99 protein-coding genes, 3 tRNA genes and 1 pseudogene (1 of these 103 only partly in view) are annotated in these 115343 nt (G+C 33.0%); 53 read left to right on the top strand and 50 right to left on the bottom strand.

Features of this window, described 5'->3' with window-relative positions; all coding sequences use genetic code 11:
- A protein-coding gene (locus tag IQ05_RS10825; protein ID WP_144892844.1) for a M16 family metallopeptidase crosses the window boundary here: on the bottom strand, nucleotides 1–1749 show its 5' portion. Its footprint begins 1077 nt before the window's first position; the window shows 1749 of its 2826 coding nt (coding positions 1–1749); it begins with the start codon at nucleotides 1747–1749; the stop codon falls past the left edge of the window.
- A 272-nt stretch (nucleotides 1750–2021) separates the two neighbouring features.
- Here IQ05_RS10825 and IQ05_RS10820 point away from each other — a divergent pair, with 272 nt between their 5' ends.
- The gene (locus tag IQ05_RS10820; protein ID WP_086453237.1) at nucleotides 2022–2462 is read left to right on the top strand and encodes a hypothetical protein; all 441 of its coding nucleotides are present in this window, start codon (nucleotides 2022–2024) and stop codon (nucleotides 2460–2462) included.
- Nucleotides 2463–2522: 60 nt separating this feature from the next.
- Here IQ05_RS10820 and IQ05_RS10815 read toward each other — a convergent pair whose 3' ends face one another.
- From IQ05_RS10815 to IQ05_RS10795, 5 genes are read right to left on the bottom strand one after another with little or no spacing between them, the layout of a single operon-like run.
- Complete coding sequence (locus IQ05_RS10815) at nucleotides 2523–3656, bottom strand: peptidylprolyl isomerase (protein WP_144892842.1); 1134 nt, start codon at nucleotides 3654–3656, stop codon at nucleotides 2523–2525.
- Nucleotides 3657–3676: 20 nt separating this feature from the next.
- Nucleotides 3677–4795 carry a peptidylprolyl isomerase gene (locus IQ05_RS10810; RefSeq protein ID WP_144892840.1) on the bottom strand — a complete coding sequence of 373 codons (1119 nt, stop codon included), beginning with the start codon at nucleotides 4793–4795 and terminating at the stop codon, nucleotides 3677–3679.
- Nucleotides 4796–4809: 14 nt separating this feature from the next.
- Entirely contained in the window at nucleotides 4810–5463 is a 654-nt protein-coding gene (gene gldI / locus IQ05_RS10805) for a gliding motility-associated peptidyl-prolyl isomerase GldI (RefSeq protein WP_144892838.1), read from the bottom strand.
- Between the two features lie 4 nt (nucleotides 5464–5467).
- On the bottom strand, nucleotides 5468–6472 hold the full coding sequence (locus tag IQ05_RS10800; protein ID WP_144892835.1) for a DHH family phosphoesterase: 1005 nt from the start codon (nucleotides 6470–6472) through the stop codon (nucleotides 5468–5470).
- Between the two features lie 59 nt (nucleotides 6473–6531).
- Entirely contained in the window at nucleotides 6532–7794 is a 1263-nt protein-coding gene (locus IQ05_RS10795) for a chloride channel protein (RefSeq protein ID WP_144892833.1), read from the bottom strand.
- Between the two features lie 356 nt (nucleotides 7795–8150).
- Between IQ05_RS10795 and IQ05_RS10790 the strand changes: the two genes are divergently transcribed.
- Complete coding sequence (locus tag IQ05_RS10790) at nucleotides 8151–8819, top strand: hypothetical protein (RefSeq protein WP_144892831.1); 669 nt, start codon at nucleotides 8151–8153, stop codon at nucleotides 8817–8819.
- Nucleotides 8820–8903: 84 nt separating this feature from the next.
- Here IQ05_RS10790 and rplT read toward each other — a convergent pair whose 3' ends face one another.
- The 6 genes from rplT to IQ05_RS10760 all read right to left on the bottom strand — a co-directional run bounded on the left by rplT (nucleotide 8904) and on the right by IQ05_RS10760 (nucleotide 13538).
- Nucleotides 8904–9248 (bottom strand): 50S ribosomal protein L20, encoded by a 345-nt coding sequence (gene rplT / locus IQ05_RS10785; protein ID WP_086453231.1) that lies wholly within the window; start codon nucleotides 9246–9248, stop codon nucleotides 8904–8906.
- A 174-nt stretch (nucleotides 9249–9422) separates the two neighbouring features.
- On the bottom strand, nucleotides 9423–9620 hold the full coding sequence (gene rpmI / locus IQ05_RS10780) for a 50S ribosomal protein L35 (protein WP_022827375.1): 198 nt from the start codon (nucleotides 9618–9620) through the stop codon (nucleotides 9423–9425).
- Nucleotides 9621–9736: 116 nt separating this feature from the next.
- Nucleotides 9737–10294 carry a translation initiation factor IF-3 gene (gene infC, locus IQ05_RS10775; protein ID WP_370514380.1) on the bottom strand — a complete coding sequence of 186 codons (558 nt, stop codon included), beginning with the start codon at nucleotides 10292–10294 and terminating at the stop codon, nucleotides 9737–9739.
- Nucleotides 10295–10310: 16 nt separating this feature from the next.
- Complete coding sequence (gene thrS / locus IQ05_RS10770; protein WP_144892829.1) at nucleotides 10311–12257, bottom strand: threonine--tRNA ligase; 1947 nt, start codon at nucleotides 12255–12257, stop codon at nucleotides 10311–10313.
- A gap of 172 nt (nucleotides 12258–12429) precedes the next feature.
- Nucleotides 12430–13038 (bottom strand): hypothetical protein, encoded by a 609-nt coding sequence (locus tag IQ05_RS10765; protein ID WP_144892827.1) that lies wholly within the window; start codon nucleotides 13036–13038, stop codon nucleotides 12430–12432.
- On the bottom strand, nucleotides 13035–13538 hold the full coding sequence (locus IQ05_RS10760; RefSeq protein ID WP_144892825.1) for an RNA polymerase sigma factor: 504 nt from the start codon (nucleotides 13536–13538) through the stop codon (nucleotides 13035–13037). The genes IQ05_RS10765 and IQ05_RS10760 overlap by 4 nt, the downstream gene beginning before the upstream one ends.
- A 130-nt stretch (nucleotides 13539–13668) precedes the next feature.
- Here IQ05_RS10760 and IQ05_RS10755 point away from each other — a divergent pair, with 130 nt between their 5' ends.
- From IQ05_RS10755 to IQ05_RS10700, 12 genes are all read left to right on the top strand, one after another.
- A complete protein-coding gene (locus IQ05_RS10755) occupies nucleotides 13669–14880 on the top strand; it encodes a glycosyltransferase family 2 protein (protein WP_144892823.1) in 1212 nt (403 codons plus the stop codon).
- 84 nt (nucleotides 14881–14964) lie between these two features.
- The gene (locus IQ05_RS10750) at nucleotides 14965–16272 is read left to right on the top strand and encodes a dihydrolipoamide acetyltransferase family protein (protein WP_144892821.1); all 1308 of its coding nucleotides are present in this window, start codon (nucleotides 14965–14967) and stop codon (nucleotides 16270–16272) included.
- A gap of 139 nt (nucleotides 16273–16411) precedes the next feature.
- Complete coding sequence (locus IQ05_RS10745; protein ID WP_086453246.1) at nucleotides 16412–17188, top strand: 3'-5' exonuclease; 777 nt, start codon at nucleotides 16412–16414, stop codon at nucleotides 17186–17188.
- Nucleotides 17189–17227: 39 nt separating this feature from the next.
- The gene (locus IQ05_RS10740; RefSeq protein ID WP_144892819.1) at nucleotides 17228–17839 is read left to right on the top strand and encodes a fumarylacetoacetate hydrolase family protein; all 612 of its coding nucleotides are present in this window, start codon (nucleotides 17228–17230) and stop codon (nucleotides 17837–17839) included.
- Nucleotides 17839–18183, top strand: coding sequence for an Hpt domain-containing protein (locus IQ05_RS10735; protein WP_144892818.1), 345 nt, complete (start codon nucleotides 17839–17841; stop codon nucleotides 18181–18183). Before IQ05_RS10740 ends, IQ05_RS10735 begins: the two co-directional genes overlap by 1 nt.
- A gap of 148 nt (nucleotides 18184–18331) precedes the next feature.
- Nucleotides 18332–19582 carry a CinA family nicotinamide mononucleotide deamidase-related protein gene (locus tag IQ05_RS10730; protein ID WP_144892816.1) on the top strand — a complete coding sequence of 417 codons (1251 nt, stop codon included), beginning with the start codon at nucleotides 18332–18334 and terminating at the stop codon, nucleotides 19580–19582.
- Between the two features lie 75 nt (nucleotides 19583–19657).
- Complete coding sequence (rpmB, locus tag IQ05_RS10725) at nucleotides 19658–19894, top strand: 50S ribosomal protein L28 (protein ID WP_024980263.1); 237 nt, start codon at nucleotides 19658–19660, stop codon at nucleotides 19892–19894.
- Nucleotides 19895–19921: 27 nt separating this feature from the next.
- Entirely contained in the window at nucleotides 19922–20104 is a 183-nt protein-coding gene (rpmG, locus tag IQ05_RS10720) for a 50S ribosomal protein L33 (RefSeq protein WP_007805817.1), read from the top strand.
- A gap of 71 nt (nucleotides 20105–20175) precedes the next feature.
- The gene (locus IQ05_RS10715; RefSeq protein WP_082014152.1) at nucleotides 20176–20328 is read left to right on the top strand and encodes a DUF4295 domain-containing protein; all 153 of its coding nucleotides are present in this window, start codon (nucleotides 20176–20178) and stop codon (nucleotides 20326–20328) included.
- Between the two features lie 125 nt (nucleotides 20329–20453).
- Nucleotides 20454–21407: a signal recognition particle-docking protein FtsY gene (ftsY, locus tag IQ05_RS10710; RefSeq protein WP_144892814.1), complete on the top strand. Its 954-nt coding sequence runs from the start codon at nucleotides 20454–20456 to the stop codon at nucleotides 21405–21407.
- A 505-nt stretch (nucleotides 21408–21912) separates the two neighbouring features.
- Nucleotides 21913–22353 carry a hypothetical protein gene (locus tag IQ05_RS10705; protein WP_144892812.1) on the top strand — a complete coding sequence of 147 codons (441 nt, stop codon included), beginning with the start codon at nucleotides 21913–21915 and terminating at the stop codon, nucleotides 22351–22353.
- Entirely contained in the window at nucleotides 22334–22630 is a 297-nt protein-coding gene (locus tag IQ05_RS10700; RefSeq protein ID WP_144892810.1) for a DUF721 domain-containing protein, read from the top strand. Before IQ05_RS10705 ends, IQ05_RS10700 begins: the two co-directional genes overlap by 20 nt.
- Nucleotides 22631–22746: 116 nt before the next feature.
- Here IQ05_RS10700 and IQ05_RS10695 read toward each other — a convergent pair whose 3' ends face one another.
- The 4 genes from IQ05_RS10695 to IQ05_RS10680 all read right to left on the bottom strand — a co-directional run bounded on the left by IQ05_RS10695 (nucleotide 22747) and on the right by IQ05_RS10680 (nucleotide 30564).
- On the bottom strand, nucleotides 22747–23166 hold the full coding sequence (locus tag IQ05_RS10695; protein ID WP_144892808.1) for a nucleoside-diphosphate kinase: 420 nt from the start codon (nucleotides 23164–23166) through the stop codon (nucleotides 22747–22749).
- 120 nt (nucleotides 23167–23286) lie between these two features.
- Nucleotides 23287–24558: an acyltransferase family protein gene (locus IQ05_RS10690; RefSeq protein ID WP_144892806.1), complete on the bottom strand. Its 1272-nt coding sequence runs from the start codon at nucleotides 24556–24558 to the stop codon at nucleotides 23287–23289.
- A 16-nt stretch (nucleotides 24559–24574) separates the two neighbouring features.
- Nucleotides 24575–26167, bottom strand: a complete 1593-nt coding sequence (gene bshC, locus IQ05_RS10685) for a bacillithiol biosynthesis cysteine-adding enzyme BshC (protein ID WP_144892804.1) — start codon at nucleotides 26165–26167, stop codon at nucleotides 24575–24577.
- Nucleotides 26168–26490: 323 nt separating this feature from the next.
- Nucleotides 26491–30564 carry a DUF7948 domain-containing protein gene (locus IQ05_RS10680; RefSeq protein WP_144892802.1) on the bottom strand — a complete coding sequence of 1358 codons (4074 nt, stop codon included), beginning with the start codon at nucleotides 30562–30564 and terminating at the stop codon, nucleotides 26491–26493.
- A 156-nt stretch (nucleotides 30565–30720) separates the two neighbouring features.
- On the opposite strand from IQ05_RS10680, the gene IQ05_RS10675 reads away from it, so the two are divergent.
- The 4 genes from IQ05_RS10675 (at nucleotide 30721) to IQ05_RS10660 (ending at nucleotide 36706) form a co-directional block, all read left to right on the top strand.
- On the top strand, nucleotides 30721–32925 hold the full coding sequence (locus IQ05_RS10675; RefSeq protein WP_144892800.1) for a B12-binding domain-containing radical SAM protein: 2205 nt from the start codon (nucleotides 30721–30723) through the stop codon (nucleotides 32923–32925).
- A gap of 102 nt (nucleotides 32926–33027) precedes the next feature.
- Entirely contained in the window at nucleotides 33028–33513 is a 486-nt protein-coding gene (locus tag IQ05_RS10670; protein ID WP_144892798.1) for an acetyl-CoA carboxylase biotin carboxyl carrier protein subunit, read from the top strand.
- 104 nt (nucleotides 33514–33617) lie between these two features.
- On the top strand, nucleotides 33618–35057 hold the full coding sequence (gene accC, locus IQ05_RS10665) for an acetyl-CoA carboxylase biotin carboxylase subunit (RefSeq protein WP_144892796.1): 1440 nt from the start codon (nucleotides 33618–33620) through the stop codon (nucleotides 35055–35057).
- Nucleotides 35058–35164: 107 nt separating this feature from the next.
- Nucleotides 35165–36706 carry an acyl-CoA carboxylase subunit beta gene (locus IQ05_RS10660; RefSeq protein ID WP_144892794.1) on the top strand — a complete coding sequence of 514 codons (1542 nt, stop codon included), beginning with the start codon at nucleotides 35165–35167 and terminating at the stop codon, nucleotides 36704–36706.
- 536 nt (nucleotides 36707–37242) lie between these two features.
- Here the strand turns inward: IQ05_RS10660 and IQ05_RS10655 are convergent.
- Nucleotides 37243–37722, bottom strand: a complete 480-nt coding sequence (locus IQ05_RS10655) for a hypothetical protein (RefSeq protein WP_144892792.1) — start codon at nucleotides 37720–37722, stop codon at nucleotides 37243–37245.
- A 791-nt stretch (nucleotides 37723–38513) separates the two neighbouring features.
- On the opposite strand from IQ05_RS10655, the gene IQ05_RS10650 reads away from it, so the two are divergent.
- Complete coding sequence (locus IQ05_RS10650) at nucleotides 38514–39563, top strand: outer membrane beta-barrel protein (protein WP_144892790.1); 1050 nt, start codon at nucleotides 38514–38516, stop codon at nucleotides 39561–39563.
- 84 nt (nucleotides 39564–39647) lie between these two features.
- On the opposite strand, the gene IQ05_RS10645 is transcribed toward IQ05_RS10650, so the two are convergent.
- The 5 genes from IQ05_RS10645 to IQ05_RS10625 form a co-directional block, all read right to left on the bottom strand.
- Nucleotides 39648–40550 carry an N-acetylmuramoyl-L-alanine amidase gene (locus tag IQ05_RS10645; RefSeq protein ID WP_144892788.1) on the bottom strand — a complete coding sequence of 301 codons (903 nt, stop codon included), beginning with the start codon at nucleotides 40548–40550 and terminating at the stop codon, nucleotides 39648–39650.
- 22 nt (nucleotides 40551–40572) lie between these two features.
- Nucleotides 40573–41052 carry a hypothetical protein gene (locus tag IQ05_RS10640; protein ID WP_144892786.1) on the bottom strand — a complete coding sequence of 160 codons (480 nt, stop codon included), beginning with the start codon at nucleotides 41050–41052 and terminating at the stop codon, nucleotides 40573–40575.
- A gap of 26 nt (nucleotides 41053–41078) precedes the next feature.
- A complete protein-coding gene (gene rimO / locus IQ05_RS10635) occupies nucleotides 41079–42392 on the bottom strand; it encodes a 30S ribosomal protein S12 methylthiotransferase RimO (protein ID WP_144892784.1) in 1314 nt (437 codons plus the stop codon).
- A 272-nt stretch (nucleotides 42393–42664) separates the two neighbouring features.
- The gene (locus IQ05_RS10630; RefSeq protein ID WP_144892782.1) at nucleotides 42665–44239 is read right to left on the bottom strand and encodes an OmpP1/FadL family transporter; all 1575 of its coding nucleotides are present in this window, start codon (nucleotides 44237–44239) and stop codon (nucleotides 42665–42667) included.
- A 40-nt stretch (nucleotides 44240–44279) separates the two neighbouring features.
- A complete protein-coding gene (locus IQ05_RS10625) occupies nucleotides 44280–45281 on the bottom strand; it encodes a hypothetical protein (RefSeq protein WP_144892780.1) in 1002 nt (333 codons plus the stop codon).
- 100 nt (nucleotides 45282–45381) lie between these two features.
- Here IQ05_RS10625 and proS point away from each other — a divergent pair, with 100 nt between their 5' ends.
- The 5 genes from proS (at nucleotide 45382) to rpsT (ending at nucleotide 47519) form a co-directional block, all read left to right on the top strand.
- Nucleotides 45382–46860, top strand: a complete 1479-nt coding sequence (proS, locus tag IQ05_RS10620) for a proline--tRNA ligase (RefSeq protein WP_144892778.1) — start codon at nucleotides 45382–45384, stop codon at nucleotides 46858–46860.
- Nucleotides 46861–46938: 78 nt separating this feature from the next.
- Nucleotides 46939–47010: transfer RNA gene (locus IQ05_RS10615), tRNA-Glu, on the top strand.
- A 39-nt stretch (nucleotides 47011–47049) separates the two neighbouring features.
- Nucleotides 47050–47121: transfer RNA gene (locus tag IQ05_RS10610), tRNA-Glu, on the top strand.
- A gap of 40 nt (nucleotides 47122–47161) precedes the next feature.
- Nucleotides 47162–47233, top strand: a tRNA-Glu gene (locus IQ05_RS10605).
- A gap of 34 nt (nucleotides 47234–47267) precedes the next feature.
- The gene (rpsT, locus tag IQ05_RS10600) at nucleotides 47268–47519 is read left to right on the top strand and encodes a 30S ribosomal protein S20 (RefSeq protein ID WP_086453799.1); all 252 of its coding nucleotides are present in this window, start codon (nucleotides 47268–47270) and stop codon (nucleotides 47517–47519) included.
- Nucleotides 47520–47574: 55 nt separating this feature from the next.
- Here the strand turns inward: rpsT and IQ05_RS10595 are convergent, their stop codons facing one another.
- Both IQ05_RS10595 and IQ05_RS10590 read right to left on the bottom strand, forming a co-directional pair.
- Entirely contained in the window at nucleotides 47575–47970 is a 396-nt protein-coding gene (locus tag IQ05_RS10595; protein ID WP_144892776.1) for a response regulator, read from the bottom strand.
- Nucleotides 47970–49682 carry a PAS domain-containing sensor histidine kinase gene (locus IQ05_RS10590; RefSeq protein WP_144892774.1) on the bottom strand — a complete coding sequence of 571 codons (1713 nt, stop codon included), beginning with the start codon at nucleotides 49680–49682 and terminating at the stop codon, nucleotides 47970–47972. Before IQ05_RS10590 ends, IQ05_RS10595 begins: the two co-directional genes overlap by 1 nt.
- Nucleotides 49683–49833: 151 nt before the next feature.
- Here IQ05_RS10590 and typA point away from each other — a divergent pair, with 151 nt between their 5' ends.
- Nucleotides 49834–51630, top strand: coding sequence for a translational GTPase TypA (gene typA / locus IQ05_RS10585; RefSeq protein ID WP_144892772.1), 1797 nt, complete (start codon nucleotides 49834–49836; stop codon nucleotides 51628–51630).
- A gap of 463 nt (nucleotides 51631–52093) precedes the next feature.
- On the opposite strand, the gene IQ05_RS10580 is transcribed toward typA, so the two are convergent.
- From IQ05_RS10580 to IQ05_RS10560, 5 genes and pseudogenes are all read right to left on the bottom strand, one after another.
- Entirely contained in the window at nucleotides 52094–52450 is a 357-nt protein-coding gene (locus IQ05_RS10580) for a hypothetical protein (RefSeq protein WP_144892770.1), read from the bottom strand.
- Nucleotides 52451–52555: 105 nt separating this feature from the next.
- Complete coding sequence (locus IQ05_RS10575; RefSeq protein ID WP_144892768.1) at nucleotides 52556–57592, bottom strand: T9SS type B sorting domain-containing protein; 5037 nt, start codon at nucleotides 57590–57592, stop codon at nucleotides 52556–52558.
- Between the two features lie 490 nt (nucleotides 57593–58082).
- Nucleotides 58083–58920: pseudogene (locus IQ05_RS10570) on the bottom strand (ABC transporter permease).
- Nucleotides 58921–59000: 80 nt separating this feature from the next.
- Nucleotides 59001–59894 carry an ABC transporter ATP-binding protein gene (locus IQ05_RS10565; protein ID WP_144892766.1) on the bottom strand — a complete coding sequence of 298 codons (894 nt, stop codon included), beginning with the start codon at nucleotides 59892–59894 and terminating at the stop codon, nucleotides 59001–59003.
- Nucleotides 59895–59947: 53 nt separating this feature from the next.
- Nucleotides 59948–60361 (bottom strand): response regulator, encoded by a 414-nt coding sequence (locus tag IQ05_RS10560; RefSeq protein ID WP_144892764.1) that lies wholly within the window; start codon nucleotides 60359–60361, stop codon nucleotides 59948–59950.
- Nucleotides 60362–60765: 404 nt separating this feature from the next.
- Here IQ05_RS10560 and IQ05_RS10555 point away from each other — a divergent pair, with 404 nt between their 5' ends.
- Nucleotides 60766–61824 carry a hypothetical protein gene (locus IQ05_RS10555; RefSeq protein ID WP_144892762.1) on the top strand — a complete coding sequence of 353 codons (1059 nt, stop codon included), beginning with the start codon at nucleotides 60766–60768 and terminating at the stop codon, nucleotides 61822–61824.
- A 64-nt stretch (nucleotides 61825–61888) separates the two neighbouring features.
- Nucleotides 61889–62758, top strand: coding sequence for an SdiA-regulated domain-containing protein (locus tag IQ05_RS10550; protein WP_144892760.1), 870 nt, complete (start codon nucleotides 61889–61891; stop codon nucleotides 62756–62758).
- Here the strand turns inward: IQ05_RS10550 and IQ05_RS10545 are convergent.
- On the bottom strand, nucleotides 62741–66466 hold the full coding sequence (locus IQ05_RS10545) for a metallophosphoesterase (RefSeq protein ID WP_144892758.1): 3726 nt from the start codon (nucleotides 66464–66466) through the stop codon (nucleotides 62741–62743). The genes IQ05_RS10550 and IQ05_RS10545 overlap by 18 nt on opposite strands.
- A 25-nt stretch (nucleotides 66467–66491) precedes the next feature.
- On the opposite strand from IQ05_RS10545, the gene IQ05_RS10540 reads away from it, so the two are divergent.
- Complete coding sequence (locus IQ05_RS10540; protein WP_144892756.1) at nucleotides 66492–67670, top strand: Pycsar system effector family protein; 1179 nt, start codon at nucleotides 66492–66494, stop codon at nucleotides 67668–67670.
- A 2-nt stretch (nucleotides 67671–67672) separates the two neighbouring features.
- Here the strand turns inward: IQ05_RS10540 and IQ05_RS10535 are convergent, their stop codons facing one another.
- From IQ05_RS10535 to IQ05_RS10505, 7 genes are all read right to left on the bottom strand, one after another.
- The gene (locus tag IQ05_RS10535) at nucleotides 67673–70033 is read right to left on the bottom strand and encodes a GAF domain-containing protein (protein ID WP_144892754.1); all 2361 of its coding nucleotides are present in this window, start codon (nucleotides 70031–70033) and stop codon (nucleotides 67673–67675) included.
- A gap of 147 nt (nucleotides 70034–70180) precedes the next feature.
- Nucleotides 70181–71239 carry a nucleoid-associated protein gene (locus tag IQ05_RS10530; protein ID WP_144892752.1) on the bottom strand — a complete coding sequence of 353 codons (1059 nt, stop codon included), beginning with the start codon at nucleotides 71237–71239 and terminating at the stop codon, nucleotides 70181–70183.
- 44 nt (nucleotides 71240–71283) lie between these two features.
- Entirely contained in the window at nucleotides 71284–71643 is a 360-nt protein-coding gene (locus tag IQ05_RS10525) for a four helix bundle protein (RefSeq protein ID WP_144892750.1), read from the bottom strand.
- A gap of 76 nt (nucleotides 71644–71719) precedes the next feature.
- The gene (locus IQ05_RS10520) at nucleotides 71720–72259 is read right to left on the bottom strand and encodes an IS1096 element passenger TnpR family protein (protein WP_144892748.1); all 540 of its coding nucleotides are present in this window, start codon (nucleotides 72257–72259) and stop codon (nucleotides 71720–71722) included.
- 213 nt (nucleotides 72260–72472) lie between these two features.
- The gene (gloA2, locus tag IQ05_RS10515) at nucleotides 72473–72862 is read right to left on the bottom strand and encodes an SMU1112c/YaeR family gloxylase I-like metalloprotein (RefSeq protein WP_144892746.1); all 390 of its coding nucleotides are present in this window, start codon (nucleotides 72860–72862) and stop codon (nucleotides 72473–72475) included.
- Between the two features lie 43 nt (nucleotides 72863–72905).
- A complete protein-coding gene (locus IQ05_RS10510; RefSeq protein ID WP_144892744.1) occupies nucleotides 72906–73301 on the bottom strand; it encodes a GAT domain-containing protein in 396 nt (131 codons plus the stop codon).
- A 71-nt stretch (nucleotides 73302–73372) separates the two neighbouring features.
- Nucleotides 73373–73939: a sugar O-acetyltransferase gene (locus tag IQ05_RS10505; RefSeq protein WP_144892742.1), complete on the bottom strand. Its 567-nt coding sequence runs from the start codon at nucleotides 73937–73939 to the stop codon at nucleotides 73373–73375.
- Between the two features lie 287 nt (nucleotides 73940–74226).
- Here IQ05_RS10505 and IQ05_RS10500 point away from each other — a divergent pair, with 287 nt between their 5' ends.
- The 6 genes from IQ05_RS10500 to IQ05_RS10475 all read left to right on the top strand — a co-directional run bounded on the left by IQ05_RS10500 (nucleotide 74227) and on the right by IQ05_RS10475 (nucleotide 80127).
- Nucleotides 74227–76386, top strand: coding sequence for a TonB-dependent receptor (locus IQ05_RS10500; protein WP_144892740.1), 2160 nt, complete (start codon nucleotides 74227–74229; stop codon nucleotides 76384–76386).
- Between the two features lie 279 nt (nucleotides 76387–76665).
- Complete coding sequence (locus IQ05_RS10495) at nucleotides 76666–77286, top strand: hypothetical protein (protein ID WP_144892988.1); 621 nt, start codon at nucleotides 76666–76668, stop codon at nucleotides 77284–77286.
- A 52-nt stretch (nucleotides 77287–77338) separates the two neighbouring features.
- Nucleotides 77339–78670, top strand: coding sequence for a 2TM domain-containing protein (locus IQ05_RS10490; protein WP_144892738.1), 1332 nt, complete (start codon nucleotides 77339–77341; stop codon nucleotides 78668–78670).
- Nucleotides 78661–78975 (top strand): 2TM domain-containing protein, encoded by a 315-nt coding sequence (locus tag IQ05_RS10485; protein WP_144892736.1) that lies wholly within the window; start codon nucleotides 78661–78663, stop codon nucleotides 78973–78975. The genes IQ05_RS10490 and IQ05_RS10485 overlap by 10 nt, the downstream gene beginning before the upstream one ends.
- A 2-nt stretch (nucleotides 78976–78977) precedes the next feature.
- Nucleotides 78978–79286: a 2TM domain-containing protein gene (locus tag IQ05_RS10480; RefSeq protein WP_144892734.1), complete on the top strand. Its 309-nt coding sequence runs from the start codon at nucleotides 78978–78980 to the stop codon at nucleotides 79284–79286.
- 73 nt (nucleotides 79287–79359) lie between these two features.
- The gene (locus IQ05_RS10475; RefSeq protein WP_144892732.1) at nucleotides 79360–80127 is read left to right on the top strand and encodes a LytR/AlgR family response regulator transcription factor; all 768 of its coding nucleotides are present in this window, start codon (nucleotides 79360–79362) and stop codon (nucleotides 80125–80127) included.
- Between the two features lie 105 nt (nucleotides 80128–80232).
- On the opposite strand, the gene IQ05_RS10470 is transcribed toward IQ05_RS10475, so the two are convergent.
- The 5 genes from IQ05_RS10470 to IQ05_RS10450 form a co-directional block, all read right to left on the bottom strand.
- Nucleotides 80233–80415, bottom strand: coding sequence for a CsbD family protein (locus tag IQ05_RS10470; protein ID WP_086453503.1), 183 nt, complete (start codon nucleotides 80413–80415; stop codon nucleotides 80233–80235).
- Nucleotides 80416–80653: 238 nt separating this feature from the next.
- A complete protein-coding gene (locus tag IQ05_RS10465) occupies nucleotides 80654–81427 on the bottom strand; it encodes a CDP-alcohol phosphatidyltransferase family protein (RefSeq protein WP_144892730.1) in 774 nt (257 codons plus the stop codon).
- Between the two features lie 52 nt (nucleotides 81428–81479).
- Nucleotides 81480–82502 (bottom strand): COX15/CtaA family protein, encoded by a 1023-nt coding sequence (locus tag IQ05_RS10460; protein WP_144892728.1) that lies wholly within the window; start codon nucleotides 82500–82502, stop codon nucleotides 81480–81482.
- 60 nt (nucleotides 82503–82562) lie between these two features.
- On the bottom strand, nucleotides 82563–83990 hold the full coding sequence (locus IQ05_RS10455; protein ID WP_144892726.1) for a CCA tRNA nucleotidyltransferase: 1428 nt from the start codon (nucleotides 83988–83990) through the stop codon (nucleotides 82563–82565).
- A gap of 67 nt (nucleotides 83991–84057) precedes the next feature.
- Complete coding sequence (locus IQ05_RS10450; RefSeq protein WP_144892724.1) at nucleotides 84058–84627, bottom strand: L-threonylcarbamoyladenylate synthase; 570 nt, start codon at nucleotides 84625–84627, stop codon at nucleotides 84058–84060.
- A 552-nt stretch (nucleotides 84628–85179) separates the two neighbouring features.
- Here IQ05_RS10450 and gmd point away from each other — a divergent pair.
- The 3 genes from gmd to IQ05_RS10435 are packed head-to-tail and all read left to right on the top strand — an operon-like array spanning nucleotide 85180 to nucleotide 88055.
- Entirely contained in the window at nucleotides 85180–86271 is a 1092-nt protein-coding gene (gene gmd / locus IQ05_RS10445; protein ID WP_144892723.1) for a GDP-mannose 4,6-dehydratase, read from the top strand.
- Between the two features lie 14 nt (nucleotides 86272–86285).
- Nucleotides 86286–87203, top strand: a complete 918-nt coding sequence (locus tag IQ05_RS10440; RefSeq protein WP_144892721.1) for a GDP-L-fucose synthase family protein — start codon at nucleotides 86286–86288, stop codon at nucleotides 87201–87203.
- 24 nt (nucleotides 87204–87227) lie between these two features.
- Complete coding sequence (locus IQ05_RS10435) at nucleotides 87228–88055, top strand: glycosyltransferase family 2 protein (protein WP_144892719.1); 828 nt, start codon at nucleotides 87228–87230, stop codon at nucleotides 88053–88055.
- A 149-nt stretch (nucleotides 88056–88204) separates the two neighbouring features.
- Here IQ05_RS10435 and IQ05_RS10430 read toward each other — a convergent pair whose 3' ends face one another.
- Nucleotides 88205–89005, bottom strand: a complete 801-nt coding sequence (locus IQ05_RS10430; RefSeq protein WP_144892717.1) for a glycosyltransferase family 2 protein — start codon at nucleotides 89003–89005, stop codon at nucleotides 88205–88207.
- Nucleotides 89006–89009: 4 nt separating this feature from the next.
- On the bottom strand, nucleotides 89010–89801 hold the full coding sequence (locus tag IQ05_RS10425; protein WP_144892715.1) for a glycosyltransferase family 2 protein: 792 nt from the start codon (nucleotides 89799–89801) through the stop codon (nucleotides 89010–89012).
- A gap of 289 nt (nucleotides 89802–90090) precedes the next feature.
- On the opposite strand from IQ05_RS10425, the gene IQ05_RS10420 reads away from it, so the two are divergent.
- Complete coding sequence (locus tag IQ05_RS10420) at nucleotides 90091–90822, top strand: lipopolysaccharide kinase InaA family protein (RefSeq protein ID WP_144892713.1); 732 nt, start codon at nucleotides 90091–90093, stop codon at nucleotides 90820–90822.
- Nucleotides 90823–90850: 28 nt separating this feature from the next.
- Nucleotides 90851–91630: a glycosyltransferase family 2 protein gene (locus IQ05_RS10415; RefSeq protein ID WP_144892710.1), complete on the top strand. Its 780-nt coding sequence runs from the start codon at nucleotides 90851–90853 to the stop codon at nucleotides 91628–91630.
- On the opposite strand, the gene IQ05_RS10410 is transcribed toward IQ05_RS10415, so the two are convergent.
- The gene (locus IQ05_RS10410; protein WP_144892708.1) at nucleotides 91596–92717 is read right to left on the bottom strand and encodes a glycosyltransferase family 4 protein; all 1122 of its coding nucleotides are present in this window, start codon (nucleotides 92715–92717) and stop codon (nucleotides 91596–91598) included. The two genes, IQ05_RS10415 and IQ05_RS10410, sit on opposite strands and share 35 nt — an antisense overlap.
- A gap of 11 nt (nucleotides 92718–92728) precedes the next feature.
- Nucleotides 92729–93544 carry a 2,3,4,5-tetrahydropyridine-2,6-dicarboxylate N-succinyltransferase gene (locus tag IQ05_RS10405; RefSeq protein ID WP_144892706.1) on the bottom strand — a complete coding sequence of 272 codons (816 nt, stop codon included), beginning with the start codon at nucleotides 93542–93544 and terminating at the stop codon, nucleotides 92729–92731.
- Between the two features lie 218 nt (nucleotides 93545–93762).
- Between IQ05_RS10405 and ruvX the strand changes: the two genes are divergently transcribed.
- Nucleotides 93763–94179, top strand: coding sequence for a Holliday junction resolvase RuvX (gene ruvX, locus IQ05_RS10400; protein ID WP_144892704.1), 417 nt, complete (start codon nucleotides 93763–93765; stop codon nucleotides 94177–94179).
- A gap of 118 nt (nucleotides 94180–94297) precedes the next feature.
- Nucleotides 94298–95791, top strand: a complete 1494-nt coding sequence (locus tag IQ05_RS10395; RefSeq protein ID WP_144892702.1) for a malate:quinone oxidoreductase — start codon at nucleotides 94298–94300, stop codon at nucleotides 95789–95791.
- A 59-nt stretch (nucleotides 95792–95850) separates the two neighbouring features.
- Here IQ05_RS10395 and IQ05_RS10390 read toward each other — a convergent pair whose 3' ends face one another.
- Nucleotides 95851–98064 carry an FUSC family protein gene (locus tag IQ05_RS10390; protein WP_144892700.1) on the bottom strand — a complete coding sequence of 738 codons (2214 nt, stop codon included), beginning with the start codon at nucleotides 98062–98064 and terminating at the stop codon, nucleotides 95851–95853.
- A 192-nt stretch (nucleotides 98065–98256) separates the two neighbouring features.
- On the opposite strand from IQ05_RS10390, the gene def reads away from it, so the two are divergent.
- The 4 genes from def (at nucleotide 98257) to IQ05_RS10370 (ending at nucleotide 101802) form a co-directional block, all read left to right on the top strand.
- Nucleotides 98257–98844, top strand: a complete 588-nt coding sequence (gene def / locus IQ05_RS10385; RefSeq protein ID WP_144892698.1) for a peptide deformylase — start codon at nucleotides 98257–98259, stop codon at nucleotides 98842–98844.
- 84 nt (nucleotides 98845–98928) lie between these two features.
- Nucleotides 98929–99426, top strand: a complete 498-nt coding sequence (locus tag IQ05_RS10380; protein ID WP_144892696.1) for a DUF5606 family protein — start codon at nucleotides 98929–98931, stop codon at nucleotides 99424–99426.
- A gap of 76 nt (nucleotides 99427–99502) precedes the next feature.
- Entirely contained in the window at nucleotides 99503–100276 is a 774-nt protein-coding gene (gene mazG / locus IQ05_RS10375; RefSeq protein WP_144892694.1) for a nucleoside triphosphate pyrophosphohydrolase, read from the top strand.
- Nucleotides 100277–100356: 80 nt separating this feature from the next.
- Nucleotides 100357–101802 carry an APC family permease gene (locus IQ05_RS10370; protein ID WP_144892692.1) on the top strand — a complete coding sequence of 482 codons (1446 nt, stop codon included), beginning with the start codon at nucleotides 100357–100359 and terminating at the stop codon, nucleotides 101800–101802.
- A gap of 14 nt (nucleotides 101803–101816) precedes the next feature.
- Here the strand turns inward: IQ05_RS10370 and IQ05_RS10365 are convergent, their stop codons facing one another.
- Complete coding sequence (locus IQ05_RS10365) at nucleotides 101817–102497, bottom strand: Crp/Fnr family transcriptional regulator (protein ID WP_144892690.1); 681 nt, start codon at nucleotides 102495–102497, stop codon at nucleotides 101817–101819.
- 106 nt (nucleotides 102498–102603) lie between these two features.
- On the opposite strand from IQ05_RS10365, the gene IQ05_RS10360 reads away from it, so the two are divergent.
- The 8 genes from IQ05_RS10360 to IQ05_RS10325 all read left to right on the top strand — a co-directional run bounded on the left by IQ05_RS10360 (nucleotide 102604) and on the right by IQ05_RS10325 (nucleotide 111421).
- Nucleotides 102604–105045, top strand: a complete 2442-nt coding sequence (locus tag IQ05_RS10360) for a heavy metal translocating P-type ATPase (RefSeq protein WP_144892986.1) — start codon at nucleotides 102604–102606, stop codon at nucleotides 105043–105045.
- A 111-nt stretch (nucleotides 105046–105156) separates the two neighbouring features.
- A complete protein-coding gene (gene ccoS, locus IQ05_RS10355) occupies nucleotides 105157–105363 on the top strand; it encodes a cbb3-type cytochrome oxidase assembly protein CcoS (RefSeq protein WP_144892688.1) in 207 nt (68 codons plus the stop codon).
- 31 nt (nucleotides 105364–105394) lie between these two features.
- Nucleotides 105395–107572 (top strand): cytochrome-c oxidase, cbb3-type subunit I, encoded by a 2178-nt coding sequence (gene ccoN, locus IQ05_RS10350; protein ID WP_144892686.1) that lies wholly within the window; start codon nucleotides 105395–105397, stop codon nucleotides 107570–107572.
- A gap of 5 nt (nucleotides 107573–107577) precedes the next feature.
- Nucleotides 107578–107748 carry a CcoQ/FixQ family Cbb3-type cytochrome c oxidase assembly chaperone gene (locus IQ05_RS10345; protein ID WP_144892684.1) on the top strand — a complete coding sequence of 57 codons (171 nt, stop codon included), beginning with the start codon at nucleotides 107578–107580 and terminating at the stop codon, nucleotides 107746–107748.
- 23 nt (nucleotides 107749–107771) lie between these two features.
- Nucleotides 107772–108671, top strand: a complete 900-nt coding sequence (locus IQ05_RS10340; protein WP_144892682.1) for a cbb3-type cytochrome c oxidase N-terminal domain-containing protein — start codon at nucleotides 107772–107774, stop codon at nucleotides 108669–108671.
- A 70-nt stretch (nucleotides 108672–108741) separates the two neighbouring features.
- Nucleotides 108742–110160: a cytochrome c oxidase accessory protein CcoG gene (ccoG, locus tag IQ05_RS10335; protein WP_144892680.1), complete on the top strand. Its 1419-nt coding sequence runs from the start codon at nucleotides 108742–108744 to the stop codon at nucleotides 110158–110160.
- 45 nt (nucleotides 110161–110205) lie between these two features.
- Nucleotides 110206–110658 (top strand): FixH family protein, encoded by a 453-nt coding sequence (locus IQ05_RS10330; RefSeq protein ID WP_144892678.1) that lies wholly within the window; start codon nucleotides 110206–110208, stop codon nucleotides 110656–110658.
- A gap of 61 nt (nucleotides 110659–110719) precedes the next feature.
- A complete protein-coding gene (locus tag IQ05_RS10325; protein ID WP_144892676.1) occupies nucleotides 110720–111421 on the top strand; it encodes a sulfite exporter TauE/SafE family protein in 702 nt (233 codons plus the stop codon).
- Between the two features lie 68 nt (nucleotides 111422–111489).
- On the opposite strand, the gene hemN is transcribed toward IQ05_RS10325, so the two are convergent.
- Both hemN and IQ05_RS10315 read right to left on the bottom strand, forming a co-directional pair.
- Nucleotides 111490–112854: an oxygen-independent coproporphyrinogen III oxidase gene (gene hemN / locus IQ05_RS10320; protein ID WP_144892674.1), complete on the bottom strand. Its 1365-nt coding sequence runs from the start codon at nucleotides 112852–112854 to the stop codon at nucleotides 111490–111492.
- A gap of 134 nt (nucleotides 112855–112988) precedes the next feature.
- The gene (locus tag IQ05_RS10315) at nucleotides 112989–114953 is read right to left on the bottom strand and encodes a DUF349 domain-containing protein (protein ID WP_144892672.1); all 1965 of its coding nucleotides are present in this window, start codon (nucleotides 114951–114953) and stop codon (nucleotides 112989–112991) included.
- Nucleotides 114954–115343: the final 390 nt, after the last annotated feature.

The raw sequence follows: 115343 nt of genomic DNA, 5'->3' as shown, positions 1-115343 counted from the left end.
TTTTATGGTAGCGCCAAGACTCTCAATAGCATTTTCTAATTGTTCAGGTGTTTTATTTGCGGTTCCTTTGGTCATAAGCTCAGCAAGCATGTTTGAAACTCCAATTTTTTCTGAATTTTCTAGCAATAAGCCTCCTTTAATTTGCAATTGAAATTGTACTAACGGCACTTCGTAATTTTCAATTCCTAATATAGACATTCCTGATGGCATTTTATCTTTCCAAACAACTGGTAAAATTACATCTGGACTAGCGCCGTATGCTGGTTCAATGCTTCGGTCAAATTCCGAAGGAGTTTTTTCGTAACTAGCTGCTATACTTGCATCAAAAGAGTCTTCTTTGCCTTCAATGATTTTTTCTTCAACTACATCGGCTAGTATTGACCCAGCTAAAATTAAATTTTTTTCACCTTTTGGAACAAAACTAGTTGCTACAAATGGTTTGTTTTGAATGTATTTTTTAAACACGCGCATTACATCAGCACGAGTTACTGCAAGGATATTTTTGACATCTTGATTAATATATTCAGGTGTTCCAGCGAATATTTCATACTGTGCTAACTGAAATCCTTTTCCAAGTACACTTGATAAATTGTTATAAAAAGCAGTTTCTTGTCCTGCTTTAATCCTATCTAAATCTTGTTGCGAAATACCTTCAGTTTCAAATTTTGCAAAAGCTTCGTTGACACCATCCATGACCTCATTTAAATTTGTTTTATCAAAAGCGGTAACACTAAGCATATATTGTCCAGCTATTTCAGAGTTGTACTGAAAAGCATCTGCTGCGTCAGTAACTTTTTTATCTTCTACTAAGGTTTTGTACAAAGGGGCTTTTTTACCTTTTGAAAGATAATTTGCAAGAACTTCTAGGGCATAGCTGTCTGGATGGTATTCATAAACTGATGGCCATGTAAGAGTAAGTTGTGGAAGTTTTGCAAAATTGTCTTCGTAGTAAAGTTTTTTGGTAGCAGGTAACACAACAGCTTGTTTTTCCATTTTTGGGATAGCGACGCCACGTTTTATTTCGCCAAAATATTTTTCTACCCAAATTTTGGTTTGGTTTACATCAATATCTCCTGCAATTGTTAGTGTGACATTGTTAGGGACATACCAGCGCTTGTAAAAATTCTTAACATCATCTAATGTTGCGTTCTGTAAATCTTCAAGAGATCCTATTACATCCCAGTTGTAAGGATGTGTAGGTGGATATAAATTTTTTGAAATCACAGAGAAATTATGACCATAAGGCTTGTTGTCATAACTTTGCCTTTTTTCGTTTTTTACTACTTGTTTTTCTTTTGCTAAAACGGGTTCCGTAACGGTGTTGATAAAAAAACCAAGCTTGTCAGCTTCAGCCCAAATCATTTTTTCAAGTGCATCTTTTGGTACAGTTTGAAAATAATTGGTTCTATCTCGGCTAGTAGATCCATTTGCACCCTCTCCGCCTATGCGAGCACTCATTTTATCAAGCCCTCCTTTTCCTAAATTTTCAGATTCAAGGAAAAGTAAATGTTCAAATAAATGTGCAAATCCAGTTCTTCCTTGTATTTCTCTTGCCGAACCCACATGACTTGTTAGTGCAACAGCAACAACAGGATCTGATTTATCAATATGCAAAATGACTTGTAAGCCATTGTCTAAAGTGAATTTTTCAAAATCAACTTTAAATTCTTTTGAACCTTTTTTTTGGGAGTAGGAATTTATTGCACTAAGAACTACTAAGCAATACAGGAGCAACTTGTTTGTTTTCATAGAGAAAATTTAATTTTAAGATATTGTTTTTTGGAGTTTAAAAGTAAGAAATAAATGAGTACAATGATACGCAACTCTGTTTTATTACTATCTTTATTTGAACAATTCTGTGGAGTAGTATTCCTGTTATTTTAAAAGTTTAAATCTGTATAACTTGATGGCTAAACTTCTTTTTATGGAAATAAATAGAGATTAAAACCTCAATAGTCCTGATTGATTTTCTAATAATGAAGTATCTTTGCCTCACTATTTTAATTTTAAAGTAAAACATAATGAAAATAAATACAAAAAACGGAATTGATAAACTCATTTTTGGAATGAAACAAAATGATGTTACCGCTATTTACGGAAAACCAAACCGAAACTATAAGGACGAGGATGACAATATTATTTATGCATACAACTCTTTAAAAATGCGTTTGACTTTTTATGTTGAAGAAGATTTTAAATTAGGATACATCGTTGCATCAAGCCCAGAACTTGAGCTTTTTGGTAACAAAATCATCAATAAAAAAATTAGTGATGTTAAAAAAGATTTAGTGAGCAAGTCGATAACTAAATTTACTCAAGAAGAATTTGATACTTTTGAGAATTATTTCAATGAAGAAAATTGGATGATTTTTCAAACCGAGTTTGATGAGGTTGTAAAATTTGAATTGGGAGCAATTATCAATCAAAAAGATGAGTTTGATTGGAAATTCGGGAAAAAATAGATTTATAAAAAAAACACCGATGAAATTTAAGATATCATCGGTGTTTTTTTTGATTTTAATTTATTTTACGGGTTCCTTTTCAAGCATTTCTAATTCAAAAATAAGCATGGTATTTGGCGGTATCACACCATTAGCGCCTCGTTCACCATAAGCCAGATTTGAAGGTATAAAAACTACTGCTTTATCACCAAATGACATATTTTCAAGACCTTCAATAAAGCCAGGAATCATACCGTCTTTTTTTCCTGCTACGAAAGGAAATGCTTTGTATCCGTTTTGAGCCGCTCTTCTTTCATCATACTTACCATAGGCTTTATTCACATTCTCATAACTGCTATCAAATAAAGAACCATCTTCAAAATAGCCAGCATAATTAAAATAAAATGTAGCGCCATTGACAGGTTTTACACCTGTTCCTTTTTCAACTATCTTGTAAGCTAATCCAGATGGAGTGGTAGTAGCGGTAGCTTTTATTGTAGATAGGTAAGTTTTCTTTGCAGCTTTAACAGCCTCAATCTTTTTTTGATCTTCAGTTTTGAAATTAAAATAGTCTGATATTACTTTAACGGCATCAAATTTCTTTGCCAATGCTCCTTTTCTAACCACGGTTACTTTTGTAATCACATCATCTTGCGCGATAGCGTTTACAATTTCCATTCCAGAAGTTACATGTCCAAAAACGGTATGTTTACCGTCTAACCAAGGGGTTTCTTTGTGTGTGATAAAAAATTGGCTTCCATTTGTTGCAGGTCCAGAATTTGCCATGGATAAGATACCTGGTTTATTGTGTTTTAAATCAGTAATTTCATCTTTAAAAGCATATCCAGGACCTCCTGATCCATTGCCAGAGGGATCGCCACCTTGGATCATGAAGTCTTTGATAACACGGTGAAATTTTAAACCATCAAAAAAAGGTTTGCCTTTTAGGTTTTCGGGTTTTACAAATGTGTTTTTTCCTTCGGCAAGTGCAATAAAATTTGCTACTGTCACGGGTGTTTTTTGGTACGCAAGTTCTAATTCTATGTTTCCTTTATTAGTAGCAATAGTCACAAATATACCTTCTGTTTCAGTTGGCTTTTTTACAATTGCCTTTGCTGTTGTAGTTGGTTTTTTTACTGGTGTTATTTTTTTTCCGGTTTGAGCTTGGATAGTAATACATCCCAGAAGTAGTAAAAACAGATATTTAAATTTCATCTTCTATAATTTTATGTATATTAATTTTTTTCTAAAAGTTCAATTTCAAAAATAATATTTGCGTTTGGCGGTATAACTCCTCCTGCACCAGCAGCACCATATCCCAAACGGGACGGAATAAAAATTACAGCCTTGTCTCCAAAAGATAATTGTTCTATTCCTTCAATGAAACCAGGAATCATGCCATCTTTTCTTCCTGCTTGAAAAGGAATAGGTTGATACCCATTTTGAGCAGCTCTGTTTTCATCGTATTTTCCAAATGCTTTTGAAACACTTTCAATACTTGCATCAAAAAGCTCTCCATCCTCAAGAAATCCAGCATAATGTATAAATACTGGAGTGCCGTTAGATGGTTTTTTACCTCCGCTTTTTTTAGTAATTATATATTGTAAACCGGAAGGGGTTGTTGTAGCTTTTGCTTTCAATGCAGCAAAACTTGCTACTTTTTGCTCTCTTACCACTTTGTATTTTTCATTATATACGCGCTTATTTTCAGCTTCAATAGCGGCTTTTTTCTTTTGATTTTCAGATTCCACTGCAAAATAGTCGGTAAAAACTTTTACGGCATTAAATTTCTTAGCTGCTTCACCATTTCTAATGATCGTTACAGATTTTATGTAATCATCTTGTTGAATTTTATTGACAATTTCCATGCCTTTTTCTACCACATGACCAAAAATGGTATGCTTCCCGTCTAACCAAGGGGTTGCAAGATGTGTGATAAAAAATTGACTGCTATTTGTCATAGGTCCATTATTGGCCATAGCTAGAACTCCACCTTTGTCAAATCTTAAGTCATTGAATTCATCCTTAAATTTATATCCTGTATCTCCTGATCCAGTTCCTAGTGGGTCCCCAGTTTGTATCATAAAATCAGCAATGACTCTATGAAATTTTAAACCATCAAAAAAAGGCTTCTTTTTTAAATTTTCATTCGTTACAAACTCATTTTTTCCTTCGGCAAGTGCCACATAGTTTGCAACGGTTATTGGCGCTTTTTCAAAATCCAGTTGTACAATAATCTCCCCTTTGTTAGTTTCAATTTGAGCATACAATCCATCAGGTAAATTGGAATGATCATTTTTACAGGAATACAATGAGGCTATCGCTAGGAGCGCAATTACGATCTTTTTTTTCATTTCTAAATTAATTGTTATGGAGTTATAGTATCTTTTTCTTTGGTTACAGGTGTCGAGGCTTTTTTTGCAATAACGTTTGTTGTAGGTGCAATAGTTTGTAGAACTTCTTTTTTATACGCCACTTCGGTTTTAAAATCTCGCAATGTAACGGTACATATAATCGGTTGGTTTGTATTTATTTTTTTATCGTCTCCATGATAACCGTAAGCCATATTTGAGGGGAATAAAAAATTTACTTTCTCATTACGATGCATTAATTTGATTCCGTCACGCAATCCCATCATGATGTTTTGTTTATCAACATAATATACTTGTGGTTTTAGTTCTTCTTGAGAGTAAATCAAAGTTCCTTTTAAATCTTTAATTTCATAGTCAAACAAAGCAACGTCTCCTTTTTTAGGAGTGAGGTTATCAATTGTATTTCTTACTTCATAAGAATACCAATACCCTTTATTAGAAGCCAAGTATACTACACTTGGATTGTTTTTGATAACGTTTTGTATCTGACTTTCCTCTGTTGCAACCAATTTTTTATTGCGCAGAATCGATTTTTTCATAAAACTCCCAGACGATTGGGAGATAGGTCTTCTAGCATCCTGATGCTGTTTGCACCCCGAAAGTACAAGAAATAAAAAGAATATAACTGCAAGTAGGCTGCTGTTTTTCATGGGTTTAGATGCTTATTTTTGTTAGTAAATCTTCAAATTTCTTTTGGGTTTCTTCCATCGTAAGTTCTGATTTTCCTCCAGCTGCATTGCGATGTCCACCGCCGTTAAAATTTTCTCTTGCAAATTGATTAACATCAAAATCACCTTGTGAACGAAACGAAATTTTAATAATTTTTTCTTCTTTATTTTCTATAAAGATAGCTGCAAAATGTATTCCTTGTATGCTTAGACCATAATTTACAATTCCCTCAGTGTCTCCTTTTACATAATTAAACGAGTTCAATTCATCTTGTGTTAGAGTTGTATACGCTGTTTTATGTTCGGGATGAATAATCATGTTTTGAAGCGCTCTACCTAATATTTGGAGTCTTCCATAAGAGCTATTGTCAAATAGTAAACTCGGTATTTCTGTATTTTGTACGCCTAAATCAATTAGTTCAGCTACAATTCTATGTGTTGTTCCAGTGGTTTTTGGAAATTTAAACGAACCTGAATCAGTAAGTATTCCCGTATAGATACAAGTACCTATTGTGAAATCGATGTCATCTTTTTTACCTAATGCGGTAATAAAATTATAAAGCATTTCACAAGTAGATCCAAATGCAGTGTCAGAATAAGTAACAGCAGCGTAGTCATCTGGATTTTGATGATGATCAATCATGATAAATGGAGATTGAAGCTGTGCTAACACATTTTCCATTTCTCCAGTTCTGTGCAAAGCATTAAAATCTAATGTAAAAATTAGTTCAGCTTCTTGTAATAGTGCTGTGCAGTTTTCTCTATCTTTCTCGTAAATTTTAATTTTGTCAGCTCCCGGCATCCAAGCTAGAAAATCAGGGAACTCATTAGGAGAAATTACAGTAGGGTAGTGGTGGTTTTTTAGTAAAAAATGATAAAGTCCTAATGTAGAACCCATCGCATCACCATCTGGACCTCGGTGCGGGATTATTGCAATTTTTTTAGGCGTTGATAACAACTCTTGTACGGCTTGAATGTCTTGTATTTTCATAGATTGCGAAATTACATTTTTTTAATCTAATGTTGAAATCATTTCTACAAATTACCAAATTATATACCTCTTAATAACCGTATTTTTTTCAAGCAAAAAGCATACAACGTATATTTTAGTCCTATTCTTAATTGAGATGTGTAAATCCCCGTAGAACCTGAACAAAAATAGGCCATACTACAAGCAATACATAAAAATAAACCAGCCTCAATCCCAAAAAGTTCTATCCCCATTAAGGTGCAAGCTATAGGTGTATGCGTAGCACCAGATAATAAGGCGACAAATCCCATCCCTGCCAGTAAGCTTACGGGTAAGGGAACTACTAGAGATAAAGCGCTACCCAGAGTTGCTCCTATAAAAAATAACGGAGTAACTTCTCCACCCTTAAAACCACTTCCTAATGTGATTCCGGTTATAATTATTTTTAATAAAAAATCTTTTGGCAAACTAGTAGTTGTAAAGGATTCTGCAATTACGGGTAGTCCTAGTCCTGTATAGCGTGTCATATCAAAACAATAAAAAAGTATAACAAGAAATGAGCCTCCCACAAGCGGTCTCCAAGGAGCAAATGGAAAAGTAACGCTAAACAATCGATTCCAGTAATGAGCACTTTTTGAATAAAGCATTGCGGTCAAGCCAAAAAGAAGTCCAGCAACTAAAACCCATAAAAGTGTTTTAAATGTGATATTTGGAATTTCAAAAATATAATAAACGCTATGTTCTATTTGCCAAAGGTCTACGGTATAATTCGCTATAAAGGCTACTAAAAATACAGATAAGATGCTTTTTAAATTTATTCTTTTAAAACAGACAATTTCTAATGCAAAAATTGCGCCTGCTAGAGGTGTTCCAAAAACCGATGCAAATCCCGCACTAATTCCGAGAAGTATTAATATTTGAGATTCCTTTTTAGAGATTTTTTTTATTTTATTGAATTGATATGCTATTGCTCCTCCCATTTGAACTGCAGTACCTTCTCTACCTGCAGATCCTCCCAAAAGATGAGTTATTAATGTGCCCAAAAAAACCAAAAATCCCATTCGTAAAGGAACTCTTGTTTCAGGATTTTCATAAGCCATCAAAAGTAGATTATTTCCTTTGTAACTTTCGTTGCCTAGGTAGTGGTACAATAATCCTATTGCGAGCCCGCCTATTGGAAGCAACCAAAATAACATTTTGTGCACCGTAAATAATCGTGTAACCCAATCAAGGCTAAACAATAGCAGGGCAGAGGCTGATCCCGAGAATATCCCAATAAGGATACAAATGAGGGACCACAATAATAGGGATGCTATTTTTTGTTGATATTTAGAAAAATCCATCTGTTTAAGAGTTACAGCTTACAAAAGTATTATTTAAAGCCATATTATGATTTCTTGTAACATTTTTTTTGTGATCATTCGTTTCAATTCATGAAAAAAACATTTGACGTGCCTCGTGTAATTCATTTTCATAGCACTTTGGTCTTGATATTTTGAAAAATATTTTAAAACAATTGTAATAATAGTTCTAGGCATGATTTTCTTCAATAGATTAAAATTAAAAGTGTGGCAAAATACTATTTGGATCTATCTAGAGTTATAAATGAAAGTTAAAAATTGGCTTGGTTTTTGAATTTAAAAGTATGGTTTCCTATTTTTAAAACTTAATAGAACTTATAATGATTGCACCACAAATTATGAAAAGGATTTTATTTACAATGATACTAATTGGTTCATTTTACAGTGGTTTTGCTCAGAGTGAATTTAATTCCAAGTTCAAAGCAATTCCGCCTAAAAATAACGCCCCAAAGATAAAGAAAACAATTCCTCCTAAAATTGATATTCCTCCTATCAATTCGCCTAAGCCGAATGTTAAACCACCCGTAACAAACCCAAATCTGACAAGTATTCCCGAAACGAAGCCATTAAAGCCTATTTCGATGATACCAACAAGCGAGTTTATAAACCCGGGAGATGTCTACAGAGATAAATTGAATAAGAAAGAAGATAATCCAGAAGGGATTGTATATCGAAGAAATCAAAACTTAGGGAACTACACCACAGGCTCTGTCTCGGCAAAGATTATGTATCGTGATGCTGCGTATGTTGATGGTGATTTAATACGAGTTTTTCTAAATGATAAAGTCATTCAAAACCAAGTGAATTTAGATAGTAATTTTAAAGGCTTTGAAATAGTTTTAGAAAAAGGTTTTAATAAAATTGATTTTGTAGCATTAAATCAAGGAAGTTCTGGGCCAAACACGGCAGAATTTAAAGTCTATGATGATAAAGGGGCTTTGATATCCGCAAGTCAATGGAACTTAGGAACTGGTTTTAAAGCCACAATAATCCTCATTAAAGAATAGTATAATAAGTTATACAAAAAAACCTCAATCATTGATTGAGGTTTTTTTTATAAGTAAGTAATCTAAATTGAGTTTATAAAACGTTTATTTTACTTTATTAAGTACTGCTTTGAAAGCTTCTGGGTGGTTCATAGCTAAATCTGCAAGAACTTTACGGTTCAATTCGATTCCGTTAGCTTTAACTTTACCCATGAATTGTGAATAAGACATTCCTTCTAATCTAGCTCCAGCGTTGATACGTTGAATCCATAAAGAACGGAAATTTCTTTTGTTCACTTTTCTATCACGGTAAGCGTAGCACATTGCTTTCTCTACCGCATTCTTAGCAACTGTCCAAACGTTTTTACGTCTACCAAAGAAACCTTTGGCTTGCTTCATTATTTTTTTTCTTCTTGCTCTTTTAGCAACTGAATTTACCGATCTTGGCATAATTTTATTGTTTTTTTTGTAGCAGGCGTCCTGAATTGAATCAAAGGAACTTAAAAGCCATACTCCAAGGTTATTTTAAATTGTTTTAACCTAAAGAAATCTTTAGTCAAATGTCAAAAGTCGAATGTCGAAAGTGTGAACTTTTGACTTTAAGACTTTCTAACTTTGGACTTATTAGATAATTCTTAATTGTTGTTTGATGCTTTTCATATCTGTTTTGTGAACTAACGCTGAATGTGTCAAAGCTAATTTACGTTTTTTAGATTTTTTAGTCAAGATGTGACTTTTAAAAGCATGCTTTCTTTTAATCTTTCCAGAACCAGTAACTTTAAAACGTTTCTTGGCGCTAGATTTGGTTTTCATTTTAGGCATTTTTTCCTAGTGTTTTAATTTATTCTTACTTACTTATCTTATATAGTAGTAAAGTCTTTAAAGTCTTAAAGTCGAAAGCTGAATACTTTTGACTTTAAGACTTTTGACTTTAAGACTTATTTTTTCTTCTTAGGAGCAATAAACATGATCATTCTTTTTCCTTCAAGAACAGGCATAGCCTCTACTTTCCCAAATTCTTCAAGATCTGTTGCCAGTCTTAATAATAAAATCTGACCTTGATCTTTGTAAATAATTGAACGCCCTTTAAAGAATACAAATGCTTTCAGCTTTGCGCCTTCTTTTAAGAATTTTTCTGCGTTTTTTCTTTTAAATTCATAATCATGCTCATCAGTTTGAGGACCAAAACGAATTTCTTTCACAACAACTTGTGTAGATTTCGCTTTTAAAACCTTATCACGTTTCTTTTGTTCGTAAACAAATTTCTTGTAATCCATGATTTTACAAACCGGTGGTTCAGCGTTTGGAGAAATTTCAACTAAATCCAATTCAAACTGATCTGCTAACCTCAGGGCTTCTGCAAGTTTAAAAACACCTGGCTCGATGTTTTCACCTACAAGCCTTACTTCTTGTACACCACGAATAAGGTTATTTATCCTGTGGGCATCTTTTTTTTCTACGCGAGGTTGGTAACCTCTGTTGCTTCTTATTGCTATGACTTTATAATTTAAGTTAAACTGTAAATACTTTCAATGTTTTGCTAATTTCTTCGTTTACAATAGCTGCAAATTCTTCTATTGTAACAGTTACATTTCCTTTTCCTTCTTGGCCGTGACGGCGTATAGAAATGGTCCCGTTTTTCTCTTCTTCCTCACCTACAATCAACATAAACGGTGTTTTTTGCATTTCGGCATCTCTAATTTTCTTTCCAATAGTTTCATTTCTATTGTCAATTAGGGCGCGAATTTCGTGATTTTCTAGCAAATCTAAAACTTTTTTCGCATATATTTCATATTTCTCGCTCAATGACAATATTATAGCCTGTTCTGGCATAAGCCAAAGCGGGAAATTTCCTGCTGTGTGTTCTAGCAATATCGCAATGAAACGCTCCATAGAACCAAAAGGTGCTCTGTGAATCATTACCGGACGGTGTAATTCATTATCAGATCCTTTATAGGTTAAATCAAAACGTTCTGGTAGGTTGTAGTCTACTTGTATAGTTCCTAATTGCCATTGTCTTCCAAGGGCATCTTTAACCATGAAATCTAACTTTGGACCGTAAAAAGCAGCTTCACCATATTCTACTACAGTGTTTAAACCTTTATCTGCAGCAGCATTGATGATTGCATTTTCTGCTTTTTCCCAATTTTCATCGGTACCAATGTATTTGTCTCTATTTTCCTTATCTCTTAACGAAATTTGGGCTGTAAAGTTTTCAAATCCTAATGAACCAAATACATAAAGTACTAAGTCAATTACTTTTTTGAATTCTTCGTCTAATTGCTCTGGTGTACAAAAAATGTGAGCATCATCTTGAGTAAAACCTCTTACGCGAGTTAAACCATGTAATTCTCCACTTTGTTCGTAACGATATACAGTTCCAAATTCAGCATAACGTTTTGGTAAGTCTTTGTATGACCACGGACGAACATTGTATATTTCGCAGTGATGCGGACAGTTCATCGGTTTCAATAAAAACTCTTCGCCTTCAGCTGGTGTGTTAATTGGTTGAAAGCTATCAGCTCCATATTTTGCATAATGACCTGACGTTACATACAATTCTTTTTGACCAATATGCGGAGTCACAACTTGCTCGTAACCTGCTTTTTTCTGGGCTTTTTTCAAAAACTGCTCCAATCGATCTCTCAAAGCCGCGCCTTTAGGTAGCCACAATGGCAATCCAGCACCCACTTTCTGTGAAAAGGCAAATAACTCAAGTTCTTTTCCAAGTTTTCTGTGGTCACGACGTTTTGCTTCTTCTAATAATTCTAGATATTCAGTTAATTCTTTTTGTTTTGGGAACGATGTTCCGTAAACGCGAGTCAATTGTTTGTTTTTCTCGTCTCCACGCCAGTATGCACCAGCAACGCTCATTACTTTCATTGCCTTGATTATTCCTGTGTTAGGAATATGACCACCACGGCACAAATCAGTAAAGGTATCGTGATCACAAAACGTAATTGTACCATCTTCAAGATTAGTAATCAACTCTGTTTTGTAAACGTTGTCTTTGTATAATTCTAAAGCATCTGCCTTAGAAACGGGACGCAATTTAAATTCGTGTTTTCCTCTTGAAATTTCAAGAACACGGTCTTCAATTTTTTTGAAATCAGCATCTGTGATTTTATGATCTTCAAAATCTACATCATAGTAAAATCCATTTGAGATTGCGGGTCCTAACGTTAATTTAATTCCAGGGTACATTTCCTCAAGAACTTGCGCCATTACGTGTGAAGTAGAATGCCAAAATGCTTTTTTACCATCGGCGTCATTCCAAGTAAATAATGTAAGGCTACCATCCGTGGTTAGTGGGGTTGTTGTTTCAATTGTAGTACCATTAAAAGAAGCCGAAATTACATTTCTGGCAAATCCTTCACTGATGCTTTTTGCAACATCCATTGGAGTTGCTCCTGGAGCAAACTCTCTAACTGACCCATCGGGTAAAGTAATCTTAATCATTGTTTGTTATTTTAAGAATGCAAATATAGTCCATTACAAAAATACAAACAATAGTTGTGTATGTATTGTTTTATAAATAATTGTTTAATTGAAGGTCAAGCAAGTAAAATTTGCTTGTATTGTTTCTGTTTTATATTATAGTTGATAAATTCAGATTGTAATTTGATTTTTTTTACAAGTCAATTTTTTTTAATTCATTGTAATTTTTGCTCAGTCTGGATAAGAAAGTACCATAAACTAACTTATAAAAGCACCAAATAAAGCCCATTAAAAATAATCCAAAAACAAGTACCACCATAATATTTGAGGTGTCTAAAACGTCCGCATTTGTGTTTGCGTCTTTCATGCCTTCATTGAAACCTTGCAAGCCAACGTAAGTACCTGTTAGTCCACCAAAAATGATATTCCAAAAAATGTAGTACGTAACTACTTTTCTTGTTTTTAATATCTTTTTAATTAAATCTTTGGCCGAATTTAAAGTTGAAATGGATTTGTAATTTTTGTAGAATAGGATTATAAAACCAAAAATCACAACGTAATTAATGATTTCTAGAGTTTTTATTATGGGGTGTGCAATTACAAAAGCATCATATTCTTTGCTACTGATAAAAATAGATATCCCATTTAAAATCAAAAATTCTAAAATGCTAACAATTAGTATCCACTTCACTAATGAAGATGATTTTTTATGAATCATCACATAAATGTCGTTTGTAGAGACTTGTTCAAAAGTATTTCCTTCTTTTTGCCAGTCTTTTTTGAGTAAATCCAGTTCTTTCATGCTTCTAATGGATTTAATATTTTTTTTAATTTACCTTTTATTCTATTCATTTTTACTCTTGCGTTAACTTCGCTAATTCCCAATGTTTCAGATATTTCTTGGTAGTCTTTGTCTTCAAGATACATGAAGATCAATGCTTTTTCAATATCATTCAATTGATAAACCGCTTTGTACATTAATTTTAATTGTTCTTCCTCTTCATAATCATATTCTACATCATTAAGAAAATGTTGTCTGCCTTCAAACTCCACAGTACTTATAGAACGTTTTGTTTTTCGATATAAAGTGATTGCTGTGTTTAAGGCCACGCGATAAGCCCAAGTAGAAAATTTGCTGTCTCCTCTAAATTTAGGGAAAGCTTTCCATAACTGAATCGTAATTTCTTGGAACAAATCTTTATGCGCATCTTCACCATTAGTATACAACCTACAAATCTTGTGGATTATATTCTGGTTTTCTTGCAAAAGTTGCACAAAAGTCTGTTCTAGTTTTTCACTCATAATTACGTTAGTGGAGAGTTAATGGTTTTTGTTACACAAAATATGTTTTTTGTCGTCAAATTTTATACTAGCAATATTGATAAATAATATTCAAGTTTCTATTATTTGTTTTTCTCTGTACATTTGTCACATGTTACTATCTGTTATTATTCTTAATTACAATGTTCGGTACTTTCTAGAGCTTTGTTTAATCAGTGTTCAAAAAGCAATTGAAGGTATTGATGCCGAGATAATTGTGGTTGATAATAATTCTGTCGATGATAGTTGTGCAATGGTATTGCAACGATTTTCAACGGTAAAGTTAATTCAAAACAAATCGAATGAAGGTTTCCCCAAAGGGAATAATATAGGTGTCGACCAAGCCTCGGGAGAGTATGTTTGTATTCTAAATCCAGACACGGTTGTGGCTGAAGATACTTTTTTAAAAATTCTAGAATTTGCTAAAACGCAAGACAAATTAGGTATTGTAGGTTGCAAGCTAATTGATGGTTCTGGTGGTTTTCTTCCAGAGAGTAAGCGCGGAGTTCCCACTCCTTTTGTGGCTTTTACAAAGATTGCGGGTCTCTATAAACTTTTTCCTAAATCTAAAATCTTAGGCAAGTATTATGCAAATCATTTACAGGAGGAGGAAACTGGTAAAGTGGATGTTTTAGTCGGTGCTTTTATGCTTTTAAAACGAAAGTTGTACCTAGAATTAGGTGGATTTGACGAAGCTTGTTTTATGTATTCTGATGATATTGATTTGTCTTACATGGCGCTAAAAGGGGGGTATAATAATTATTACTTTGGTGTAACTACTGTTATTCATTATAAAGGAGAAAGTACTCATAAAGATGGCTTGTATATGAGGCGATTTTCAGAGGCGATGCACTTTTTTTACAAAAAACACTTCAGCGCTTCGAAATCTAAGTTTAAAATTAACGAACTTTTGTTTGCTTTTTTTATGAAAATAGGGGTTTCTCTATTTACAATATACAAGACTATTCAAGGCAATTCATTATTCCAGAAAACAAAAAAGATAATTTCTCCGAAATATATTTTGTTTTCCAATGATCAAAGTTTACTTCAAAAAATGGAACGCTCGTTACAAAAAAAAGTAAAATTTCATGATTTAAAAACAGAAAAAATGCTACTTTCGTCAATAGTGAAAGAGGAAACTAATGTTGAAATTATTCTTGACAATGAATTTATATCATTTAAGGATTGTATCGCTATTCAGGAATCTGCAAAGAAAGAGGGATTTAACCAACGAATAACTTTTAAAATTAAGCCAAAAGCTACCGATTTTTTAATAGGAAGTAATAATAGTACATCACGTGGTGAGGTAGTTAAAATGACGTAAAAAATTATATTTAATGTAATTTATATTTGAAATATTTAGTAATTTCGCAAACTGAAAATCAATATCACCTTTTAGGTTAATAATATGGCAAGATATGAATTAAAACTTCCAAAAATGGGAGAAAGCGTTGCAGAAGCAACTATTACCAACTGGTTAAAAGAAGTTGGAGACAAGATTGAAGCTGATGAAGCGGTACTAGAGATTGCTACTGATAAAGTAGATAGTGAGGTACCAAGTGAGGTTTCAGGAGTTCTTGTAGAACAACTTTTTGGAAAAGATGATTTAGTACAAGTAGGTCAAACCATTGCAATCATTGAAACAGAAGGTACTGATGGTGGAAGTACTGAAGCAGCAGTTGCTACACCTGTGGCAGCTACTTCAATTGAAAAAGAAGTTGAGGCTGTGAAAAATACCATTGCTGCGCCAGTAGATTTTTCTAATTCAGAAAAATTCTTATCGCCGCTTGTTAAAAATATTGCAAAAGAAGAAGGTGTTTCTCTCGTTGAGCTTGAATCTATTACAGGTACTGGAAAAGAAGGTAGAGTTACTAAAAATGATATCCTTGAGTATGTGAAAAATAGAGGAAACCAGTCAGTAGTTGCTACACCTGCCCCAGTTGTAGAGAAAGTTATTCCTGCTGCGGTGCCTGTAGCTCAAAAAGCGGTGCCAGTTTCTGTAAACGGTGGTGATGAAGTGATAGAAATGGATCGTATGCGAAAGTTAATTTCGGGTTATATGGTAGCTTCAGTTCAAACATCAGCGCATGTACAATCTTTTATAGAGGTGGATGTTACGAATATTGTAAAATGGAGAGAGAAAAATAAAAACGTATTTGAAAAACGCGAGGGTGAAAAGCTTACTTATACTCCTATATTTATGGAGGCTGTAGCCAAAGCTTTAAAAGATTTTCCAGGTATGAATATTTCTGTTGATGGCGATTATATCATCAAGAAGAAAAATATTAATCTAGGAATGGCGGCTGCATTACCAAACGGTAACTTAATTGTTCCTGTTATTAAAAATGCTGACCAGTTGAATTTAGTAGGAATGGCAAAAGCGGTAAACGATTTAGGGAACCGTGCAAAAATGGGTAAATTAAAACCAGATGATACTCAAGGAGGAACCTATACGGTTACTAATGTTGGGACTTTTGGAAGTGTTTTTGGTACGCCAATTATAAACCAGCCACAAGTAGGTATTCTTGCCCTTGGAGCTATTCGTAAAGTACCTGCTGTTATTGAAACCCCTGAAGGAGACTTTATAGGAATTCGTCAAAAAATGTTCTTATCACACAGCTATGATCATAGAGTAGTTGATGGTGCATTAGGAGGTAGTTTCGTAAAACGTGTAGCTGAATATTTAGAGGCTTTTGATGCTGATAGAGCTGTTTAAATTACTTAAATCATATTTAAACCCCTGATTGATATAAAAGTCTATCAGGGGTTTTATTTTTTATTCTGCTTTTATTAGTCTTTGTTTAGCTTTGGAATTAACTCCAAATTTTTATATTTGTCACATTCAAAAACAAAAAATGGAACTAAAACTTAATAAACCAATTTGCTTTTTCGATCTTGAAACTACTGGAATTGATATTGGAAAAGACCGAATTGTAGAAATATCAATATTCAAAGTTTTTCCTAATGGGAACAAGGAAAGCAAAACGTGGTTGGTAAATCCTACTATTCCTATTCCGGCACAAACTACAGCGGTTCACGGAATTACTGATGAAAAAGTAGCTAATGAACCAACTTTTAAAGAGCTGGCAACGCAGGTGTACAACATGATTAAGGACAGTGATTTAGCTGGATTTAACTCAGATCGTTTTGATATTCCTTTATTAGCCGAAGAATTACTTCGTGCAGGAGTAGATTTTGACATGAAAAATAGAGTTTCAGTTGATGTTCAAACTGTTTTTCATAAAATGGAAGAGCGCACACTTAGTGCTGCATTGAAGTTTTATTGTGGTAAAAATCTTGAAAATGCCCATTCAGCTGAAGCAGATACGATGGCTACTTATGAGATTTTAAAAGCGCAATTAGATCGTTATCCAGAATTGGAAAATGACATGAAATCGTTGTCTGAATTTACAACTCGCAAGAAAATTGCCGATTTTGCAGGAATGATAGCATTTGACAAGGATAATGAAGAGATTTTTACCTTTGGAAAACATAAAGGTGTCAAAGTAGAAAAGGTGTTAGAAACAGAACCAGGCTATTTTAGTTGGATTCAAAATGCTGACTTTCCTTTATATACCAAGAAAGTTTTAACGGCGATTAAACTTCGAAAACTGAACAATAAATTAAGCTAATTTTTGAATCTTTCAATCATTAAATTTTTTAATTAAGAAATGAAAATAATCTGTATCGGTAGAAATTATACCAATCATATCGCAGAGTTGCATAATGAAAAGCCATCGGAGCCTGTTGTTTTTTTAAAACCAGATTCGGCTATTTTATTAAAACAACATCCTTTTGTTATTCCTGAATTTTCAAATGATGTGCATCATGAAATCGAGTTGATTGTTAAAATTAGTAAAGTAGGTAAGTATATTGAACCTAAGTTTGCTCATAAATATTATGATGAAATAAGTGTTGGAATTGATTTTACAGCACGTGATTTACAGGAGAAATTAAAGTCAAAAGGATTGCCATGGGAAAAAGCAAAGGCATTTGATGGTTCTGCTGTTTTAGGGGATTTTTTACCTAAAAGTCAATTTTCTTCATTAGAAAATATTACATTTGAACTTCTTAAAAATGGAAAATCAGTTCAAAAAGGAGATTCAAGCTTGATGCTTTGGAAGATTGATGAATTGGTGTCTTACGTTTCGCAGTTTTTTACACTTAAAATTGGCGACGTAATTTTTACAGGAACTCCAGAAGGAGTAGCAGCTGTAAATCAAGATGACGTTTTAGAGGGATTTTTAGAAGGACAACAACTATTTAGAATACAAGTAAAATAATGGCTATACATTACAATCTATCAAAAGTGTACGCACTTTCAGATAATGACCCAGAATTTGTCAATGAAATATTGACTTTGTTTGTTACCGAAGTTCCAGAAGATTTATTGCAAATTAAAGAAGGTATCAAAAAGAAAGATCACAAGCATGCTTATGCATATGCACATAAGATAAAGCCAACTCTGGATTTAATGGGAATGAATGTTGCTTTTGAAGAAATTTTACAAATTGAAGCTTGGACAAAAGCCGAAGGGAAAAAGAAGGATATAAAAGAGACTTTTAAAAGTGTTAAAAACCAAGTCAATGATGCGGTGAAAGAAATCAAAAAAGATTTTGATGTGTAAATATTATTATAAAAAAAGTGACCTTTTCGGGTCACTTTTTTTATAAACAATATCTGTAAAGTTGTATTTTTATTCCGAAACAATATAATGATAAATAGTTATTGGTTCTTAAAATCCAATACGATAATTATATAATTAAAATTTACTAATGAAAGCAACCATAGTTACAATAGGTGATGAAATATTAATTGGTCAAATTACAGATACTAATTCGGGATTTATAGCTAAGGCTCTAGATAGAATTGGAATCGAAACAATAGAAATGTTATCTATAAGTGATGATAAAAACCATATTTTACAAACCTTGTCAAGATTGCAAAACACTGTTGATTTTGTCTTGCTTACGGGAGGGTTAGGGCCTACAAAAGATGATATTACAAAGAAAACGTTTTGTGATTACTTTGAAGATGAATTAATAGTCAATCAAGATGTTGAAAAGCATGTTGTAGCGCTTATTGAACGGGTTATGAATAGGCCAGCTTCACAAGTAAACAAAGATCAAGCTCTAGTTCCATCAAAATGTATTGTGTTGCATAATGAGGTAGGTACGGCACCCGGGATGTGGATTAAAAAAGAAAATACAGTTTATGTTTCACTTCCAGGTGTTCCTTATGAAATGAAATATTTGGTTGAAAATCAGCTAATTCCTAAGATTGTGCAAGAATACAAACGTCCTTACATTATGCACAAAACCATTTTGACATATGGACAAGGCGAAAGTGTAGTTGCAGAGCGTATTGAAGCATGGGAAAATGCATTGCCTGCCTTTATAAAATTAGCCTACTTGCCAGCGCCTGGAAGAGTCCGTTTGAGGTTGACAGCACGCGGTGCAGATAAAGAAATTCTAGAAGCAGCTATTCAAGAAAATGTAAATTCAGTAACTGAGATTATCAAGGACATTATTGTGGGTTTTGATGATGATGAAACGCTGGAAGTTGTTCTGGGATCTTTACTTGCAAAGCATAATAAGACAATTGCAACTGCCGAGAGTTGTACCGGAGGTAAGATTGCACAAGTGCTAACGGCAGCAGCTGGAGCATCTAAATACTTTAAAGGTGGCGTGGTTACTTATGATACGCAAGCCAAAATTGATGTTTTGGGAGTTTCAAAACAAGATATAGAAACCCATTCGGTGGTAAGTAAAGAAGTAGTCTCTGCTATGGCTTCAAGTGTAAGAGTCATTATGAAAACAGATTATGCAATTGCTACAACTGGAAACGCTGGACCGTTAAAAGGAGATTCAGATGTTGAAATTGGAACTGTTTTTGTAGCAATTGCTACGCCAAGTGAAATAATTGTTGAGGAATTTAATTTTGGCCAACCCCGTGAAAAAGTGATAGATAGGGCTGTGATAAAAAGTTTAGAGCTAATGTATAAAGAAATTTTGAAAATTGTGTAAAATTATTGTTGGTTAATAGGTTTATTTTTCTTTTCTTTGCACCCTGATTTTGATTAACGATAAAAGATAAGTATAATGTCAAGAGTTTGTGACCTTACAGGTAAAAGAGCGATGGTAGGAAATAACGTTTCTCACGCTATGAACAAAACTAAGAGAAAATTTTCTGTGAACTTAGTTAAAAAGCGTTTTTATCTTCCAGAAGAAGATAGATGGATTACTCTAAGAGTAGCTGCATCTACGATAAAAACAATTAATAAAAATGGAATTGCTGCTGTTTTGAAAAAAGCACAGTCAGAAGGATTTATTAAATAATCCGTTCCACAATAAATATATAGCAAGATGGCAAAGAAAGGTAATAGAATCCAAGTAATTTTAGAATGTACAGAACACAAAACAACTGGTGTTGCGGGTACTTCAAGATACATCACTACTAAGAACAAAAAAAATACACCAGATAGATTAGAGATTAAGAAATTTAATCCAATCCTGAAGCGTGTAACTGTTCACAAAGAAATTAAGTAATAATTACAAATTTTATAAGGTTAAAATGTTTACGTTTCAAACCTAATTAAAATTTAAATAACATTTGAATCATGGCAAAGAAAACCGTAGCATCGTTACAAACATCTTCTAAGAGATTATCAAAAGCCATCAAAATGGTGAAATCTCCAAAAACAGGTGCATATACATTCGTAGAATCTATTATGACTCCTGAAGCTGTTGATGAGTTCTTGAAAAAGAAATAATTAACAGAGATACTATATAGAAAAGCTACTTTCATTCGGAAGTAGCTTTTTTATTTTCTATATTTACCCCGAAAAAAAACCAAGTGTTTTTTAAGACTTATAGTTCATTTTATACCCTACTTACAATGAGTTTTTTTAAAAAGATATTTTCATCAGAGAAAAAAGAGATACTAGATAAAGGTTTAGAAAAGTCAAAAACAAATTTCTTTTCAAAACTTACTAAGGCTGTTGCAGGAAAGTCTAAAGTAGATGATGAAGTTCTAGATAATCTAGAAGAAATTCTTGTTGCCTCTGATGTAGGAGTAAGTACTACGTTGAAAATCATTACTAGAATTGAAAAGCGAGTTGCGTCAGATAAATATTTAGGTATTTCAGAGTTGAACCAAATACTGAGGGAAGAAATAGCTGGTTTACTTTCTGAAACCAATACGGGCGAATCATCAGAGTTTATAATTCCCGTTGATGTTAAACCTTATGTTATTATGGTGGTTGGTGTAAATGGAGTAGGAAAAACGACAACCATTGGTAAATTAGCATATCAATTCAAAAAGCAAGGTTATAAAGTAGTTTTGGGTGCTGCAGATACGTTTCGTGCCGCTGCTATAGATCAATTGCAAATTTGGGCAGATCGTGTAGGCGTTCCAATTGTGAGACAAGAAATGGGAAGTGATCCTGCTTCGGTGGCTTTTGATACTTTGCAATCAGCGGTAGCTCAAAAAGCAGATATTGTTATTATTGATACAGCAGGACGTTTGCATAATAAAATTAATTTGATGAATGAATTGTCTAAGGTGAAGCGTGTAATGCAAAAAGTGGTTGCCGATGCACCACATGATGTTTTATTAGTTCTTGATGGATCTACTGGACAAAATGCTTTTGAACAAGCAAAACAATTTACTGCTGCAACAGAAGTGAGTTGTTTAGCAGTTACTAAACTTGATGGTACTGCAAAAGGTGGTGTTGTTATCGGAATTTCTGATCAGTTTCAAATTCCAGTAAAATACATTGGAGTAGGTGAAGGTATTGAGGATCTTCAAGTTTTTAACAAATTGGAGTTTGTAGATAGTTTTTTCAAATAAATTGTTACTATGAATTTTTCTTCTATCAAAAACATGCCACCGCTATACTTTTATCTGATTAGTGTGTTGTGCTTTGTTGTAGCTAATCTTATTCGGGGGCAGTTCATCAGTTTGTATTATTTTTTGATTTTATTGGGTTTGGCTTTTTTTGTGGCTGGCTTTTTGATTCGAATAAAGTCTAAGTAATACTTGATTTTTATTTGGTGATCGGGAAACTAAAACCTGAATTCAAAACAAGATATGACGGATATATTGCGAGTTTTCTTGTTTTTTAAGCGAATTGAACTAATATCTTTTTATAAGTCTTTGTTGTATTGACAAAGCTATAGATACGTTTTTTTTATTTTTGGTTGGTATTTTACAACCTAATTACACAATTACAATTATAGTAGAATGGTCTAGCCCTGATGGAAGCGGCATCCTTTTTCTTGATACTACTGACGAAGGAAGGTAGCAAGAAAAAGATACAGCGTACAGCAGGAAATAGCTCCTAAAAAAAATAGATATGAAAAAGGTAGTTGGTTTTTTTGTTCTCATCTTGGTATTTTTGGCATGTAAGCAAAATATTAAAACCGAAGATGTTGCTCTGTTAAATGGATATTGGGAGGTTAAAAAAGTTGTTTTTGACTCTATTGAGGATAAAGAGTATAGGATGAATGAGGTTTACGATTATTTTAAGATTGTAAAACATAAAGGGATTAGAAAAAAAGTGATGCCACAACTTGATGGTACCTTTTTAGTGAATGATGTAGAGGAAAAAGTAGCTGTACGTTATGAGGATAAGCGTGTTTTTATAGACTACACAACGCCTTATATGAAATGGAGTGAGGAAATTATAGTCTTGACTAATGAAGAGTTGGTGCTTTTGAATAAAGACAAAACGGAATACCACTATAAAAGAGCAACGGCAATAAACTTGATGGGCGATGGCAAAGAGATTAAATAATCAGAGTACTATAGGGGATGTTTTGAAACAAATAATCCAAGTGAATAAGTTACAACCTGGTATGGATCAAATTGATGTAAAAGATGCTTGGAAAAATCTTATGGGGAATGGTGTGAACAGTTATACGAACAATGTAGTTTTGAAAGGAAGTACGCTGTATGTAGAGTTGACTTCGTCTGTTCTGCGAGAGGAATTAAGTCACGGAAAGTCTAAAATCATCAAAATGATCAATGAGGAATTAAGACGCGATGTGGTGAAAGATGTGGTTTTGAGATAGTGTAAATTCAAAGTGTTTAGTTTTCAATGAGATTGCAAATAAAAAATCCCGTTTCAATTTGAGACGGGATTTTCTGTTTTTATATGTCACTGTTTACTGTGACTGAAAACTGAATACTAGAATTGCTCTCTTCCAGCAAAATGGAAAGCACCTTCAATAGCTGCATTTTCATCGCTATCAGAACCGTGAACTGCATTTTCTCCAATAGAAGTTGCGTATGCTTTACGGATAGTTCCTTCAGCAGCTTCAGCTGGGTTTGTAGCTCCAATTAAAGTTCTGAAATCTTCAACTGCATTGTCTTTTTCTAAAATTGCAGCAACGATTTGTCCTCTTGACATGAATTCAACTAATTCACCGTAAAAAGGTCTTGCAGCGTGAACAGCATAAAATGCTTGAGCATCAGCAACAGTAAGTTGTGTTAACTTTAAAGAAACGATTTTGAAACCTGCATTAGTAATCATAGCAAGTATGTTTCCGATGTGTCCATTAGCAACAGCATCAGGCTTGATCATTGTAAATGTTCTATTAGTAGCCATTTTTTTGTTTTTTTAAGTTTTTCGAATTGGGTGCAAAAGTAAACATTTTTTATGTGTTTATTTTAATAAATCACCAATTAAAAGGAGGTTGTTTAAGATTAATCAGGTCTTTTTTTTAAATTAAACCTTAAAGATTAATTGATGTTTATAAAATAGTCTTAAAATGAAAGACCAAATAGTTACATAGATCAAAGCTCCGGCTAAGGATGCCGTCATAGGATTATTAAAAATGGGTGCAATCCAAAAATGGTACAGATAATTTTGAAGATTGATTTGTTCAGAAGGGATTTCTGGATTTTGAAATTGAATCATTTCTAATGCTTGTGGAATTATTTCCGAAAAGAAGAATACAATCATTGGATTTACTCCCCAAAAAAGAAATAGTTTTGTCCACTTTTTATAGTTAGCAACATCAATTACATAATAGAAAATAGTTAACGAAAGTGTTGCTATGCCAGATGTGTATAAAACAAAAGAGCTCGTCCAAAGTGATTTATTTAAAGGAAATGTAATGCTCCATAAAAGCCCAAGAATAATAAGAATAATTCCAACAATTCCCATTTTTTTTACAATTTCCAGTTTAGGTATTGGACGATTGAGTAATTGACCTATGAGCAAACCTATTATTCCTGAAGCTATTGCAGGAATTGTACTTAGAATTCCTTCTGGATCCCAAGTTTTAGTAACCGCCCATACATGATTTTTTAAAAAGACGCTGTCAATCCATGATGCCAAATTAGTTTCTTTATCAAGATTTGCTAATCCAATTCCTGGGACTGGAATCAATGTCATTATTGCCCAATATCCTAGTAAAATTGTTGATGCTACTATGATTTGCATTTTAAGCGTTGTTTTTAGAAATAAAAGCGATATTACAAAATATACAATTCCAATGCGCTGTAAAACTCCCGGTAGCCTGACGTCTTGATAAGCTTCAATTCCACTATATGCTAAGCATAAAAATATAACAAAAACACCAATAGCTAAATATGTTTTTACTCTTGCATTAAAACTACCCATTAGTGCATAACCTAAGGTAATTGTTATAATTATTCGTCCTATTAATAATGGAATTCCTTCTAGTCCAAAGATTTGTATTTTTCCAAAAAAATTAAAAAACATTCCTAAACAAAACATTCGTAAGGAGCGAATTAGTATTTTATTAAAGGTTATGTCATCAAAATTTTTTGTAGGCATTGCAAATGAAACCGCTACGCCCATTATAAAAATAAAAAAGGGAAAAACTAAATCTGTAGGAGTACAACCATTCCAATCTGAGTGTAATAAAGGAGGATAAACAGTCGCCCAGCTTCCTGGATTATTGACAATAGTCATCAATAAAATAGTAAATCCTCTAAATACATCCAGCGAAATTAGGCGTTCTTTTATCATTTATTTATGGTTTTTCTTAAGGAAATTTAATTATATCAAAATTAGATTTCAATGGTTTTAGCATTTGAATCAATTGCGGAATTAAATTTTCACCATATTCAAGGTAAAATTCTGAAAAATTATTTTGTCGTTCCTGTAAACTATGATTTGGGAAAAGTTCGTTTTGTAAATCGGTAATGCGCTGTAAAACATCACTCAAAGTTCTTTTTTGAGCTCTTAGTAAACGTTTTTCTAGGTTTTCTAATCCTTTTATTTGTTTGGCCTCCTGAGCTTTTAGAGCTCCCATAAAAGATTGATCGGTTTTTGTTGCACGTTGATGAAGAGAATCAAATTGTTGTTTTAATTGCTCTTTTAAATCTTTTAAATCAATTTGAATATCTGATAATTCTTTAGTTTTATTGTTTCTTAAGTCTTTTTGTTTTGAAAACAAGTCGGACCAACTCAAGTTTAATTGATCTGCTTTTTTAGCTTGTTTTTCGGTTGCTAATAAAACAGAATTCCTTAGCAGAAGCATTGGAAAAGTAATTTTTGCAGCAGCAAAAAAAGATTTGAGTTCTAACCAATAGGCAATTTCTCCGCCTCCGCCAATATAGCAAAGATTTGGTGAAATTACTTCTTGATATAGGGGTCTCATGATCACATTTGGACTGAATTTTTCTGGATTATTTTCTAAAAGGGATAGTATTTCTGTTTCAGAAAACTCTAGTTTAGTGTGGTTTATTTTGTATTTATTGTTTTCAAAGATGATGCGTTCCCGGATGTTATCTTCAATATAAAACAGATTTATTTCTCTCGGATTTACCTGAATGGTGTACTCTTTTAATTTTTCAGCGGTTTCGAGTACTAATTTATGAGAAGTTTGCTGCAGTAATTCTTCTTTGATGTATGGAATAAAGCTGCGCTTTAAGTCAGCATTATCGGCATCAATGATTACCAAGCCATAATTCCCAAATAGCGCATTGGCTAAAAACCGAGTAGCATCGGCGAGATTATCGTGTTTGAGATAAGAATCTTCAAATGATTTTTTGAGGGTATTTGCATTTATACTGGAACCTAATTCGAGTGCATATACTTCAAGAAAATCTGCTAAGCCTTCAGTTGATAATCTACCCACAGGTCCTGAGCTTTCTTTGTTCCAACGGAATTTTTTACCTTTAAAATTGAAATAATTGATTTCTTCAAAATCATGATCCTCGGTTGCCATCCAGTAAATAGGGACAAAATTGTATGTTGGATATTTCGCTTTTAATTCTGTTGTTAAATTAATTGTCGAAATGATTTTATACAAAAAATACAAGGGTCCGCTGAATAAATTCAGTTGATGACCAGTTGTAACAGTGAATGTATTTGAATTATTTAAAGATTCAATATTTTGTTTAGTCAAAACGGAAGTTTCAACTTTTAAATATTGTTTTTGTAAAGTAGAAACTAAAATGGATCTGTTGCTATTGTCGAAATTATTTTGCTTTTCAAGAATTTGCTCTTCAAAGTTTTCAAGATTTGGAAATCTATTGTACAGGGTATCTAAATTGTTTTTTTGATCTAAATAATCGTTCATCAAGGTAGAGAAATATCCGGAATTTTGATAGCTGATACAGTCGGTTGGCATGTTTTGAGTTTCTAAATTTGTCGCTAAAGTAATAAAAAGTAAAGTTAGTTAATTTTGGTTTAAGATATGTTTAGGAAAAGTCTATTTTTAAATGACAAAGAATCTATTTTTAACCTTTATTTTTGCAACAAAACAATCTCTCTTTTGAAAACAAAACTTTTTCTAATCACGCCGCCTTTTACGCAATTGAATACGCCCTATCCGGCAACGGCTTATATTAAAGGGTTTTTGAATACCAAAAACATTGTATTAGAGAATAATATAAATTTTAATATCCAAATTGCATATTAAAGGTCTTCTAAGTTTATTTTGAAGACCTTTTTTTATCGTTTTAAGCTAAAGTGACTTTTAAATTCAGAACCGTTTTTTCGAATAACCGTAAACCAATAGTCACTAGCTGGGTGCATATAACCAAGATATGTTCCATCCCAAGAATCATTATTTCTTAATTCTTTGACCAGTTTACCATAGCGATCAAATATTCTAATGGACGAGTTGGGTTCTAAATAATTAAAATCGATTGTCCATGTATCGTTGAAGTTATCATTATTTGGTGTAAAGAATTTTGGATATGGAAGTTCATCTACCAAATTAATACATTCATCATTTGTGGCATCGAGAATAGTAATCAAAATTGAGATTTTGTTACTTTCGCAATTGTTTATAGTTTGGGAGGCGTAATAGGTTATTCGATTAGTTAGTAAAGTGGATTCAGGTAAACTTATCGAAGACGTGAGACTATCGAACCAATTTATGTTTTGTCCTAAAATTGAAATATCACTAATTTTCGCATTTTTTTGAACGCAAAAGGATTGTATTGCTTCTGCTGTTGGAGGAGCAGTATCTTGAATAGTTGGAGTAACCGCTAGTCGTTCACTTTCACAACCATTAATTGTTTGTGTTGCAAAGTAGGTTTTTCCGTTTTGGAGAGGAGTCGTGTTTGATAAAATGTTGCCGCTTACTTGAGTATCATACCACTTGATGGCTGTTCCAGAAATAGTTAAGTTAGAAAGAAGTGGGTTTTCGTAGATACAAAATTGTTGATTGCTTTTAGCTAATGGTAATTGTGTATCCTGAATTCTAATTAGAATTGGAATTCTACTACTTTCACAACCTATGGTTTGAGAAGCATAGTAAGTAGTATTGTTTACTAATATTTTGTCATTAGGGAGAGCAACTGTCGCTATAATACTATCATACCATTTTATATTTTGTCCTGACATTTGGATAGTACCAAGTGTTGCATTTTCATTTTTACAGAAGGATTGAAAGGCATTTGCAGTTGGGCTAGCTGGAGTATCTACAATTGAAACTGTAATTCCTAATCGCGGGCTTTTGCAATTATTAATGGTTTGAGAAGCGTAATAAGTTGTGCCATCAATAAGATTTGTAGTTGCTGCTATGGAAGAACCATTGCTAGATGCATCGTACCATTTTATATTACTTCCAGTTGCTTGAATTGCTTCAATTGTTGGATTTTGATTACTACAAAAGGTTTGATTTGTATTTGCAATTGGTGTGGATGTATTTTGAATATTTATTAAAACAGCAGTTCTCTCACTTTCGCACCCGTTTAAAGTTTGTGATGCATAGTAAGTAATGCCGTTTTGCAAAGAAGTACTATTATCAAGTATATTTCCATTGATTAAAGCATCATACCATTTTACATTTTGCCCAGTGATGGCAATCGAATTTAAAGTTGCATTTTGTTGGATGCAAAAGGTTTGGGGAGAGTTTGAAACAGGCAAAGGTTGAGCATTAATAATTATCTTTTGCTCTTGAGTAACCGAATTTCCATTTCCATCTTGATAGTTCCAAACAATCGTGTAAGTTCCTGGTAAAATATAAGAAAGCGGACTTGAAGAAGTAGCTGTAATTGTTCCTGCACAAGTATCTGTGGCAGTTGGAATTGTTGTAATTGAGGTATTACAGTCTCCTGAAATAGTAGGTAATGTTGTTAAATCGGGGATGGGTGCATCTGTATCTCCAATAAGAACATCTATACTTTTTGTGTCATCACAACCTCCTGTTCCTGTAATGCTACAAAAATACTTGCCACTATTTATGGCAGTAGCACTAGTAATTGTAGGGTTTTGTAGTGATGAAGTAAACCCATTGGGACCAGTCCAGGAATAATTGGTTCCACCTGAGGCCTTAAGTTCAAGAGTAGCTCCTGTGCATATTGGATTATTACTAGTGACGGTAATATTAGAAACACAGTCTTTGAATTTTATCAAAAAAGTATCAATATCTCCATTTTTATTTTTTTGAAAAGCATCTGCTGAAGCAATGTTAGTGTTACTGTATGTCCATCCAGATATATAAAAAACACCATTTTTTTCGTATGCGATGTCTCCAGAATAATCTGCGCGTTCTCCTCCATAGTAGGTTCCCCAAATTCTTTCACCAGTAGGTTTAAACTTTATTAAGTATAAATTTGAATAACCTTTCAAATTTTCTTGGTAAGACCCGACTGTTGAAATGTTATTTTCACTAGTGCCACTACTGAAAAGATAAATTGAATTATTTTCATCGATGTTTATTGTATTATTTCCCAAATTGCCATCAGATCCTGATCCTCCATAAAATGTACTCCAAATTAACTTTCCATTATTTGTAAATTTTGCAAGATAAATGTCCCATTCACCATTATTGTTTTGTGAGTATGAATTAGTGTTTCCAATACCATCAATACTTCTTGTTTGACCAGAAATTATGAAATTATTGTCATTATCTATTTTTAAATCACTATTAAAATCGTAGTCGAGTCCTCCATAATAAGTACCGAATAGTCTTTCTCCCATAGAATTGAATTTTACAACAAATGAATCATGCCATACCGTAGTAGCATAATTGAATTTTTCATTGTAAGCTCCAATTGTAGCTATTCCATTAAAGCTTGTAGTTGTTCCTGAACAGAAAATATTATTGTTTGAATCAACGTCTATAGAAATAATAGCATCATGTCCGTCATTGCCCCCATAATAAGTCGCCCATATTCTTTGTCCATTTGGAGAAAACTTGGCAAGAAATCCATCCGAACCTTGATTTTGACTAGAAGTTGTGGGAGGTACTGAAGGTTTAAAACTGTTGGCAGTAGCTATATTATTAATACTATGAGTTAAACCTGCAATTAATATATCTTGATTATTATCAATTTTTATACTTGTCGCATCTTCGACAAATTCTCCGCCATAATATGTACCCCATATTCTTTGTCCATTTTGATCAAATTTGATTAACATTACATCATACCATTCGTTATAAGTTGTTTGATGTGATCCTGGTGTAGCAATATTTGTTGTACTTCCTGTGTCTCCCAAAGCATAAAGATTATTATTATTATCAAAATCTATTGCTCTAAATATATCTCTATGATTTCCACCATAATATGTGCCCCAAATTCTTTCGCCATTTTCATTGAATTTTGAGATAAAGGCATCAATATATTCAATAAGACTTGATTGATGACTAGTACTAGTTGCTATGTTAGTTGCGCTTGAGGTATGACCGCCTATGTAGACAAACTGATTATTTGTTTTAACAATACCATTAAAAGTGTTTTCTTCTCCTTCACCACCATAATATGTCCCCCATAGCCTAATGGGTACAGGATCAATTACCACAGTTTTGCCAGATATATTTTCAGCACTTTCAAAGCCATAAACATTCTTCTTTATTTTTTTATAACCAACCGCAATCTCTTTTTTAACTTCCCCATCTTCAGTCCAACTGGCAGGTAGGGTTTCCTCCATTTCGCCAAAACGAACGCTCATTTGGATTTTATTGTCAACTAATTCTGTTTCAGCTCCTCTAAACTTTAATTGTATATCTGATATTTTTCCTTTTGGGTGGATTACAAAATTGTACTCTACGGTTTTTGATGTGTCTTTTGGAACCGTGAAAATCACATCAATGTTAGGGTAAATATTTTTATAGGTAATTTGTTGGTATCTATGCACTTTTAAAACACCATTGGGCTTATTGGGAACGTTATAAAAATTATCGTAATCTTTCGATTTTTCTTCTTTTATGAGTTCTACATTAGGATTTGAATTCAGAAAGTCAATGTCTATCCTATGGTAAATGTGTTCTAAAGAATAGTCAGGAATTACTTCTTTATTTTTTTCGGGTTGAAATGATGGATGAATTTTTGCTTTTTGCTTTTCAGTTAATGGATGTTTTTTGGTTTCATAAATATCGTATGAAAAACCATTAGTTTTAATTTGAACATTCAATCCGGATGAGTTTAGAAGATATTTTACTGCATCATTGGGTTTGCCATTTTGGTCTAGAATTTGACCTTTATTCTCTTTAAAACCAATTGTTTTGTTTTTATTTTGAGCAAAAGAAGATGTGATTGTTAAAATAAGTAGTAGGAGTATTTTGTATTTCATTTTTCAAATTTAGCAGGTATAAATGTAGCTAATTATATATAAAAAAAATAATCTATCTTCGAGATTATGTGTTTTTTTTAATCAAAATTTTGGTAATCAATCTTTTTCAAAAAAAACAATTTTTATCCCTTATTTTTGCATCAAAACAATACCGCTTTGAAAACCCAACTCTTCCTCATCACGCCACCCTTTACCCAACTGAATACACCTTATCCGGCAACGGCATATATTAAAGGGTTTCTAAATACCAAAAACATTGAGTCTGTTCAGGCCGATTTAGGGATTGAAGTGATTTTGAAATTATTTTCAAAAGATGGACTTTTAAATTTGTTTCAGGTTTCAAGTTTTAGGTTTCAAGTTCCAAGCGAAACTATCTCAGACAATTCAAAGCGTATTTATGCTTTGCAAGAAGAATATCTTAAAACAATTAATCCTGTTATTGCTTTTTTACAAGGAAAAAATCCAACATTGGCGCTTCAAATTTGTCAAGAAGATTTTTTGCCAGAAGCTTCTCGATTTACACAATTAGAAGAACTCGATTGGGCTTTTGGAACAATGGGAACACAAGATAAAGCCAAACATCTTGCCACCCTGTATCTGGAAGATATTTCGGATTTTATCGTGGAATGTGTTGATGCTAATTTTGGTTTCAGCCGCTATGCGGAACGGTTGGGTCGAAGTGCAAGTTCATTTGACGAGCTGTACGAAGCTTTACAAGGTGAGCCAACTTATATTGACGGAATATTACTTTCAATTCTAAAAGAGCGAATCGAAGCTATTCAACCTACCTTATTCCTGATTTCGGTTCCGTTTCCAGGGAATTTATATGCTGCTTTCCGATCTGCACAATGGGTGAAAAAGAATTATCCCAATATTAAAATTTCAATGGGCGGCGGTTTTCCCAATACGGAATTACGTTCACTCTCGGATGCGCGTGTTTTTGAATTCTTTGATTTTATTACTTTGGATGATGGAGAAATGCCAATTGACGAGTTAATTCATTCCATTGAAAACCCAAATTACAATACTTACAAACGAACTTTTTTATTAGAAAACAGTAAAGTAGTTTATAAAAATAATTCTGCTAAACCTGATTACAAGCAATCACAAGTAGGTACACCTGATTATTCAGATTTACTTTTGGATAAATACATTTCGGTTATTGAAATTGTGAATCCCATGCACCGTATGTGGAGTGATGGTCGCTGGAATAAACTCACCATGGCGCACGGATGTTATTGGGGAAAATGTACGTTTTGTGATATTTCATTAGATTATATCAAAATTTACGAACCTGTTGCTGCTAATTTATTGTGCGATAGAATGGAGGAAATGATAGCCCAAACAGGGGAAACAGGTTTTCATTTCGTTGACGAAGCAGCTCCACCAGCTTTAATGAGAGCCTTAGCATTGGAAATCTTGCGCCGAAAATTAGCGGTCACTTGGTGGACTAATATTCGATTTGAAAAGAGTTTTACTGAGGATTTGTGTTTGCTACTAAAAGCCTCTGGTTGTATAGCGGTATCTGGTGGTCTTGAAGTAGCCTCAGATCGATTATTAAAATTAATTGACAAAGGCGTAACGGTTGAACAAGTGGCTCGTGTAACCCGAAATTTCACCCAAGCCGGTGTCATGGTGCACGCCTATTTAATGTATGGTTACCCTACTCAAACCATTCAGGAAACTATTGATAGCCTTGAAATGGTGCGTCAATTATTTGAAGTTGGTATTTTGCAATCGGGATTTTGGCATCAGTTTGCCATGACAGCACACAGTCCTGTCGGTTTGTACCCAGAGCAATTTGGAGTTAAAAAAAACACAGAAAGCATAGGGACATTTGCTAACAATGATATTGATTATACTGATGCTACTGGAATAAATCACGACAAGTTTAGTTTTGGACTTAAAAAATCACTTTACAATTACATGCACGGAATTTTTTTTGAATACGATCTTCAGGATTGGTTTGAATTTAAGATTCCAAAAACAAAAATTCAATCTGATTTTATTGTTAACGCTATAGAAGATGAAGAAACTTTCAATATAAAACCCACTGCCAAAATTGTTTGGCTAGGAGGAAAGCCGTTAGTGGATCATTTTACTAAATCTAAGAAAGGAAATTCATGGGAGATGACTACACTTACTTTTCATGATAAAAAAGAGCCTTTTAGTATTCTTACTAATAAAAACGAGGGTGAATGGTTGGTGAAAACTTTGGAAAAAATCTCCGTTTTGAATGTTAAAAATTATACTTTTCAGGAATTAAAAGCAGATTTTGAACTAAGTCTGGAAGATTTTGAATTGTTTTGGTACTCAAAGCCTATTAAAACATTAAGAGAATATAAGTTGTTAGTACTTTAAGTTTTTTTCAATAAACTATATCTAATTAGCATAAAACTTTTATTTTTCGATTACGAAAACGTTTTCTTTTACTTATTTTTACAACACTAAAATAAGAAGCAAATGAGTATTGATTATAAAGTTACTGTAAACGACACTTTTCATTTTGATTTGGATAGCGAGCGTGTTGCACAAGTTGATGCTGTAAGTATCGAAAAAAATAATTTTCATATTCTTCATGAAAATGTAGCCTTTAAAGCAGAAATTCTATCTGCTGATTTTCATCAAAAAAAATATACCGTAAAGGTAAATAGCAACACCTATACTGTTGCAATTTCTAGCCCGCTGGATAGTTTGATAAAAGAAATGGGTTTTGAAACAGGACTTTCAAAACAAGTAAATTTTATCAAGGCGCCTATGCCTGGTTTGATTTTAGAAATCAATGTAGTTGTAGGGCAAACAGTGAAAGAAAATGATAATTTGATTATTCTAGGTGCCATGAAAATGGAAAATAGCTTTCTTTCACCACGCGAAGGTGTTATTAAAAGCATTTCTGTACAAACAGGTGATGCTGTAGATAAAGGTCAGTTATTAATTGAATTTGAATAATAAAATACAGCTAGTTTGCAAATTGAAATTACAAGGTTGCTTTACTCAATGCAATACATTTTAAGAGAGTAAAATTTGCGAATCTGCGGTTTAAAAGATATAAAATGAAAAAAATATTAGTTGCCAATAGAGGTGAAATTGCTATTCGAGTGATGAAAACCGCTCAAAAGATGGGGATTAAAACAGTGGCTGTTTTTTCTACAGTTGATAGAAATGCGCCACATGTGAAATTTGCTGACGAAGCGGTTTGTATAGGAGAAGCACCTTCAAGCGAGTCGTATTTGCTTGGAAATAAAATTATTGAAGTTGCCAAAAACCTAAATGTAGATGCTATTCATCCTGGATATGGATTTTTAAGTGAAAATGCTGATTTTGCCGAAGAGTGCGAAAAAAACAACATTATTTTTATTGGTCCAAAGTCTAGAGCCATTAAAATTATGGGAAGTAAACTAGCAGCCAAAGAGGCTGTAAAGCAATACAATATTCCTATGGTACCTGGTTTTGATGAGGCTATTACTGATGTTGAAAAAGCAAAGTTGATAGCAAAGGAAGTTGGTTTTCCAATTCTAATTAAAGCATCTGCTGGAGGCGGAGGAAAAGGAATGCGTGTGGTAGAAAGCGTAGCTGATTTTGAATCTCAAATGGATCGCGCTATCAGTGAAGCAATTGCTGCTTTTGGTGACGGATCTGTATTTATTGAGAAATACGTGGGCTCTCCTAGGCATATTGAAATTCAAGTAATGGCTGACAGTCATGGTAATGTGTTGTATTTGTTTGAAAGAGAATGTAGTATTCAACGCCGCCATCAAAAAGTAATTGAAGAGGCTCCTTCCTCAGTTTTAAGTCCTGAATTGCGACAAAAAATGGGTGAAGCCGCAGTATTAGTCGCAAAGTCTTGCGATTATTTAGGTGCGGGTACTGTCGAATTTTTATTGGATGAAAATAACAATTTTTATTTCCTTGAAATGAACACGCGCTTGCAAGTGGAACACCCTGTGACCGAGATTATAACGGGAACAGATCTTGTAGAATTACAAATAAGAGTTGCTAGGGGCGAAGCATTAGCCATGAAACAAGAAGATCTTAAAATAAAGGGTCATGCCGTAGAATTGCGTGTGTATGCCGAAGACCCTATGAATGATTTTCTACCAAGTGTAGGGCATCTGGATGTATATCAATTGCCTGTTGGCGAAGGTGTTCGTGTAGATAATGGTTTTGAACAAGGTATGGATATCCCCATTTATTACGATCCAATGTTAGCTAAATTGATTGCTTTTGGTGAAACTCGTGAAGAGGCAATTCAAATTATGATCAAGGCTATTGAAAACTATCATGTTGAGGGTGTTCAAACAACCTTAGCTTTCGGAAAATTTGTTTTTGAACATGAGGCTTTTCGTTCTGGGAATTTTGATACTCATTTCGTTAAGAAATATTACAATGCTGAAGTTTTGAAACAACAAATGGAACAAGAAGCTGAAATTGCTGCTATGGTAGCTCTAAAGCACTATTTTGAAGACCAGAAAATCATACGCTTGTTGAATTAAACTATTTTTTATCCATTATTTAGAAATAGCTTAGTCAAGCCTTTTTTTTAATGAAACTCAATTATTCTGGGGTCTTTAATAAAATTAGCGTTTAAAAAAAGAAAAACATGAAAGACAAAATAAATATATTAAACGAAAAAATTGCCGAAGCTCATTTGGGTGGAGGTAAAAATAGAATTGCAAAACAACATTCTAATAAAAAGCTTACGGCAAGAGAGCGAATCGAGTATTTGCTGGATGAAAATTCTTTTGAAGAAATAGGAATGTTAGTGACACATCGTACTACTGATTTCGGAATGGAAAAAGAACAGTATTATGGAGATGGAGTTATTACAGGCTACGGAACCATTAATGAAAGATTAGTATATGTTTTTGCTCAAGATTTTACGGTTTTTGGAGGTTCATTATCTGAGACTCATGCCGAAAAAATATGCAAAGTAATGGATATGGCTGTTAAAATGGGTGCGCCTATGATAGGTCTAAATGATTCAGGAGGTGCGCGTATACAAGAAGGAGTGAGATCATTAGGTGGATATGCTGATATTTTTTATAGAAACGTGCAAGCCAGTGGTGTAATTCCTCAAATATCGGCCATTATGGGCCCTTGTGCTGGTGGAGCGGTATACTCGCCTGCCATGACCGACTTTACGATGATGGTTGAAGATACCAGTTACATGTTTGTTACAGGTCCTAATGTGGTTAAAACAGTGACAAATGAAACGGTAACTTCAGAGGAATTGGGTGGTGCAAGTTCACATTCAACTAAATCTGGTGTGGCTCATATTACATCAACAAATGATGTGGCGTGTTTAGATGATTTAAAAAAATTATTAAGCTATTTGCCACAGTGTAACAAAGAAAAAGCAGCTGATTTGCCTTATACACTTAATGACGAATATCGAGATAAATTGACCTCAATACTTCCTGATAATCCTAATAAACCGTATGATATGCACTCGGTTATAAGCGAAATTATTGATGAAAATTCCTTTTTTGAGATTCATAAAAATTATGCCGAAAATATAATTGTAGGATTTGCTAGATTAGCGGGTCGCAGTATAGGTATTATTGCAAATCAACCTATGGTTCTTGCAGGATGTCTGGATGTGAATAGTTCTAAAAAAGCAGCGCGTTTTACTCGTTTTTGTGATGCTTTTAATATTCCGCTTTTAGTACTTGTAGATGTGCCTGGATTTTTACCAGGAACTGATCAAGAGTGGAACGGAATTATAGTTCATGGTGCAAAATTACTATATGCATTAAGTGAAGCTACGGTTCCAAAAGTTACTGTTATAACCAGAAAAGCTTATGGAGGTGCTTATGATGTGATGAACTCTAAGCACATAGGTGCAGATATGAATTTTGCTTGGCCAACTGCCGAAATTGCTGTTATGGGAGCAAAAGGAGCTTCGGAAATTATTTTCAAAAAGGAAATCAATGAAGCTGATGATCAAGAAGCTAAACTGTTAGAAAAAGAAGCAGAATACGCTGATTTATTTGCAAATCCATACACAGCTGCACAACGAGGTTTTATTGACGAAGTAATTCTTCCACAAGATACTAGGCGAAAGTTGATAAAATCATATAGCATGCTAGAAAATAAGGTGAGTGTTACGCCAGTACGAAAACACGGGAATATTCCTTTGTAATTTTCAATAAATTAAAAAAGTATTAACCACCAGAAATGGTGGTTTTTTTATTTGTAAAAGACATTTAGGTAATAGCTACTTTGTTTTAATTGTATCAAATTATTTTATGTATTGAACAAGATTTTTAAATCAGTCGATTGTTTTCTCAAGAAATTATAGAGTAAACTTTTGGGGCTTTATCTTGAGCGATTAAAATGGGTAATCATTAGGTTACCTAAATATTAGTAAATAGAAATGCTGTGGTTTATCAGCATCAATTTTGATATCAGAGAGCTTTAAAGTTAAAATTGGTATAAAAATTTAGAGTGGGGAAATATTTAAAACTCATTATTTAATATGTCATTTGGAGGTGTAAAAAATATCTTGTAATAGAAAGTAATTAAAAAAAATTACACTACCTGAATTTATGAATAGTAAGTCAATTACTTTAAGATATTGCTTTTCTAATTTTTTTTAAAAAACAACAACTATCAAGAGGCCTACATTGATAAAATAAATTAATTCCTGATTGTTTGTTTAATTCTTGGTGTTGTAAATCAATATGAAAACATTTTTGCTTTTAGATTTTTTGAGTCATACGAAATCATAACTATAAACGGATATCCTTTTGCAGCAGCGTGCTGTTTTAATCTTTTAACAGCTTTATCTTTAAAATCTTGATTTGTTTCTCCTTTAGTTTTACCTAGGAAACTGCTTGTAAATCCAATTTCTTTAAGTCCTTCTGCCTGGTTTGGTTCTAATAATACAACCTTGTTGTAATCTTCTTTGCTACTAAGGATGATTTTGTTTGAAATCATTTTTACATCAGAATTTGATTTTTCTTTAATCTGTGCTATTGCAAATTTACTCATGCTTTTTTCTTCTTGATTTCCTTGACTGTTGAAAAAAACTTGATTGTTAGCAACTTTAATAAAATTTATATCTATTTTTTTACCATCATGTTTTATGAGTTCATGAGTTTGGGCCTTAATAATCATACTCAAAAATAGCGTTAATAGGATAAATATGTTTTTCATTGATATAATTTTTTTGTAATTATTAAAGGGGAAAAATGATAGTACTGTTCTAATATTTTTAAAATATTTTAATAAAATGTCAAGTTTAATAATGTACTCGGAGATTTTAAAATCTTGAATGTCAAGTAAAATGAATTCTCTAATAATTTGATTTTTACGATTTTATTTACTTTTTCAATGATGCCTCTATTGATTACTTCAAGTAATAATAGATGCAATTTTTTAATAATTGAAAGCGCCTATAACGATTTGAAAAATAGACTTCTTAGTTTTGTTTTATTATTTAAAGTTAATAAAAAGGATATGAAATTATTTTAAAATTTTCTTAAAAAAATAGCTTCTTTAGATTAAAGCTCATTTGGTATTTTAAAAATTACATTATTTATTTAAAAATATGCATACCCTTATTTTTAATGGGTTTTTGAATTTTATGATGTTATTTAATTATTTTTTTATTGATTTTTTTAATTTAAAATAGTATTTAATTAAATAAAATAGGGGGTATTGATATTTCTTTTCAATTATTATAAAAATAAAATAATCTATTTTAAATACCAATTAACTATTTAAACAGTTGGATATTTCGATATTCATAATTCTTTCATTTTCAGTTGATAAATGTTCTAATTTATGTTTTGAGTTTGATAAAAGTTAATAAATTCGTCTATGAAAATGAGATTATTGCTATAGAATTAGCAACATATATACTATTAAAAAATGTCTTCATTTTAATTTATGTGTGGCCTAATAATGATGAGTTACATTCGAATATTAACTAAAACCAACCCAATATGAAAAAACAATTTGCTACAATTGCTCTTTTAGTTTCAATGAGTACTATTCTTGCTCAAGAGACACCTACCGTTCCTGTTACTACGTTTGCTGGATCAGCCGACGCTTATTTTAAGTATGATTTCTCTGATGTTGATAATAGTCTTACTAGTTTTACTAATTCTCATAACTCCTTTGAACTTGGAATGGCTTCTATTGAAGCGAGTCATAAGATGGGAAAAGCTTCTGTTTTTGTCGATTTAGGTTTTGGGAATAGAGCTTCGCAGTTTTCATACAATGATGAGGCAACTTCATTTATGATCAAGCAATTAAATTTTACCTATGAATTCACAGATAAATTTAAAGTAATTGCAGGTAGTTTTGGAACCCATATTGGATATGAGTTGTTAGATGCTGTTGATAATAAAAACTATAGTATGTCGTATGCCTTTACCTATGGGCCTTTTTTTAACACTGGAATAAAAGCTCAATATACTGCGGGAAAATTAAGTTTCATGGCAGGAATCACAAATCCAACAGATTTTAAGACTGCTTTAGAGGCTGGTTCTTCTCAAAAAACCTTTATTGGACAGTTTGGTTATTTAGGAGATACTGGAAGTTTGTATTTGAATGCTACTTCGGGAAGTAGTAATCCGTCTTCTGATGAAAACAAAACACAATTTGATGTTGTGGCTACTAAAAAATTAAGTGACACTTTTTCTTTGGGTTTTAATGGAACTTATGCTATAACTAACAACGATATCGATTCTAATTTAGATGGTAAGTGGTTTTCTCTTTTGGGGTATGCCTCTATTGTCCTCAAAGAAAATTTGACTTTAGCTTATAGAATTGAATATCTTGGTGCCAAAGATGCAACGCCTGGTCTAGGTTCTCTTGCTAGTACTAGTGTTTTAGGAAATACATTGTCGTTAAATTTTAAATCGGGTAATTTAACGGTAATTCCAGAAATTCGTTTTGATAAAGCTTCCGAAGATATTTTTACAAATAGTGATGCAGCACCAAAGGGAATGACAGCATTTGCACTACTTGCTACTACGTATTCCTTTTAATTTTTTTTTTTTTTTTTTTTTCTGCCAATATCGTAAAGGTATTGGCAGTTTTTTTATTTAACGCAAGAATCAATACTTTGTTTCTTATTGCTTTTTGTAAATGGAATAGATAGTATTCTTGGTCACTTCATCTAGAATGCTGTTTACTTGATTTTGCATAAAATGTAATTTAAATGCGGTAATAGCTGCTGCTAAATTTTTAGTATCATAACCTATAATTCTCAGTCCTTGCTCAGCATTGAAATCAGCAGGTGCGGTGACTAAAAATTCGTCAGGCCAAACTCCAAAACCATTTTCGGCTAAAATTTTCCAAGGGAAAAAAATGCTAGGATCTTTTTTTCGAGTAGGAGCAATGTCTGCATGCCCAATGATGTTTTGAGCAGGAATATTATGATCTTTTTTTAATTTAGTCAATAAAGCCAGTAAACTATTGATTTGCGGTTCTGTAAAAACTTCGGATCCATTATTGTCTAGTTCAATACCTATAGAGCTTGAATTTATATCTGTGTTTTTACCCCATGATCCATTACCGGCATGCCAAGCTCTTAAATAATCATTAAGCATTTGTACTACTTTACCATCTTCGCCTATAACATAATGTGAACTAACTTGAGTTTCTGTTTTTGTAAAGGTTCGTATAGTTTGTTGAATAGAATCTTGAGCAGTGTGATGAATAATGATAAAATTAGGTTTTCTTAAGTTAAAATTCACAGTACCTATCCATTCTGTACTTAGGCCATTTTGTAATGGTGTAGGTCCCATTTTAAAAAGGGTATCTTTGTAAGTGTGTAATTGTTTTGTGTAAAGAGTGTCAATATTAAGGGTTACATGAGCAATCACAGGTAAGGTTTGTGGATCTTTATTCGCTATGGTTCCTTCTAGTGTTTTTAGCTTAGAATCGTAAATTTTTTCACTTTTTTTATATGGATTGGTACCACATGAAACAGCTAGTGCAGCTATAAAAAAGCAGTAAAAAAAGTTTTTCATAATTTGGCTCAATTGTTTTATTTTAAGATTGTTCTTTAGACTTTTTCTTCTCTTTTTTCTTAGGATTCTTTGCTTCCTCGTTTAGGAGTATAAATTTTTCTTTCTGCTCTTTATTAAGTAACTCCATGATTTTTTTATCTGTAGTTTCAGAGAGGGCTTTAATATTGTTTACTTTGTCCTCATGACTTACTTCTGCCTTGATAAGCATCCCTTGAGATCTAATACTTTCTGTTAGGATATTTGATATTGCAATTACTTGTAACTCATCAAGATTCAGTTCAGGCTTTAAACGTTCTATGACCTTTCCTACGGTAACTTCTACTGGAATTTCTTTAGGCTTTTCTTGACCTCTGTTTTGATCCATGCTAGTATTCATCCTGCGGTTGTTGCCATATCCATTATTACCGTAACCATTGTTGCCATAACCGTTGTTGTTAAACTGAGCATGTGTTATCTTAGGCAAGAGTACAAGAAACATTACAAACAATATTGAAAATTTCATAATAGTGTATTTATAATAAAAATCTTTTAAACAGGTTCACCGTATAAATCAAATTCTGTTGCATCAATAATCTTAATCATGACAAACTCCCCAGTTTTCACATAATGTTTAGAGGCATCTATTAATACTTCATTATCAACATCAGGACTATCAAATTCTGTACGCCCTACAAAGTGTGCACCTTCTTTTCTGTCAATAATACAACGGTATGTTTTTCCAATTTTTTCTTGATTTAAATCCCAAGAAATTTGCGACTGTAATTCCATTATTTCATTGGCACGATCTTGTTTTACCGTATCTGGAACATCATCTTCCAGTAAATAGGCGTGTGTGTTTTCCTCATGTGAGTAAGCAAAGCATCCCATTCTGTCAAATTTCATTTCTTGAACAAACTCTTTCAAAATATTAAAATCTTCTTGAGTTTCTCCAGGGTATCCTACAATTAAAGTGGTGCGAATCGCTATTCCAGGAACGGCTTCTCTAAAATCTTTTAATAATTTTGTAGTTTTTTGTTGGGTAGTCCCACGACGCATAGATTTTAAAACAGAATCTGCAATGTGTTGCAAAGGGATATCTATGTAATTACAAATTTTTGGTTCGCGTTTCATAATCTCAAGAACATCCATAGGAAAACCTGTAGGGAATGCATAGTGCAAACGGATCCATTCTATGCCCTCAACTTTTACTAAAGCTTCAAGTAATTCTCCAAGTGCTCTTTTTTTGTACAAGTCTAAACCATAGTAGGTAAGATCTTGCGCTATCAATATAAGTTCCTTAACGCCATCTTTAGCTAAACCTTCCGCTTCTTTTACTAATTTTTCTATAGTTTGCGAGACATTTTTTCCTCGCATAAGTGGTATTGCACAAAAACTACAAGGTCTGTCACATCCTTCAGAAATTTTTAAATAAGCATAGTTTTTAGGTGTTGTTGTTAATCGCTCACCCAATAATTCGTGCTTATAATCAGCGCCAAGAGCTTTTAACAGCTGAGGTAGTTCAGTAGTTCCGAAAAACTGATCCACATTGGGGATTTCTTTTTCTAAATCAGGTCTGTAACGTTCAGATAAGCATCCAGTTACAAATACTTTGTCTACTAGTCCTCTCTCTTTTTTATCAGCGTATTCCAGAATCATGTTTACTGATTCTGCTTTGGCATTATCAATAAAACCACACGTATTAATGACAATAATATTTCCTTCCTCAGCCTCAGGCGCCTCATGAGTTACCTCTTTTCCATTTGCGCGAAGCTGACCCATAAGGACCTCACTATCATATACATTTTTTGAACACCCAAGGGTGATAACATTTATTTTATTCTTTTTTAAAGACTTCGTTCTCATAGTGGTAGCATCCCGATAATTTGGGAATTTTGCAAAATTACAATTTTTTATTCAAACTGAACTTTTTTCAAAGCCTTTTCAGATTATTAGGAGCTATTTCCTGCTCTTCGCACAAATAAAGTTCACAGAACTCTTATGAAAATTGGTGCTAGGTGAAGTAATCTCCCAAAAAACAACGGGAGGATTTCTCCATGCGCTTCGGGACCATCAGGGTTAAAAAAAATCCGTCTTGTTGGTATAACGAGACGGATTTATATGTTTAATTATTTGATTTACAATTCAAATAATAATGTTAACGACACATTGTTATTGTTATTAGCTATTCTTGCACCATCTGTAAATCCTTGGTTAAAAAAACCTTGTTGGGTATTTCTAGTAGCATTGGCATAAGCCAAATCTAGTTTTGTAGATCCAAAATTATAGCCTAAACCTGCAGAATATCCAGTTAAATCACCCATGATTTCCGTGTTCTTGTATGGGCTTTGTTCGAATCTGTATCCAGCTCTTAGGCTCAAGGCTTTAATTTTGTATTCACCACCTACACGAATTTCGCCTGTATTATCTAGTGTGTTACTGATTGTATTGTTAAGACCCATAAAATAGGCGTCATTTTTGGGTTTAAATGCAGTTGATCCATAATTTTTCATTGCATAATCAACGCTGATTAAGCCTTTTTTACCAAATACATAAGCTAAGCTAAGGGAAGTTTTGCTCGGTGTTTGCAATTTGTATGGCTCATAAACATTAATTACATCTGGACTTACAACATCAGCTGGTAAAGTTTCGGTACTGTTTCTACTAATTGCTACTAAACTTTGTGATAATTCATCTGTTAATCTATACCAAGTAGAAGATTCGTGTGCTAAACCCAAACGCAATTCGTTAGTAAGCTTTGCGATAGCACCCAACTGAAATGAAAATCCAGTTCCATAGGTGTTCAAATCGTTGTTAAATTGAATTTGATTCACTCTAAAATTATTTGTAGTTGCTGCATCGTTTCTTTCGGAAAAGCGAGATGATCTAACGTAATCTGTAAAATGAGAATTCAAGTTTAAACCAAAATAAAACTTATCTTTATATGAAGTTGCAATATTAAAAGATAATTTACCGTTATATCCTGTATTGAAAACTGCGTTTTGTTGAAAATAATTTGCAGCAGGAACATTAGATGAGTAAGGTGAATTTGCATTATTTTCATCAATGGCATCAATTATAAAAGCTTGATACCCTAAGAAAGCTTGTTGTGCATCATATCCACTTAATCCAGGAAACTGGTTGTTAGGAAGGTTGTTACCTAGAAAAGAATACAAATCACTGATAGATTCACCTGGTTCTCTATTTACAAATTGCTGTGGTACAGGAGCTCCATTGTTTCCTCTATTGGCATAAAACAAAAAATAATCAGCTACAGTATTGTTAGTGTTGGTACCAGAGGAAAACAAGTCATTATTAAAATTGTTTGCGTTTTCATAATTTACAGCAATAGCAATTTTAGACCAATTTGAAGTAGCGTTATTTTCAAAAACAAATACTGCTCCAGCTTGATTTAAATCGATGGAATTATTTTTGGTGCTGTTTGTACTTCCAAAATAATTTGAATTGTTTTTGTTGCTAAAGTTTGTTAAGGTAAGACCCATTTGATTGTTAGCAAATATAGCAGAACCTGCCGGATTTACATTTATTGAAGATAAGTCACCACCCAATGCCCCAAATGCACCACTCATAGCTCTAAATCTTGCAGTTCCGTTTAAATTGTCCTGTGAATAGCGCACTGCATCAGATACTTCTTGTGCTTGCAATGCATTTACAGTGAGTCCTATAGCCAATAGCCAAATATATTTTTTCATACGATTTTAAATAATTTTTGTAGTTCAAAATTAGTGATAATTATCCTCTTCCGCCTCTTCCGCCACCTCCAGATGATCTTCCGCCACCTCCACCGCCGTAGCTACCACCGCTTCTAGAAGAACTAGAACTAGAACTAGAACTTGGAGTGTATGATCTTGAGTTTGATTCTCCTCTTGATGGAGTATAAGTACGAGATGGTGTACTGCTTTCTGTACGAGTTGAACCAGATCCTCTTCGGTTTGAATTGTAGGTCGCACTTTCTTGTGTTTGATTTCTAGAAAAAACAGGACTAGTTCTACTCATTCTGCTAGCTGAGCCTCTTCCATAATATGTACCATTTGAATTGGAATAATTAGAATCTGTTCTTCTTGAGCTTACATTGGTGCCACTTCTAGTATAGCTTGACGTTCCTCTATTTGAGTTTGAGGTATTAGCATAACTAGATCCTCTTCTGCTTGAATTGTAACTGTAATTTCTAGGGTTATAATGTTGTACATATCCCCAATTGTTTCCATACCAATTGTTCCAACCATAACCGATGTTTCCGCCCCATCCATAGCCGGTATTCCAACCCCAACCTGGATAACCACCCCATCCAAAACCTGTGTTCCAACCCATGTTATTCCAGCCCCAACCCGGGTAGCCACCCCAGCCTAAGCCAGTGTTCCATCCCCAATTGTTTCTACCCCAGCTGTTATCATAAACATTTATGCTTACGCTTTGCGGATTGCTTCCCCATCCAGCGTAGTCAGTGTAGTTTTGAATGGAGTCATTATCTATATTGTAATTATCAATATCTGTTAAGATTTCAACTGGTTCATTGTTATTTTGTAAGGAATTAAAATAACTAGCATAAGGACTTGCATTGGTCTCAGCCGGTTGGGAGTTTCTAGGTGTACGGTTAGTAGTTCCGCCATAAATACCATCAGAATCGTAATAAGAGCTATTTTGATAGGTGCCACATGAACTAAAAAGAATGCTTATGAATCCAAATAAGTAAAGCATTATTGGTTTCTTGGTGGGTAAGGTATAAGTTTTCATATATATGGAGTTTTTATTGTTGCACATTACAAAAATAGTTAGTTTTGCGGAACTATTTATCAAAATTTATTAATACAATATTTGTGCCAAACTATTCAGTATGAGTAAGAACATAACTACAAGATCAGAAGATTATTCAAAATGGTATAATGAATTGGTTGTCAAGGCCGATCTAGCCGAAAATTCAGGAGTGAGAGGTTGTATGGTTATTAAGCCTTACGGTTATGCAATTTGGGAAAAAATGCAAGCTGAGTTGGATAAAATGTTTAAAGAAACAGGGCACCAAAATGCTTATTTTCCGCTTTTTGTTCCAAAAAGTATGTTTGAAGCTGAAGAGAAAAATGCAGAAGGCTTTGCAAAAGAGTGCGCAATTGTAACACATTATAGATTAAAAAACGATCCAGATAAACCAGGTAAATTAATGGTTGATCCAAATGCTAAACTAGAAGAGGAACTTATTGTGCGCCCTACTAGTGAAGCGATTATTTGGTCTACTTACAAAGGTTGGGTTCAATCCTATAGAGATTTACCATTATTGATAAACCAATGGGCCAATGTGGTACGTTGGGAAATGAGAACCCGTTTGTTTTTACGCACCGCTGAGTTTTTATGGCAAGAAGGACATACCGCTCATGCTACAAGAGCCGAGGCGGTTGAAGAATCTGAAAAAATGATGAACGTGTATGCTGATTTTGCAGAACGATTCATGGCTATACCTGTTATAAAAGGTTTGAAGACAGAAACGGAGCGTTTTGCTGGTGCAGAAGAAACATATTGTATTGAAGCATTAATGCAAGATGGTAAAGCATTACAGGCAGGAACATCTCACTTTTTAGGGCAAAATTTCGCAAAAGCTTTTGATGTTAAATTTGCAAATGCAGAAGGTAAGCAAGAATACGTTTGGGGTACCTCTTGGGGGGTTTCAACACGATTAATGGGTGCACTTGTAATGACGCATTCTGATGATCAAGGTCTAGTTTTGCCTCCTAGCTTAGCGCCAATACAAGTAGTTATTGTACCTATATATAAATCAGACGAACAATTAGCAGCGATTTCTGCAGAGGTGAACGAGCTTATTGCAAGTTTGCGTAAATTGAACGTTTCTGTAAAGTTTGATGATCGAACAACTCAAAAACCAGGATTTAAGTTTGCAGAGTGGGAGTTGAAAGGAGTTCCTGTTCGAATTGCGGTTGGACCTAAAGATCTAGAAAACGGTACTTTTGAAATAGCTCGAAGAGATACATTATCAAAGGAAGTGGTGGCTAAAGAAGGAATAGAAAACTATATTACTTCATTACTGGAGCAAATACAAAATGATTTGTTTGCAAAAGCACTAGAATATAGAAACACGCACGTTACCGAAGTGAATAGTTTTGAGGAGTTTAAAGAAGTCCTAGAAAATAAAGGAGGTTTTGTCTCTGCGCATTGGGATGGTACAGCAGAAACTGAGGGAAAAATTAAAGACCTTACAAAAGCTACCATAAGATGTATACCTTTAAATAGAGTAGAAGAGGCTGGTAATTGTGTATTTACAGGTTCTCCATCAGCGGGGCGTGTACTGTTTGCAAAGGCCTATTAAAAAAAGTAAAAAAAAAATGTACAAGCTATTGCTCGTTTCGAAAATAGTTGTATTTTTGCATCCGCATTAGAGAAGCAAGGCCCGTTCGTCTATCGGTTAGGACGCATGGTTTTCATCCATGTAAGAGCGGTTCGATTCCGCTACGGGCTACTACTTTTTTTGCGCTTCCTAAAGTAATAAGGGAAAAATGGCCCGTTCGTCTATCGGTTAGGACGCATGGTTTTCATCCATGTAAGAGCGGTTCGATTCCGCTACGGGCTACAATTCAATTCACATATTGAAAAAAAACTTAGGAGAATATGGTCCGTTCGTCTAGGGGTTAGGACGCCAAGATTTCGTCTTGGTAACAGGGGTTCGATTCCCTTACGGACTACAAACAAATTAGTAAAAGATAAAAAAGCAATATAATGGCAAATCATAAATCAGCTCTAAAAAGAATTAGAAGTAACGAAAAGAAAAGAGTGTTAAACAGATATCAACACAAAACTACTCGTAATGCTATCAAAGCGTTAAGATTAGCTACTGATAAATCTGAAGCATCTGCAAAATTATCTAATGTTATCTCAATGATTGATAAATTGGCTAAAAAGAATATCATACACAACAATAAAGCTTCAAACTTAAAGTCAAAATTGACTAAACTTGTTGCTAAATTGTAATATTTAAAAATAAATATTTAAAAAAAGAGTTCTCGATTTATCGGGAACTCTTTTTTTATACAACTATTTCTTTTAAATGCTCTAACATTGATTTGCTTATTGGTTTTGGTAAAAAAGCTATAACCATAGGGTAGTTTTGAGCTTTTTTTAAATCGTTAGGATCTATTGTTGACGATAAGACTACAATTTTTGTAGTATGAAAATCTTTGTATTTTGGGTTTTTAAATGCCTCTAAAAACTCCCAACCTCCCATTACAGGCATATTTAGGTCTAGGAATATTAAATCTGGTTTTGATGCGGGAGAGTCTAGTAATGTGTTGAAATAATGAAGTGTTTCTTCTCCATTAGTAGATGTTATAATTTCATTGCAAAACGAAAACCGCTCTACTACTTTTTTGCAAAGCAGGAGTGTTATTGGGTCATCATCTACGCATAAAACTTGATTTAGCATCACTTTGAATTCTTAAAAGTTAATTTTAATGTAGTCCCTTTGTCAATTTCGCTCTCAATTTCTATGGTGCCGCCCATGATTTCTACTTGTGATTTTACTAAATACAATCCTAATCCTTTGCTGTCTGGATATAGGTGGAATCGCTGATACAATCCGAAAATTTTATCTTTATTGCGAATTAAATCGATTCCAATTCCATTATCTTGAATTAGAATTACTGTAGTGTTTTTTACTTTTTGTGAAGTAATTTTTAGTTGTAGTTTTCTTTTTTCGGATTTATATTTTAAGGCATTGGACACTAGGTTTAAAAAAATACTCTCTAAGTATGGTTTGTGTGTGTAAAGTGTATTGGCATTAAAATTTAATTCAATCAAAGGATTCTGATCGGCTATCATTGTTTCCAATTGTTGGAAAACATAGTGAAATATCTCCTCAAGATTTACGTTTTCCTTGATTATAGAAGGCTTGTCTTTTATTGTTATAACTTTTACTAAATCGCTTACAGTATCGTTTAAGAGTTGTGTAGATTGGCTGAATCCGTGTAATATTTCTTGTAATTCAGCATCATGAATTGGAGTTTCTTCTAAAAGTTGTAAAAGACCAGTTAAGTTTGATAACGGTGCTCTTAAATTGTGAGAAGTAATGTATGAAAACTGTTTTAAATCTTTATTATTTTGAGTCAATTCTCTAATGAGTTGCTCTTTTTCTTTTTCTTGTTTTTTTTCAAGTGTAATGTCTCTTAAGATTGAAACCCAGTGCGATAATTCTTTTTCAGAATTAAAAATGGGAACCATTGATAAACGCACCCAATATTCCTTTTTTATTTTGGATAACAATATAGTTTCAATTTGACATTCTTTTTTTTGTTTTATAGCTTTAAATAATTGGTTTAAAGCATCGTCATCAGAATTTAGACTTTTAAATAAATCAGGTGATTTGCCTATTATTTCATGTGATGTGTAACCAGACATTGCACTAAATGCGGGGTTTATATAAATTATATTTGGGATTTTTGATTGTTCTGATTTAGGTTCAGTAATAATTATGGAATCTTTAGATTGAATGATAACGGTTTCAAGTAACTTTAATCTATTTTCTTCCTCTTTTTGTTTGGTAATGTCTTGAATTGCGCCAATCATTCTAATGGCCTTTCCGTTTTTATCTTTTAATAAAAAAGCTCTGTCTAGCACGTATTTATAGGTGTTGTCAGCACATTTAAAACGGTATTGATCCTGCCATTTTTCTGTTTTTTGTTCAATAAAAGAATATAATCGTACTGACATTTTAATACTATCTTCGGGATGAATTTTGTCAAACCACCAATTAGAGTCAACAGTTACGTTATCTTGTGAATAACCAAAAACACTTTCTATTCCTTTGTTCCAAGAAAAATGATCTTCTTCTAATTTCCAATCCCAAATGGTGTCACTAGTTGCTTTTGCAACAATATCATATTTGTCATTTGATTCTCTTATTGCTTCGTTTATTTTTTTTAATTTATTAAAATTTCGAATATTAATTTCTTCGTTTTTTGATAAAATAATTTTTAGAAGCAAGGTTGTGATGACTACAAAAATAATGTCTTTAGTGAAACTATATATAGATATACTTTGTTCAGTAACAAAATGTTGCGTGACTGTATGGTACGTCACAACAACAAAGAGTGTTGCAAGTGAGTAAAGGATGATTACTTTATTAGTTTTGCTTTTCATTACTCAAATATAATTAAATAAAACTTTTAAAATGGGCATGACGAAAAAACTTATTTTTTAAGTTGCTAATCCGTTAAGGATATGTAAACTATTGTATAAATATTTTTTATATCAAAATAAAGTGTACCTTTGCAGCCATTAAAAATCACAGATGGAATCTATTAGAAACATTGCAATTATTGCCCACGTCGATCACGGTAAAACTACATTGGTAGACAAAATTATGTATCACTGTCAACTATTTCGTGACAACGAAAATACAGGTGATTTAATTCTTGATAATAACGACTTAGAGCGTGAAAGAGGTATTACGATTACTTCTAAAAACGTTTCAGTTCAATATAAAGGAACCAAAATCAATATTATTGATACTCCTGGTCACGCCGATTTTGGTGGTGAAGTTGAACGTGTATTGAACATGGCCGATGGTGTATGTTTGCTAGTTGATGCTTTTGAAGGTCCAATGCCTCAAACGCGTTTTGTATTACAAAAAGCGATTGACTTAGGTCTAAAACCTTGTGTAGTTATCAATAAAGTTGACAAGGAAAACTGTACTCCTGAAGAAGTTCATGAAAAAGTTTTTGACTTAATGTTTGAATTAGGAGCTGAAGAATGGCAGTTGGATTTCCCAACGGTTTATGGTTCTGCAAAAAACAACTGGATGTCTGACCACTGGGAAAATGTAACTGATAATGTTGAAGCATTGTTAGACATGGTTGTTGCAAATGTGCCTGCTCCTAAAGTTTCTGAAGGAACGCCACAAATGTTGATTACATCTTTAGATTTCTCAGCTTTTACAGGTCGTATAGCTATTGGTCGTCTTGAAAGAGGTGTTTTGAAAGAAGGTATGCCAATCTCATTAGTAAAAAGAGATGGTACTGTATCTAAATCTCGTATCAAAGAACTTCATACTTTTGAAGGACTTGGTCGTAAAAAAGTAGAACAAGTTATCGCTGGAGATATTTGCGCCATTATTGGTGTTGAAGGTTTTGAAATTGGTGATACTATTGCTGATTTTGAAAATCCAGAAGGTTTAAAAACAATTGATATCGATGAGCCTACAATGAGTATGTTGTTTACAATTAATGACTCTCCTTTCTTTGGTAAAGAGGGTAAATTTGTAACTTCAAGACACATTAGAGAGCGTTTGACAAAAGAATTAGAGAAAAACTTAGCTATGAAGTTAGGTGAAACTGATTCTGCTGATAAATTCATGGTTTTTGGTCGTGGAGTACTTCACTTATCTGTTCTTATTGAAACAATGAGAAGAGAAGGGTATGAATTACAAATTGGTCAACCACAAGTTATTATCAAAGAAATTGATGGTAAAAAATGTGAGCCAATTGAGGAATTGACTATTGATTTACCAGAAAATCTTTCAGGTAGAGCGGTTGAGTTCGTAACTATGCGTAAAGGTGAAATGCTAAGCATGGAAACTAAAGGGGAGCGTATGATTGTTAAATTTAATATTCCATCTCGTGGTATTATTGGATTGCGTAATCAATTGCTTACTGCTACTGCAGGTGAAGCTATTATGGCACACCGTTTTATTGGATATGAGCCTTACAAAGGTGAAATTGCTGGACGTAACAAAGGTTCATTAATTTCTATGGAAAAAGGTAAAGCTATTCCTTATTCTATCGATAAATTACAAGATCGTGGTAAGTTTTTCGTTGAACCTAATGCTGAAATTTACGAAGGTCAGGTTATTGGAGAAAACTCTCGTGGAGATGATATGTGTGTAAACGTAACAAAAGAGAAAAAACAATCTAACGTTCGTTCATCTGGGAATGATGAAAAAGCAAGAATTATTCCTCCAATTATTTTCTCATTAGAGGAAGCTTTAGAATACATTCAAAAAGATGAATATGTTGAGGTTACACCAAAATCTATTCGTTTAAGAAAAATATATTTAACAGAAACAGATAGAAAAAGATTCAAAATCTAATTTATTTGAATTGTATTTAAAACCATCAGCGTAAGTTGATGGTTTTTTTTTGAACCTAATCCTGCTGTACACTATATCTTTTATACCACCCCAAAAAAGGGGTGTTATAAAAGGATGCCGTTCCCATCAGGGGTAAAAGAAAATCTATTTGCAGAAGATAAGTATTGAGAAGAAACTTAAATTATCTTTTGAAATTCTTATTCCTTTTTATTTTGCCACTCGGTTTGTTTTGAATTTTTATGGAGTATGCTTTCATTTTCATGGAATCCCATTGCTATTCCTAGCATTATTGCAGTAAGTATTACAATTATTCTCTTTTTTATTCCAGTAATTATTCTTTTACAAGTAGTTAGACTATTTGTATTTTTAAGTTTACGCATTTTTATTTCGTTAAATTAAACACCTTTTTATTTTCTTAAATCATATAAAAGATTTAAAAATGAATTTCAAACTATGTTTGGAATTAAAGTGTATAACTAGTGAATTCAAATAATGCTTTCAGATATAGTTTTTGATACAGAACAGGTTTCAATATTTGAAACAATTCGCTGTGTAATTTAAATTTGGTATTACATGTAACATCAGCTGGATTAAGATACTTGAGATTAATATCAAAGCTAATTTTGAAGCTTGATTTTACATCATGAATTGTTTCAAAAAGAAGTTTTGTTCCTTTTAGATTTTCTGCTTTAGTACTTTTAGTGAGATTAAAGTCTTGATAATAGGAAGTAGAGCTGATTTCAGAATTAGGGAAACACTCACACGTTATTGATCCTAAGATCAATATAAACATTGCGAGATATTTGATATAATTCTTCATTGATAAATTTTTTTGTAACACCTTTTAAAGTAATAGAACGTCTTTATATAAACAGTTCTATTACTTTACAAAGTGAATAACTTGTAGTTTAAAGCGTTTTAAGCATTATCTTTTTAAACTGAAATGACCTTTCATTTCTCGTCCATCATCAAGTTTTACAGTAAACCAGTAGTCATCTGCTGGCATGGGTTGGCCTGTAAACGTTCCGTCCCATCCTTGGCTTGATGCCGTTATTTGTTTTATTAATTTTCCAAATCTATTAAAAATATATATAATTGAATTTCTATTAAAGACATTATTTACTCCTTTGATATTCCAGTAATCATTAATGTTATCTCCATTTGGTGTGAAAAACTTAGGAGCTCCGGTTACTGCAATTGTTTTGCTTACGGTACCGCAACCATTTTTATCATTAATATACACTTCATGAATTCCTGAAGGAACATTATCAAAAAAGTTAGAATCTTGAAAAGGACCGTTAGGTAAGTCTAAACTGTATTCATAATCACCCTTTCCATTAGCATCAACCGTTACCGTATTATTGTCGGCTAGATCTACTATATCGACGCTTGCTATCGTAGCAATATCTGAAGCGGTTACTTTTATAGTTCTTGTTCTTTCACATCCTAATAATGTTGCCACTTCTACACTATAGTCACCTTCTGTATTTACATCAAGAGTTGGACCAGTTTCGTTAGTAATGATATTGGAATCTTTGTACCAAGTATAGGTATAATCAGCAGGATTAGTCCCATTGGGTAAACCAGTATTTAGTTGAACAAAGAATGTTGGTAAATTAGAACATACTAATTCGTTATCTCCTCCATTGGTGTTTAATTGAATTGGAGGCAATGGATTAACTATAAACGGAATCGTTAAGATTGCTTTACAAGTTGGATTTATTGTATTTTCAACTTCAACTGTTATGTTTTGAGTAAGCGTTACAAATGGATTTGGAAGCGGACTTGTTAAAGGATTTCCATCTTTATCAAAATAATTTACCATCATGCCTGTTTGACCACCTAAAATACTATTTTGAAAGGTAGTTGTATCAAATGAATATTGTCCGTCTTGTAAAAGAGGATCTACTTCGTCATCACATACTGTAGTTAAATTTGTAGGTATAGAGAACGCCTCTGGTAAATCATCAACAATAAATGCAATGGTAACTTCTTCACTACAAGCCAGTGTTGAATTATTTGTAACTACAGCTTTTATGTTTTGAGTTGTAGTGGTGAATGAAGCAGGAAAAGGACTTGAAAGGGCATTGTTGTTCTCGTCAAAGTAGGTAACGTTTACATTAGTTTGTCCATTGAGTACTGTTGCATGTAATGCTGATGTATCAAAAGTAAAAATACCATCTTGGTTATCATCACATTGTCTTGCTATAGTTACTGGATTTGCTACAGGTAGTTTTTCAACAGTTAGTGAAACATAAGGTCCTAAACCAAAACAAGAGTTAGTTACATCGCTATCTACTCGGCCCCAAATTAGTTGCGTGTTTGGATATCCTATGTTTCTATAATTCGAAATATCAGTAATAGCATTCAATTCTGCTAGTGCATCGGCTTGGTTACGATAAAAAGTTACAGTATAATTTCCAGGTGGAAGTAGCGCCTTGATATCCGTGGAGGCACCGCTGAAATCAAAACTACTTATTCCATCTCTCTTATCATTGTTTGCATTATTATTACCATTTATATCCAATAAATCATCACATGCACTATAGGATCTTCTAAAAATAGTTGGGATTTGTGTCGCTGAAACTTGTAATCTAAGCGTTGCTACACTAAAGCAGCCATTTGCATTACTGACTCTTGACCAAACATTCATGGTCACCGGCGTTGTATTAGTAAATGCCGTTGGGTTTGTAATAAGGGTTGTGTTATCAGCTGTTGTAGCTCCATTAAAAGTAGTATAATATGTGAAATTTTCATTTGCCGCATTAGCAGATATTTCATTATTTTTCACCGTTAAATTGAAAGTCGTTACAGCATCTAGATCATCATCACACTGAACAATGGTTACATTATTCACAACGGGTAAGCTTAATATCGTTAAAGTAGTTTCCGCAGAAAGTAAACCACAAGAATTTCCAGTTTTATTTAATTGCACACGGTATTTATAGCCATTCATTGCGTTTTTTACACTTGTAATGGTCAATGTTTTTGTTGTAACTCCAGAGTAAGTTGTGTTATTGGTTAGTGTAGTCCAGGTTGTGCCATCGGTACTCAATTCCCATTGGAAACTTTCAGCATTGGAAACCACTTCAAAAGTAGTATTTTGCAATAAACATTGTGATTTATTGATGGGTTGAGTAGTAATAACAATTGGCGCTCCAATTGTATAATTAACATTTGGAGTGGTGTATCCTGTACCTGATGTAACAACACCCTTGTCATTTACTGTCACGGGACTGTTTCCTAATAATCCATCTGCGTCTCCATCTAGAAATCCAGCCTCGATTACGTCTTTGCAACCATCATCATCGCTGTCTAATTCAAAATAGTTAAAGTTGCCATCCGCATCCGTATCTGCAATAGTGTATTTCAATTTTCCGCTATCTGGAGCGGTTTCCAAAATGTCTAATAAACCATTCAAACCTACATTTCCGTCTACATTTCCATCTTTATTGGCGTCGGTAGTATTGTGTCCAGCTTCAACAAGGTCAAAAATACCATCATTATCGCTATCTAAATCGAGTATATCTTTTACTAGATAAAAGGTTCCATTTATATCTGAGTCAGAATTAATAGCAACTAATCCAGGTTCAAATGCATTATCCAAACCGTCTTTATTGGTATCTACTCCTGAAAATGATTTGAATCCTTTTCCTTGTGCTTCAATAGTATCTGGAATTCCGTCATTGTCGATATCAATATCTAATGCATCAGGAATAGTATCTAGATCCGAATCTTGGTCTATAGTTTGACCTATATAAAAAGCCGCTCGGTTGGCTACTATGTCCGAAAGGTTGTAATGCTTGAAGGTTAAACTATCCACTTTGTAGCCTAGAATTGTGAAACGTGCAGTACCTTGTGTAACTGCTGTTGTACTTTTAAATCGAAAACGAATTTCAAAAGAGGTAAATTCTTTTACACCACTTTCGTAAATACCATCATAATTAGTATCAATTAGAAGATCACCGAATGGATCCTTAATCGTTAAAGTTTGATTCGTAGGCGCACTAACCACAAAATCACCATCACCATTAGCAAAATCATCACTTGGAGTGGTTTGAGCGTTGCCATCAGTTATATAGCGAAAATCAATAGTTTCTGGTTTTGTAAAGGTGATTTTATAAATAGTAGGATTGTTTTTACCCGCTGGAACATCCGAAACAAAACCATAAACGGGATAGCCTGTTATGGTTCCAGAGCCGCTGACTGTCGCGTTAAAGTTACTAGCCGAAAGAGTATTACTATGATTAAAAAAATTAGAGCTACTCTCAACCGTGTTGAGCAATCCATCATTGTCCCAATCAATATCAATGTTGTTATTTGTGCCGTCATTATCGTTGTCTTTGGCACAATCACTTACTGGAATTTTATCCGAAAAGACATCGCTCAAACAACCAGAAATACTCCCTTTAACTTGATAATAACCAGGTGTTATAGGAGTATAGCTATTGGTCGTAGCCAACGGAATAGCAACATCATCTTTGTACCATTGAAACGTATCATAAGCGGATAAACTACTAATTTTTAATACGACATTGGGAATACAAGAGGAGGTACCAACTGCAATTTTATCCGATACAATTTCTGGTTTTATATCAAAACCAGAATAGTAACCGCCATACGTTGCTGCTCCGTTAGTAGCAAAATAGGACACATATACTTGTTTGGTCGATTTAACGGCTATGTTTCCGCTTAGTCCAGAAACAGTGTATTTCACAAACCCAGGATTTCCAATTATTGATTGTGGACTAGCACTAATAGGTGAATTATTAATTAAAACTGTCGCCCCAGTTTCGGTAATAATATTCAATCCACCATCATAGAAAGTGCTTCCAATTTCTTGAATGTTAGGGATGTTATCTACCACATTTGGTGTTGAACAATTCAAAGGCGGAACAAAAAACATATTTTGATTTGCTGGTGAAGCAGTACCACCAATACTTTGATAAGCAAATACTTTTTCAGAAGAGGTGACATATAAACTACCATTTGTGAAATTTGCACCGTCAATTGCAACATATTCTCCTTTGTTTAAGGTAGTAAAAGGAGAAGTATTTCCGTTTAGAAATACTTTGGTCTGGTCCGTATGTGCTACTAGTAAAACACGTTCCAATTCGTCGGTTCCTAGTCCTTTGGCAAATATATATTCAGTTCCTGTACGTTCAATAGGTACAATTTGATCAAATCCTACATCTCGTCCCGTTGGAGTTCCAGCACCACTTACCACTGAACTATTGCTTCCACAAAACGAACCCGCGTTGACCACCACGGCTTTGTCAGATTCAACTAATGCACCAATCATTTTGGCACTATTTGACGGTGTTACGCCTGGGTTAGTATTTTCTAATGCAAGTACGTAACTTTCATTTTTGTTCAGTGTCAATGTTATTGGACCGCTGATTACAGTTCCATCGGTCAAAACAGTTCCTATGGGCAGATTAGAAATCGTAACTTTTGTACCATTTTCGGTAGCTAAAATAGACGCAAAATTCAATAAAGTAGTGTCAAAAAGAGGATTCAACATCGCTCCTAAACGGAATGTTTTTCCCAAAGCACTATTTCCTTTTGAAACCAATCCACCGGCATGATTATAGGCTCCACTATTGGTTCTAGCAGCATTTACGCGAATATTAGCATACACCAAATCCTCCGCTTCAATCACATAGCCTTTGTTCTTTAAAATCCCAATTGTATTTTTAGGAGTAAATAATTGCGTAAAATCTCCCGTTCCTATAAAATAGCGAAATGGAGTTATATTATTCACTACACCCGTAATTACATTACCGCCATTTTCAATTATTTTAAAAGGAACGTCTTTAGTATTTGGAGTAGAAATATAAATGTAATGATCTTCAACCACATTAGATTGAGCCGTAATAGGTGGTATATAGTGCGTTTTACTAAATTGTGCAAAACAACTAATTGAAAGTAGAATCGTTAGTAGTAGTAAAGTTTTTTTCATGCGCTAAAAATAGGAAAATTTAAATTATCTTTTAAAAGTAAATTGATCTTCGGCTTTCAAATAATTGGAGTTGATCTAATAAATTTTGTATAGGGAAAAAATCAAACCCTAATGGTAGGTTTGCAATTAAAATATAAGTTCCAGATATCCCTTAGATCGATATTGTGAATTTAATATAAATTGAGGTCATCTTTTTTTAAACAAAAAATACTAAAGCATTCATACTATTACAAGTAATAGATAAGATTACTTCATATGTTAGAAAAATACTTGTAAATTACTCAAAATAAGAATGTTTTTTTCGCAAAACCGAAAAAGTATCTATTCTCGTTAAAGCTATTTTAGAAGTATATTTCTAAAATTATCTGTACTCTTTGCGAGGCTGTAGAGTATAGTTGTCCATAGTTATCGCTTTAGAACAATTTTAAAAATAAGCAACAATAAAGTAAATCAATACTGAATTTAAACCATTCGTCTTAAATTATAGTTTCTATAAATCCCTGTTTTTTAAAATTTTATAAGAAAAATATATAAAAATAACGGTCCAGCACAATACAATTGCAATTGAAAAAAGGGAAACTCCATAGTCCTTGCTATTCTCTAAACCAATTTGAGTACCAATATTTTTTACAACTGATAAACGTGAAAAAGGCTCAATGATAAGATTAGACATGGATTGTAGTGGTAAAAACTGGGTAATACTGGCTGCAGTAGTACCCTCTGGAAAAACTTTGAATGTTAAAATACCACTTATAATTCCTTCTATAATATTCCAAACCAACAAGAAACCTAAAGCAAATGCAGATCTCTTGATCAAAATTCCAAGAAATAAACAGAAAGAGAAAAAGCCAATTAGTTTTACAAAATAAGCCAATAGATAATCTAAATCTGCAAAAAACAATATCTATTTCAGTAAAGGATGAAAAACTAAATCCAAGTATTAAGGTCAAAATAAAAAGGAACACCGTTGATACCGTAGCAAAAAGAAATACTGTCAAAAATTTTGATTGTATGAATTCTTTTTTGCTCATTCCGTCAATCAAGTTTTGTTTTAAGGTACCATAACTGTACTCATTGGCCATCATTGAAACAATTACAATTGCTAAAAAGAATTTCAAAATAGATGCAATGTAGGTATTGAAGTGCCAGATGTATGGGAAATTGAAAATGCCCATTTCGGCTAAATGAAATTTGAATGGACCTAAATCAAACTTGATTGATGCTATTAATGCAATGAACGTAAGCAAAATGAAGTAGGCTAGTGTTAAAACCCGACTCGCTCTATTTTTCCAGATTTTTTGTAACTCTATCGTAAGAAGTCTTTTCATAAGGTATAATTTTATCTTTGGCTAATTAGCCAAAATTTTAAAAGGTTGTGTTAAGTCAGTAAAATGAAATAGAGATAGACTTATTTATTTGTCAGTTCTAAGAACTGCTCTTCAAGACTATTTCTTCGTTTTACAAGATGATTCAGGATAATATTTTTACTAAATAAAAATTGATTGAGGTCTTTTGCTTCGAGTTCTTTTTGTAGATAAACAATTACTTTATCATTTGTTTTTACTACGTTTTTTACTGCTGGATGCGTTGCTACAAGATCAGCAAGTTGTTGCATATTATCAGCTTGCAATTCAAAGAAACCTTCATTAGAGGACATACCATCAACTAATCCGGTGTATAATATTTTTCCTTTTTGTAGTACTAAAACATGCGTACACACTTTTTCAACTTCGTCTAGTAAATGAGAAGCAAGGAGTATTGTAGTTCCTTGCGCGGCAATGATTTTAATAATATCTCTAATTTGATGTATTCCTTGTGGGTCTAATCCGTTTGTAGGTTCATCAAGTATTAAAATTTCAGGATCGTTTAATAATGCCGATGCTATAGCCAAACGCTGTTTCATACCTAGTGAAAAGGTTCTAAACTTACTGTTTTGTCTATCTGTTAACCCTACTAATTCTAGTTTTTCACTTACTTTGGCATAATTAATACCTTTTATTAGACACACTAGCTCCAAATTTTCCTTGGCAGTCATGTATGGGTAAAAATTAGGTCTTTCAATAATAGCACCTACTTTTTTTAGTGCATCGTGAGTTTGTATCGTACCGCCAAACCAGCTGTAAGAGCCAGAAGTTTTGTTAACAACATTAAGTACAATACCTAACGTTGTTGATTTTCCGCTACCATTTGGTCCTAGAATTCCGTAAACGTTGCCTTTTTGAATATCAAATGATACATCTTTCAAGGCTTGTACTGCGCCGTAACGCTTATTAAGATTTTGTATGGTTAAAATGGTTTCCAAGTGTCAAGTTTTTTTTGGTTTAACTATATGACGTTGGAGAAAAGATTTTGTTACTACTTTTTAGGTTTCTTTGAAATAGCTATAAAATGTTTGATTGCTTCAAGTTTTTCAATGCTTATAGGTTTTTCTATATAATTTTTAACATTAGCGTATTTTTTTGCTTTTTCAATATCGGAAAATTCAATAGAGGAGGTCATTATGAAAACAAAAATATCTTTTTGTATGTTTAATTGTTTTAGTGCGTCTAGAAATTCCCATCCGTTCATTAACGGCATATTGATATCTAGTAATATACAATTAGGAAGATCATGATGGTTTGTGGCATTTTTTTGTAATAATTCAAGAGCAATTTTAGCATTCGAAAAGGATTCTAATGAACTGCTAAAACTTATCCGGTTAGCAAGCATTGTGGTCAGTCGTAGTGTTAAATAGTCATCATCAATAAGGTAAGTTAATTCATTGCTCATAACTGTATCAGTTTAAATTTAGACCCTAAGCATTTGGTTGATTGAAAATTAAGATAGTAAAACAGAGGCTCATTTTTTTATTTTGTTGATACATTTCTACAAGCATATTTAATTTAACTCTAGCACTTGCTTCACCTAAAATTTACGACCATTTTTATATGAATTTTCAACAATATCAAATATAAAGTTTAAATTCTCAATTCCTAGTTTTTTAAAACTTATAATTTGTAATTAATTTCCGTTTATGATAATGTTGAAATTTTAGTTTATTATTTAAAAAATAGTTTCATATTTTTCAAATCAGTCCACTACTTTTAAGAATGTTTTGGTCTTTAAATGCAAGGTATTAGACAAGAATTAAGTTCTTCAGATACATTTTTATTGTATTTTTGAATAAAAAACTCATGAGTGATCCTATTATGGTTTTTAAAAAACCGTCTTATCCAATAAATAATTCTTTACAAGAATATTTAGAACGATTTGATAGGGTTTCAAAAGTAACAGTGTTTTATGATGATTTATTACGTTTTACAGGCTCTGTGACCGTATATGATAAAAATGACCAAGATACTTTGTGGATAAGAGTATATTATAATGAGTTTGAGCGTGAGGAAATTGACTTAAATTTAAAAAAGATATATTCCTTACTGCACTCTGATGGAAATTTAGGAATACTAAAGTTTTTGAATATCGACTCTATTGATTATTGCACTTTTGGAAATTCTAAACCATTTCGAATCAAAGTTAGAAACATTTTAAATGATAATTACACTCATTTTTATGTAAAAAAAGCGGATGCTTCCCGGGTTTATGGGCTAGAATTAGAACATATTCTTTCACCTGATAAAATCAATTTCTTGGTGTATAATGATACTCTTATTGAGGAACATATTATGGGAATCCCGGGAGATATTTTTATAAAAACCTTACTAGCTGATTGTACCGAAACGGAAAAGGCTCAAATAGCAAAAGAGTTTGTAAAGTTTAATGAACGATGCATGATTCGATTGTTGGGGGATATGCGTGCCTATAATTATGTCATTGTTCCCATACATGATTTTGATCACGTAGTTTATAAAATACGGGCTATAGATTTTGATCAGCAGTGTTATGAGGGGAATTTTAAAGTGTACAGACCTCAATTTTTTAAAGAAAATTACCCCATGGTTAAACTGGTTAAAGAAAAGCTTCAAATGAGTTCTATTGAGCAATACAAAGATGAAGAACGCGCAGTGCTAGCCAAAAGAATTTTATCCTCCGAAAACAGAATTAACAGATTACTCGAAATAATGAGTACAGATACTCTTTCTACCGAGATGCATTTGGAACAATTAAAAATGGAGTTGTACCGATATACAAAAGATCTCAATTTTAAAAAAGCAAAATCAATGGGAAGTATTATGGTTGCCGCTTTTGAGTTTATCACAAGGAATTATAAAAACAGTACGGTTTTAAAAAAGTAATTGTTAACTAGAGCGTATTGGTTATATTTGAATTGATTTTTATGGATTATCACATTTATGTATTATGAAAAAATATATTTTTATCAGTCTTTTATTAGCTTCTTGTGAGCAACCATCATCTGCCATAACAGAATTGTATTCTTTACCAAAGAAACTCAAAGAAGTTTCAGGGATCATTTATACACCGCAAGATGAGTCCGTATGGGCAATTGAGGATAGCGGCAATGCTAGCGCATTATATAAAATTAACTCTACAGGTAAAATCACAAAAACAATATCCATAACTGATGCTCAAAACACAGATTGGGAAGATGTTACTATGGATAAAAACGGAAATTTATATCTCGGTGATTTTGGTAATAATGACAATGAACGCAGGGATTTATGTATATATAAATTAGACAAAAATTCTTTATTGAATGCTACTGCTGCACCCGTTTCAAAAATATCATTTTCATATCCTGAACAAAAGCAATTTCCTCCCAATAAAAAAGAGTTATTGTATGATGTTGAAGGTTTTTTTGAGATGAATAACTATTTTTATTTGTTTACCAAAAACAGAAGTAAAGGATTTGATGGGACGTCATTAATTTATAAAATACCGAATCAAGCCGGATATCATCAAGCCAAATTATTGGGTAGTTTTAAAACCTGTGACACCTATAAATCATGTGCTATAACGAGTGCTATTATAAGTCCTGATAAGTCAAAGGTAGCATTTCTAACACATGATAAAATTATTCTTTTCGAAAACTTCAAAGGCGATAATTTTTTGAGCGGTAAGCAAACGGCTCTAGAATTGAACCATTTTTCTCAAAAAGAAGCAGCCACATTTATAGACAATGACAAAATACTACTTGCTGATGAAAAGTACGGTAGTGATGGCGGTAAGGTTTACAAAACTACTTTAACACAACTAAAAACCAAATCCTAAACCAAAGGCAATACGAGCTTCCTCACTTGCACTTTTAAAATAAGTGATGCGCGCTGTAAGTGCATTGAGACCGTTAAGCCAAATACCTCCGCCAATGGATTGATTCCATTTTTCAGAGTTTTCTCCTTTTAGCCAAACGCGCCCATAGTCATAACCACCTAAAATACCAAAAGTCATTGGGATAACGCTTCTTTTTATTTTACCAAGATTCAAACGGATATCACTACTGTGATAAAAAGATTGATTCCCCAAGAAACGTTCATTTCTAAAGCCTCTTAAATCATAATCACCTCCTAAAGTTGCGCCTTGATAAAATTCGAAATTATTATTAAGTACTGCTTTTCCTTTCAGGATTGTGGCAACAACTAGTTTTCCTTTAGCATCTATTTTATGGTTAAAGTTTATTTTACTTTCTAAAGTAGGGAAATTTCTTTTTAAATCTTCTAGATTCATTTTCCAACTTCCGGTAAAACTAATTCCCATTCCCATGGATGGAAATGCAGGGATGTCATAGTTTTCATAACTGTATTTTACACTTGCACCAGCAAAATGCTGATTTTCAAAAACTTTTGGATTTACTTCGGGAGAGGAATCTACAAACCTATTGGTTGTTTCCTCTACTGTAATTCTTTCATAACTAGATTGTATCTGAAACTTGCTACCGTTAAGACCAATTTTATTAATGGATGGCATCACTTTTATCATTCGAATTCGAACACGGTTGTAATCCATGTCAAATAACTCCGAATCATTTTGGGTTTCATTACCATACCCAAAATAATTGATCGTAAAGTTAGGACTTGTAAAACGGGCTTCAAGATCAGCATCCCATTTGCCAAAGAGTTTTGGGAATTTTCCATTGTAAATAGCCTCATACCCACTTGTTGCAAAATAATAATTGGTTTTTAAAGAATGTTTATGAGTAAAAGGATTTTGCTTGTAATCATTTACAATGTAGCCTGCTACTATTCCTATTTTTATACCATCATCGGGGTTAAACCCAATGTTGGGTAAGCCAGTAAAATAATTGTATTTTGGTTTTTTATAATCGTAAAAGCTATTGTCGTAATCGTCCATCAACCTTAACTTTGTTTTTGAGTCAAGAGTGTACGTATTGGTACGGGATTTAAAATCATGAATTTTTACTTGTTTGCCGTTTTCAATAGTGTACAAGTCTTCATTTTGACCGCCTATCAATCTTATTTTAATTCCTGAATTTGATGTTCCTTTTACTATGAATTCATCGTCATCATCTAATCCATAAATCCATATTTTTTTGGTTTTATTGGCAGTAAAATTTCTGGAATACTGCAATTCTTCTCCCGCTTTCTTTACTCGAAATACTTGAATAGTTACTTTGTTTTTTTCTTCATTTAGTACCACAAATTTGTCTTTTTTATCAGTACCTACAAGCATTACAGTGTGTTGCAGTACATCATAATAAGTTGAAGCAGCAATAGTAAGTTCTTTTTTTCTTGCTTTCAATTTTTGTTGTATGTCTGTAATTGTATAATCTAAAACTTCTTTAGGTAGTAATTTAAAGGCGTCGTCTATAGCACTATCTGTCAAGTTTTCTTGAATGTATTTAGCTTGTTTTACCCATTCATCTTTAGTAGTTTTTTTTAAGAAGGCCAAATCCAGTGGATAAGCCTCTCTATTCATTAGTTTTACATTTTTTAAATTATCTTTAAACGACTGCATGTGTCTTAGTTGTACGTTTTTCATTAACACATAAACCAATGCACCATCATATTTACTGAATGCCTGATCTCTATCACGGGGAATAGGTTTGTAAATAACTGTATCATTTTCGTGATATTCGCCCCAGCGCCATTGATCTTCATGCCTATCCCAATCACCTATTAGCATATCAAATAATCTAGCTTTGATGTATTCACTTTCATCTACCGCATATTTTTCATCCTTGCGCATGTTTTTTAAAACATCCTCTGTGCTGACTATTGCTAGTGGTGTTCCAAAACTAGAGGTAGCAATTTGATTTGTAGTTGCGCGTTCTTCTACCATATATAGTTCATTGCCATAAGTACTATTAAAATTTTGAAGCGCTGCGTGTTTGGGTATGTAATATAAAACGGGATTAGTATGTGCAACACCTATTTTTGAGGCCAAGTTACCAACTGCCAAAGGGGTATACGGATGTGCTGTGGTGTAAAAATCAGCCAATAAATTTTCGGCGTAAGTGTCTTCAAATTCATCTTGAATGAATTGTTTTTTGAATGCTACCGCTTGTAAAAATCGAGTAGGACTCTTTTTTAAACTGCGCATCACATATTCTTTTCCATTAGAATCAAAAAGTTGAAGGGAATTAGATTGGTGTCCACCTCCAGCACGTTTGGGTTGTAATCCTCCTAAAAGTGTATCTATAGTTGCTACAGGAACGTTGATGAGTTTGCTGTAATAATTGCGATAGTGATTACCGAAAAAGAACTTGTAAAACCCAGATTTTTTTGTTTGCTCAGGACTGTAAATGCTGGTGTTGGTTGTAGATGGGAACGATTTTGGAAAACCACTAACATCAAAATCTTTTTTCTCTTGTAACACTATTTTTTCATGAATGAGGGACTCTTTTTCTTTGCCAAAGTACATCACTTTTGAAAGTCCGTTTTCAAAAACAATTAACTTTGCAAATCCATTTTTACCATACGAAAAATCCGAATCGAGAATTGCTCTCGCCGCCTCAGATTTTGATCCTGCACCACTAATAATTTGTTTGATATTATCTCTTTCTATATATTGTAAATTGTGATCATGACCAGAAACTACTATTAAATTTTCATGGTTTTGAAGCAAAGTTTTAACGCGTTTGATAAACAGGTCATACTGCTTGTTTTGAATGTCTTGCGGACTTATGCCAGATGTTTTTCGAACTAAATTGATGAGTGATCCTAGTACTGGTAATGGAATTTTTTGCTCTAATGGGAAAAGTTGTTTTTCTAATGAAAATTGTCCACCATGAGAACCATTACTCATCAATGGATGGTGCATAGCTATGATTACGGTTTTATCCTGATTTTTTGACAATATATTTTCAAGTTCAATAAAAAAAGCTTCCCTTGTTTTAATATTACAGTTCTCATTTATAGTGGGGCTTTTGTCCCAGTTTTCTAGAAACCATTGGCTGTCAATTGCGATCAAACTGAGGTTTTTATTGATTTCTAGTTCATCAATACCACAACCATTACTAGGCATAAATGACTTTTTTTCTTTCAAATAATTCGTAACAAATTTACCTTGACGTTCTAACCCTTTCAGGCCACTGTACCAGTCATGATTTCCCGGTATAAAAATGGTTTTTCCTTTAAAATTTTGAGATAATTTTAGTTGATTTAGTAGTTTCTCTTCAGCAATTAAGCGTTCATTTGCCGGATTGGTGTCTGGTAATCCTTTTGGGTAAATATTATCTCCTAAATATAGTAATGTGCTGTTTGCATTTTCTTTTTTTAATTGCTCTTCAAGTAGGCTTAATGTTTCTTTCGCCTTTGGTTCATTTGCGTTTCCTGCATCTCCAATTAAATAAAAAGTATGTGCAATTTTTAAGCTATCTGTTGCGTTCTGAGTTAGGTTTTTTGCATTTTTCCCATATTGTGCATGATGCGTTGCACAGGACGTGAAAAGAATAAAAACTAACAGAATTGAAATTCCAGTTATATAAAAAGGATTAGAAGATTTATCCGAAAATAATTTCATAATTTAGTGGTGTAAAAATATGTCCATGAATTTAATAGAACAAGCCAAGGATTACGTTGAAAAACTCTTCAAAGATAAACTTTCTAACTCATTTACCTATCATAATATACAGCATACTATTCAGGTTGTTGAAGCCATTTCATTACTTGCTAAAATGGAAAATGTAAGTGTAAAGGATTCTGAAACTTTACAAATTGCGGCTTGGTTTCATGATACGGGATATACAAATTGTTATGATAATCATGAAGCAGTTAGTGTATCTCTGATGCGTGATTTTCTATCAGATAAGGTAAAGTCATCTGAGTTTATAGATCAGGTAGCCTCGCTGATAATGTCAACTAAATTTGGATATGAACCTCAAACACTCTTAGAAAAAATCATGAAGGATGGTGATTGTTTTCATCTTTCGGCACCTAATTATGCTACTACTTGTAATGATTTACGAGAAGAATGGGCGTGTTTGGATCAAAAAAAATTCTCAGATAAAGATTGGATTCTCGAAAATATTGATTTCCTTACTAATACTCATCGTTATTACACGGATTATGCCCTCGAACAATGGCAACCTCTAAAAGAAAAAAATATTAAAAAACTTCAAAAGAAAATTAAAAAAATGGGATTGACCAAGGGTAAAGATCTAGAATTTGTTCCAACTAAAAAGGAAAAAGAAGATAAACCAGATCGTGCTGTTGACACACTTTTTAGGGTTACTCTTAATAATCATACTACTTTAAGCGGTATTGCTGATAGCAAAGCCAATATATTATTATCTGTAAATGCAATTATTATATCTATTGCGTTATCCATTTTAATTCCTAAACTAGATAGCCCTAAAAATGTACATCTCATGATACCTACTTTTATCATGCTTATGTCAAGTGTAACAACTATAATTTTTGCAATTTTATCTACTAGGCCCAAAGTAACAAAAGGTGTTTTTTCGCGTCAAGACATTGAAAATCAAAAAGTAAATTTATTGTTTTTTGGTAATTTTTATAAAATGCCTTTGGAGGAATACCAATGGGCTATGAATGAAATGATGAAAGACAAAGAGTATTTGTACAATTCTATGATTAAAGATTTATATTATCTAGGTGTGGTACTCGAAAAAAAATACCGATTGTTGCGATTGACTTATAATTTTTTCATGATTGGAATAATAATTTCTGTAATTGCATTTGTAATTGCTTTCAGAATGGGGTAACATTAATTCCCTTTATCTAAATTATTTTCATAAAAGTCATAACTAGAATTAACTTGAGTTTGGCTCGTATTACTTACTTTAACACGTATTGCTCTTAATCCAGATACACCCTGTAGCTCTTCAACTTCAAATTGTTCGATGCCAGGTTCAAGTATTTTTTTGAATTGCAGAAACTTAATGTAGTTGAGATATTCTGTTTCTTCGTTATTGTGTGAGTATACAATAGTTATTTTCTCTTTTTCGGTAATTCGTTCAGAGGTTCCTTTTATATGCGCTTTATCAATTCGTTTTTTAACTACTTCATATCGGGCATTATAGGTGCCGTCTACATCAAAACGTTTTTCGTCCATTCTAAACCGTATAGAAATAGGAGAGCTAAAAACTAGAATTAGCGATGTTACATCTAGTTCATAAGGCAGTGAATATTTCAATTGATGGTGCTCTTTTTCCATTTCACATAAAGTTTGCAATTGCCACAACCTTAAATTGTGCAAATACAAAGTATCGAAAGTTTTGTTTGGTGCAATGGTAGCGCCTATGTATAAGTTGTGTTCTACGCCATCCGTTTTAAAACGCTCGTAATAATGCGGATAGATTTCTTGCGCTTCAGTTTGTTTTTTGTCAAGGATTGAAGCTAGTTTTTTATTGATAATGGATATTGCATGATCAAATTTTTTCCTAGCATGATAAAACATTCCTGTTTTAGGATCTAGGCTATTAAAATATTTATTTTCTAAAGTGTTGCCATCATTAGCTTGTATAGTATTCTTTAAAATAGGATGAATTTCATTTTCTATATACAGTTGTATTTGTTGTTCTGTATCAGCTTTTAGCGGAGCATCTAGTTGTGTTAATAAAGTTTGCAATTCATAAGTGCGTTGCTCTGATAATACAAGATTAGTGTTTGATTGTTGGTTTTCAAATATTTTAATTAAAGCGCTTAATTGATTCTTCAAATCTTCTTTTACGGTTTCATTTCTGTGATTTGATGATCCCTTGATGTCAATTTGTCCATACAAAGGATAGACTTCTTTGAAAACTATTTCTTTAAAGTTGTAATCTTTAGTTTGAGTTTTAAAATAAGTAACCGCTTCTTTTTTGAATTTCCAGTACACACTTGGGTGAATGGCAGTGTATTCCCGCTGAATTATGGCTTCAATTTGATTTTGCATGTCATCATTATACCGTTCTAAGGTATCAATAACATAGGGTAAAATCATATTTAAATTATTGACATTAATGCTGTTTAACGCTCTAGATTTGCTAGAAACAAGCTCAATAATACCTAATAGTTTACCTTTTTTTGTTACTGGTGCTAGTATGCAACTCTTGATTTCTAGTGATAGCAAATAGTTTCCTAGTTTTTCATTGTTTAAATTCTGAGCAAATTCTTCAACATTTGAAATGATAAAAGGTTTGTTTTGATTTAGAATACTCTCTAATGAACATCCAAATAGGGAATTATTACAATCCACCTCTGGTAAATCTTGGAGTACGAAACTTCCCGTGACATCATAAGGGGGTTTGACAAATTTTTGCTCCTCTTCGTCAAACATTATAAATCCAACTTTTAAGTCTGAGATTTTAAAAATTGAACGAAAGATACCTTCAAAATCTCCTGGATCTTCATTTGGTTCTGTTTTGGTTTTTAAAAGATTACTCTTTAAGTTTGATACCGCATTTTCAATTGTAGCATCAAATAAGGATACAATTCCAAAACCTTTCAGGATCCAACTTTCTTTAGGGAATTTTTGTTTCCATAATGCAATGTCATCAAAGTTATCCATTAACAAATCTATTTCATTAGTAGTTAATGGGATAACATCTGCAGTTGGAATGATTTCCATAAAATCAGCATTGTACAAAATTCGATAATGCTTCATAATCCCATTTTTATCTGGAATATCATAAAACAAAGGCTTATTGTATTCAAAATTTTGTTTGTAAAACGAATTTAAAATTAAAATACAACTCATGACATAAAATTGATCTTCATCAAAATCCCTAATGGTCATGTCAAAGGGTGTTCCTGCATTTTCTATTATTTTTTGAAAACGCTTAGAATAATTAAAAGTGAAATTTTGAAACGGAATAGTTACAGCTTTGATTTCATTTTGAGTCAATACCGTAGGAAATAAATCTGCGAGTATGTTTTCTAATAATTCTTTATTTTTAAAAATCATTTCAAAATCCTCAATCCCTGTTTTAAACTCAGGATATGGTGCCATTTCTTTTAGCAATGCCTTGGCGTAATTAGCTCTATAATCTATAGGGCTATTAGCAATTTCCTCCAGCCCATCAATGAGTTTATGAAACGAAATAAGAGTTTTGAAAGGACTTTCTTTGAAAAAAAATTGTGACATTTAGAACTGATTTTTTAATCTGTAAATTTAGGAATAAAGTAAGTTTCAAAGACTCGTTTTTTTCTTTTATTTCACAAATCAAAAGGCCCACTATTACGGTTGTAATGGCGGACCTTTTTATAAAATTTTACTAATAAATTAATGGGATTAACTTTTCTCCTCTTTGTTAAAGTAAACTAAGTAGTAGTACATTTGTTTCTCTTCATCCCATCCTTTTTCTACAAATTTCTCTGCACTTTCGGGATTAATAAAGTCCATTTTGATTTGGATATGAGTATCTAAATTGATCACATTTTTTATTGATTTTCTGGCATCAGATACTGCTGCATTTGCAATAGGGAAGGAGGTAACATCCTCTATACTGTATTTTTCTCCCTTATCGCTTTTATAGTTTTTGAATTCAGGTATCAAATCTGGATTGTCTAAAACTTCGTTCAAAAAGTTAGTCTCTTCAAACTGATCGTTTTTTGCAAAATAATTCACAGATCGGTTCATGAACATCACTTCTTCTTTTTTATCCTCAGCCGGAAAAACAACATCTTTGGCAAAGTTTTGACAGAATTTCAAATACTTTTTAGTGATGAAATTTTCATCTTCAAAAGCATCTACTGATAAAAAATGCTCTAACCAGTATCTTGCATCGTAACGATTGCTATCAACAGTAAGAATTTTATAACCTTCTTCTTTTTTGTGATTAAAAATAAGACAACCTTTGTCCAATTTGTTTAAGCTCACTCCTTGTTGTAAAATCATTTCAAGCTGTGTAGCTTTTTCTTCAAATTGTAAAAAATCAGCTTGAATTTCACTCTTGAAAATTCCAATAGCATCTACAACATTGTTATCAATGTTTAGGTTCGTCAAGTACGTTACATACACTTCCCCATTTTTAATATGAGGGTGATTAGACTGCTCAAATAAATGTGTAGTGATTTTTTTTGAAACTTCATGAATGCTACTTGGATTGTCAAAAACTTCAGTGGCATATTTAAACATGTCGTTGTAGTCTAAGTCAATCTCATGAGCAAATTGATAATAATTTTCTTCTTTTTCTCGAAAAGGTTTAAAGAAAAATTCTTTCATCAAAGGCACAATTTCATCATTAAGATTAAAGGGCTGCTCTGATAAAAAAATAGCTTCGTTTCTGCTTTTATTTCCCACTCTGTGAATGGATAAATTTTCGATGTGTGTGTTATATAGGTTGATCATTTTTTTTGTGGTGCTAAGTGAAAAGTTGCTGATTTACTGAGGTTTTAATCTCTTTCTTTTATTTTATTGATGAACGAAACCAGCATTCGTTCAATTTCTCGACTATCTTCGTACAACGTAGTGAATTCATCTTCGTTTAAATAGTCTATGTTTTTTGCGATTTCTATTTGTGTTTGTAATTCAAATAATGATCCAATTGCAATATTTAAGAAACGTAAATATTCTTTACTACTGTCTCTTCCAAACCCTTCGGCAATGTTGCTCGGAATTGAAACTGAGCTTCGTCTTATTTGTGATGTTAATGCAAATATTTCTTCTTTTGGAAATTTCTTGGTTGAATTATAAATTTTAGTTGTTAATGACATTGATTTTTGCCAAATCAGTAGGTTTCTAAAATTGCTCATGGTGTGAAATAATAAATTAAATTTATGTAAGAACTTAGTACCTCAGAACCTTAAATGCTTAGAACCTTACTGCAAACTAATTCCAATTCTCTTCAAAACCAAAATCTTCAAAATTGTCATCACCTTCAAACATGTCTAGGTCATCATCATCTAAACCGTCTTCAAATTCATCATTGTAATCATCAGCATTGTCAGATTCAAAGTTTTTTTCCATCGCTTCATCTGGCATTTCTCCATGCGAAAAAATAGTTTCAGGATACGTATTTCCTACCACTTGATCTTCAATGGCTGCTAGCTCTACAAGGAATGTCCACATGTTAATGAAGTCATATACATATAGGATTTTTGTATTTTCTTTATCTAAAATGTCCGATAATATGTAGTCGCTCATGGTTTTTTGTTCGCCAGGAACATCGCCGGTATCAAACATCGGAATTTCTTCTTCTTGATTCCAAGTTTCATCACACGTATAAAAAGAAGCAACCTCCATCCCGTCAAAACCAAAGGAATTGAAAATAGCATTATGCAAATCTTCTAAAGTATCGTCTTCAAGTATTGCAATGTCTCTAAAAACATCATCTTCCGCGTCTAGAATTACCCTAAATTTATAAACCATAATCTTTGTTTTATTGAAAGGTCAAAGGTAAAATTTAATTTCAGTTTTCGATTTTAGTTTTTCGATTTGTTGATAAGATTTTTGTTTACTCTGCTATCTTGGTAGCCAAAGCAACCAGATGGGTACTTTTATTTTTTGGATAAAAACTACTTTTAGTACATGTAAAACCTATAGTTTTAAGGATTGGTTTTAATTCTATTGAAAATTTTAGCGTTAAGCCTCATAAAATTCTAAAGGTAAACCGTCAGGATCTGAAAGAAAGAAAAACTTTTTTAAAGTGTATTGATCTATTCTAATAGTTTCGCATTCAAGACCTTTTATTGTAAAATATACTCGTGTTGCTTCAATATCTTTTACTTCAAAGGCAATATGCCGTAATCCAGCTGCCTCAGGCTGAGACGGTCGTTGAGGTGGATTTTTAAATGAAAACAATTCGAGTACAAAAACTCCGTTTAAGGCTAAGTCCAGTTTGTACGACTCCCTGTCTTCTCGATAGATTTCTTGTACCACAGTGAGTCCAAGAAGGGATGTGTAAAAATGTTTGGATTGCACATAGTCACTGCAAATTACAGCAACATGATGTATTTTTTGAAGTTGTAGCATGTGTGAAAGAAAAAAAGCCTAATCAAATGATTAGGCCTACGGATTATTTTACAGGATCAGAACAGATACCAACAATTTCATGAAATATATCGTGGAGCCCCGTTATTGATTTTACTATTTCATCATCTGCACCTTTATTGGAAACAAGTTGGTGTAAAGATTTACTTTTGGCTTGTAATCGATTTACTAATTCAGTAATGATTTCTGTTCTAAATTCTGCAGGAATATCAGTTTTTTGCACTTTCGTAGCTTTTGCTAATAACTCTGCTGAGCGTGCTTTTATAGGAGCCAATTTCCCCTCCTCGGCAGGATGAAAGGTCTCTGATAATACTCCGTGAAATTCTTTTATGGCAGGCCATTTATCAAAAGTAGATTGTGCTGATACTGAGTTTGCAACAACAATAAACGCCAATATTAAAAATGTTTTAAGATGTTTCATTATGTTTTATTTAAATTTTGGAAACAAAGATAACAAAAAAAATATTTTGAAGAATTCGTATTTTTTTATTTTTACTTATCATTTAATTTTCGTATCACTTTTGCAGGATTTCCCACCGCTAATGAGTGATCCGGAATATCTTTTGTCACAACAGATCCAGCACCTATAACACAACCATCTCCTATACGCACACCAGGACATATCACCGTATTGTCGCCAATCCAGCAATCATCCCCTATGCTTATTGGCAAAGCATTTTCTAGCGTTTTTCTTAATTCAGCATCAAGCGGGTGCGTGGCGGTATACACTTGTACATTGGGTGCAAAAAACACATTCGAACCTATTACAACAGGAGCGCAATCCAGCACCACACAGTTTACGTTAAAGTATACGTTATCACCACACGTTATATTGTATCCATAATCACAATGAAAAGGAGGTTCAATATATAAATTAGAACCCGCATTAGGAATCAATTCCTGAATGATTTCGCGCGCTTTTTTAGTCACGCGGTACTCCGTTACATTAAGTCTGTGCAATAAATTTTTTGCCCTTCGGCGTTCTTTTATCAACAAAGCATCACCAGATAAATAGTATTCGCCAGCAATCATCTTCTCTTTTTCCGTTTTTGGTTCCATCTTATGTTATTTATTTTGGACATGCCCGATAGTCTCGTCCCAAAAAAACGAGACTATCGGTCGGGCTATTCGTTACAATCTTTTATAGCCCTTTTTGCAACGGGCTATAAAAGGATTTTCACTACTATCCCTCATGCATTTCTACTTGTTGTAGCCTTTTGTTAATTTGTAAAAGTACTCCAAAATTAAAAACAGTACAACTCAGCATCCATTTTCAACAGTTCAGTAGGGAATTGTTTTTCAATCTTTTTTTCTCAGATACATTTGCTTCATAAAAACCAATAATTATGAAAACCACAGTCACATTGTTATGCTTATTAGTTACAACACTTCTTTTATCGCAAAGTACAATTTCTGGTAAAGTAGTAGATGAAAAAGGAAAACCCGTTGCGGGAGCTAACATTTTTTTAGAAGGAACCTATGATGGCGCCACAAGTAACGAAACAGGTAGTTTTAGTTTTACAACCACAACAACCGGAAATCAAACATTAGTAGTGAGTTTTTTGATTTACGAAACCTCAAAAACAGTAATTAATGTGGCTGCATTTGTCGATAAAACCATAAAATTAAAGGAAGGTGTGACAGCTCTTGATGCCGTTATTATTACCGCAGGAACATTAGAATCTGGAGACAAAGCAAGAGTTTCGGTTTTAAAACCCTTAGACATTGTTACCACAGCAGGTTCTGCAGGAAATATAATTGCAGCATTACAAACTTTGCCAGGAACGCAAACAGTAGGCGAGGACGGACGATTGTTTGTTCGAGGTGGCGAGGCTAATGAGACACAAACCTTTGTAGATGGGATTCGGGTAGCGCAACCGTATGGTGCAAGTACTAATAATTTACCTACTCGTGGCCGATTTTCTCCATTTTTATTCAACGGAATATCCTTTTCTACAGGTGGCTATTCAGCAGAATATGGTGAAGCTTTATCGAGTGTGTTATTGCTTAATACTCAGGACGAGCCGGACCAAAACAAAACAGAAATTAGTTTGATGACTGTAGGATTGGGAATTGGGAATACCCAAAAATGGAAAAAAAGTTCGTTAAGTGTGAATTCAAATTACATTAATTTAGCTCCATACCAAGCTGCGATTCCTCAAAACGTAGATTGGAACAGTCCATTTCAGTCCTTGTCTGGTGAAACGGTGTATCGCTATAATTTCAACAACGGAATTTTAAAAGTATATGCCGCTTTTGATACTTCCAAATTTGATGTCAATCAGGAAAATATCAATGCTCCTGAGAAAATTAGAGTGGATTTAAACAACAATAATTTTTATTTCAATACGTCTTACAAAGGAGTTTTTGGAAATAACTGGCAGCTTACTTCTGGGTTGAGTTATGGCTACAGCAACAATAAAATTAATTTGAATATTGATAAAGTAGTAAATGATGAAAATGCGGCCCATTTGAAATTCAAATTAAGAAAAAGTTTTTCAGAAAGGATCAAACTTTCCTTTGGGGCTGATTATTTTATGACGCAGTTCAACGAAGATTTTAGAGATAATTCAGGTTCGATTTTCACCAATGGGTACACTTCGAATATAGCTGCTGTTTTTAGTGAGATTGATGTTTTATTTTCAAAAAAATGGGCAGCAAAAGTAGGGTTAAGAGCAGCAAATAATGATTTACTAAATGAAACTACTATTGCACCCCGAATTTCATTTGCTTATAAAATGGCCAAAAACAGCCAGTTTTCATTTGCTTATGGGAATTTTACTCAAACTCCAAGAGCAGATTACGTCAAATATTCGAACAACAATCGATTTGAAAGCGAAAAAGCATCGCATTACATCTTAAATTTTCAGTACAACAAAAACGGAAAAACATTTCGTGCCGAAACCTATTACAAAGAGTATAGCAATTTAGTGAAATTTGATACTGAAACACCTTTGTATAATTCGACTTTCAATAATTCAGGTTTAGGATATGCAAAAGGATTGGACTTGTTTTGGAGAGACGGAAAATCAATTAATAACTTAGAATATTGGGTTTCCTATTCGTACATCGATACGGAGAGAGATTATAAAAATTTTAGCGCTCAAGTGACCCCAAGTTTTGTTGCTGATCACAGTTTGTCTATTGTTACAAAATATTTTATAACAAACTGGAAATCACAAATAGGATTTACGAATTCTTACAGTTCAGGTCGCCCGTACAACAATCCAAATGAAACAAAATTCATGAATGGAAAAACGAAAGTATACAACAGTTTGAGTTTTAACTGGGCCTATTTATTGAGTCCACAAAAGATTTTGTACTTCTCAGTTTCGAATGTTTTAGCTACTCAAAATGTTTTTGGGTATGAGTACGCCAAGAATCCAAACAGTGCTGGAATTTACAACCGTAGAGAAATTACTCCCACAGCAGACCGTTTTTTCTTTGTCGGTTTCTTTTGGACCATTAGCAACGATAAAAAAGACAATCAGTTAAGGAATTTATAAATACAGTCATAATGTCCTAAAGTCAAAGGTCTAAAGTCCTTATAGATATATACGTTTGTTACTTTAAGACTTTCGACTTTAAGGCTTTCGACTAAAATTAATACAACTCATCCATTAAATTCTACAGTTCGGTAGGAATCAATTTTTAAGCTGTTAAAAGCAATCTACTTTTGAAGTGTAATTAAAAACAAAGCGTTTCAAACATCATATCAAATAATCTTAAAATCAAAAATCATGAAAACAACAATGAACCAAAATCCAATTAAAACAACTAAAGTTATGACTAAAATTATCGTTACCATCGTATTGTTTATCAGTTCCTATGTATCGGCTCAAGGCCAATTTGAGCAAGGTATGGGCAAAGCACTTCAATTATGGGGTCAAGGAAAAAGTACCGAAGCATTGGCTTTATTTGAAAGAATTGCTGCCGCCGAAAAATCTAGCTGGTTGCCTAATTATTATGTGGCATTGGTAAACACAAATGCTGCTTTTGCAACAAAAGATAAAGAACAGGTAAGTTTACTACTAAATAAAGCACAGAAAGCAGTAGACATTGAAATGGATAAAAACCCTAATAACGCAGAGTTGCTTGTAGTTCAAGCCATGATTCATACTGCCTGGATTGCATTTGATCCCATGACAAACGGACAAAAATTAGCTGGACCCGTAATGGAATTGTATGGAAAAGCAAAGGCCATTGCTCCTGAAAACCCAAGAGTTGTATTTTGTAAAGCCGAATTTGAAATAGGCGGAGCGAAATTTTGGGGAACCGATACCAAACCAATGTGTGCGCAAATTGAAAAAGCTATTGGACTTTTTGCTACTTTTAAGCCTGAAACAGTTTTTTCACCTTCATGGGGATTAGAGAGAGCTCAAATTGCTCAAAAAAATTGTAAATAAACAACATCAATTGACTTTGCTGAATCTGGCTTGATACAAAACAATACTTAAAATGAACATACTTTATAAACAATTGCAAAAAGTAATTAAACTCACCGTGTTGATATTTGTTATTATGCAAATCATCAACATAGTCATGGGGAGCACTGTAAAACTAGATCACCATTTAGTAACCCAGTTCTTGTTTACCGCCCTGTATACGTTTTCACTTTATGCGGCAAATGCAGTTTTGTTTGTAAAATTAGACTCTTATTTTACGGATCGTTTTTCAATTAAGAGATTAGTGACAGGGTTCATAGGTTCCTTTTTAGTATCGTTGCTGGTTATTTTCTTGATGCATGTTTTTGAAGTTGTAGTTTTCGAAAATCAAACATTTGAATACTTTTTGGCAAACGAAAAACCGTCAAAATATGTATTTGCAATCATTATTACTTTTTTCATCACGCTTTCGGTTCACGCGATTTCGTTTTACAAAGCGTACAATGAGAATAAAGTTAAAGAACAAAAAATTATTGCTGGCACAGCCAATGCCAAATTCGAAAGTTTAAAAAATCAAATTGATCCTCATTTTTTATTCAATAGTTTGAATGTTTTGAGTTCCTTGATTGAAGAAAATCCAGAAAACGCTCAACGATTTACGACCTCATTGTCTAAAATATACCGCTACGTTTTAGAGCAAAAAGACAAAGAATTAGTAAGTGTAGCCGAGGAATTGGCTTTTGCCAAAACGTATATGAATTTATTAAAAATGCGTTTCGAGAACAGCATCACCTTTCATTTACCAACTGATTTTGATAATTCAGATGCTAAAGTAGTGCCATTATCTTTACAGTTATTACTCGAAAACACCATCAAGCACAACGTAGTAAGTGAGAATAAACCCTTGCAAATTACCATATTCATTCAGGATAATTACTTGGTAGTTCAAAATAATTTGCAAAAAAAAGAAGTATTACAAGACCGTCAAGGAGTAGGATTGCAAAACATCGTAAGCCGTTATGCCTTGCTATCAAAAAGAAAAGTTTTAGTAGAACAAACGGAAACAGACTTTAAAGTGCTGATTCCGATTTTAACCAAACAAATAGCCGCTATGGAAATTAACACAATTAGCAACGAAAATTTAGCCTACGCAAGAGCTAAAGAAAGAGTAGAAAGATTAAAAGGATTTTATGGGAACTTAATTTCGTATTGTATCGTGATCCCTGTTTTGATTATTATTAACCTGAGTTCGCCACATCCTTTTCAATGGTTTTGGTTCCCGCTTTTGGGCTGGGGAATGGGATTAACGTTTCATGCACTCGAGACCTTTGGTTACGGCAAAAATTGGGAAGAACAAAAAGTTCAAGAAATTTTAAACAAAAACAAAATAAACAAATGGAACTAAATAAACCAAACAATAGTGAATTTGAGCAATATCAAATCGCTAAAAAGCAAGTTGAAGAGTTAAAAGGGTTTTATTCGCACCTTGCTTCATTTGTACTTGTAAATGGAATTCTAATCTTGATTAATTTTAGATATTCTCCAAACCATATATTTTTTCTTTGGACCTTTGGAAGTTGGGGTATTGGACTTTTATTTCACGCCATCAGAGTCTTTAATTGGCTTCCATTTTTTGGTCGGAATTGGGAAGAAAAAAAACTAAAACAATACATTCAAGAAGAAAACAATAAAACAAATACCTACGAATAATCATGACAACAAACGATCAATTAGCATACGATAATGCACTTAAAAGAGTTCGAAAAATTAAGGGGTTTTATACGCACCTTATAGTTTACATCGTTATCAACATTATGATTGTAGTGTTGAATACACAAAACCTTAAAACTGGCGAAAGCTATTTTCAATGGAATAATTTTGCCACTGCCTTATTTTGGGGAATTGGATTAGCGTCTCATGGTTTATCTGTGTTTTTGCCTGCAATAGTTTTAGGCCGAAATTGGGAAGAACGCAAAATAAAAGAGCTTATGGAAAAAGAGAAAAACAATAAATGGGAGTGAAGCAAGCATTCATTCACAGTTTTCAACCAAACAAAAACCGCAAACGATTCAATTAACAAATTACCAATAGTAAATGACAACAATAATTATAGAAGACGAAAAACCAGCTGCCAGATTACTGCAAAGAAAACTTGAGAAATTAAGTTTAGCGGTTGAGGTAATGCTTCATTCTGTAGAGGAAGCATTAGAGTGGTTTTCTAACAACGAACATCCTGATTTGATTTTTCTGGATATTCAACTATCGGATGGATTGTCATTTGAAATTTTTGAAAAAGTTGAAATTAAAAGTGCTGTAATTTTTACAACGGCTTATGATGAATATGCATTGAGAGCTTTTAAATTGAATAGTATTGACTACTTGTTGAAACCTATTGATGAAGATGATTTAGAAGTGGCTGTTGCCAAATTTAAATCGCTTTTGCCTAAAAAAGAAGTAGCTGTTCAAAACCTTGCTATTGATTTTGAACAAATCAAAAAAATGCTGGCTAACCCTTTTGAAAAAAACTTTAAAAAGCGTTTTACGGTAAAAATAGGGCAACATTTAAAAGTGATTTCTATAGATGAAATTGAATGTTTTTTTAGTGAAAATAAAGGAACCTACATTCACACGTATGATAACAGAAATTATTTAATTGATGTTACGTTAGAAAATTTAGAAGAAGAATTAGATCCAAAAGATTTTTTCAGAATTAGCAGAAAGTTCATAATTCCCATGAAGGCAATCAAAGAAATTGTTCTTTATAGCAATTCCAGATTGAAAGTTATTTTACCAACTTACAAAGAAGATGACGTTATTGTGAGTCGTGAAAAAGTATCTGATTTTAAGACTTGGATAGGATAAATTTGTAGTCCTAAAAAAAGTGTTTATAGTACTGTTTTTAAAAAGAATTCAAATCAAGAATATTTTAAAAATAGTACTGTAAACACTTGTTCATGTAATCAAAAACTAGTCAAGTAAAGATTTAATTTCTTTTTCTGTCTTGCCTAATTTTTGTTGTAATTTACCCCACATAACATCTTCTTTACCCTCTTCGTACAATAAATCATCTTCAGTAAGATCGGCAAATTTTTGTTTCAGTTTTCCTTTTAACTCATTCCAAGTACCCTTAATTTCATTTGAATTTGGCATAATATCTAATTTTAAAATTACTATTTGTTATTCACAAATTTGGTAAAATTAAGCTGTTTGAATGTTATACAATTCTTTAAATGTATTGTATAATTCCAATAGCTAATAGTATTTAATACTTGCTGCCAAAATGCGTTGAATTGAAATAAGTTGTTAAATTATAGCTATAGGTATTTTGTTTTAAAACAATGGTAATGTGATTTTTAATAAATGCATATAGATATTGTCTATAGTGGGTTTATGCCTTAAAAACAAGTTTTCTAATACCGATTAATACCAAAATAAATGCAGTGTAAAAGATAAAGAAGGGAATAATATACTCTATGCAATCAAGAGCAAGTAAAGTAGCAATAATTAACAATTGAAAACCTAATCCGTAAATAGAAAGCAAGGTCATAAACCAGTTTGGAAATGTTTTTACTTTGTATGCATCAGGATCAAGAGCATGAATTATTTTATCAAAAACTCCATAAACTACAGTGTAGATGGTAAATAGAATATCAACTGATTTTTGACTTTCTCCTGGTAATGCACGCGGAGATTTATGTTCAAAAATTTTACTCGTTGTATCTCCTCCTACTGATTTTGTTCGTAAAATAACATAGTAATAATTGTATAATGTGCCTTGTAATTGAATACCAATAAACGCTAAAATTGTAGGAAGTAAAGTAGTTTTAGAGACATAGCAAATAGTCATTAAAAATAAAAAATTCAATATAATATCAAACACACTGTCAAGATATCTACCCGTGTAAGAAGGTGTTTTTTTTAATCTGGCAAGCTCACCATCGGCAGCATCAATTCCTGATTTTAAGATTAAAAAAAAGGCCGCCCAAAAGTAATGTCCTTGCAAAATACTGTAAATGGCAAGTAGTCCAGAAATGCCAAAAAGGAGTGTAACATGAATGGGAGTGAAGCGTGTATCTTTTAATTGGTTGGCAAGAAATCTTCCGAAAAATCTCCCGTAATCTGATAAATCTAAAAATTTATCTTGAGCTGCAAGTTTAGACATTTTAATAATTAGTAAGCAAAAATAGATGTGACAATATAGTCAAGGACGGATTTTAAAGTTGTTTTTTTCTTTGCGAATAAGACTCTAAAACCAGGTAAAATTGAACCCCAAAAAGTAGGGTTGCTATAACGATATGGATAGTTTGTGTACCAAAAGGAAAATCAAAATAATACATACTTATACCAGTAAGAATTTCGACGAAAAGCAAAAACATAACCCAATTTAGTTTGCTCGCATTTAGATTTAATTTCCTGTTTATGTAGAATAAATAACCGTTTAGCGCAAACACAAGTATCGAAAAAGATCTGTGAATGTAGAATATAACAGTTGGATTTTGGAGCCACATGACCTCTGGAGCTCCTGTTTTTGAAATAATATCTACTTGTTCTCTAACATCTGTACCCAATACAATTTGAACAAGAGTAAGAACTAGTGCTAAGAGTAAAAGGGCATTAAATTTGGTATTAAAAGTAACAGTTTTGTCATTTGTTTTCACGCTGTAAATAACCACAAGTTGAATGGCTAGGATTAACAAAGCAGCGAGCATGTGTGTGGTAATTTTATACGGACTAAGTACAGAATCTACCACTGTTTTACCGAGCCAAGCCTGAAATGCCATCAATAAGCAGACTATAAAGGATAAGTAAATAAGGCTCTTTTGTTTTTTTCTATAACCAGAGGAGAGAACTAGTGTTATTATACAAGCTATGCCCGCTAACGCCCCTAGGAGGCGGTTGATGTATTCAACCCAAGTATGAATGGGATTAAAAACTGCATAATCATGTTTTTGATAAGGTACCCAATTGGATGTTTCAAAATTTTCTTTAGCAACAAAATCCTCCTTAGCAACTAATAACGATTCTTCTTTTATGATTACTTGTCCTCTATTATACTCCTTATTCGGTGTAAAAAGAAGCTCTTTTTGGTCTGTTGGTGGAATGTAATACCCAAAACATTTCGGCCAGTCTGGGCAGCCCATTCCTGAACCAGTTAATCGAACAAAGGCACCTGCAAAGATGACTAGATAAACTAAAACGAGAGCTATTTTTGCGGATTTTAGAAAGTATTTTTGCACAGGAATTCTATTTTGTTGTAAAATTATCTCATTTCTATGGAGTAGGTCACTAGACAATAGTTAAACTTTGACTAAACCTAATTTAGATGCTTTTTTTAGCATAAAATCAAAAGCTGCATCATATTCGTTTGGGATTTCACCCTCAAGAATTGCCTCTTTTATGGCTTCTTTTATGAGGCCAATTTCCCTAGAGGGTTTAATGTTAAAATGTTCCATAATTTCCTCACCAGATATTGGCGGTTGAAAATTACGTACTTGATCACGTTCCTCAACTTCCACAATTTTTTTTCGAACTATTTCAAAGTTTTTGTGGTACTTTTTAAATTTGTTTGGGTTTTTTGTTGTGATATCCGCTTCGCACAGTGTCATTAAGTTTTCTACGTCCTCACCAGCATCAAACACCAAGCGGCGCACAGCAGAATCTGTAACCGTGTCTTGTGACAAAACAATTGGACGCGAACTCATCATGACCATTTTTTGAACAAACTTCATTTTATGGTTAAGAGGCATGTGCAAACGTTCAAATATTTTTTTTGCCATTTTTCCTCCTAGGAATTCATGTCCGTGAAATGTCCAACCTTGTTTTTTATTAAAACGTTTTGTTGGAGCTTTTCCTATATCGTGCAACAACGCAGACCAGCGGAGCCAAACGTCATCCGTGTTGGGACAAATATTGTCAACCACTTCCAGCGTGTGGTAGAAATTATTTTTGTGGGTGTGACCTTCTATTTCTTCAACTTGGTTCAAAGCCGTTAACTCGGGAAGAATAATATCCAAAAGCCCTGTTTTGAACAAATGTAAAAATCCGATTGAAGGTTGATCTGTTGAAAGTATTTTATTCAATTCATCCACGATGCGCTCTCCAGATATGATTTTGATTCGCTCTGCGTTCTTTGTGATGGATTGAAACGAATTTTCTTCTATATCAAAGCCCAATTGGTTCGCAAAACGAATGCCTCTCAACATACGCAACGGATCATCAGAAAAAGTAATATCTGGATCCAAGGGTGTTCTAATTATTTTGTTTTTTAAATCTTCAAGACCGTTAAAGGGGTCTAGTAATTCTCCAAAATTATCTTTGTTCAAAGCTAAGGCAAGTGCATTGATTGTGAAATCGCGTCGGTTTTGATCATCTTGAAGCGTACCATTTTCAACAATAGGATTGCGACTATCAGACTGATAGGATTCTTTTCGAGCACCCACAAACTCAATTTCGGTGTCTTCAAACCGCAACATTGCCGTTCCGTATGTTTTGAAAACCTGAACCTTTGGCTTATTTGGAAGTAATTGAGATACTTTTAAAGCCAACTCAATTCCGCTGCCCACGGCAACAATATCTATGTCTTTTTTAAAGTCTCTCTTCAAAAGTAAATCTCTAACAAAACCACCAATTACGTAACTATCTACGTTAAGTTCTTGAGAAGCGTGAGAGATTACCTCGAAAATTTTTTTATTTAAGGCTTCTTTATATGAAGTTTTAATGCTCATTTTAAAAATGTTTAAAGTCTAAAGTCTAAAGTTGTTAAACTGAAAACTAGAAACTGAATACTGCAAACTATTTTCGAATTACTTTCACCTGAGAATCGTTCGTCAGTTTTATAATTGTCGAAGGTTTACCGGCGATTTTTTCGCGATGCAAATTTACAACATAGTCCACACCTTTTATAATTTCTGGACTAATATCTTTAAATGCAATAGGAGTAGGTTGTCCGGAGATATTTGCTGATGTTGAAACCAGTGGCTTTCTCATCTTTTCCATCAATTTGAAGCAAAATGGCTCTTTTACAATGCGGATTCCCAATGAGTTGTCTCCCGAAACTAAATTTGGAGCTACATTTCTTGGTTTGTCTAAGATTATGGTCGTAGGTTTTTCGGACAGATCAATAATTTGCCAGGCTACTTCAGGAATATCCTTAAAAACATTGTACATCATTTTTTCTCCGTTCATCAAAACAATCATGCTTTGTGTCTCAGCTCTTTGTTTGAGTTTGTATATTTTGGCGACAGCTTCTGGATTTGTGGCGTCACAACCTATGCCCCAAACGGTGTCTGTAGGATAAAGGATAATTCCGCCATCTTTAATAATTTCGAAAGCGTTATGTATTTCTTCGTTAAGATTTTCCATTTTTATTTAAAATATGAGTGACAATTTTATACTTTGCAAAGGAACGAATAAAAATTATTATTATACTATAGGTCTCTTCCGCTAATGTATTATAAGTATAACATCATAAAAGGAAATATAAGATTTTCATAAATATAAAACTACTTGGTTAAAATTTTTTGATGTTGATTTAGTAAAATATGTATGGTATTTAATAAAATGTTTACACAGATTTTTTTTAGTTATTATGATAATTTTTAGTAATAGTGATTGAATATTCGCAAGTAGATTAGTTTTTATTAGTTTAAATAGGTATCTTTTTGTTATTTATTAAAATTGTTTCTTTACTAAATAAAACTACATTTGCGTAATTGTTAAATTATTTATTTAGATGAAAATTATTGTTAAATAGATGTTTTAATTTAAAAAAGCATTCTTATAATTTTCTTTAAATTTATTTGACATGATTATTTACGAAACATTATTTGTTTAGTACAATTTCTAAAGTTGCTTGTAATTAATTTTGTGAAATTGAGATTAAATATAGAAATAGCAATAAAAAAATATAAAAATATGAAAGTAGCATTAGTAACAGGTATTACGGGGCAAGACGGTGCATATTTAGCTGAATTATTATTATCTAAAGGTTACATGGTTCACGGTATAAAAAGGAGAAGTTCTTTATTTAATACACAAAGAATTGATCATATTTATGAAGATCCTCATGTGGATAATCAGCATTTTAAATTGCATTATGGTGATTTGAGCGATTCTACAAACTTGATTCGTATTATTCAAGAAACACAACCGGATGAAATATATAATTTGGGTGCAATGAGCCACGTAAAAGTGAGTTTTGATATACCAGAATATACAGCAAATGCTGACGGAATTGGTACTTTAAGAATCCTTGATGCTGTAAGACTACTAGGATTGACTGATAAGACAAAAATATATCAAGCATCAACATCAGAGTTATATGGATTAGTTCAAGAAGTTCCTCAAAAAGAGTCTACACCTTTTTACCCACGTTCTCCGTATGCTGTTGCAAAGCTTTATGCCTATTGGATTACAGTAAATTATCGAGAAGCATATAATATGTTTGCTTGCAACGGTATCTTATTCAATCATGAAAGTCCTTTAAGAGGAGAGACCTTTGTAACTAGAAAAATTACGCGTGGAGTAGCTCAAATGGCATTAGGGATGCAGGATACATTATATATGGGTAATATAGATTCTCAAAGAGATTGGGGGCACGCCAAGGATTATGTAGAGGCTATGTGGTTGATATTACAGCAAGATATGCCTGAGGACTTTGTTATCTCTACAGGTGTAACAACCACAGTTCGAGAGTTTATTACAATGGCCTTTAGGGAAGTTGGAGTAGAATTGGATTTTAATGGAGAAGGTATTAACGAAACGGGTACAGTAAGATCTACTTCTAACCCAGATTATACTTTTAAAGTAGGACAAATTGTAGTTAAAATCGATCCTGTTTATTTCAGGCCAACAGAAGTTGAATTGCTAATTGGAGATAATACAAAAGCAAGAACAAAATTAGGTTGGTCTCCAAAATACACCTTAAATATGTTGGTTAGCGAAATGATGCAATCTGATTTAGAAATTTTTAAAAAAGAAAAATATTTTAAAAATTTTAAACAATAGTTATTCAAAAAAATATGAAACTCAATTCAAAAATATATGTAGCTGGGCATCGTGGGATGGTAGGTAGTGCAATTGTTAAAGATTTAGAAAATAAGGGATTCACTAATATTATTACTAGGACGTCAGTTGAACTAAACTTAATCGATCAAAATGCTGTTGCCCGTTTTTTCGAAATCGAAATGCCGGAGTACGTTTTTCTTGCCGCTGCAAAAGTGGGTGGTATAATCGCTAATAATACGTACAGAGCTGATTTTATTTATGAAAATATTCTCATTCAAAGTAATGTCATTCATCAAAGTTATAAAACAGGTGTAAAGAAATTGCTTTTTCTTGGATCTACCTGTATTTATCCAAAAATGGCACCACAACCTTTGAAAGAAGAGTACCTCTTAACAGGGATTTTAGAAGAAACGAATGAACCGTATGCTATTGCAAAAATTGCAGGTATAAAAATGTGTGACGCTTACCGAGATCAATACGGTTGTAATTTCATATCTGTAATGCCAACCAATTTATACGGATTTAATGATAATTATGACTTGCAAAATTCTCATGTATTACCAGCATTATTGCGAAAATTTCATGAAGCAAAACAAAACAATGAAAAAGAAGTACTTGTTTGGGGGTCAGGAAATCCATTAAGAGAATTTTTACACGCATCAGATATGGCCAATGCTTGTGTGTATTTAATGCAAAATTATAATGATAAAGGATTTGTAAATATTGGCTCGGGTAAAGAAATTTCTATTTCTGATTTAGCCTTTTTAATAAAGGATATTGTTGGTTTTAAAGGTAATGTTGTCTTTGATGTTACAAAGCCTGACGGTACACCTAGAAAGCTTACTGATACGACTAAATTAAATAGTTTGGGTTGGAAATATTCTATCGAACTTAGAGAAGGAATAACGAAAGTTTATAATGAGAAATTTTAATTTAATTCAGATTTAATTTTTAAGATGAGTAAAATATCGATAATTACGGTTAATTATAATGAAAAGGAAGGCTTAGAGAAAACAATTAAAAGTGTTATAAATCAATCTTGGAAAGATTTTGAATTTATTATAATAGACGGAGGAAGTACAGATGGTAGTAAGGATGTTATAAAAAAATATCAAGATAAAATTTCATTTTGGATTAGTGAACCTGATGCAGGAATTTACAATGCAATGAACAAAGGAATAAGAGCTTCTAAAGGGGAGTTTGTTATTTTTATGAATGGAGGTGATTGTTTTAGTAACGACTCTGTTTTAGAGGAGATTACACCAATGCTGAATGATGAGTTTGATGTTTATTATGGGGATAATTATAATTCTAGGCATGATCAACATAAAAAAATAATAAAATATCCTGAAAAATTAGATTTTACTTTTTTTTATTACCGGACTATAAGTCACCAATCTACTTTTATAAGAAAAAAGCTTTTTGACGAGCATTTTTATTATAATGAAAATTTTAAAGTCTCTTCAGACTGGGAATTTTTTGTATATACACATTGCTATAAAAATGTGCCATATAAATATTTAAATAAAGTGGTTTCTGTTTTTGATTGTAATGGGATTTCTTATGATCCAAAATTTGCAAAAATAATTCAAGAGGAAAGAAATCAAACATATCAAAAATATTTCTCTGCTTTTATAAGTCAATATGAAAATAAAATAGATTTTAATTCCAAAAGATTTCAGCATTTTTTACACATCAAGCAACATAAAATTACATGGTTAATTTTAAAAGGAGTAATGAACTTATTGCTATTATTTATCCCTAAGTTAAAGAAAGAATACTAAAATGAGGTCTTTATTTTTATAAAATGACAGGCCTTTTTTGTGTTATATTAGTATTGACTATCTCCCTTTAATTTTAATTTAAGATAAAAAGAACAATAAATTTAATGTTTTATGAATTTAGAAAGTATTAAGTTTATTTACGTTAAAGTTTATTTATTTTCTTTTACAATTCCATTTTCGCACCAAAATGAAGATGTTGACTTATTCTTGTCTAATATAGCATTATTTTGTCCAATGTTGTTTTTATCTTGCTCATTGTGATGTAGATGATATTGAATTCCTGCTAATCTTAATTTTTTTAAACCAACTCCTTTTTTTATTAGTCGTGAAGCAATTTCTGAGTCTTCTCTTCCCCAAGTGGTAAACTGTTCGTCATAGCCGTTAACTTCGAGTAAATCGTTACGCCAAAAGCTCATGTTACACCCTCTAACTTTAAATATTAATTTTTCAATAGGTTCAGTTTTCGAGTCAATAAAATAATTTACTAAAGGAAAATATACGGCATTGAATCTGTTTTTTATTTTTTTTGAAAAAGGATTAAAAAAAATAGTTTCATTTTTTAACGTTTTGATCGTAGTTTCCTTTGAGAGTAATACCCGAGGTCCGGTTAAAAAACTGTTTTTCTTGGCATTTGTTACGTGATCTTTAATATAATTTTTGTGCAAAATAACGTCGCCATCAACTTGTATGATGTATTCAAATTTTGCATTTGCTATGGCTTTGTTTCTTATTTTGGCAAGTCGAAAACCTTGATCTTCATGCCAAATATGAATTACATTTAGTCTTGAATTTTTGCTAAAGGCTGAAATTAAGTTTTTAGTTTCCTCTCTTGATCCATCATCTGCAATCAGGATTTCATTAGGTAAAACAGATTGTTTTTCAATACTTTTCAATACTAAAAGTAGTGCTTCAGGCCAGTTGTAGGTAGCTATTATTAATGAAACTGTCATTTTATTATAATTCGTTAATTCCGTTGGTAGCTTTTTTTTTATTGCTTGAAATCACTTCTTGTATTAAATCATTATGTCCAACTTCATTTTCTCGTGCGCGTTCGGGATGATAGATATGGTTAACAAAACCGTAATGTTTCATTTTAATTTTGTAAACCGAGTTGTTTATCAATCGAGTTGCAAATTCTTCATCTTCATGTCCCCAACCGATAAGATTATTTTCATAACCATTTATTTTTAAAGCATCTTCTCTCCAATAGGCCATATTGCAGCCCAGCATTTTTCTAGAATTTTGCTGAGGTGTTGCAAGTAGTTTAGCAATATAATAGTTTCTAAATCCGTTAAAACGATTTTTGATATCACTATTAAAAAGTGAAAAGTGTATTGATTTTGTTTCTAATAGTTTTTGAGACAAACTAATTCCCATTCTTGTTCTGCTGCCTCTAACAAAATGTTCTTTCTTAGCAAATTTCAGATGATCTTTTATGAAATTTTTGTCTAAAATAAGATCTCCATCAACTTGAATGACGTATTCAAACTGTGCTTTCTTTATTGCTTTGTTTCTAATTTTTGCCAATTGAAAACCATTGTCCTCCTGCCAAACGTGATGTAATGGCACAGGGAATTTTTTTTGGAAAAAGGCAACAACATCTCGAGTTCGTTCACAGGAACCATCATCAGCTATTATAACTTCGTTTGGGAGTACTTTTTGATATAATACACTTGACAAACATAAATAAAGCGCGCTTTCCCAGTTGTAGGTTGAAATAATTAAGCTGATTGTAGGTTGTGGCATATTTTAAATTAAACTCTAGTAAAACACCATCAATTACATTATTGTAACGTGTCTTTTTATTGTTAATAAAGCAAATGTAATTTTAATTTTTAGATAATCAAATCTCTCTGGAATGTCTTTTTTGTATAGAATTGATCTTTTAAGATAAGATTTGAACTTGCTTGAGCATTATTAATATACGAAAGTACTGCGTTTTCTTGATTTAAGTTCGAGTTCAAAAACATTTGAACTCAATAAGAAAAATAATTTATACATTCGGTAATACATTTCAGTTTAATATATTTGTCAAATGGACGAAGAATTACAAGCAATCATTAAAAACTTTTCCCAAACAGGAACAATTTTCTTTGGTGGGAAACGCAATACGATAAAAACTTTTAGCTACAATGGAGAAATTATTAACATTAAATCATTTAAAATCCCCATTATTTTAAATGGTTTTATTTATAAATATTTTCGAAAGTCAAAGGCCAAACGGTCATTTGAAAATGCTTCTATTTTGAGTAAGAAAGGCATTGGTACTCCAAAACCTATTGCTTACAAGGAAAATTTTAAAGGTGTTTTATTACGAGATAGTTATTATGTATCCGAACATTTAAATCACGATTTTACTTTTGAAAGTATTTTTCATGATCTCCCTCATTTAGACAAAGATAAAATGTTGCGAGGTATTGCTCAGTTTACGTTTAAATTGCATGAAGAAGGGATTGAATTTTTAGATCATTCACAAGCAAATACTCTTGTAAAAGTTGATGCTGATGGCAATTATAACTTTTATTTGGTTGATTTAAATAGGATGAAGTTTCATGCTACAATGTCATTTGAAAAAAGAATGCGTAATATGCATAAACTTACACCAGATGAAAAAATGATTCAGGTTATTAGTAATGAATATGCCAAGCTTTATGGACAGCCAGAAGAAAAGGTATTTTCTACAATGATGCAATACACAAAAGAGTTTTACACCCATTTTTACAAAAAACAAGCTTTAAAAAAGCGACTCAAATTTTGGAAAAAATAATTTTATTTTCCTTTTATAGTGCTATCAAATGAACCAAAAGATATCTGTTTTTATCATTACTCTTAACGAGAATCAAAACATTGCAAGGTGTTTAGAAAAGTTGTTTTGGGCTGATGAAATTATAATAGTAGACTCAGGAAGTAGCGATGAAACTGTTCAAATAGGGTTGTTGTACAAAGCAAAAATCATTTTTCATAAGTTTGAGAACTTTGGTAAACAAAAACAATTTGCATTGTCACAAACCAAAAACGATTGGGTGTTATCTATTGATGCTGATGAGGTTCTCTCAGATTCACTTGTAAACGAAATTCAAAATACGGTTTTTACTTCTGAATTTGTTGGGTATACAATACCTAGAACACATGTTTTTTTGGGTAAAGTTTTTAAGTTTGGAACTGAAAATAAACGTCCTGTACTTCGCTTATTTAATAAAAAAAACGGTTTTTTTATTGAAAATAAAGTACATGAAACTGTTATAGCACAAGGAAAAACAAGGAGTTATGAAAATGAAATGCTGCATTACACTAGTGAAGATGTGACAAAAGGAATCAGTAAATGTGTGAATTATGCTTTGTTAAGTGGAGAGTTTATGTTTGAAAAAGGTAAAAGAACATATTTTATCAAACTACTTTTCAAATTCCCTCTTGAATTTATTAAAGTATATTTATTTAACAGAAATTTTTTAAACGGTTACCAAGGATTCGTATGGAGTATGTTTTCAGCAATTGGAAGTTTTTTAAAATATGTAAAACTGTGGGAATTACAACGTAAATCTATTCACTCTCCAGCTCCTGGTATACGTTCATAACTTGACGAGCTATATTTTCATCATTAAATTTTTGCACAAATTCAAAACCTTTTTCTATCATATTGTTACGATGCTCTTTGTCTACCAATAATTTTTGAATGGCATTTTCAAGATCTATTGCATTTGTAGGGTCAATATAGACTGAATTGGGTCCGCCTGCTTCTGGGAAAACCCCACCTTGAGTTGTAATTACTGGAGTTTTTGAATATAATGCTTCAATAATAGGGATTCCAAAGCCTTCATATAGAGATGGATAAACAAAAATCTTAGCTTGTTGATATAGAATAGCCAGCTCTTCAAGAGTTAGTCCTTTTAAGAAGATTACTTTTTGTTCTAAATTGTGTTTCTTGATGTAGCTTTTTACTTCAATGGCATAATCGGTCTCTTTACCTACAATTACTAAACAAGTATTTATATTATGGAGTGTTTTAACAGCTAGTAAAATATTTTTTCTAGTTTCAATAGTACCCACGTTGAGAATAAATTCTTTTGGCAGATTGTATTTTGATACAACCTTTTTTTTATCGCTCTCAGTGAATTCTTTTTTGAAAACAGCGTGGCATCCTTGATAAATTACTTTTATTTTTGAAGCATCAATTTTTAAAAACTCAACAATATCATCTTTTGTTTGTTCACTAATTGCTATAACCACATCTGCTTGATGCGCAGCTTTGTTGAATTTATAAAAGTGAATTTTGCGATCAAAAAAGGAATATAAATTTGGAAATTTTACAAAAATAAGATCGTGAATGGTAACCACACTTTTTATATTAGCGTAGTTTAGTCCAGACGGGATTTCACCAGATAAACCATGAAAAATCGTAATGCCATCTTTTGTTAAATCCTTTACAACTCCTTTTTGTCTCCATAAATTATAAAATTTTTGGTAAAAAGGAGACTGAGGTTTTTTCTCTACAACATTGATGTTATTAGTTTCAAATAATGTTTTTGTTGCCTTTTTTGGATTGTACAAGTTATAGGTATTATCAGGATAATATTGGCTTAGTAAGCGTATCAAATCACGACTATAGTTACCAAGTCCTGTTTTGTTATGAAAGATTCTTTTTGCTTCAAAGCCAATATTCATCTGATACTTATTTAAACTGCTACGTCATATTCACGTAAAGCATTATTTAATGATGTTTTTAAATCTGTTGATGGTTTGCGGGTTCCAATAATTAGGGCACAAGGCACTTGAAAATCACCTGCAGGAAATGATTTTGTATAACTTCCTGGAATTACTACAGAACGAGCTGGAACGTATCCTTTCATTTCAACTGGAGTTTCTCCGGTAACATCAATAATTTTTGTAGATGCGGTTAGGCACACATTAGCACCAAGAACGGCTTCTTTCCCAACATGCACACCCTCAACTACAATACAACGAGAGCCAATAAAAGCCCCATCTTCTATGATTACTGGAGCTGCTTGTAATGGCTCAAGTACACCACCTATTCCTACACCACCACTTAAGTGAACGTTTTTACCAATTTGTGCACAACTTCCTACTGTAGCCCAGGTATCTACCATAGTTCCCTCGTCAACATAAGCGCCAATATTCACATAACTAGGCATCAAAATTACACCGCTTGAAATGTAAGCTCCATAACGCGCTACAGCATTTGGTACTACACGAATTCCTTTTTCGGCATAGTTTCTTTTTAATAGCATTTTATCGTGGTACTCAAAAATTCCAGATTCCCAAGTTTCCATTTTTTGAATAGGGAAATACATTACCACTGCTTTTTTTACCCATTCGTTTACTTGCCATCCTTCAGCAATAGGTTCTGCAACACGTAATTTCCCTGAGTCTAAAAGTTCTATAACTTCTCTAATAGCATCTGTTGTTGGGGTTTCTTGTAACAAGGCACGATTTTCCCAAGCTTGCTCTATAATTGTTTGTAATGGATTCATCTTTTAATGATTTTTTGGCAAAGATAGGATTTTTAGCCTAAAGCAAAACAGTTAAAAACAGACTAAAATGTTACAGATCTAACTTTAATTTGGGGTATTATTTCATGATATTTTTTTTGTGAAGTTAGTTTTTAATGGTGTTTTGGATCTCAATTTTAGTTATAACAACTGTTTTTTAAGTATGATATTCAAAATTCGTACCTTTGAAAAAAAATATAATGCCAAGAATACTCGCTATTGATTACGGACAAAAAAGAACAGGAATTGCAGTTACTGATGAAATGCAAATTATAGCATCAGGTCTGACAACAGTCGCTTCTAGTACTGCAATCGCTTTTTTAAAAGATTATTTTGCTAAAGAAAAAGTAGAAGCCGTTCTAATAGGAGAGCCTAAACAAATGAATGGACTACCCTCTGAAAGTACTTCCATTGTCAAAGGATTTGTGACTCATTTTACCAATCATTTTCCGGATATGAAAGTCATTCGCGTAGACGAACGATTTACATCCAAAATGGCTTTTCAGTCCATGATTGACAACGGAATGAGCAAAAAACAGCGTCAAAATAAAGCACTTATTGATGAAATTGCAGCAACTATAATGTTGCAAGATTACTTAAATAGAAAATCTTTTTAAGGTTCAAGAGAATATGTTGACTTTTTGAAAAAAATCTTTGAAAAATGTAACTTTTTGGTTCAGTTTTATACTTTTTTTTGGAATTTAATAATTTATCTTTGCATTTTAAAATCTTATTATGCCTGATACAACGATACGTACCCACAGTGAAGTAGTTCTAATAGGAGCTGGAATTATGAGCGCCACTCTAGGTTTAATTTTAAAAGAGTTGCAGCCTGATATTACAATTGAAATATACGAACGATTAGATATGGCAGCTGCCGAAAGTTCTGATGCATGGAATAATGCAGGAACTGGTCACTCCGCTTTTTGTGAGCTAAATTACACTCCAGAAGGCGAAGATGGAAGTATAAATCCAAATAAAGCGATAAGTATTGCTGAATCTTTTGAAGTTTCAAGACAATTTTGGGCTTATTTAGTTCAAGAAAATAAAGTTCCCTCTCCTGAAAAATTTATTAAAAGCATTCCCCATCTAAGTTTTGTTTGGGGCGAAAAAAATATAGAATACCTTAAAAAAAGATTTGAAGCCTTGCAAGCCAATCCTCTTTTCAAGGAAATGATTTTTAGCGAAGATTTTTCTGAATTAAAGAAATGGATGCCTCTAGTAATGGAGGGTAGAAACGAGACCGATAAAGTTGCAGCTACTACAATGGCAATTGGTACTGATGTGAATTTTGGAGAGTTAACTCGAAGTATTTTTAATTACCTTACTAGTCTAGATGGTGTTACGATTCATTTTAATCATGAAGTTCTAAAGCTAAGACAGAGAGAGGATAAATCTTGGAGAATTAAAATAAAGGATTTGGCTAACGGCCAAATACGTAAAGCGTATACTAAGTTTGTTTTTATTGGAGCTGGTGGAGGTTCTTTGCCTTTACTTGAAAAAGCTGATGTTCCAGAAGGAAAAGGATATGGAGGATTCCCGGTAAGTGGTCAATGGCTAAAATGTACTAATCCTGATGTGATTGCAAAGCATCAAGCTAAAGTATACGGTAAAGCTAGCGTGGGCGCTCCGCCTATGTCTGTACCACATATTGATTCAAGAGTTATTAATGGCGAAAAACAATTGCTTTTCGGACCATTCGCAGGTTTCTCAACTCGGTTTTTAAAAAATGGTTCTTATTCTGATTTGCCTTTGTCTATAAAGACAGATAATATTATACCTATGATTGCAGCGGGTATCAAAAATATACCGCTTACTAAGTATCTGATAGAACAAGTGCGTCAATCTCAAAAAGACAGAATCAATGCATTACGAGAGTATGTGCCAGGTGCACGATCCAAAGATTGGGTACTAGAACGTGCAGGTCAGCGTGTTCAAGTTATTAAAAAAGACGAGAAGGAAGGTGGAATACTTGAATTTGGTACCGAAGTAATTACAACTGCAGATGGAACATTATCGGTATTATTAGGGGCTTCGCCAGGGGCATCTACTGCTGTATCTATTATGATTGACTTGATTAGTAGGTGTTTTGTAGACGAATATCAAACTGAAGAATGGCAAGATAAACTTAAGGTTATGGTGCCGTCATTTGGAAAAAAATTAAATGAAAATCCAGAACTACTCAAAGAAGTTCGTGAAAATACGGCCAAAGTATTGAAATTAAACTAATATTTAGGCAATTCATATTTACAAAAAAACGCTAGTCCATATTATGTTCTAGCGTTTTTTTAGCTAATACTCTTTAATGTTTGTGTGGTTTGAACTATTTTTTCAGATAAATTTATTAACCACATGAGTTGTTCTATAACCAGTTGTGCCTCTTGCATAACCGAATCAAAATCAGTTTCAATACTGCTTTTATGTATGCTGATTTCTCTTTGTTGAATGTTTTTTAGTTCTGTGAATCGTAGTTTTAATTCGTTTACAGATGCGGGTAAGGTTCCTGAATTTTTATCATTCAAAGTTTCGATAGCATTTTCTAAATTTAGAATTCCTGTGTTTACCACCGCATTAAATGATTCTGATGCTGCGGTAGTTTTGTGGGATTGAATATAAGTACCTAATGAGGCTATCGAGGAAAGTAAAGAGTGGTTTAAAACGGCTAATTCATACACTTGTTCAAGATGTAATTGTTTTGTTTTGGGTTCTTGAACCATTCTTTGATAAGAAGCCATTAGATTGCCTATTTCTATAAATGCATTTTTTCGAGCTAGTTTATAGGAAATGGATAGCGTACCTTTGTTATTGTAATAGGTAGAAATTTCTTTTAAATAATTTTGGTTGGCAAGTACTGCCTTTTTAATCGTTTCGGGAGCACTTAAAAATTCCCAAGTAGGCCATAAAAAATAATTGGCCACAGCTGCTAGTAAAGCTCCTACAAGAGTATCTACAATTCTATACTGTACAAGTTCATTCACGTTTGGAGTTAGAATTCCGTAAATAAAAACCACATACATGGTTACAAATGTTGCCCCGATTTTATAATTAGTTTGTGAAAATGCAAACCCAAGCAGCATACATAGTACAGAAAACATGCTAATTATAAAATTATCTTTAATAAAATATAGGATTCCAAAAGCAATAATTCCACCAAGGATAGTTCCGGTTATTCGTTGAAACGTGCGTTCTTTAGTTAAACCATATCCGGGTTTCATAATCACAATAATGGTTAACAAAATCCAGTAAGCGTTTTGAAAAGGGAAGTAGTTTCCTAGTGCTAATCCTATTATTAAGGTAGCTGTTATTCGTAATGAATGTCTAAAAATGGAGGATGAAAAACTGAGGTTTTCTATTAATGTTGTCCATGGGTAATGTTGTGGGGTTAAAAATTTCTCTATATCCTTGTCAAGACCTTTGTATTCAAGTGTGTTATAATCTCTTGTAAAAGCATGTTCAATAGTCTTGATTTTATCAACTTGTTTGTCAGCATACTGTAACATGGTGGTTAACATAAAAACTCCTTCGGCTGCTTGTTGTTTACCAAGTGTTATCTCGTATTGAGTGATAACAATTTGCAAGGCATTTATGTCTTCCCAAAAGGAAAGTTTATCGAGTTGTGTTTTTCCTTTTTTAATACTTTTTGAAAAATTCTTTAGGCTTGACGCCAAATGGTAAGCCAATTTTTGATAGGTAGCTAAAACTTTTGGATGATCATCAAATTTATCATGTAGTTTTTCATGATCAAATGCTGTTGATAAAGCCAATTCAAGAATTTCAACTAGGCAAATAAAGACAACAAGCATTTTTCTATTTGCAGCAGAGGAGCCATTAATGCTATGATTGGGTATTAATACTTCTCTTATATTCTGATGAATAACATTGAGTTCTACCTGTAAATGAAGCTGCTTTTCGGTAATTGCTTTTCGATCTGCGTTTAAGGACCACAAATCACCCCTAAGTTTTAAATATTTCGCGGTAAGTTTCATACATTCCTGTATTTGCAGTTCTAAATACCTATTTGGTTTTAGATAATGAAACACAAGAGAGACTATCAAATAAAAAATCCCACCAGCAAAAATTAAAAGCGCGTGAAAAAACATGGGCCAACCCGATGTTGTATTAGAAAATGCTAATGCCAGAGCTACCAAGCAAGAAAAAGATAACATACTAGCCCTTTGACCATAGACAGATACAATTGCAATAGAAAAAATTAATAAAGTAATTATGGGGTAGAAAAAGACTTTATAAGGAAAAAATATATTGACAAAAAGTGTAATAATAGAGGTTGATATTGCTGTAAGCACTATGCCATACATTTTTTGGTTTAAGCTACTTGCTATGTCACTAGGATATGCAAATATGGCTCCTAGTGCAAGTACAAAACCTATATTAAACATCTCAAAATAAGTGAAAACAACTACAGGGATTACTGCTGCAATAGTAACTTTAAGAGCGTTTGTAAAGGAAGCTGTGTCTATAAATTTTTGAATCTGTGTAAGCATATCTTTAGGTTGTTACAAAGATAAGATTTGAAAAAGTTATAAGCGTTATAAACAGCGTACTTCTGTCTAAAAGATTTAATTTATTTTAAAAATTGATAGTATAATATTCATTGTTTATTTTTTACTATTTTTGCAAACTGAATAAAAAAGCTGGATACCATATTTTTTAGCTCCTAATTTTAACACTGTACAATGATTTTACCAATTATAGCTTACGGCGATCCCGTTTTAAGAAAAACAGGAGAACTTGTTACTGCAGATTTTCCTAATCTAAAGGAAATCATTTCAAATATGTATGAAACCATGTATAATGCTCATGGTGTGGGTCTTGCAGCTCCTCAGGTAGGTCTTGCTTTACGCATATTTGTAATAGACACAACTCCTTTTAGCGATGACGATGAACTAGATTCTACTGAGCAAAATAAATTGAAAGGGTTTAAAAAAACTTTTATCAATGCTAGAATGGTAAAAGAAGAGGGGGAATTATGGAGTTTTAATGAAGGATGCTTAAGTATTCCTGATGTAAGAGAGGATGTTTACAGAAATCCAACGATTATATTAGAGTATTGCGAAGAAGATTTTGTAATGAAAACTGAAGTATTTGACGGACTCATAGCCCGTGTAATTCAACATGAATACGATCATATTGAAGGCGTTTTATTTACGGATAAAATTTCGTCTTTAAAAAAACGATTGATTCAAAAGAAATTAAAAAACATATTAGAAGGGAAAACTTTTCAGGAGTACCGAATGAAATTTTTCGGAAAAAAGGGAAGATAAGTCAAGCTAAGACAAGCGTGGTACAATTTTTGGGTACCCAAATAAAATTAATTAATCCAATTTTCAATAACAATTACACGAACCATGAATTTAGAAAAAATATTAGCCATTTCAGGAAAACCAGGTTTATACATTTTGAAAGTACAAACTAGATCAGGATTTGTGGCTGAGTCATTAGCTGATGGAAAAAAAATTACAGTAAACTTAAAAAGTAATGTAAGCTTACTTTCTGAAATTTCGATTTATACTTACGAAGGTGAAAAACCATTATCTGAAATCATGCAAACTATTGCAGATAAAGAAAATAAAGGGGAAGCTTTATCACATAAAGCTGAAAACGCAAAATTAATGGAGTATTTCAAAGTTATTTTGCCTAATTATGATGAAGATAGAGTATACCCATCTGATATTAAAAAAATATTAAACTGGTACGGAATTTTACAATCAAAAGGATTGCTTAATGATGATGCACCAGCTACTGCCGAAGAGCCAAGTGCACCGGCTGTTGAAGAAGTTAATGAAGAAGTTAATGAAGAAGTTGCAGAAAAACCAGCTAAAAAAGCAAAAGCTAAAAAAGAATAACAAAAGCTTTAAAATATTTAATCCCATTCAGGACGTTCTTGAATGGGATTTTTTTATTTTTACCAAAACAATTTTGATGAATACTAGAGCCGCACAACTACAAGCATTTGACAGACTACTTACCATAATGGATGATTTGAGGGAAAAATGTCCTTGGGATCAAAAACAAACTATGCAATCCTTGCGTCATCTTACCATTGAAGAAACCTATGAGCTCGGTGATGCTATTTTAGATAATGATTTAAATGAAGTGAAGAAGGAATTGGGAGATCTCTTGTTGCACATTGTTTTTTATGCTAAAATAGGAAGTGAAACTAGTGATTTTGATATTGCTGATGTGTGCCATGAAATTTCTGAAAAATTGATACACCGTCATCCTCATATTTATAGTGATACAATAGTGAAGGACGAAGAAGAAGTCAAGCAAAATTGGGAGAAATTAAAACTTAAAGAAGGTAAGAAATCTGTTTTAGAAGGAGTTCCTACAAGTTTGCCAGCCTTAGTCAAAGCCAGTCGCATTCAGGATAAAGTGAAAGGAGTAGGATTTGACTGGGAAGAGACGCATCAAGTTTGGGATAAAGTGCAAGAGGAATTAGAGGAACTACAAGTTGAAGTGCAATCGGGAGATCAGGACAAGATCGAAGCGGAGTTTGGTGATGTTTTGTTTTCAATGATTAATTATGCCAGATTTTTGAATGTTAACCCCGAAGATGCCTTGGAACGAACCAATAAAAAATTCATTAAACGATTTCAATATTTAGAAAGTAAAGCTTCAGAGTTAGGAAAGCCTTTAATGGATATGACTCTCGCTGAAATGGATATTTTTTGGGAAGAAGCCAAGAAAATGTAATTGTCAGTTTGCAGTATTCAGTATCTTGTAATCAATATTTAGAGTTTAAAGTATAGTTTTATATTAATTTATAATTACCAATGTCAGAAAATAAAACCGAGTTAAAACGTTCTTTAGGATTGATAGATGCAACGAGTTTAGTTGCAGGTTCCATGATAGGATCAGGAATATTTATTGTTACATCGGCAATGGCTAGAGATATAGGATCGGCGGCTTGGTTGCTCGTGATCTGGATTGTGACCGGCTTAATTACCGTTGCAGCAGCCTTAAGTTATGGCGAGTTAGCAGGGATGATGCCTAATGCAGGTGGTCAATTTGTCTATATTCAGCGTGCATACGGTAGGCTTGTATCTTTTTTATATGGCTGGACTGTTTTTACGGTAATTCAAACGGGAGTTATTGCAGCTATAGCAGTAACCTTTGCAAATTATGCTGCTATTTTTTTTCCGGTTTTAGATGAAACGCTTTTTTCTGTCGGATCGAGTTTTGTTTTTTCGTACCAAAAAGTTTTAGCCATTTTTAGTATTGTTTTACTTACTTATATCAATACCAAAGGTGTTCAAAGCGGTAAAATAGTTCAACTTGTTTTTACTTCGGCTAAATTAATTGCGCTATTTGCCTTGATTATTTTAGGATTGTATGTAGGGTTAAAAACGGATGTTTTATCGGATAATTTTGCAAATATGTGGGAAGCTAGCAAAACGGTAGTTAATCCAGATGGAACTGTAACTGTTACAAAACTTGTAGGGACAGCCCTTTTAGGAGCTGCGGGTGCTACTATTATAAACTCTTTATTTTCTAGTGATGCATGGAATAATGTTACCTTTATAGCTGGTGAAATTAAAGATCCTAAAAAAAATATACCTCGCAGTTTGTTTCTAGGAACGGTCATTGTGACTGTAGTTTATGTGTTGGCTAATGTGGCTTATTTAGCGTTACTCCCTATGCAAGGTTCGCCTAGTGCAGGTGATGCCTTGAGTAACGGAATCATGTTTGCTAATAATGACAGAGTAGGTGCGGCAGCAGCAAGTATGATATTGGGAAATGTAAGTGTCTTTGTTATGGCAGGATTAATTATGGTGTCCACTTTTGGTTGTAATAGCGGATTAATCCTCTCTGGTGGCAGATTGTTTTTTGCAATGGCAAAGGATGGTTTGTTTTTTAAACAAGCCACCGAATTAAATAAAAATCAAGTCCCAGCCAAAGCCTTGTGGGTCCAGTGTATTTGGGCTTGTGTGTTGTGTATTTCGGGGAAATTTGGAGATTTATTGACGTATGCTACTTTTGCATCCTTATTGTTTTATATCTTGACTATTTTAGGGGTTTTTATCCTTAGAAAAAAAGAACCCCATGCTGATAGACCTTATAAAGCATTTGGTTACCCCTTTGTTCCTGCACTTTATATTGTAGTCACGGTGGCTATTTGTCTTACCTTATTAATTTACGACACCTTCAATACCGGACTAGGATTAGCTATTGTTGCATTAGGAATCCCTGTTTATTATTTAGCAATGCCTAAAAAATAGTAATATTGAAGTAATTACTCGGCTAGTTTTTTGAGTTTAGAAAGGTCTAGTAGAATAATTTTTTTACCACTAAGTTCAATGAGTCCTAGCTTTTTAAAGTCAGAAAGTAGTCTGATGCAACTTTCTGTTGCAGTGCCTATCATGCTAGCTAAATCATCTCTAGAAAGTTGAACTTTTAGGGATGCATCCCCATTTGTTCCAAAAGTATCATGTAAATAGAGCAAAGTTTCGGCTAGTCTTTCTTTGACGGTTTTTTGAGCTAGGTTAACCATTTGATCATCGGCTTCTTTTAGATCGCCGCAAATAGTTTTCATTACATTCATAGAGAACTTGTTGTTTTTGTCAAAATATCCCATCACTTCTGATTTTGGAATAAAACAAACCTGCATGTCATCAAGCGCTACTGCACTTAAATTAACAGGCTCCTCACTTATCATAGATCTTTGGCCTAGTAATTCACCTTTGGTTACCAGTTTTACAATATGGTCTTTTCCATTGGCGCTAAGCTTGATGAGTTTGCAAACACCATCTTTAATACAGTAAATTCCGTTTACAGTATCTCCTTCCTTAAATATTATTTCTCCTTTTTTTACAATATGAGACGTTTTACAATCAGATAATTGCACGAGCTCTTGTTTAGTAAGGGCTTTCAAGGAACTGAATTCGCGCACGATACATTGTTCACATTTACTCATTGGTATGATATTTTTGTTATACAAAACTAGCCTTTTATTATGATAAATATCATATTTTAATTAACATTCGTTTAGGTTCTTTGCTTCAGGAAAAATGAGCAAAGTTATGGAGAAAAACAACTGTTTCCATTGTGGATTAGATGTCATAAAAGCCGAAGAAATATTTTTTGACGATAAAATTTTTTGTTGCACGGGTTGTAAAACAGTGTATGAAATTTTCAATCAAAATGATTTAACAAGCTATTATGATTTTGAAAAATCACCTGGAGCAACACCGCAAAATACAAATGGTAAATATGATTTTTTAGACAATGAAAGTATTGTATCAAAACTATTGGAATTCAAAGAAAATGAAACAACAATTATTTCACTTAACATACCACACATACATTGTAGCTCGTGTATTTGGATTCTGGAAAATTTACAACGTCTTCAAAAAGGCATAAGCACCTCACAGGTCAACTTTCCTGAAAAGAGAGTACGCATCACCTTTAACTCCGCTACGGTATCTGTCAAAGAAATTGTTTTATTGCTTAGTTCTATAGGCTATGAACCTTATATAAGTTTAGAAAACTACGAATCTGGTAAGGCTGTTGTAGATAGAAGTTTGACCTACAAACTGGGTGTTGCTTTCTTTTGTTTTGGGAATATTATGTTACTTTCTTTTCCAGAATATTTTGAAGTTAAGGAGTATTGGCTTGACCACTATCGAGGTTTTTTTAGATGGTTAATATTTGCTTTATCATTGCCTAGTTTTTTCTACTCGGCAAGCGGTTATTATGTGTCTGCTTACAAAAGTATTAAAACCAAAATGCTCAATATTGATATCCCTATTGCCTTAGGAATCATTGTCATGTTTGTGCGCAGTACTTTTGATATCATCATGGATTATGGTTCTGGTTTTTTTGATAGTTTGACAGGGTTAATCTTTTTTATGCTCCTTGGCAAAATGTTCCAAATAAAAACGTACAGTTTTTTGAGTTTTGAAAGAGATTTCAAATCTTATTTCCCTATTGCAATTACTAAAATTAATCCTGACGGAAGGGAGTTGAGTATTCCTATTTATGAGGTTGAAAAAGGGAATAGATTGCTGATTAGAAACCAAGAACTCATTCCCGTGGACGGTATATTACTGTCTGAAAAAGCAGAGATAGACTATAGTTTTGTAACTGGAGAAGCAGTTCCTATTGTAAAGCATTCTGGAGATAAAGTTTTTGCCGGAGGGAAACAAATTGGGAAGATGATAGAAATGGAAGTTTTGCAAACCGTTTCTCAAAGCTATTTGACGCAGCTGTGGAGTAATGATGTCTTCCAGAAAAATGTGGAGCAAAAACACAAAACAATTACTGACAAAATCAGTCGATATTTTACTCCTATATTGTTGTTAATTGCTTTTGTAGGATTTGGATATTGGATTTTTATTAATGCCAATACTGCTTTTAATGTTTTTACCGCTGTACTTATTGTAGCATGTCCTTGCGCGCTTGCATTGACCGCTCCATTCACTTTTGGGAATGTCTTACGAATTTTAGGAAAACAAAAATTTTACCTTAAAAATGCATTGGTTATAGAACAATTAGCCAAAGTAGATACCATAGTTTTTGACAAAACAGGAACAATCACTACCAATAAAAAATCTAAAATTACGTATGTACCACCCAGCGAAATAATTGGGATAGGAGTTCAAGACGGCGTAATTAATTCAGAAACCAGTACATTAATAAAAAATGCGCTACGAGGTTCAAATCATCCGTTGAGCAGAATGTTATATGATTTTTTACCTGAAACAAAATTGATTAAAGTAGATAATTTTGAAGAACAAGCTGGTAAAGGTATTCAAGCTCTAGTTGCTGGAAGTAGTATAAAAATTGGTTCAAGAGATTTTGTGCTCCATACACATTTTGAGACGGATAATAAAGGTTGTGATAGTGAAGTTGAACTTGAAAATACCGTTGTATACATTACCATTGACGAAGTTTATTATGGGAAATATATTTTCATGAATCAGTATAGAGATGGTTTAGCGAAACTGTTTCAAGATTTGAGTAAGAAGTACGAAATTAAAATTTTATCAGGAGATAATGATGGAGAGAGAGCTACTCTTCAAGCTCTTTTGCCAAAAGGCACAGCATTAATTTTTAATCAAAAACCAGAACAAAAACTAGAGTTCATCAAAGCATTACAGGCCGTGGGTAAGAATGTGATGATGGTAGGTGACGGACTTAATGATGCGGGTGCATTGGCGCAAAGCCATATCGGAATATCCATTTCAGAGAATGTGAATGTATTCTCACCTGCTTGTGATGCTATTTTGGATGCCGAAGAGTTTAAAAAACTAAACTTCTTTTTACGGTATTCTAAAGATGCTATTACAACCATAAAAATGAGCTTTGTAGTGTCATTACTCTACAATGTAGTGGGCTTAGGTTTTGCCATTACAGGAAATTTATTACCACTTATAGCAGCTATTATTATGCCATTGAGTACCATAACTATTGTAAGTTTTGTTACGGTAATGAGTAATTATTATGCTAAAAGAAAACGCTAGTGCATTAAATATTTACAAAGTTCACATTTCATTAACAAATGTTTCAAGTATGATAAATGTCATATTTTACGTGAATGCATCCCAGTAACTTTGTTGAAATAAAAATACAATATGAGTGTCATTTATCTATTAATATCTATCAGTATTCTAGTTGCTATAGGTTTTTTTATAGCATTTATTAGAGCAGTCAAAACAGGACAATATGATGATGATTTTACTCCCTCTGTTCGAATGCTTTTTGAGGATGAGTTAATTCAAAAAGAAACAAAAAATAAGGAAGAGTCTTTAAAAACAGAATATCTAGAAACTCAAAAATAATCAATAAACAACTTTCAAAATAATTACAAATATGGAAATGCAGCAGTTTTATTATGACAACAAAATTGTAAAAAAATTCATTTACGCCACCATAGTTTTTGGGGTAGTAGGAATGTTAGTAGGACTTATTCTTGCTTTTATGTTTCTATTTCCAAATATCACCGATGGAGTTTCGTGGTTGAGTTTTGGTCGATTGAGACCATTACATACTAATGCTGTTATTTTTGCCTTTGTAGGGAATTCTATGTTTGCGGGTATTTATTACTCTATGCAGCGCCTTTTAAAAGCAAGAATGTTTAATGATTTTTTAAGCAACCTGCATTTCTGGGGATGGCAATTAATTATTGTTGCGGCGGCTATTTCCTTACCATTAGGATACAGCACATCTAAGGAATATGCGGAGCTAGAATGGCCTATAGACATTGCAATTGCCTTGATCTGGGTTGTTTTTGGGATCAATATGATTGGTACAATTCTAAAACGTAGGGAACGCCATTTATATGTTGCTATTTGGTTTTATTTGGCCACTTTTGTAACTGTTGCTGTTTTACATATCTTTAATAGTTTGGCATTGCCAGTTTCTGGTTTAAAAAGTTATTCTGTATATGCTGGTGTTCAGGACGCACTAGTTCAATGGTGGTATGGTCATAATGCTGTTGCTTTTTTCTTGACGACACCTTTTTTAGGTTTGATGTATTATTTTATTCCAAAAGCAGCAAACCGTCCGGTGTATTCGTACCGCCTTTCTATTATTCACTTTTGGTCTCTGATTTTTATTTACATCTGGGCAGGCCCACACCATTTATTATATTCGGCATTGCCAAACTGGGCTCAAAATTTAGGTGTTGCTTTCTCAATCATGTTAATTGCTCCATCTTGGGGAGGAATGATCAACGGACTTTTAACGCTAAGAGGAGTTTGGGATAAGGTAAGAGTAGAACCTGTTTTAAAGTTTTTTGTAGTAGCAATTACCGGGTATGGAATGGCCACTTTTGAAGGTCCGATGTTGTCTCTTAAAAATGTTAATGCTATTGCACATTATACAGACTGGATTATTGCACACGTTCACGTAGGCGCTCTAGCTTGGAATGGTTTTATGGCATTTGGTATGATTTATTGGTTAGTTCCTCGAATGACCAAGAGTAATTTGTACTCTACAAAATTAGCTAATTTTCATTTTTGGATAGGTACTCTCGGAATCATCTTGTATACTGTACCAATGTATGTTGCTGGATTTTTACAAGCATCGATGTGGAAGCAATTTAACCCAGATGGAACATTAACCTATGGTAATTTTCTAGAAACGGTTACTCAAATCATGCCTATGTATTGGATGAGAGCCATAGGTGGAACGATGTACTTGGTAGGAATGTTTGTATTAGTGTATAACATTTGGCAAACGGTTCGATTTGGATCAAAAGTAGAAGACGAACACGCCGAAGCTCCTGCGTTACTAAAAATGAGTTCAAGTAGAGTTAAGGGTGAAAAATTCCACCCTTGGTTAGAGCGCAAGCCTATTCAATTGACTATTTTGGCAACAGTAGCTATCTTAATAGGTGGTGTGATTCAAATTGTACCTACTATAATGGTAAAGTCTAATATTCCTACGATAACTAGCGTAAAACCATATTCTCCACTTGAACTAGAAGGACGTGATTTATACATTCGTGAGGGTTGTGTAGGATGTCACTCTCAATCGGTACGACCATTTAGAAGTGAAGTAGAACGTTACGGACCTCAATCAAAAGCGGGAGAATTTGCATACGATCATCCATTTTTATGGGGATCAAAACGTACAGGACCCGATTTATTAAGAGTAGGTGGAAAGTACAATGACAATTGGCATTTCAATCACTTTTGGAATCCACAAAGTATATCTGCGGGCTCTATCATGCCGGGTTACAAATGGCTTTTTGACAATAAAGCTATGGACATTTCTATGACCCAAAAGAAAATGGAAGTGATGTCTACACTAGGAGTTCCTTACACTCCTGTGCAAATTGCTGGTGGACTGGATGATTTACGCAAACAAGCCATTGCTATCGAAGAAAGTTTAAAAAACGACCCTGATTTTGTAAAAAGTTATGAGGAAAGTAAGAAAAAAGCCGAAGCAAGAGGTGAAAAATTTGTGCCAATGAACGAAAGAGAAATTGTGGCTTTAATAGCTTATATGCAACGTTTGGGTACTGATATTAAAGTAAAAAAATAGTAGTTATGTTTGAACAAATTAAACACAATATGGAGACCATTGATGGTGTAGCCATATATCCTATTCTGTCTTTATTAATTTTCTTTTTCTTTTTTGTAGGTCTAGGTCTTTGGGTTTTCTCTTATAAAAAAGAAAAGATTCAAGAGTTAAGCCAGATGCCATTGAGCGATAATTAATTGTAGTATTTAAACCAGTTAGAATGAAAAATAATTTTCCTGTATACGTTAGAGTTCCTGTAATTTTCTTTACTGTTTTTATGGTAATGGAGTATTTCATTGACTCAGGAGATCGACCTGCATTTATAAAATTCCCAATGGTCACCGTGTTTTTATTAGTATTTCTTTTTTTATTGATTGCAGTAGAAATTACTTGGAAAGCTGTTGATACCATTACATACCAATTATTGACGCAAGATCAAAAAGAAGCCTTACTTAAAAAACAAAATATTCGTTTTCAAGATCAGGCGTGGTATAAAAATCTAATGGCAAAACTGACTAAAACGCAGCCTCTTTATAATGAAGGACAGTTGTTATTAGATCATGATTATGATGGTATTAAGGAGTTAGATAATAATTTGCCGCCATGGTGGGTGTATTTGTTTTATGCGTGTATACTTTTTGGAGTAGTTTATATGGTACGATATGAAGTATTGGGAGCAGATAATCAAGAAATGGAACTTCAAAAGGAAGTGGCTCAAGCCAAAATTGAGATTGCTGAATATATGAAAACTGCTCCAGACTTGATGGATGAAAAAACGGTAACCTTATTGACAGAACCGGCTGATCTAGCTGCTGGAAAGGAAATTTTTATCACTAATTGTGCTGCTTGCCATAGAGCTGACGCTGGTGGTCAAATAGGACCAAATTTAACCGATGATCAATGGATTTTGGGTGGTGGTATAAAGAATGTTTTTCACACTCTGGTAAATGGAGGAAGAGACGGAAAAGGAATGATATCCTGGAAAGGGACCTTAAAGCCAAAAGAAATGCAAAAAGTAGCAAGCTATATCTTGTCTTTGAAAGGCAGTAATCCACCTGATGCAAAAGCATCTGAAGGGGAGTTATGGGCTGAAGAAAGTGCAGTAGTCGCTGCTAAATAATTTTCATCCTGGGACGGATGTTTAAACATCTGTTTCAAGTTTTGTAAACTCGTTTTTATAAATTAAAATAATGTCAAATTCATCAGACGAAGCGTTTAGAGACACCATAGGAACTATTGACGAAGAGGGGAATAGAAAATTTATCTATCCTAAAAAACCTTCCGGGAAGTTGTATGAATACCGTAAATGGGTAAGCTATTTGTTATTAATAGTCTTAGTAGCAAATCCATTTGTTAAAGTGAATGGCAACCAGTTCATGATGTTCAACATTCTAGAACGCAGGTTTACTATTTTTGGATTTCCTTTTTGGCCACAAGATTTTTATCTGTTTGTTCTTTTTATGATTATCGGAATTGTTTTCGTTATTCTTTTTACGGTTATTTTTGGACGTATTTTTTGCGGATGGATTTGCCCCCAAACTATTTTTCTCGAAATGGTTTTCCGAAGAATTGAATATTGGATAGAGGGAGATAGAGGCGCTCAAATTCGTTTGCATAAACAGGAATGGAACGCTGAGAAGATTAGAAAGAAAGGGCTAAAATGGTTCCTTTTTTTGATAATATCATTTTTTATTGCCAATGTTTTTTTGGCCTATCTCATCAGCAGTGATGCCCTTTATAAAATGATTGAGGAGGGACCACGTAACCACATCAGCACCTTAGTTTCATTAGGTATTTTTACTGGTGTGTTCTATTTTATATTTGCTTGGTTTAGAGAACAAGTTTGTATTATAGCGTGTCCTTACGGTAGGTTACAAGGTGTTTTATTAGATGATAAATCTATAAATGTAGCTTATGATTTTATTCGAGGTGAAAAAACCGCTGGCAGAGCAAAATTCAATAAGCAAGAGGATAGGAGTGCCACCGGAAAAGGAGACTGTATTGACTGTAAACAATGCGTAAATGTTTGCCCCACAGGAATTGATATTCGAAATGGAACGCAATTAGAATGCATCAATTGTACGGCTTGTATTGATGAATGCAACACCATTATGGATAATGTGGGATTGCCTCAAGGTCTTATTAGATACGCATCTGAAGAGGAAATCGAGAAAGAAAAAAAGTTCAAATTCACCAGTAGAATGAAAGGGTATTCAGCCGTTTTATTCATTTTAACGGGAGTTTTAATTGGCTTGTTGTTCCTTCGTTCAGATGTTGAGGCGGTGATTCTAAGGTTGCCAGGGCAATTGTTTCAACACAAAGGGGATAATATAAGTAATGTGTACACATTTAAGGTGATCAATAAAACTAGTAAAGATCTTGACAGCGTTCATTTTAAATTGGTCGGAATCAAAGGAAGTTTGAAAATTGTAGGGATCCAATACTTAAAAGTGTCTAAGCAAAGCATGGACAGCGGAACACTTTTTATAGAAATCAATCAAAATATTTTAGATACCGATAAAACAAATCTAAAAATTGAAGTGTTTAATGGTATTGATAAAATAGAAACTACCACTACTAGTTTTTTAAGTCCACGTAGTTTTAATTAAAGTGTAACAAGCAAATAGTAAGAACATGAAAATAAATTGGGGAACATGAAAATAAATTGGGGAACAGGAATAGTAATTGCTTTTGGATTGTTTATGACATTCATTTTGTTTTTTGTATTTAAGGTACAGTCTGATTCTAAATATGATAATGAATTGGTTGTAGAGGAGTATTACAAACATGATGCTCATTTTGCTGAGGAGATGACTCGCATACAAAATGCTGTAGATTTGGCTCAAAAGCCAATTATAAACAACAATGCAAACGGAATAGAAGTGGAATTTCCTAACACTTTTGAAACCAATAAAATAAAAGGGAAAGTGTCTCTATACAGGCCGTCTAATAAAAAATTAGATTTTGAAATTCCTATTTCATTATCTAATGCTACAACTTTGCTCATTCCTAAAAAAAGTTTAGCAGGCGGCCGTTGGGACATTAATATGGAATGGCAATACAACGGAAAATCATATTTGTCAAAGGAAACGGTTTACGTGAGGTAAGTACCAGAAATCATTTCAACAAAATGTTCTTCATTATTTCTTAGATCAATAAGAATACAACATGTTTTACACAGCAATTATATTTGGTTTATTAAGCAGTTTTCATTGCATCGGGATGTGTGGTCCTATTGTTATGATGTTGCCTATAGACAGGAATAACTCCTCTAAAAGAGTTTTACAAATAATCACGTATCATTTGGGTAGAATTTCAGCTTACGGTACCATAGGATTTGTATTTGGTTTAGTGGGCAAAGGTTTTTTTATGGCGGGCATACAGCAGCAACTTTCTGTAGGGATAGGAATTGCAATGATTGCAGTGGTACTTATTCCTGAAAAGTTATTTGCTAGATATAATTTTTCTAAGCCTATATTTAAATTCGTGGCTGGTATTAAATCAACTTTAGGAGCACAGTTCAAAAATAAAAGTTACAAGTCATTGTTTACAATAGGTTTACTAAACGGATTTTTACCTTGTGGTATGGTTTACGTTGCCTTATTTGGAGCTATTGCTATGCAAAATGCAGGTTGGGGTGTTGTATACATGATACTTTTTGGGTTAGGTACAGTACCGCTCATGAGTAGTATTGTTTTAATACAGGGATATATTACAATGCCTATGCGAAACCGAATTCAAAAAATGATTCCCTATGTAGCGATAACAATGGGATGCTTGTTTATTTTGCGCGGTTTAGGTTTGGGTATTCCATACGTATCGCCGTCTACAATGAGTTTGTTTATTCAATCTAATGCCACTTGTCATTAATTAACATTTTTTCTCATAAACAATAAAGCATGCCTTGAGCGTACTTTATTTTTTTGTAAAAGTGTGTATCAAATTGTCATCGAAAAAAGAGCGGTTTCTGGCGCTTTTCTTTTCAATCTTAAGTCAAATGCCATTCCTATATTTCGAATATAAGGTTTGCCTTTTTCTGTGATTACAAGACTATTTTCATGTATCACGATAAGAGCGTCTTTTTCCATTTCATGTAGCTGCTCTAGTACTTCTGGCAGTTCTTCAAAATATAATGAAGCATCATGCCAAGAAGTTTCAAATTGGCACATTAAGTTTAAAATGTGTTTTCTAATGATGAGGTCTTCATGAGTTAAGATATGACCTCTAAAAACGGGCAGTCTATCCCATTCAAGCATTTGGTAGTAATCGTCTAAGTTTTTAGCATTTTGAGCAAAACCATACCAGCTGTCACTTATTGAGGATACGCCAAGACCTATCATTAACGGAGTTTTTGAAGCACTATATCCCATAAAATTACGGTGTAAAGTTTTTTCTTGAAAAGCAATGTAAAGTGCATCGGTTTCTAAAGCAAAATGATCCATCCCTATTTCATGATATCCATTCTCATATAATAACTCTTTACCAGTTTCATATAATTGTCTCTTTTTATCATCTTGAGGTAAATCTTCGTCATTAAAACCGCGCTGCCCATTCCCTTTTATCCAAGGCACATGCGCGTAACTGTAAAATGCCAATCGGTCAGGTTTAAGGGATTTTGTCTTTTCAATAGTGTCTATTACATCGTCAATTTCTTGAAACGGTAACCCATAAATAATATCATGACCTATTGATGTATACCCAATAGCTCTTGCCCAAAAGGTTACTTTTGCTACATTATGAAAAGGTTGTACTCTGTGAATGGCTTTCTGAACCTTTTCAGCATAATCTTGCACCCCAAAACTTACTCTTCTAAAACCTAGCTCATATAGTTTTTGTAAGTGAGCATAGGTTGTATTGTTAGGATGCCCTTCGAAACTAAATTCGTGATCCACAGATTTATTGGCATGCATAAAAATGCCGTTTATTAAGTCCTCTAAATTTTGAGTCGAAAAAAAAGTAGGTGTGCCACCGCCTAGATGTATTTCTTTGATTGTAGGTTTTTCGCCCAATAGTTTGCAATATAAAGTCCATTCTTTTAAAACGGCCATAATGTATGGATGTTCTACGGCGTGATTTTTTGTAATTCGCTTATTACACCCACAAAAAGTACATAAGCTTTCGCAAAATGGCAAGTGAATATACAAACTAAGACCTTCTTGAGGACCACTTTTACGAAAAGATTGTTGTAACGTTTGAATCCATAAATCACTTGTAAAATCACTTTCATCCCAGTAAGGAACGGTAGGGTAGCTAGTGTATCTAGGGCCTGGTACATTATATTTTTGAATCAAAGAATTTTTCATAATAGATCATTTTAGCAACTCAAAAGTAGGGCGAGTCTATCAAGATAAAAATGATAATTATCATATAGAATTGTCATAAAAATAAAAAACCCCAATCCTGGTGGATTGGGGTTTACTACCTTATGGGTAAAAATCTATTCTTCTATTTTAATATTTTTTAATTGCTTTAGTTTTTCTTTCCATACATCAAGACTTTCTTTGTGAATGGCAATGTTTTTACGAACTTCTAATACAATTGAATTCTCTTTCTTAGCATTACGAGTATTGGCAAAAAACTGAATGTTGTTTTCCAATTGAAAAATTTCATTTTGAACTTCATCAATTTTACGCATGATGAAAATTTTCTCACTATCTAGTTTTCTAGAATCATTACTTTCAGATAATTGATCCATTCTATTAGCAAAACGCATCATGTCAGTATCCTTTTTACTCAAGCTTAATTTTTCAAAAAGAGCATCTAGAATTTTGTTAAATTTCCCTTCAATATGCCTTCTAGCAAAAGGCACTTTACCAAAACCTTTCCAGTTTTCAATATGAAGTTTTATAGCATCAAGATCGGTTTTATGATCACCTGTAAGTTGAAATTCTCTCAGCGATTCTAGATATGTTTTTTTACCTTCAAATGCAGCAACTTCTTCACTGTTTTCTTCTTTTTTATGCTCTTTAAGGTGTTCAAAATAGTGGTTGCAAGCTTCTCTAAACTCTTTCCATATTTTGTCCGAATACTTTCTAGGAACATGACCTATTTCTTTCCACTCCTCTTGAATTTGCTTCATTATAGGTGTAGTGGTAGCAAAATCAGTACTCTCTTGTAGTGCTTTTGCTTTTGCTACAAGAGCAGTTTTTTTAGCAAGGTTGTCGTTTTGATCTTTTTTAATGTCTTTGTAGAAAGAATTTTTAAAAGAATTAAAATTACGTACAGCATTTTTAAATTGGCTCCAAGTTTCCTCATTAACTTCTGAAGGAACTTTTCCAGCCGCAAAAAATGCAGTGCGCAATGCCTCAACCTTTTCTATTTGGCCTAGCCACTGCGAGTGAGCATTTACTTTTTCAGTAGCCAGAACTTCAATTTGAGCAATTATGGCTTTTTTATTTTCTAGATTAGCCAACTCAACTGCACGCTGATTTTCGAATAAAACTTCACGTTTATCGTGCATTTTTTTAGTCAAATCGCTAAACTGGTTCCAGATAGCATCTCGGTGTTCTCTTGAAACAGGACCAATATCTTCTTTCCAGATTTTATGTAAATCTTGTAATTCTCTAAAAGCTTTATTAACATCTTTTTCAAGAACCAGTTCCTCAACACGGGCAACAATTTTTTGTTTTAATTCTAGGTTGTGCTTAAAATCAAGGTCTCTCGCTTCACGATCAAGGTGTAAATAATCATAAAAATTTTCAACATGAAAATGATAATTATTCCACACATGGTTGTACTTATCCTTAGGAATAGCCCCTGCATTATTCCATCGCTCTCTTAAATCATTAAAATGTTTTAAGGTGTCCTTGATGTTAGCTTGCGGATTTATAAGTTCTTTTAATTCCTCAACAATAGCAAGCCTATTTTCTAGGTTATTTTTTAGGTTAGTTTGTAAACTTTTAAAATGAGCATTCTTTACTTCACGAAATTGTGAATATAATTTATCAAACTGACTTTTTAATGGAGAATGGTATTCAAACTCTTCAGTAGGATCTTGATTTTCAGCAAGGAATTCCTCTTTTTTTTCTTCAACCAAGTGGTTGTATTTAGCTAAAAAAGCTTTCTTTATTTCTTCAATATGATCCTTGTAGGCAAGAGCTTTATCGCTAGAAACAAAACCTTTAAGTTCCTCAACAAGCTCCTCAAGTGCAAGAGCATCATAATCCTTCATAGGAATTTCATGGCGCTCTTTCAACGTTTCATCTTCGCTTTCCTCTGCATTACTAGCAGCAATCGCATCTGTTGCAGTAGTGGCATCAGCTTCAATTAGTACAGCTTCAGGTTGCGTTAGTTCACTTAAATCATCATGAGTTGCAGTAGTAGCATTCAAGATTGTTTCGGTACCATTTCCATCTGTATCTTCTTGATGTTGATCCAGGTTGTCATTCTTTTCTTCTAACATTTTTTTAAATGTATAAGGTTTTTAAATAATATTGAGTCCGAAAGGTAGTAAAGCCTTACCAAAATACAAAATATACAAGCCATTTTATTAATCATACATCAAATGATGGTTTTAATTAGGAGCTTTCTCCAGCTGTACGCTATATCTTTAGGATCCTGAAAAAAAATCAGGACCCTAAAGGATGCCGCTTCCATCTGGGCTAGGGATTAAAGTTTATTTAAGTTTTTTTAATTTGCTCACGCAGTTTTTATTTGATAATGAGACTATATCAATACAAAATTACTGAATCCACAAATGTTGTGAATTGCTTTATCTCACATCGATTTTATTTTTTATAGGTGTTGGATGATTTGTAATTCAAAATTGTATTTTAGCTTATAATTCCCAACT

Source organism: Flavobacterium tiangeerense, assembly GCF_007830355.1.
GTDB classification, from domain to species: domain Bacteria; phylum Bacteroidota; class Bacteroidia; order Flavobacteriales; family Flavobacteriaceae; genus Flavobacterium; species Flavobacterium tiangeerense.
Note: the sequence above shows the minus strand (reverse complement) of the source record. Positions and strands in the feature narration are given on the sequence as shown.

Excerpts from the sequence above, each read along its gene's own strand:
- IQ05_RS10820 (WP_086453237.1), top strand. The coding sequence starts at position 2,022 with ATGAAAATAAATACAAAAAACGGAATTGATAAACTCATTTTTGGAATG.
- IQ05_RS10815 (WP_144892842.1), bottom strand. The coding sequence starts at position 3,656 with ATGAAATTTAAATATCTGTTTTTACTACTTCTGGGATGTATTACTATC.
- IQ05_RS10810 (WP_144892840.1), bottom strand. The coding sequence starts at position 4,795 with ATGAAAAAAAAGATCGTAATTGCGCTCCTAGCGATAGCCTCATTGTAT.
- gldI (WP_144892838.1), bottom strand. The coding sequence starts at position 5,463 with ATGAAAAACAGCAGCCTACTTGCAGTTATATTCTTTTTATTTCTTGTA.
- IQ05_RS10800 (WP_144892835.1), bottom strand. The coding sequence starts at position 6,472 with ATGAAAATACAAGACATTCAAGCCGTACAAGAGTTGTTATCAACGCCT.
- IQ05_RS10795 (WP_144892833.1), bottom strand. The coding sequence starts at position 7,794 with ATGGATTTTTCTAAATATCAACAAAAAATAGCATCCCTATTATTGTGG.
- IQ05_RS10790 (WP_144892831.1), top strand. The coding sequence starts at position 8,151 with ATGAAAAGGATTTTATTTACAATGATACTAATTGGTTCATTTTACAGT.
- rplT (WP_086453231.1), bottom strand. The coding sequence starts at position 9,248 with ATGCCAAGATCGGTAAATTCAGTTGCTAAAAGAGCAAGAAGAAAAAAA.
- rpmI (WP_022827375.1), bottom strand. The coding sequence starts at position 9,620 with ATGCCTAAAATGAAAACCAAATCTAGCGCCAAGAAACGTTTTAAAGTT.
- thrS (WP_144892829.1), bottom strand. The coding sequence starts at position 12,257 with ATGATTAAGATTACTTTACCCGATGGGTCAGTTAGAGAGTTTGCTCCA.
- IQ05_RS10765 (WP_144892827.1), bottom strand. The coding sequence starts at position 13,038 with ATGAAAGAACTGGATTTACTCAAAAAAGACTGGCAAAAAGAAGGAAAT.
- IQ05_RS10760 (WP_144892825.1), bottom strand. The coding sequence starts at position 13,538 with ATGAGTGAAAAACTAGAACAGACTTTTGTGCAACTTTTGCAAGAAAAC.
- IQ05_RS10755 (WP_144892823.1), top strand. The coding sequence starts at position 13,669 with ATGTTACTATCTGTTATTATTCTTAATTACAATGTTCGGTACTTTCTA.
- IQ05_RS10750 (WP_144892821.1), top strand. The coding sequence starts at position 14,965 with ATGGCAAGATATGAATTAAAACTTCCAAAAATGGGAGAAAGCGTTGCA.
- IQ05_RS10745 (WP_086453246.1), top strand. The coding sequence starts at position 16,412 with ATGGAACTAAAACTTAATAAACCAATTTGCTTTTTCGATCTTGAAACT.
- IQ05_RS10740 (WP_144892819.1), top strand. The coding sequence starts at position 17,228 with ATGAAAATAATCTGTATCGGTAGAAATTATACCAATCATATCGCAGAG.
- IQ05_RS10735 (WP_144892818.1), top strand. The coding sequence starts at position 17,839 with ATGGCTATACATTACAATCTATCAAAAGTGTACGCACTTTCAGATAAT.
- IQ05_RS10730 (WP_144892816.1), top strand. The coding sequence starts at position 18,332 with ATGAAAGCAACCATAGTTACAATAGGTGATGAAATATTAATTGGTCAA.
- rpmB (WP_024980263.1), top strand. The coding sequence starts at position 19,658 with ATGTCAAGAGTTTGTGACCTTACAGGTAAAAGAGCGATGGTAGGAAAT.
- rpmG (WP_007805817.1), top strand. The coding sequence starts at position 19,922 with ATGGCAAAGAAAGGTAATAGAATCCAAGTAATTTTAGAATGTACAGAA.
- IQ05_RS10715 (WP_082014152.1), top strand. The coding sequence starts at position 20,176 with ATGGCAAAGAAAACCGTAGCATCGTTACAAACATCTTCTAAGAGATTA.
- ftsY (WP_144892814.1), top strand. The coding sequence starts at position 20,454 with ATGAGTTTTTTTAAAAAGATATTTTCATCAGAGAAAAAAGAGATACTA.
- IQ05_RS10705 (WP_144892812.1), top strand. The coding sequence starts at position 21,913 with ATGAAAAAGGTAGTTGGTTTTTTTGTTCTCATCTTGGTATTTTTGGCA.
- IQ05_RS10700 (WP_144892810.1), top strand. The coding sequence starts at position 22,334 with ATGGCAAAGAGATTAAATAATCAGAGTACTATAGGGGATGTTTTGAAA.
- IQ05_RS10695 (WP_144892808.1), bottom strand. The coding sequence starts at position 23,166 with ATGGCTACTAATAGAACATTTACAATGATCAAGCCTGATGCTGTTGCT.
- IQ05_RS10690 (WP_144892806.1), bottom strand. The coding sequence starts at position 24,558 with ATGATAAAAGAACGCCTAATTTCGCTGGATGTATTTAGAGGATTTACT.
- bshC (WP_144892804.1), bottom strand. The coding sequence starts at position 26,167 with ATGCCAACCGACTGTATCAGCTATCAAAATTCCGGATATTTCTCTACC.
- IQ05_RS10680 (WP_144892802.1), bottom strand. The coding sequence starts at position 30,564 with ATGAAATACAAAATACTCCTACTACTTATTTTAACAATCACATCTTCT.
- IQ05_RS10670 (WP_144892798.1), top strand. The coding sequence starts at position 33,028 with ATGAGTATTGATTATAAAGTTACTGTAAACGACACTTTTCATTTTGAT.
- accC (WP_144892796.1), top strand. The coding sequence starts at position 33,618 with ATGAAAAAAATATTAGTTGCCAATAGAGGTGAAATTGCTATTCGAGTG.
- IQ05_RS10660 (WP_144892794.1), top strand. The coding sequence starts at position 35,165 with ATGAAAGACAAAATAAATATATTAAACGAAAAAATTGCCGAAGCTCAT.
- IQ05_RS10655 (WP_144892792.1), bottom strand. The coding sequence starts at position 37,722 with ATGAAAAACATATTTATCCTATTAACGCTATTTTTGAGTATGATTATT.
- IQ05_RS10650 (WP_144892790.1), top strand. The coding sequence starts at position 38,514 with ATGAAAAAACAATTTGCTACAATTGCTCTTTTAGTTTCAATGAGTACT.
- IQ05_RS10645 (WP_144892788.1), bottom strand. The coding sequence starts at position 40,550 with ATGAAAAACTTTTTTTACTGCTTTTTTATAGCTGCACTAGCTGTTTCA.
- IQ05_RS10640 (WP_144892786.1), bottom strand. The coding sequence starts at position 41,052 with ATGAAATTTTCAATATTGTTTGTAATGTTTCTTGTACTCTTGCCTAAG.
- rimO (WP_144892784.1), bottom strand. The coding sequence starts at position 42,392 with ATGAGAACGAAGTCTTTAAAAAAGAATAAAATAAATGTTATCACCCTT.
- IQ05_RS10630 (WP_144892782.1), bottom strand. The coding sequence starts at position 44,239 with ATGAAAAAATATATTTGGCTATTGGCTATAGGACTCACTGTAAATGCA.
- IQ05_RS10625 (WP_144892780.1), bottom strand. The coding sequence starts at position 45,281 with ATGAAAACTTATACCTTACCCACCAAGAAACCAATAATGCTTTACTTA.
- proS (WP_144892778.1), top strand. The coding sequence starts at position 45,382 with ATGAGTAAGAACATAACTACAAGATCAGAAGATTATTCAAAATGGTAT.
- rpsT (WP_086453799.1), top strand. The coding sequence starts at position 47,268 with ATGGCAAATCATAAATCAGCTCTAAAAAGAATTAGAAGTAACGAAAAG.
- IQ05_RS10595 (WP_144892776.1), bottom strand. The coding sequence starts at position 47,970 with ATGCTAAATCAAGTTTTATGCGTAGATGATGACCCAATAACACTCCTG.
- IQ05_RS10590 (WP_144892774.1), bottom strand. The coding sequence starts at position 49,682 with ATGAAAAGCAAAACTAATAAAGTAATCATCCTTTACTCACTTGCAACA.
- typA (WP_144892772.1), top strand. The coding sequence starts at position 49,834 with ATGGAATCTATTAGAAACATTGCAATTATTGCCCACGTCGATCACGGT.
- IQ05_RS10580 (WP_144892770.1), bottom strand. The coding sequence starts at position 52,450 with ATGAAGAATTATATCAAATATCTCGCAATGTTTATATTGATCTTAGGA.
- IQ05_RS10575 (WP_144892768.1), bottom strand. The coding sequence starts at position 57,592 with ATGAAAAAAACTTTACTACTACTAACGATTCTACTTTCAATTAGTTGT.
- IQ05_RS10560 (WP_144892764.1), bottom strand. The coding sequence starts at position 60,361 with ATGAGCAATGAATTAACTTACCTTATTGATGATGACTATTTAACACTA.
- IQ05_RS10555 (WP_144892762.1), top strand. The coding sequence starts at position 60,766 with ATGAGTGATCCTATTATGGTTTTTAAAAAACCGTCTTATCCAATAAAT.
- IQ05_RS10550 (WP_144892760.1), top strand. The coding sequence starts at position 61,889 with ATGAAAAAATATATTTTTATCAGTCTTTTATTAGCTTCTTGTGAGCAA.
- IQ05_RS10545 (WP_144892758.1), bottom strand. The coding sequence starts at position 66,466 with ATGAAATTATTTTCGGATAAATCTTCTAATCCTTTTTATATAACTGGA.
- IQ05_RS10540 (WP_144892756.1), top strand. The coding sequence starts at position 66,492 with ATGAATTTAATAGAACAAGCCAAGGATTACGTTGAAAAACTCTTCAAA.
- IQ05_RS10535 (WP_144892754.1), bottom strand. The coding sequence starts at position 70,033 with ATGTCACAATTTTTTTTCAAAGAAAGTCCTTTCAAAACTCTTATTTCG.
- IQ05_RS10530 (WP_144892752.1), bottom strand. The coding sequence starts at position 71,239 with ATGATCAACCTATATAACACACACATCGAAAATTTATCCATTCACAGA.
- IQ05_RS10525 (WP_144892750.1), bottom strand. The coding sequence starts at position 71,643 with ATGAGCAATTTTAGAAACCTACTGATTTGGCAAAAATCAATGTCATTA.
- IQ05_RS10520 (WP_144892748.1), bottom strand. The coding sequence starts at position 72,259 with ATGGTTTATAAATTTAGGGTAATTCTAGACGCGGAAGATGATGTTTTT.
- gloA2 (WP_144892746.1), bottom strand. The coding sequence starts at position 72,862 with ATGCTACAACTTCAAAAAATACATCATGTTGCTGTAATTTGCAGTGAC.
- IQ05_RS10510 (WP_144892744.1), bottom strand. The coding sequence starts at position 73,301 with ATGAAACATCTTAAAACATTTTTAATATTGGCGTTTATTGTTGTTGCA.
- IQ05_RS10505 (WP_144892742.1), bottom strand. The coding sequence starts at position 73,939 with ATGGAACCAAAAACGGAAAAAGAGAAGATGATTGCTGGCGAATACTAT.
- IQ05_RS10500 (WP_144892740.1), top strand. The coding sequence starts at position 74,227 with ATGAAAACCACAGTCACATTGTTATGCTTATTAGTTACAACACTTCTT.
- IQ05_RS10495 (WP_144892988.1), top strand. The coding sequence starts at position 76,666 with ATGACTAAAATTATCGTTACCATCGTATTGTTTATCAGTTCCTATGTA.
- IQ05_RS10490 (WP_144892738.1), top strand. The coding sequence starts at position 77,339 with ATGAACATACTTTATAAACAATTGCAAAAAGTAATTAAACTCACCGTG.
- IQ05_RS10485 (WP_144892736.1), top strand. The coding sequence starts at position 78,661 with ATGGAACTAAATAAACCAAACAATAGTGAATTTGAGCAATATCAAATC.
- IQ05_RS10480 (WP_144892734.1), top strand. The coding sequence starts at position 78,978 with ATGACAACAAACGATCAATTAGCATACGATAATGCACTTAAAAGAGTT.
- IQ05_RS10475 (WP_144892732.1), top strand. The coding sequence starts at position 79,360 with ATGACAACAATAATTATAGAAGACGAAAAACCAGCTGCCAGATTACTG.
- IQ05_RS10470 (WP_086453503.1), bottom strand. The coding sequence starts at position 80,415 with ATGCCAAATTCAAATGAAATTAAGGGTACTTGGAATGAGTTAAAAGGA.
- IQ05_RS10465 (WP_144892730.1), bottom strand. The coding sequence starts at position 81,427 with ATGTCTAAACTTGCAGCTCAAGATAAATTTTTAGATTTATCAGATTAC.
- IQ05_RS10455 (WP_144892726.1), bottom strand. The coding sequence starts at position 83,990 with ATGAGCATTAAAACTTCATATAAAGAAGCCTTAAATAAAAAAATTTTC.
- IQ05_RS10450 (WP_144892724.1), bottom strand. The coding sequence starts at position 84,627 with ATGGAAAATCTTAACGAAGAAATACATAACGCTTTCGAAATTATTAAA.
- gmd (WP_144892723.1), top strand. The coding sequence starts at position 85,180 with ATGAAAGTAGCATTAGTAACAGGTATTACGGGGCAAGACGGTGCATAT.
- IQ05_RS10440 (WP_144892721.1), top strand. The coding sequence starts at position 86,286 with ATGAAACTCAATTCAAAAATATATGTAGCTGGGCATCGTGGGATGGTA.
- IQ05_RS10435 (WP_144892719.1), top strand. The coding sequence starts at position 87,228 with ATGAGTAAAATATCGATAATTACGGTTAATTATAATGAAAAGGAAGGC.
- IQ05_RS10430 (WP_144892717.1), bottom strand. The coding sequence starts at position 89,005 with ATGACAGTTTCATTAATAATAGCTACCTACAACTGGCCTGAAGCACTA.
- IQ05_RS10425 (WP_144892715.1), bottom strand. The coding sequence starts at position 89,801 with ATGCCACAACCTACAATCAGCTTAATTATTTCAACCTACAACTGGGAA.
- IQ05_RS10420 (WP_144892713.1), top strand. The coding sequence starts at position 90,091 with ATGGACGAAGAATTACAAGCAATCATTAAAAACTTTTCCCAAACAGGA.
- IQ05_RS10415 (WP_144892710.1), top strand. The coding sequence starts at position 90,851 with ATGAACCAAAAGATATCTGTTTTTATCATTACTCTTAACGAGAATCAA.
- IQ05_RS10410 (WP_144892708.1), bottom strand. The coding sequence starts at position 92,717 with ATGAATATTGGCTTTGAAGCAAAAAGAATCTTTCATAACAAAACAGGA.
- IQ05_RS10405 (WP_144892706.1), bottom strand. The coding sequence starts at position 93,544 with ATGAATCCATTACAAACAATTATAGAGCAAGCTTGGGAAAATCGTGCC.
- ruvX (WP_144892704.1), top strand. The coding sequence starts at position 93,763 with ATGCCAAGAATACTCGCTATTGATTACGGACAAAAAAGAACAGGAATT.
- IQ05_RS10395 (WP_144892702.1), top strand. The coding sequence starts at position 94,298 with ATGCCTGATACAACGATACGTACCCACAGTGAAGTAGTTCTAATAGGA.
- IQ05_RS10390 (WP_144892700.1), bottom strand. The coding sequence starts at position 98,064 with ATGCTTACACAGATTCAAAAATTTATAGACACAGCTTCCTTTACAAAC.
- def (WP_144892698.1), top strand. The coding sequence starts at position 98,257 with ATGATTTTACCAATTATAGCTTACGGCGATCCCGTTTTAAGAAAAACA.
- IQ05_RS10380 (WP_144892696.1), top strand. The coding sequence starts at position 98,929 with ATGAATTTAGAAAAAATATTAGCCATTTCAGGAAAACCAGGTTTATAC.
- mazG (WP_144892694.1), top strand. The coding sequence starts at position 99,503 with ATGAATACTAGAGCCGCACAACTACAAGCATTTGACAGACTACTTACC.
- IQ05_RS10370 (WP_144892692.1), top strand. The coding sequence starts at position 100,357 with ATGTCAGAAAATAAAACCGAGTTAAAACGTTCTTTAGGATTGATAGAT.
- IQ05_RS10365 (WP_144892690.1), bottom strand. The coding sequence starts at position 102,497 with ATGAGTAAATGTGAACAATGTATCGTGCGCGAATTCAGTTCCTTGAAA.
- IQ05_RS10360 (WP_144892986.1), top strand. The coding sequence starts at position 102,604 with ATGGAGAAAAACAACTGTTTCCATTGTGGATTAGATGTCATAAAAGCC.
- ccoS (WP_144892688.1), top strand. The coding sequence starts at position 105,157 with ATGAGTGTCATTTATCTATTAATATCTATCAGTATTCTAGTTGCTATA.
- ccoN (WP_144892686.1), top strand. The coding sequence starts at position 105,395 with ATGGAAATGCAGCAGTTTTATTATGACAACAAAATTGTAAAAAAATTC.
- IQ05_RS10345 (WP_144892684.1), top strand. The coding sequence starts at position 107,578 with ATGTTTGAACAAATTAAACACAATATGGAGACCATTGATGGTGTAGCC.
- IQ05_RS10340 (WP_144892682.1), top strand. The coding sequence starts at position 107,772 with ATGAAAAATAATTTTCCTGTATACGTTAGAGTTCCTGTAATTTTCTTT.
- ccoG (WP_144892680.1), top strand. The coding sequence starts at position 108,742 with ATGTCAAATTCATCAGACGAAGCGTTTAGAGACACCATAGGAACTATT.
- IQ05_RS10330 (WP_144892678.1), top strand. The coding sequence starts at position 110,206 with ATGAAAATAAATTGGGGAACAGGAATAGTAATTGCTTTTGGATTGTTT.
- IQ05_RS10325 (WP_144892676.1), top strand. The coding sequence starts at position 110,720 with ATGTTTTACACAGCAATTATATTTGGTTTATTAAGCAGTTTTCATTGC.
- hemN (WP_144892674.1), bottom strand. The coding sequence starts at position 112,854 with ATGAAAAATTCTTTGATTCAAAAATATAATGTACCAGGCCCTAGATAC.
- IQ05_RS10315 (WP_144892672.1), bottom strand. The coding sequence starts at position 114,953 with ATGTTAGAAGAAAAGAATGACAACCTGGATCAACATCAAGAAGATACA.